The sequence below is a fragment of the Amycolatopsis sp. 195334CR genome (assembly GCF_017309385.1).
In the GTDB taxonomy this organism is placed as follows: Bacteria; Actinomycetota; Actinomycetes; order Mycobacteriales; family Pseudonocardiaceae; genus Amycolatopsis.
On sequence record NZ_JAFJMJ010000002.1, the window covers coordinates 55,315 to 165,861 of the forward strand.

At 71.2% G+C, this 110,547-nt stretch carries 108 protein-coding genes (2 of these 108 cut by a window edge); 52 read left to right on the plus strand and 56 right to left on the minus strand.

The window, feature by feature from the left end; translation table 11 throughout:
- Window positions 1-210, plus strand: partial view of an alpha/beta fold hydrolase gene (locus tag JYK18_RS23000; protein ID WP_206804549.1) — the end only. It extends 660 nt beyond the left edge of the window; only the last 210 of its 870 coding nucleotides appear in the window; its start codon lies off the left edge, out of view; its stop codon occupies window positions 208-210.
- Here the strand turns inward: JYK18_RS23000 and JYK18_RS23005 are convergent.
- The 3 genes from JYK18_RS23005 to JYK18_RS23015 form a co-directional block, all read right to left on the minus strand.
- Entirely contained in the window at window positions 199-795 is a 597-nt protein-coding gene (locus JYK18_RS23005; RefSeq protein WP_206804551.1) for a TetR/AcrR family transcriptional regulator, read from the minus strand. The two genes, JYK18_RS23000 and JYK18_RS23005, sit on opposite strands and share 12 nt — an antisense overlap.
- A 15-nt stretch (window positions 796-810) precedes the next feature.
- Complete coding sequence (locus JYK18_RS23010) at window positions 811-1,440, minus strand: N-acetyltransferase (protein ID WP_206804553.1); 630 nt, start codon at window positions 1,438-1,440, stop codon at window positions 811-813.
- A gap of 109 nt (window positions 1,441-1,549) precedes the next feature.
- On the minus strand, window positions 1,550-2,113 hold the full coding sequence (locus tag JYK18_RS23015; protein ID WP_206804555.1) for a TetR/AcrR family transcriptional regulator: 564 nt from the start codon (window positions 2,111-2,113) through the stop codon (window positions 1,550-1,552).
- 85 nt (window positions 2,114-2,198) lie between these two features.
- On the opposite strand from JYK18_RS23015, the gene JYK18_RS23020 reads away from it, so the two are divergent.
- The 3 genes from JYK18_RS23020 to JYK18_RS23030 are packed head-to-tail and all read left to right on the plus strand — an operon-like array spanning window position 2,199 to window position 5,564.
- Window positions 2,199-3,425: an amidohydrolase family protein gene (locus JYK18_RS23020; RefSeq protein ID WP_206804564.1), complete on the plus strand. Its 1,227-nt coding sequence runs from the start codon at window positions 2,199-2,201 to the stop codon at window positions 3,423-3,425.
- Window positions 3,422-4,276 (plus strand): alpha/beta hydrolase, encoded by an 855-nt coding sequence (locus JYK18_RS23025; protein ID WP_206804566.1) that lies wholly within the window; start codon window positions 3,422-3,424, stop codon window positions 4,274-4,276. The genes JYK18_RS23020 and JYK18_RS23025 overlap by 4 nt, the downstream gene beginning before the upstream one ends.
- Window positions 4,266-5,564: an FAD-dependent oxidoreductase gene (locus JYK18_RS23030; protein WP_307796018.1), complete on the plus strand. Its 1,299-nt coding sequence runs from the start codon at window positions 4,266-4,268 to the stop codon at window positions 5,562-5,564. Before JYK18_RS23025 ends, JYK18_RS23030 begins: the two co-directional genes overlap by 11 nt.
- Window positions 5,565-5,572: 8 nt before the next feature.
- Here JYK18_RS23030 and JYK18_RS23035 read toward each other — a convergent pair whose 3' ends face one another.
- From JYK18_RS23035 to JYK18_RS23050, 4 genes are read right to left on the minus strand one after another with little or no spacing between them, the layout of a single operon-like run.
- Window positions 5,573-6,028 carry a hypothetical protein gene (locus JYK18_RS23035; protein WP_206804567.1) on the minus strand — a complete coding sequence of 152 codons (456 nt, stop codon included), beginning with the start codon at window positions 6,026-6,028 and terminating at the stop codon, window positions 5,573-5,575.
- A complete protein-coding gene (locus tag JYK18_RS23040) occupies window positions 6,025-6,483 on the minus strand; it encodes a DUF6301 family protein (RefSeq protein ID WP_206804569.1) in 459 nt (152 codons plus the stop codon). Before JYK18_RS23040 ends, JYK18_RS23035 begins: the two co-directional genes overlap by 4 nt.
- Before the next feature lie 45 nt (window positions 6,484-6,528).
- Entirely contained in the window at window positions 6,529-7,581 is a 1,053-nt protein-coding gene (locus JYK18_RS23045) for an alpha/beta fold hydrolase (RefSeq protein ID WP_307796019.1), read from the minus strand.
- A 29-nt stretch (window positions 7,582-7,610) separates the two neighbouring features.
- On the minus strand, window positions 7,611-8,918 hold the full coding sequence (locus tag JYK18_RS23050; RefSeq protein WP_206804571.1) for a cytochrome P450: 1,308 nt from the start codon (window positions 8,916-8,918) through the stop codon (window positions 7,611-7,613).
- Window positions 8,919-9,081: 163 nt separating this feature from the next.
- Here JYK18_RS23050 and JYK18_RS23055 point away from each other — a divergent pair, with 163 nt between their 5' ends.
- Both JYK18_RS23055 and JYK18_RS23060 read left to right on the plus strand, forming a co-directional pair.
- Window positions 9,082-9,897 carry an SAM-dependent methyltransferase gene (locus tag JYK18_RS23055; protein WP_206804573.1) on the plus strand — a complete coding sequence of 272 codons (816 nt, stop codon included), beginning with the start codon at window positions 9,082-9,084 and terminating at the stop codon, window positions 9,895-9,897.
- Between the two features lie 4 nt (window positions 9,898-9,901).
- Window positions 9,902-12,100, plus strand: a complete 2,199-nt coding sequence (locus tag JYK18_RS23060; RefSeq protein WP_307796020.1) for an EAL domain-containing protein — start codon at window positions 9,902-9,904, stop codon at window positions 12,098-12,100.
- Between the two features lie 62 nt (window positions 12,101-12,162).
- Here JYK18_RS23060 and JYK18_RS23065 read toward each other — a convergent pair whose 3' ends face one another.
- Window positions 12,163-13,266 (minus strand): serine hydrolase, encoded by a 1,104-nt coding sequence (locus JYK18_RS23065; RefSeq protein ID WP_206804575.1) that lies wholly within the window; start codon window positions 13,264-13,266, stop codon window positions 12,163-12,165.
- Window positions 13,267-13,377: 111 nt separating this feature from the next.
- A complete protein-coding gene (locus JYK18_RS23070) occupies window positions 13,378-14,274 on the minus strand; it encodes a hypothetical protein (RefSeq protein WP_206804577.1) in 897 nt (298 codons plus the stop codon).
- A 140-nt stretch (window positions 14,275-14,414) separates the two neighbouring features.
- Between JYK18_RS23070 and JYK18_RS23075 the strand changes: the two genes are divergently transcribed.
- The 5 genes from JYK18_RS23075 (at window position 14,415) to JYK18_RS23095 (ending at window position 19,665) form a co-directional block, all read left to right on the plus strand.
- Window positions 14,415-14,879 (plus strand): (2Fe-2S)-binding protein, encoded by a 465-nt coding sequence (locus JYK18_RS23075; RefSeq protein WP_206804579.1) that lies wholly within the window; start codon window positions 14,415-14,417, stop codon window positions 14,877-14,879.
- Entirely contained in the window at window positions 14,876-16,915 is a 2,040-nt protein-coding gene (locus JYK18_RS23080; protein ID WP_206804581.1) for a xanthine dehydrogenase family protein molybdopterin-binding subunit, read from the plus strand. Before JYK18_RS23075 ends, JYK18_RS23080 begins: the two co-directional genes overlap by 4 nt.
- Window positions 16,916-17,341: 426 nt before the next feature.
- Complete coding sequence (locus JYK18_RS23085; RefSeq protein ID WP_206804582.1) at window positions 17,342-17,692, plus strand: hypothetical protein; 351 nt, start codon at window positions 17,342-17,344, stop codon at window positions 17,690-17,692.
- A 180-nt stretch (window positions 17,693-17,872) separates the two neighbouring features.
- Window positions 17,873-18,988, plus strand: coding sequence for a S1 family peptidase (locus JYK18_RS23090; RefSeq protein WP_206804584.1), 1,116 nt, complete (start codon window positions 17,873-17,875; stop codon window positions 18,986-18,988).
- 62 nt (window positions 18,989-19,050) lie between these two features.
- Entirely contained in the window at window positions 19,051-19,665 is a 615-nt protein-coding gene (locus JYK18_RS23095; protein ID WP_206804586.1) for a GNAT family N-acetyltransferase, read from the plus strand.
- Here JYK18_RS23095 and JYK18_RS23100 read toward each other — a convergent pair.
- Window positions 19,662-20,876 (minus strand): CdaR family transcriptional regulator, encoded by a 1,215-nt coding sequence (locus JYK18_RS23100; RefSeq protein ID WP_206804588.1) that lies wholly within the window; start codon window positions 20,874-20,876, stop codon window positions 19,662-19,664. The genes JYK18_RS23095 and JYK18_RS23100 overlap by 4 nt on opposite strands.
- Window positions 20,877-20,940: 64 nt before the next feature.
- Here JYK18_RS23100 and JYK18_RS23105 point away from each other — a divergent pair, with 64 nt between their 5' ends.
- Window positions 20,941-22,419 (plus strand): NAD(P)/FAD-dependent oxidoreductase, encoded by a 1,479-nt coding sequence (locus JYK18_RS23105; protein ID WP_206804589.1) that lies wholly within the window; start codon window positions 20,941-20,943, stop codon window positions 22,417-22,419.
- Between the two features lie 87 nt (window positions 22,420-22,506).
- On the opposite strand, the gene JYK18_RS23110 is transcribed toward JYK18_RS23105, so the two are convergent.
- The 3 genes from JYK18_RS23110 to JYK18_RS23120 form a co-directional block, all read right to left on the minus strand.
- Window positions 22,507-23,166, minus strand: coding sequence for a trypsin-like serine protease (locus JYK18_RS23110; protein WP_206804590.1), 660 nt, complete (start codon window positions 23,164-23,166; stop codon window positions 22,507-22,509).
- Between the two features lie 134 nt (window positions 23,167-23,300).
- Window positions 23,301-24,242, minus strand: a complete 942-nt coding sequence (locus tag JYK18_RS23115) for a LysR family transcriptional regulator (RefSeq protein WP_206804591.1) — start codon at window positions 24,240-24,242, stop codon at window positions 23,301-23,303.
- Between the two features lie 10 nt (window positions 24,243-24,252).
- A complete protein-coding gene (locus tag JYK18_RS23120) occupies window positions 24,253-25,101 on the minus strand; it encodes an MBL fold metallo-hydrolase (protein WP_206804592.1) in 849 nt (282 codons plus the stop codon).
- Between the two features lie 82 nt (window positions 25,102-25,183).
- On the opposite strand from JYK18_RS23120, the gene JYK18_RS23125 reads away from it, so the two are divergent.
- From JYK18_RS23125 to JYK18_RS23135, 3 genes are all read left to right on the plus strand, one after another.
- Window positions 25,184-26,020: a LysR family transcriptional regulator gene (locus tag JYK18_RS23125; RefSeq protein WP_206804593.1), complete on the plus strand. Its 837-nt coding sequence runs from the start codon at window positions 25,184-25,186 to the stop codon at window positions 26,018-26,020.
- A 34-nt stretch (window positions 26,021-26,054) separates the two neighbouring features.
- Window positions 26,055-27,236, plus strand: coding sequence for an MFS transporter (locus JYK18_RS23130; protein WP_206804594.1), 1,182 nt, complete (start codon window positions 26,055-26,057; stop codon window positions 27,234-27,236).
- 263 nt (window positions 27,237-27,499) lie between these two features.
- A complete protein-coding gene (locus tag JYK18_RS23135) occupies window positions 27,500-29,053 on the plus strand; it encodes a GMC oxidoreductase (RefSeq protein ID WP_374195084.1) in 1,554 nt (517 codons plus the stop codon).
- On the opposite strand, the gene JYK18_RS23140 is transcribed toward JYK18_RS23135, so the two are convergent.
- Together JYK18_RS23140 and JYK18_RS23145 are read right to left on the minus strand one after the other, a co-directional pair.
- Window positions 29,050-29,529, minus strand: coding sequence for a carboxymuconolactone decarboxylase family protein (locus JYK18_RS23140; protein ID WP_153034653.1), 480 nt, complete (start codon window positions 29,527-29,529; stop codon window positions 29,050-29,052). The genes JYK18_RS23135 and JYK18_RS23140 overlap by 4 nt on opposite strands.
- Entirely contained in the window at window positions 29,526-30,605 is a 1,080-nt protein-coding gene (locus tag JYK18_RS23145; protein ID WP_206804596.1) for a dihydrodipicolinate reductase, read from the minus strand. Before JYK18_RS23145 ends, JYK18_RS23140 begins: the two co-directional genes overlap by 4 nt.
- Before the next feature lie 205 nt (window positions 30,606-30,810).
- Between JYK18_RS23145 and JYK18_RS23150 the strand changes: the two genes are divergently transcribed.
- Window positions 30,811-31,995 carry a glycoside hydrolase family 64 protein gene (locus JYK18_RS23150; RefSeq protein WP_242582003.1) on the plus strand — a complete coding sequence of 395 codons (1,185 nt, stop codon included), beginning with the start codon at window positions 30,811-30,813 and terminating at the stop codon, window positions 31,993-31,995.
- Between the two features lie 148 nt (window positions 31,996-32,143).
- Here the strand turns inward: JYK18_RS23150 and JYK18_RS23155 are convergent, their stop codons facing one another.
- The 3 genes from JYK18_RS23155 to JYK18_RS23165 are packed head-to-tail and all read right to left on the minus strand — an operon-like array spanning window position 32,144 to window position 33,409.
- Window positions 32,144-32,590, minus strand: coding sequence for a hypothetical protein (locus JYK18_RS23155; protein WP_206804598.1), 447 nt, complete (start codon window positions 32,588-32,590; stop codon window positions 32,144-32,146).
- A gap of 28 nt (window positions 32,591-32,618) precedes the next feature.
- Complete coding sequence (locus JYK18_RS23160; RefSeq protein ID WP_206804599.1) at window positions 32,619-32,951, minus strand: nuclear transport factor 2 family protein; 333 nt, start codon at window positions 32,949-32,951, stop codon at window positions 32,619-32,621.
- Between the two features lie 5 nt (window positions 32,952-32,956).
- Window positions 32,957-33,409, minus strand: coding sequence for a helix-turn-helix domain-containing protein (locus JYK18_RS23165; RefSeq protein WP_206804600.1), 453 nt, complete (start codon window positions 33,407-33,409; stop codon window positions 32,957-32,959).
- A gap of 91 nt (window positions 33,410-33,500) precedes the next feature.
- Between JYK18_RS23165 and JYK18_RS23170 the strand changes: the two genes are divergently transcribed.
- Window positions 33,501-34,154, plus strand: a complete 654-nt coding sequence (locus JYK18_RS23170; protein WP_206804601.1) for a DUF899 domain-containing protein — start codon at window positions 33,501-33,503, stop codon at window positions 34,152-34,154.
- On the opposite strand, the gene JYK18_RS23175 is transcribed toward JYK18_RS23170, so the two are convergent.
- From JYK18_RS23175 to JYK18_RS23205, 7 genes are all read right to left on the minus strand, one after another.
- Window positions 34,151-34,711, minus strand: a complete 561-nt coding sequence (locus JYK18_RS23175) for a hypothetical protein (RefSeq protein ID WP_206804602.1) — start codon at window positions 34,709-34,711, stop codon at window positions 34,151-34,153. The genes JYK18_RS23170 and JYK18_RS23175 overlap by 4 nt on opposite strands.
- 65 nt (window positions 34,712-34,776) lie before the next feature.
- The gene (gene ligD / locus JYK18_RS23180) at window positions 34,777-35,706 is read right to left on the minus strand and encodes a non-homologous end-joining DNA ligase (RefSeq protein ID WP_206804603.1); all 930 of its coding nucleotides are present in this window, start codon (window positions 35,704-35,706) and stop codon (window positions 34,777-34,779) included.
- 31 nt (window positions 35,707-35,737) lie between these two features.
- Window positions 35,738-36,220: a YbaB/EbfC family nucleoid-associated protein gene (locus tag JYK18_RS23185; protein ID WP_206804604.1), complete on the minus strand. Its 483-nt coding sequence runs from the start codon at window positions 36,218-36,220 to the stop codon at window positions 35,738-35,740.
- Window positions 36,221-36,239: 19 nt separating this feature from the next.
- Window positions 36,240-37,274, minus strand: a complete 1,035-nt coding sequence (locus JYK18_RS23190) for a hypothetical protein (RefSeq protein ID WP_206804605.1) — start codon at window positions 37,272-37,274, stop codon at window positions 36,240-36,242.
- Between the two features lie 7 nt (window positions 37,275-37,281).
- The gene (locus tag JYK18_RS23195; RefSeq protein ID WP_206804606.1) at window positions 37,282-37,659 is read right to left on the minus strand and encodes a hypothetical protein; all 378 of its coding nucleotides are present in this window, start codon (window positions 37,657-37,659) and stop codon (window positions 37,282-37,284) included.
- A gap of 74 nt (window positions 37,660-37,733) precedes the next feature.
- Entirely contained in the window at window positions 37,734-39,242 is a 1,509-nt protein-coding gene (gene asnB / locus JYK18_RS23200; RefSeq protein WP_206804607.1) for an asparagine synthase (glutamine-hydrolyzing), read from the minus strand.
- 31 nt (window positions 39,243-39,273) lie between these two features.
- A complete protein-coding gene (locus tag JYK18_RS23205; RefSeq protein WP_206804608.1) occupies window positions 39,274-39,837 on the minus strand; it encodes a hypothetical protein in 564 nt (187 codons plus the stop codon).
- Window positions 39,838-39,923: 86 nt separating this feature from the next.
- Here JYK18_RS23205 and JYK18_RS23210 point away from each other — a divergent pair, with 86 nt between their 5' ends.
- From JYK18_RS23210 to JYK18_RS23220, 3 genes are all read left to right on the plus strand, one after another.
- Window positions 39,924-40,283 carry a hypothetical protein gene (locus JYK18_RS23210; RefSeq protein ID WP_206804610.1) on the plus strand — a complete coding sequence of 120 codons (360 nt, stop codon included), beginning with the start codon at window positions 39,924-39,926 and terminating at the stop codon, window positions 40,281-40,283.
- 355 nt (window positions 40,284-40,638) lie between these two features.
- On the plus strand, window positions 40,639-41,202 hold the full coding sequence (locus JYK18_RS23215) for a hypothetical protein (RefSeq protein WP_206804612.1): 564 nt from the start codon (window positions 40,639-40,641) through the stop codon (window positions 41,200-41,202).
- The gene (locus JYK18_RS23220; protein WP_206804613.1) at window positions 41,199-41,945 is read left to right on the plus strand and encodes a hypothetical protein; all 747 of its coding nucleotides are present in this window, start codon (window positions 41,199-41,201) and stop codon (window positions 41,943-41,945) included. The genes JYK18_RS23215 and JYK18_RS23220 overlap by 4 nt, the downstream gene beginning before the upstream one ends.
- An 83-nt stretch (window positions 41,946-42,028) precedes the next feature.
- On the opposite strand, the gene JYK18_RS23225 is transcribed toward JYK18_RS23220, so the two are convergent.
- The gene (locus JYK18_RS23225) at window positions 42,029-43,159 is read right to left on the minus strand and encodes an ROK family transcriptional regulator (protein ID WP_206804614.1); all 1,131 of its coding nucleotides are present in this window, start codon (window positions 43,157-43,159) and stop codon (window positions 42,029-42,031) included.
- 96 nt (window positions 43,160-43,255) lie between these two features.
- Between JYK18_RS23225 and xylA the strand changes: the two genes are divergently transcribed.
- Genes xylA through JYK18_RS23250 form a run of 5 tightly spaced genes read left to right on the plus strand, consistent with a single transcriptional unit; the run spans window position 43,256 to window position 48,623 of the window.
- Window positions 43,256-44,425 carry a xylose isomerase gene (gene xylA, locus JYK18_RS23230; RefSeq protein ID WP_206804615.1) on the plus strand — a complete coding sequence of 390 codons (1,170 nt, stop codon included), beginning with the start codon at window positions 43,256-43,258 and terminating at the stop codon, window positions 44,423-44,425.
- A gap of 21 nt (window positions 44,426-44,446) precedes the next feature.
- Complete coding sequence (locus JYK18_RS23235) at window positions 44,447-45,382, plus strand: phosphotransferase family protein (protein WP_206804616.1); 936 nt, start codon at window positions 44,447-44,449, stop codon at window positions 45,380-45,382.
- A 36-nt stretch (window positions 45,383-45,418) separates the two neighbouring features.
- Complete coding sequence (locus JYK18_RS23240) at window positions 45,419-46,273, plus strand: hypothetical protein (RefSeq protein WP_206804617.1); 855 nt, start codon at window positions 45,419-45,421, stop codon at window positions 46,271-46,273.
- Window positions 46,274-46,310: 37 nt separating this feature from the next.
- A complete protein-coding gene (locus JYK18_RS23245; RefSeq protein ID WP_206804618.1) occupies window positions 46,311-47,423 on the plus strand; it encodes a hypothetical protein in 1,113 nt (370 codons plus the stop codon).
- Window positions 47,424-47,480: 57 nt separating this feature from the next.
- A complete protein-coding gene (locus JYK18_RS23250; RefSeq protein WP_206804619.1) occupies window positions 47,481-48,623 on the plus strand; it encodes a hypothetical protein in 1,143 nt (380 codons plus the stop codon).
- Here JYK18_RS23250 and JYK18_RS23255 read toward each other — a convergent pair.
- The 4 genes from JYK18_RS23255 to JYK18_RS23270 are packed head-to-tail and all read right to left on the minus strand — an operon-like array spanning window position 48,620 to window position 51,311.
- Window positions 48,620-49,309 (minus strand): SGNH/GDSL hydrolase family protein, encoded by a 690-nt coding sequence (locus tag JYK18_RS23255; protein WP_206804620.1) that lies wholly within the window; start codon window positions 49,307-49,309, stop codon window positions 48,620-48,622. The two genes, JYK18_RS23250 and JYK18_RS23255, sit on opposite strands and share 4 nt — an antisense overlap.
- Before the next feature lie 34 nt (window positions 49,310-49,343).
- Window positions 49,344-49,754 (minus strand): hypothetical protein, encoded by a 411-nt coding sequence (locus JYK18_RS23260; protein ID WP_206804621.1) that lies wholly within the window; start codon window positions 49,752-49,754, stop codon window positions 49,344-49,346.
- A gap of 32 nt (window positions 49,755-49,786) precedes the next feature.
- Entirely contained in the window at window positions 49,787-50,365 is a 579-nt protein-coding gene (locus tag JYK18_RS23265) for a TetR/AcrR family transcriptional regulator (protein ID WP_206804623.1), read from the minus strand.
- 16 nt (window positions 50,366-50,381) lie between these two features.
- Complete coding sequence (locus tag JYK18_RS23270) at window positions 50,382-51,311, minus strand: PHB depolymerase family esterase (RefSeq protein ID WP_206804625.1); 930 nt, start codon at window positions 51,309-51,311, stop codon at window positions 50,382-50,384.
- Between the two features lie 223 nt (window positions 51,312-51,534).
- Here JYK18_RS23270 and JYK18_RS23275 point away from each other — a divergent pair, with 223 nt between their 5' ends.
- A complete protein-coding gene (locus tag JYK18_RS23275; RefSeq protein ID WP_242582484.1) occupies window positions 51,535-52,731 on the plus strand; it encodes a tannase/feruloyl esterase family alpha/beta hydrolase in 1,197 nt (398 codons plus the stop codon).
- A gap of 274 nt (window positions 52,732-53,005) precedes the next feature.
- On the opposite strand, the gene rnhA is transcribed toward JYK18_RS23275, so the two are convergent.
- A complete protein-coding gene (gene rnhA / locus JYK18_RS23280) occupies window positions 53,006-53,458 on the minus strand; it encodes a ribonuclease HI (protein ID WP_206804630.1) in 453 nt (150 codons plus the stop codon).
- 131 nt (window positions 53,459-53,589) lie between these two features.
- Between rnhA and JYK18_RS23285 the strand changes: the two genes are divergently transcribed.
- Window positions 53,590-54,381, plus strand: coding sequence for a DUF3050 domain-containing protein (locus JYK18_RS23285; RefSeq protein ID WP_242582007.1), 792 nt, complete (start codon window positions 53,590-53,592; stop codon window positions 54,379-54,381).
- Window positions 54,382-54,454: 73 nt separating this feature from the next.
- Here JYK18_RS23285 and JYK18_RS23290 read toward each other — a convergent pair whose 3' ends face one another.
- From JYK18_RS23290 to JYK18_RS46825, 3 genes are read right to left on the minus strand one after another with little or no spacing between them, the layout of a single operon-like run.
- Window positions 54,455-56,029, minus strand: a complete 1,575-nt coding sequence (locus tag JYK18_RS23290) for a class I adenylate-forming enzyme family protein (RefSeq protein WP_206804633.1) — start codon at window positions 56,027-56,029, stop codon at window positions 54,455-54,457.
- A complete protein-coding gene (locus tag JYK18_RS46820) occupies window positions 56,026-57,348 on the minus strand; it encodes an NAD(P)/FAD-dependent oxidoreductase (protein ID WP_307796021.1) in 1,323 nt (440 codons plus the stop codon). The genes JYK18_RS23290 and JYK18_RS46820 overlap by 4 nt, the downstream gene beginning before the upstream one ends.
- Window positions 57,345-58,160 carry a hypothetical protein gene (locus tag JYK18_RS46825; protein ID WP_242582009.1) on the minus strand — a complete coding sequence of 272 codons (816 nt, stop codon included), beginning with the start codon at window positions 58,158-58,160 and terminating at the stop codon, window positions 57,345-57,347. The genes JYK18_RS46820 and JYK18_RS46825 overlap by 4 nt, the downstream gene beginning before the upstream one ends.
- Window positions 58,161-58,456: 296 nt before the next feature.
- Between JYK18_RS46825 and JYK18_RS23300 the strand changes: the two genes are divergently transcribed.
- Genes JYK18_RS23300 through JYK18_RS48050 form a run of 4 tightly spaced genes read left to right on the plus strand, consistent with a single transcriptional unit; the run spans window position 58,457 to window position 61,452 of the window.
- Window positions 58,457-59,461, plus strand: coding sequence for a hypothetical protein (locus JYK18_RS23300; RefSeq protein WP_206804638.1), 1,005 nt, complete (start codon window positions 58,457-58,459; stop codon window positions 59,459-59,461).
- A complete protein-coding gene (locus tag JYK18_RS23305; protein ID WP_206804640.1) occupies window positions 59,451-60,287 on the plus strand; it encodes a sugar phosphate isomerase/epimerase in 837 nt (278 codons plus the stop codon). Before JYK18_RS23300 ends, JYK18_RS23305 begins: the two co-directional genes overlap by 11 nt.
- Entirely contained in the window at window positions 60,284-60,997 is a 714-nt protein-coding gene (locus JYK18_RS48045; RefSeq protein ID WP_307796022.1) for a hypothetical protein, read from the plus strand. Before JYK18_RS23305 ends, JYK18_RS48045 begins: the two co-directional genes overlap by 4 nt.
- Window positions 60,994-61,452: a hypothetical protein gene (locus JYK18_RS48050; RefSeq protein WP_307796023.1), complete on the plus strand. Its 459-nt coding sequence runs from the start codon at window positions 60,994-60,996 to the stop codon at window positions 61,450-61,452. The genes JYK18_RS48045 and JYK18_RS48050 overlap by 4 nt, the downstream gene beginning before the upstream one ends.
- Before the next feature lie 9 nt (window positions 61,453-61,461).
- Here the strand turns inward: JYK18_RS48050 and JYK18_RS23315 are convergent, their stop codons facing one another.
- The 3 genes from JYK18_RS23315 to JYK18_RS23325 all read right to left on the minus strand — a co-directional run bounded on the left by JYK18_RS23315 (window position 61,462) and on the right by JYK18_RS23325 (window position 64,323).
- The gene (locus JYK18_RS23315; protein ID WP_206804643.1) at window positions 61,462-61,989 is read right to left on the minus strand and encodes an EF-hand domain-containing protein; all 528 of its coding nucleotides are present in this window, start codon (window positions 61,987-61,989) and stop codon (window positions 61,462-61,464) included.
- A gap of 137 nt (window positions 61,990-62,126) precedes the next feature.
- Window positions 62,127-63,008: an ADP-ribosylglycohydrolase family protein gene (locus tag JYK18_RS23320; protein ID WP_206804645.1), complete on the minus strand. Its 882-nt coding sequence runs from the start codon at window positions 63,006-63,008 to the stop codon at window positions 62,127-62,129.
- 19 nt (window positions 63,009-63,027) lie between these two features.
- On the minus strand, window positions 63,028-64,323 hold the full coding sequence (locus tag JYK18_RS23325; RefSeq protein WP_206804647.1) for a DHA2 family efflux MFS transporter permease subunit: 1,296 nt from the start codon (window positions 64,321-64,323) through the stop codon (window positions 63,028-63,030).
- Window positions 64,324-64,354: 31 nt separating this feature from the next.
- Here JYK18_RS23325 and JYK18_RS23330 point away from each other — a divergent pair, with 31 nt between their 5' ends.
- The 5 genes from JYK18_RS23330 (at window position 64,355) to JYK18_RS23350 (ending at window position 70,005) form a co-directional block, all read left to right on the plus strand.
- The gene (locus tag JYK18_RS23330; protein ID WP_206804648.1) at window positions 64,355-64,927 is read left to right on the plus strand and encodes a TetR/AcrR family transcriptional regulator; all 573 of its coding nucleotides are present in this window, start codon (window positions 64,355-64,357) and stop codon (window positions 64,925-64,927) included.
- Between the two features lie 67 nt (window positions 64,928-64,994).
- Window positions 64,995-66,353: a sorbosone dehydrogenase family protein gene (locus JYK18_RS23335; RefSeq protein WP_206804650.1), complete on the plus strand. Its 1,359-nt coding sequence runs from the start codon at window positions 64,995-64,997 to the stop codon at window positions 66,351-66,353.
- 9 nt (window positions 66,354-66,362) lie between these two features.
- Window positions 66,363-67,685, plus strand: a complete 1,323-nt coding sequence (gene pcaB, locus JYK18_RS23340) for a 3-carboxy-cis,cis-muconate cycloisomerase (protein ID WP_206804652.1) — start codon at window positions 66,363-66,365, stop codon at window positions 67,683-67,685.
- Complete coding sequence (locus JYK18_RS23345) at window positions 67,685-68,455, plus strand: ABC transporter ATP-binding protein (RefSeq protein ID WP_374195060.1); 771 nt, start codon at window positions 67,685-67,687, stop codon at window positions 68,453-68,455. The genes pcaB and JYK18_RS23345 overlap by 1 nt, the downstream gene beginning before the upstream one ends.
- On the plus strand, window positions 68,431-70,005 hold the full coding sequence (locus tag JYK18_RS23350) for a hypothetical protein (RefSeq protein ID WP_206804654.1): 1,575 nt from the start codon (window positions 68,431-68,433) through the stop codon (window positions 70,003-70,005). The genes JYK18_RS23345 and JYK18_RS23350 overlap by 25 nt, the downstream gene beginning before the upstream one ends.
- Window positions 70,006-70,032: 27 nt before the next feature.
- Here JYK18_RS23350 and JYK18_RS23355 read toward each other — a convergent pair whose 3' ends face one another.
- The 3 genes from JYK18_RS23355 to JYK18_RS23365 are packed head-to-tail and all read right to left on the minus strand — an operon-like array spanning window position 70,033 to window position 72,372.
- Window positions 70,033-70,419: a PGPGW domain-containing protein gene (locus JYK18_RS23355; protein ID WP_206804656.1), complete on the minus strand. Its 387-nt coding sequence runs from the start codon at window positions 70,417-70,419 to the stop codon at window positions 70,033-70,035.
- Between the two features lie 10 nt (window positions 70,420-70,429).
- The gene (locus JYK18_RS23360; protein ID WP_307796024.1) at window positions 70,430-71,218 is read right to left on the minus strand and encodes a GNAT family N-acetyltransferase; all 789 of its coding nucleotides are present in this window, start codon (window positions 71,216-71,218) and stop codon (window positions 70,430-70,432) included.
- Window positions 71,215-72,372: a PLP-dependent aspartate aminotransferase family protein gene (locus JYK18_RS23365; protein WP_206804658.1), complete on the minus strand. Its 1,158-nt coding sequence runs from the start codon at window positions 72,370-72,372 to the stop codon at window positions 71,215-71,217. The genes JYK18_RS23360 and JYK18_RS23365 overlap by 4 nt, the downstream gene beginning before the upstream one ends.
- Window positions 72,373-72,432: 60 nt before the next feature.
- On the opposite strand from JYK18_RS23365, the gene JYK18_RS23370 reads away from it, so the two are divergent.
- The 4 genes from JYK18_RS23370 (at window position 72,433) to JYK18_RS23385 (ending at window position 76,775) form a co-directional block, all read left to right on the plus strand.
- The gene (locus tag JYK18_RS23370; RefSeq protein WP_206804660.1) at window positions 72,433-72,930 is read left to right on the plus strand and encodes an Lrp/AsnC family transcriptional regulator; all 498 of its coding nucleotides are present in this window, start codon (window positions 72,433-72,435) and stop codon (window positions 72,928-72,930) included.
- Between the two features lie 632 nt (window positions 72,931-73,562).
- Window positions 73,563-73,967, plus strand: coding sequence for an Lsr2 family protein (locus JYK18_RS23375; RefSeq protein ID WP_153034584.1), 405 nt, complete (start codon window positions 73,563-73,565; stop codon window positions 73,965-73,967).
- A gap of 91 nt (window positions 73,968-74,058) precedes the next feature.
- Entirely contained in the window at window positions 74,059-74,592 is a 534-nt protein-coding gene (locus JYK18_RS23380) for a GNAT family N-acetyltransferase (RefSeq protein ID WP_206804661.1), read from the plus strand.
- Between the two features lie 164 nt (window positions 74,593-74,756).
- Window positions 74,757-76,775 (plus strand): tetratricopeptide repeat protein, encoded by a 2,019-nt coding sequence (locus tag JYK18_RS23385; RefSeq protein WP_206804664.1) that lies wholly within the window; start codon window positions 74,757-74,759, stop codon window positions 76,773-76,775.
- Here JYK18_RS23385 and JYK18_RS23390 read toward each other — a convergent pair.
- Both JYK18_RS23390 and JYK18_RS23395 read right to left on the minus strand, forming a co-directional pair.
- The gene (locus JYK18_RS23390) at window positions 76,764-77,180 is read right to left on the minus strand and encodes a hypothetical protein (protein WP_206804666.1); all 417 of its coding nucleotides are present in this window, start codon (window positions 77,178-77,180) and stop codon (window positions 76,764-76,766) included. The two genes, JYK18_RS23385 and JYK18_RS23390, sit on opposite strands and share 12 nt — an antisense overlap.
- A gap of 20 nt (window positions 77,181-77,200) precedes the next feature.
- Window positions 77,201-78,415: a hypothetical protein gene (locus tag JYK18_RS23395; RefSeq protein WP_206804668.1), complete on the minus strand. Its 1,215-nt coding sequence runs from the start codon at window positions 78,413-78,415 to the stop codon at window positions 77,201-77,203.
- A gap of 294 nt (window positions 78,416-78,709) precedes the next feature.
- On the opposite strand from JYK18_RS23395, the gene JYK18_RS23400 reads away from it, so the two are divergent.
- Window positions 78,710-81,616, plus strand: a complete 2,907-nt coding sequence (locus JYK18_RS23400; protein ID WP_206804670.1) for a BTAD domain-containing putative transcriptional regulator — start codon at window positions 78,710-78,712, stop codon at window positions 81,614-81,616.
- 362 nt (window positions 81,617-81,978) lie between these two features.
- On the opposite strand, the gene JYK18_RS23405 is transcribed toward JYK18_RS23400, so the two are convergent.
- From JYK18_RS23405 to JYK18_RS23430, 6 genes are all read right to left on the minus strand, one after another.
- Complete coding sequence (locus JYK18_RS23405) at window positions 81,979-84,045, minus strand: MMPL family transporter (RefSeq protein ID WP_307796025.1); 2,067 nt, start codon at window positions 84,043-84,045, stop codon at window positions 81,979-81,981.
- Window positions 84,046-84,237: 192 nt separating this feature from the next.
- The gene (locus JYK18_RS23410; RefSeq protein WP_206804674.1) at window positions 84,238-84,486 is read right to left on the minus strand and encodes a hypothetical protein; all 249 of its coding nucleotides are present in this window, start codon (window positions 84,484-84,486) and stop codon (window positions 84,238-84,240) included.
- Entirely contained in the window at window positions 84,483-84,806 is a 324-nt protein-coding gene (locus JYK18_RS23415; RefSeq protein ID WP_206804676.1) for an ArsR family transcriptional regulator, read from the minus strand. Before JYK18_RS23415 ends, JYK18_RS23410 begins: the two co-directional genes overlap by 4 nt.
- Before the next feature lie 64 nt (window positions 84,807-84,870).
- Window positions 84,871-85,764: a methylenetetrahydrofolate reductase [NAD(P)H] gene (metF, locus tag JYK18_RS23420; RefSeq protein ID WP_206804678.1), complete on the minus strand. Its 894-nt coding sequence runs from the start codon at window positions 85,762-85,764 to the stop codon at window positions 84,871-84,873.
- Window positions 85,761-89,249: a methionine synthase gene (gene metH / locus JYK18_RS23425; RefSeq protein WP_206804680.1), complete on the minus strand. Its 3,489-nt coding sequence runs from the start codon at window positions 89,247-89,249 to the stop codon at window positions 85,761-85,763. Before metH ends, metF begins: the two co-directional genes overlap by 4 nt.
- Window positions 89,246-90,211 (minus strand): carbohydrate kinase family protein, encoded by a 966-nt coding sequence (locus JYK18_RS23430; protein WP_206804681.1) that lies wholly within the window; start codon window positions 90,209-90,211, stop codon window positions 89,246-89,248. Before JYK18_RS23430 ends, metH begins: the two co-directional genes overlap by 4 nt.
- A 207-nt stretch (window positions 90,212-90,418) precedes the next feature.
- Here JYK18_RS23430 and JYK18_RS23435 point away from each other — a divergent pair, with 207 nt between their 5' ends.
- The 3 genes from JYK18_RS23435 to JYK18_RS23445 all read left to right on the plus strand — a co-directional run bounded on the left by JYK18_RS23435 (window position 90,419) and on the right by JYK18_RS23445 (window position 94,122).
- Complete coding sequence (locus tag JYK18_RS23435; protein WP_206804684.1) at window positions 90,419-92,215, plus strand: hypothetical protein; 1,797 nt, start codon at window positions 90,419-90,421, stop codon at window positions 92,213-92,215.
- 62 nt (window positions 92,216-92,277) lie between these two features.
- Entirely contained in the window at window positions 92,278-92,991 is a 714-nt protein-coding gene (thiG, locus tag JYK18_RS23440) for a thiazole synthase (RefSeq protein ID WP_206804686.1), read from the plus strand.
- 102 nt (window positions 92,992-93,093) lie between these two features.
- Window positions 93,094-94,122 (plus strand): IS30 family transposase, encoded by a 1,029-nt coding sequence (locus JYK18_RS23445; protein ID WP_277992174.1) that lies wholly within the window; start codon window positions 93,094-93,096, stop codon window positions 94,120-94,122.
- A gap of 26 nt (window positions 94,123-94,148) precedes the next feature.
- Here the strand turns inward: JYK18_RS23445 and JYK18_RS23450 are convergent, their stop codons facing one another.
- Together JYK18_RS23450 and JYK18_RS23455 are read right to left on the minus strand one after the other, a co-directional pair.
- Window positions 94,149-94,913, minus strand: coding sequence for an ABC transporter permease (locus JYK18_RS23450; RefSeq protein WP_206804688.1), 765 nt, complete (start codon window positions 94,911-94,913; stop codon window positions 94,149-94,151).
- Complete coding sequence (locus JYK18_RS23455; protein WP_206804690.1) at window positions 94,910-95,830, minus strand: ATP-binding cassette domain-containing protein; 921 nt, start codon at window positions 95,828-95,830, stop codon at window positions 94,910-94,912. Before JYK18_RS23455 ends, JYK18_RS23450 begins: the two co-directional genes overlap by 4 nt.
- A 93-nt stretch (window positions 95,831-95,923) precedes the next feature.
- On the opposite strand from JYK18_RS23455, the gene JYK18_RS23460 reads away from it, so the two are divergent.
- Window positions 95,924-96,658 carry a TetR/AcrR family transcriptional regulator gene (locus JYK18_RS23460; protein WP_206804692.1) on the plus strand — a complete coding sequence of 245 codons (735 nt, stop codon included), beginning with the start codon at window positions 95,924-95,926 and terminating at the stop codon, window positions 96,656-96,658.
- Here the strand turns inward: JYK18_RS23460 and mgrA are convergent.
- Genes mgrA through JYK18_RS23475 form a run of 3 tightly spaced genes read right to left on the minus strand, consistent with a single transcriptional unit; the run spans window position 96,627 to window position 101,178 of the window.
- The gene (gene mgrA, locus JYK18_RS23465; RefSeq protein ID WP_206804694.1) at window positions 96,627-97,655 is read right to left on the minus strand and encodes an L-glyceraldehyde 3-phosphate reductase; all 1,029 of its coding nucleotides are present in this window, start codon (window positions 97,653-97,655) and stop codon (window positions 96,627-96,629) included. The two genes, JYK18_RS23460 and mgrA, sit on opposite strands and share 32 nt — an antisense overlap.
- A 9-nt stretch (window positions 97,656-97,664) precedes the next feature.
- Window positions 97,665-99,461 (minus strand): CocE/NonD family hydrolase, encoded by a 1,797-nt coding sequence (locus JYK18_RS23470; protein WP_206804696.1) that lies wholly within the window; start codon window positions 99,459-99,461, stop codon window positions 97,665-97,667.
- Window positions 99,462-99,468: 7 nt separating this feature from the next.
- Window positions 99,469-101,178 (minus strand): tetratricopeptide repeat protein, encoded by a 1,710-nt coding sequence (locus JYK18_RS23475; RefSeq protein ID WP_206804698.1) that lies wholly within the window; start codon window positions 101,176-101,178, stop codon window positions 99,469-99,471.
- A gap of 122 nt (window positions 101,179-101,300) precedes the next feature.
- Between JYK18_RS23475 and JYK18_RS23480 the strand changes: the two genes are divergently transcribed.
- The 3 genes from JYK18_RS23480 (at window position 101,301) to JYK18_RS23490 (ending at window position 105,158) form a co-directional block, all read left to right on the plus strand.
- Window positions 101,301-104,048 carry an AAA family ATPase gene (locus tag JYK18_RS23480; protein WP_206804701.1) on the plus strand — a complete coding sequence of 916 codons (2,748 nt, stop codon included), beginning with the start codon at window positions 101,301-101,303 and terminating at the stop codon, window positions 104,046-104,048.
- A 5-nt stretch (window positions 104,049-104,053) separates the two neighbouring features.
- Window positions 104,054-104,485: an SRPBCC family protein gene (locus tag JYK18_RS23485; protein WP_206804703.1), complete on the plus strand. Its 432-nt coding sequence runs from the start codon at window positions 104,054-104,056 to the stop codon at window positions 104,483-104,485.
- Between the two features lie 100 nt (window positions 104,486-104,585).
- Window positions 104,586-105,158, plus strand: coding sequence for a TetR/AcrR family transcriptional regulator (locus JYK18_RS23490; protein ID WP_206808072.1), 573 nt, complete (start codon window positions 104,586-104,588; stop codon window positions 105,156-105,158).
- Here the strand turns inward: JYK18_RS23490 and JYK18_RS23495 are convergent.
- Window positions 105,131-105,988: an SDR family oxidoreductase gene (locus JYK18_RS23495; protein ID WP_206804705.1), complete on the minus strand. Its 858-nt coding sequence runs from the start codon at window positions 105,986-105,988 to the stop codon at window positions 105,131-105,133. The two genes, JYK18_RS23490 and JYK18_RS23495, sit on opposite strands and share 28 nt — an antisense overlap.
- Window positions 105,989-106,114: 126 nt before the next feature.
- On the opposite strand from JYK18_RS23495, the gene JYK18_RS23500 reads away from it, so the two are divergent.
- Window positions 106,115-106,486, plus strand: coding sequence for a helix-turn-helix domain-containing protein (locus tag JYK18_RS23500; RefSeq protein WP_206808073.1), 372 nt, complete (start codon window positions 106,115-106,117; stop codon window positions 106,484-106,486).
- A gap of 109 nt (window positions 106,487-106,595) precedes the next feature.
- Here the strand turns inward: JYK18_RS23500 and JYK18_RS23505 are convergent, their stop codons facing one another.
- Together JYK18_RS23505 and JYK18_RS23510 are read right to left on the minus strand one after the other, a co-directional pair.
- Window positions 106,596-107,243: a response regulator transcription factor gene (locus JYK18_RS23505; protein ID WP_206804707.1), complete on the minus strand. Its 648-nt coding sequence runs from the start codon at window positions 107,241-107,243 to the stop codon at window positions 106,596-106,598.
- Complete coding sequence (locus JYK18_RS23510) at window positions 107,218-108,450, minus strand: sensor histidine kinase (protein WP_206804709.1); 1,233 nt, start codon at window positions 108,448-108,450, stop codon at window positions 107,218-107,220. The genes JYK18_RS23505 and JYK18_RS23510 overlap by 26 nt, the downstream gene beginning before the upstream one ends.
- 129 nt (window positions 108,451-108,579) lie before the next feature.
- Between JYK18_RS23510 and JYK18_RS23515 the strand changes: the two genes are divergently transcribed.
- The 3 genes from JYK18_RS23515 to JYK18_RS23525 form a co-directional block, all read left to right on the plus strand.
- Window positions 108,580-109,527 carry an ABC transporter ATP-binding protein gene (locus tag JYK18_RS23515; protein WP_206804711.1) on the plus strand — a complete coding sequence of 316 codons (948 nt, stop codon included), beginning with the start codon at window positions 108,580-108,582 and terminating at the stop codon, window positions 109,525-109,527.
- Complete coding sequence (locus JYK18_RS23520) at window positions 109,524-110,303, plus strand: hypothetical protein (RefSeq protein ID WP_206804713.1); 780 nt, start codon at window positions 109,524-109,526, stop codon at window positions 110,301-110,303. The genes JYK18_RS23515 and JYK18_RS23520 overlap by 4 nt, the downstream gene beginning before the upstream one ends.
- A gap of 97 nt (window positions 110,304-110,400) precedes the next feature.
- Window positions 110,401-110,547, plus strand: the beginning of a protein-coding gene (locus tag JYK18_RS23525) for a GPP34 family phosphoprotein (protein WP_206804715.1). It continues 498 nt past the right edge of the window; the window shows 147 of its 645 coding nt (coding positions 1-147); the start codon lies at window positions 110,401-110,403; the stop codon falls past the right edge of the window.

Genomic DNA, 110,547 nt, shown 5'->3' on the forward strand with positions numbered 1-110,547 from the left:
CTGCGCACCCACGACGTTCCGGTGCTCGCGGTGTGGGGCCGCAACGACGAAATCTTCGGCCCGGATGGCGCGCGGGCTTTCGCGCGCGACGCCAAGGACGCCGAGGTGCACCTGATCGACGGCGGTCATTTCCTGCTGGAGAGCCACCTCGACGTCGTCGCCGGTTATCTCCGCGGTTTTCTCGGGCGAGTGCTCGGGTCAGCGCGCTAACGCGGAGGCGAACACCGCGATCGAGGCGTGCGCGGCCTCGTCGTCGCGTGAACTCAGCCAGGCGGACGTGATCCCGATCGAGGCGGCGACGAGCACCTCGGCCAGGACCCGCGGGCCGGTGGACAACGGCGGCTCACCGGTTTCCTGCCACCGCTGGAGCATTTTCTCCACGTGATCGACGTAGGCGGCGTGCTCCCGGCGAGCCACGTGCGCGAGCTCCGGTGTGCGCGCCGCGACGTCGACGAGTTCGTTGGTCAGCAGGTGGTACTCGGGATCGGACCGGACCCGGTCGAGGATCGCGCGCAATGCCGCGGCGATGCTCGACTCGATGTCCTGGGTGTCCGCGATGGCGTCCCACGCGTTGCCGAGCGACGCGTCCAGCTCACGGTCCAGGAGCGCGGCGAAAAGCTCGTCCTTGGACCGGAAGCAGTAGTGGAACGCGCCCTGCGGCAGCCCGGCCCGGTCGGCGATGGCCCGGGTGGTGGCCGCGCCGATGCCGCCCTCGCGCATGACCTCGACGGCGGCGTCCAGGAGTTGCTCGCGCCGTTCGGCGGCGGGCCGGTGCTCTCGTGTCCTGCGTGCCATCGTTCTCCGCTCTGGTCAGCCCTGGTGGGCCAGGTCCCGGTCGCGTCCGGTGCGCCACATCGGGATCGGCCGCGCCGACGCCGGGAAGCCTTCGATCCTACCGGTGGCGGTGAAGCCGAAGCGGGCGTACAGGGCGGCACTCCGCTCGGTCGACGCTTCGAGGTAGGCGGGCGATCGGTCCACTGTGCTCAGTCGCGCGTCGAGAAGTGCCGACCCGACACCGAGTCCGCGACCGGCGCTGTGCACGCCGATGGCCTGCAGGTGCCAGTGCGCCTCGGCCGGCCGGGCGAGGTGGAGCACGTGCTCGAGCTCGGCTGCCCGGCGGAGACCGCGGAGGCCGAAGGCGCGCAGGTACGAGCCGGCGTTGCGCAGGTGGTCAAGAAGCCCTTCACCGCGCTGGCCGGGCCGCATCCACACGGCGACGCCGAGCAGGGTCTGGTCTTCCTCGGCGCGGGCGAGGTCGACCACGCCGTGCCGCAGTCCGTTCCGCACCATGACGCGGAGGAGGTGGGTCAGCCGCCGCTCTCGTTCTTCCTGGTCGCCCCGGACGAACGCCGACATGACGGCGTCGGTCCTGAACGCGTCGACCAGAACGCGAACGGCCTCCTCGACGTGCACGGGCGCGGCGGGCGTGACAACGATCATGGCGACTCCCTCGGTGGTGGAGCGGGTGGACAACTCCACCGTACCCGAAGTTTAGGTCAAGTGACCAAGTCGATCGACCAAATCGTCGTCGGCCGCAGGTATCCGGTTGTCATCGAGGTACGCGGAGGAGCAGGGCGACCGCGTCCTCTGAGTGGGCCGCCGGGGTCAGGACTTCCTGCAGGAGCAGGCCTCGGAGTGCGGCGATGGTGACGGTGGCGAGGGTCAGGGCTTCCTGGCTGTCGGAGCCTTCGCGTTCCGCGAGGGTGGCCAGCAGCTTGGTCAGGTCGTCGAGCGAGTCGATGAACTCGCGGAAGTTCTCCGGGTTGTACGCGGCCAGTCCGACGACGTGGAAGAAACCGCGGACGCGCGACAGTTGCTCCGGGCGGGTGTAGGACCGCCAGATCGCCAGGACCAGGTCGTCGAAGGTGCTCTGCTGGGCGGCCTCGAAAAGCGCCTCGTTGTCCCGGGAGCGCTGGGCCTTGAGCATTGCTGCCAGGACGCCGGGGAGTGACCCGAAGTGGTACCGCAGCAGGGCGTGGCTGGTCTCGGTCCGGGCGGCGATCTCGCGGAGCGACACGTCCGGGGCCGGCAGGGCCTCGCCGAAGGCGTCGAGAAGCCGGGTCAGGAGACGCTCGCGTGCGTCGCCGTTGCGTTCCGCGCTTGACAAGGTCACTCCCGCAGTTTATCCATTGGAAAAGAGGGCCGCCAGTGCGTCACACATGGTCGCAGCCGGTCCGCGACGGTGGAGGGAGCGACTCGTGGGACCTGTTCAGGTGGTCGGCGCGACGGTCGTCGACGGGTCCGGGCGTGGCCCCAGCGACACCGCCGACGTCTCCGTCACCATCGAAAACGGGCGCATCGCCGAGCCCGGTACCGCCGGCGAGCGCCTCGACGCCGGCGGACTGACGATGACGCCCGGCCTGATCGACGCCCACGTCCACCTGGGCCTGTCGAGCCCGATCCAGCCGCAGTTCTCGTTCCAGATCAGTGCCGCGGAGCTCGCGGCGGACATCTTCGCCACGGCCGGGGCAGCGCTCGACGCCGGGTTCACCACCGTCCGGGACACCGGCGGGATCGACGGCGGCGTCGTCACCACGATCGCCAAGGGCAAGGTCAGGGGGCCCCGCGTGCTGTCGTGCGGGCCGGTCCAGTGCCAGACCGGCGGGCACGGCTACTACGGAGCCGACTGGGAACCCACCGAGCTGTGGAACAGCCACCACCTTCCCGGGCTGTGCGCCCTGTCGATGATGTCGGGCAACGCGAACGAGTTGCGCGCCAACGTGCGCGAGGCCTTCCGCCGCGGTGCCTCCTTCCTGAAGCTCTGCGTGACCGGCGGGGTGGTCGGCGCGCACGACCGGCTGACCGACACCCAGTTCACCGTGGAAGAGATCGCCGTCGCCGTCCAGGAAGCCGCGGCCAGGGGCACCTACGTGACGGTGCACGCCCACAACAACGAAGGGATCCGGAACGCGGTCGAGGCCGGGGCGCGCTGTGTCGAGCACGGCACCGACCTCGACGAGTCCACGGCCACCCTGATGGCCACGCACGAGGTCGCCCTCGTGCCCACGTTCGCCGTCGTCGAGCAACTTCTGCACGACACCGCGGGAGCCGGCCTCGGTGAATCGACCCGCGATCGGGTGCTCGGGGTGCGTGAGCGGATGACCGAGGCGCTCGCGGCCGCCAAGGAGGCCGGAGTGCGGATCGGGCTGGGTTCCGATCTCATCGGTCCGGCCCAGCACCGTCGAGGCGAAGAGCTCAAGTTGCGTGCGGCGCTCGAAACGCCGATGGAGGCGCTCGTGGCGGCGACGAAGACCAACGCCGAAATCCTCGGCCTCGCCGACGAAGTGGGGACCATCGCTCCCGGAATGCGGGCAGACCTCGTGCTCTGGAACGGAAACCCGCTCGAAGACCCGGAACTGTTCGCCGACCCCACCAACGCCGTCCTCGTTCTCCAGGACGGCCGAATCGTGAAGGACCTCCGATGAGCACCATGTGGCAGGGCTGCCTCGCCGACACCGACTACTTCGAAATGCGCTCCGGCCGGGGCCACGACTACGGCATCTGGGTCACCACGCCACCGGGCTACGACCCCGCCACGACGTCGGTGCCTGCCGTGTACGTGGTCGACGGCAACTTCGCCGTGGGGCAGACGGCTCCGCTCATCGTCACCCAGAAAGACCCCATGCAGCAGCTCCAGCCTTACCTCCAGGTGAGCGTCGGTTACGCGGGCGAGGACGCGGCGCACTGGGATCGGCTGCGCAACCGGGACCTCGTGCCGCCCGGCGAACCCGTCGCCAAGGAGCTCGTCGACGCCGTGGAGATGGGATTCCAGGCGGGCGCGAGGACACGCGAGGAATCGGATGCCTACCTCGCCGAATTGCGCGACACGCACGCCGATGCGTTCCTGAGCTTCCTCACCGCGGAACTGCACCCGCGGATCGAACGCGACTACGGCACCGCGAGCAGCGGTCACGGTCTGTTCGGCTACTCCTACGGCGGACTCTTCAGCCTCTACGCCTGGCTCAGCGGCAGCACGCTCTTCGGCAGCATCGGAGCGGGCAGTCCCGGTGTCATTGGCGAAGACAGCCGGATCTTCGCGATGCTCGAAGAACTGGGTGACGGCCTGCCCGCCGCCGCGCTCCACCTGACCGTCAACGACCGGGAGCTGCTCGGGGACCTGGCCGTCTACCAGAATCTCGCGAAGAACGCGGCCACCGTGCTGCACCGCCTCACCTCGCGCGGCGGAGCCGTCACCAGCGCGGTCCTGCGCGAAACGCACGTGACCGGCCTGCAGGCGTCGTTCCTCAGCTACCTCAGGACCTGCCGTGCCCAGTGAGCGCCTGAATACCGATGTGGTCGTGATCGGGGCCGGGGTGATCGGTTCGTCGATCGCCCTCGAGCTCGCGCGGGCCGGGCACCGGGTGATCGTGCTCGAGCGCGCCCCCGGGGCCGGGCAGGGGTCGACCTCGGCATCGAGCGCGATCATCCGGTTCAACTTCTCCACCACCGCCGGGGTGGCGACGGCGTGGGAAGCGCAGTTCGGCTGGCTCGACTGGGCCGGGCACCTCGGGCACGAGGTGGGCGACCTCGCGACGTTCCGCAAGAGCGGGCTGGTCGTGCTGGACGTCGAGGCGGCCCCGCGCTCGTCGTGGCTTCCGTTGTTCGACGAATTCGGTGTTCCCTACGAGGAATGGGACAGCGCGACGCTGGCCGAGCGCGTGCCCGGTATCGACGTCGGCCGCTACTGGCCACCGAAGCGGCTCGACGACGAGCGGTTCTGGGAGGACGCGGAACATTCGCTCGGTGGCGTGTACACCCCGGACGCCGGTTACGTCTCGGACCCGAGCCTCGCCGCGGTGAACCTCGCTTCCGCGGCTTCGGCGTGCGGGGCGGAGTTCCGCTTCCGCAGCACGGTGACCGCGGTGGAGCAGGCCGGCGGGCGCGTGACGTCGGTGCGGTTGTCGGACGGCACCCGGATTCCCTGTGCCGTCGTGGTCAACGCGGCCGGTCCGTGGTCGGGCGCGGTGAACCGGCTGGCCGGGGTGGGGGCCGACTTCACCGTCGGGGTGCGCCCGTTGCGGCAGGAGGTGGCGCACGTGCCGGTTCCGGCGGGTTATGGCGGGCCCATGGTGGCGGACATGGATCTGGGCACCTACTTCCGCGGTGACGTGGGCGGGGATCTGCTCGTCGGCGGAACGGAACCGGAGTGCGACCCGCTGCAGTGGACCGACGACCCGGACGCCGTCGGCGTCCACCCGACGACCGCGGTCTTCGAGGCGCAGGCGACGCGGGCCGCGCGGCGGTTGCCCGACCTGGCGGTGCCCAACCGGCCGCGCGGCGTGGTGGGCGTTTACGACGTCGCCGACGATTGGACGCCGATCTACGACCGCACCGAACTGGCGGGCTTCTACCTCGCGATCGGCACGAGCGGCAACCAGTTCAAGAATGCGCCGGTGGTGGGTCAGCTGATGGCGGAGCTGATCGACCAGGTGGAGAACGGCGCCGACCACGACGCGTCGCCGGTGCGGTTCCGGGCCCCGCGCACCGGCCTGGAGATCGACCTGGGGGCGTTTTCCCGTCGGCGCAACCGAAACACCGCGAACTCGGGCACGGTGCTTGGCTGAGCCGGAGCTCAGTGTTCGGACGGAATGCCCAGCCACGACAGCGTCAGCGGGTTCTCACCGAGGTCCCGCCCCCTGGGCGAGGCCGCGCGCGACGGCCATTCCGCGTCGCGCCATGCCTTGTACACCAGGCCATCCGGGCTCGGGAGGCCGTGGACATCGCGCAACGCCACCACGCACCGCGCGGCCAGTGCCGCGTACTCGACGGTCAACGCGGGCAGCGGCAAAGTGCAGGTCCAGCTCGGGTTCGCGCGGGTCGGCGGGACCCAGCCGGCCGCGGCCATCGGACCGGGATCCGCCGACGACGTCGCCGCCTCGGCGTGCATTTCGTGCTCGTCCCCGGCGAACTGCACGAACACCCGTGGCTCGGCCTTGACGAAGACGACCAGGAAGACCCGGTCGGACACCTCCCGCAACGCCTCGGTGAGCCCGCTGCCGAACGCTTCCCAGCCGGACACCTCGGTCACCGCCCTTCCGGGGTGCGGAACTGGCCCATCACGGACCTCGACGACAGCGTGACGGTGACCTGGGCGGACCCCATTTCCCAGGTCGCGTAGGTGGACCCGCGGTCGCGCCGGAGGGACGGCCGCCCCAGCCGCGCCGTTCCCTCCCGCACCACCAGCGTGAAGAGGTCGCCGAGGAAGGCCCGCGTCGCCGGTGTCTCCTCCTTGACCGCGTCCGTGAGCGGGAAGCGCACGGACTTCACCGTGTCGATGCCGGCCATCGCCACCGCCGGCGGGGTGAAGGCCGGGCTGACCAGGTACCCGAGCCCCTCCTCGACCTTGATCACCCAGCCGAAGCGGTCGACCGCCCTCTGCTGGGCGTCGGCGCGGGACACCGGCCAGGGCATCCCGGCCCAGAAGTCGATGGTCTCCCAGACCTCGGCCGGGGTCATCGCGGCGGGGCTGTGCTGCGCTGTCACGGGATCACCACCGGGCTACCTTAGAGCGGCCCGGCTCCCCGGCGCCTACCCGGCCACCCGCTCGCTCGTCCAGCCGGTCACCGCGTCGTGCAGCAGCGGCGCGCCGGGCGCGAAGTTGATCGAGTGCCCGTAGTCCGGCACCACGAACGCGCGCAGCTCCGCCTCGGGCGAGTAGTACGCGGCCTCGCCCTGCCGCAGGCCCTCCGCGCTGGAGCAGTCGCTGGCCAGCGGCCCGCAGAACACGTTGTCCTGTTCGCCCATGGCCACCAGCACCGGCACGGTGATCCGCCTGCTGTAGGGCAGCACCAAGCCGATCAGCACGGCGTCGACGATCTCACCGGGCGCGATCAGGTCCTTGGTCGCTTCGTCCACCCCGATGGCCTGCTGGTCGAACGGCCCGGGGGTGTGGAAAGCGCTGTACCGCATGCCCGGCAGCGTGGTCAGGTACCCCGCGTCCAGTCCGACCACTTTGGACATCTTCTCGTCCAGCACCGCCGGGCTCAGCGCGGCCAGCGTCGGTGTCACCGTCAGCGGGGCGACCCGGTGGGTGAACCCGGTGATCACCACGCCGTCCACGTCGCGGAAGGTGGCTGCCTCGATGATCGCGGTGCCCGAGCCGAGCGAGTGCCCGACGAGAACGATCTTGTCGAACCGGGGCCCCAGTGCGCCCGTCCGCATCGCCTTGATGGCGTGGTGCACCGCGTTGGCCTGGGCGCTCGCGGTCAGCAGTTGGCTCAGCGGCTTGGAACTGCGCCCCGAGCCGATCCGGTCCACCGCCAGGGTGGCGTACCCGGCGTGGTTCACCGCCTTGCGGAACGACCGGGATTCCGGCAGGCCGGGCGGGTCGTAGTAGGCCGAGTTGTACGTGCCGCCGGGCACCAGCACGTGCAGGGTGCGGCTGCCGCCCGGCGGGACGCACAGCCTGCCGTACATGGTCTGGTCGTTGAGCCCGAGCAGTGGGGTGGCCACCAGCGACACCGGGATGGTCAGGTCCTGGCAGGCCGCTTCGGCGGTGGACGCCTGTGCCGGGGTGAGCACCGTGCCGGCGCACAGCAGGGCCACCGCCACGGCGGCCACCCGGCGCGAGATCGAACGCACTGAATTCTCCGTATTCCGTTGTGGGACAACTAGTTCCGCGGACGCACGGTCATCGGCAGGCCGCGGGGGCAGGCGATCGTGGTGTAACGCACGCGGACCGGGCCCGCCGGTTCGAGGTGCCACCGCGCGAAGATCGTGGCCAGGCCGATGACCACCTCGGCGCGGGCGAACAGGTGGCCGATGCACTGCCGCATCCCGTTGCCGAACGGGATGAACACCCCCGGCGGCAACGTCCGCACCCGATCGGTGGTCCAGCGGTCCGGGTCGAACACCTCCGGGCGCTCCCAGTAGCGAAGATCGGTGTGCAGGGCGAGCGGGCTGAACATCACCTCGTCGCCGGGCCGCAACCGCACCGGCCCGAGGTCGATCTCCTGCTCGGTCCGGCGCATCAGGATCCACAGCGCGTACCGCCGCAGCACCTCGCTGACCACCTGCCGGGTGTAGGCCAGCGCGGGCAGGTCGTCGAAGGTCACCGGGCGCCCGCCCAGCACGCGGTCCACCTCGGCCCGCACCCGGTCCGCCACGCCGGGGTGGCGCCCCAGTTCGTGGCAGGCCCAGGCCAGCATCAGCGCGGTGGTCTCGGTACCCGCGCTGAGCAGGGTCACCACCTCGTCGTGCACCTGCTCGCGCGTCATCCGCTCCCCGGTCTCGGCGTCTTCGGCCAGCAGCAGCGTGGACAGCAGGTCACCGTGGTCGGTGTCGGCGTCGCGGTCCGCCATCAGCTCGTCGACCACCGCCTTCATCCGCATGACGGCCTGGTCGAAGCGGCGGTTGACCGGCAGCTTCTCCGCGAAACCGGGGGAGAGCACCCGGTACATGCCCAGCCGGATGATCAGCGGGATCGAGCGGCGGGCCTCGCGGATGGCCTCCTCGCCCAGTTCGGTGCCGAACAGCGTCTCGCCCACGTTGGTCATGGCCAGCGCCTGCATGTCCTCGTCGATCCGGCGCACCTCGCCCGGCCGCCAGGACTCGGCCAGCGCGGTGGTCGCCCGGACCCAGATCTCGGCGTAGCGGCGCAGGTGCCGCTGGTCGAAGGCGGGCAGCATCAGCCTGCGCTGCCTGCGGTGGAACGGCCCGTCGGACAGGGCCAGGCCGTTGCCCGCGTACGGGCGGAATTTGCGGAACATGATCCCGCTGCCGAAGTGCGAACCGTCCGTCACCAGAACGCGGTGAATGATTTCCGGATTGGTCAGGAAATAGGTCGGTAATGGCCCCAGGAACAGCTTGACCACGTCGCCGTGCGCACGCAGTCCGGCGGTGAAAGTGGTGGGACGGCGGACCAGTGCGGGGGTGTGTCCCAGCACGGGCCACCGGCCGGGGGTCACCCGGACGGGCAAGGGAACTCCTTGGCAGCGGCGGGAATCGGGAAGGCCGCTACGTTACGAGCCATTCGGCCGCACCGACAGCACCCGATTGGGTACAACCCCGCCACGATTGATGGGTAAGTTTTTGTCGCTGGAGTGAGTATGCTGTGCACCCTCCCGAGCGATGAGGTGCGCGATGGTGGGTACGCGGGACTGGGTCCCGGCCGGAGTGGACACGAGTTCACCGAATGTCGCCCGGATCTACGATTACTGGCTCGGCGGCAGCCACAACTTCGAAACGGACCGCGCCACCGCGGACCACCTCGAGCGGACCCTGCCCTGGATCCGGCAGTCGGTGCGGCTCAACCGCGCCTTCCTCCGCCGCGCGGTGCGCTTCATGCTCGCGCGGGGCGTCCGCCAGTTCCTCGATCTGGGCGCGGGCATTCCCACCGTGGGCAACGTGCACGAGATCGCCCAGCGGGAATGCCCCGAAGCCAGGGTGGTCTACGTCGACAAGGAGGCGGTGGCGATCGCGCACAGCGAGCTGCTGCTGACCGGCAACGACCGCACCGCGGTCCTGCACGCGGACGTGCGCGACGTGGCCGGGGTGCTGGACAGCCCGGAGGTGCGGCGGCTGATCGACTTCACCGAGCCGGTGGGCCTGCTGTGCCTGCTGCTGCTGCACTGGATCCCGGACGGGGACGACCCCGCCGGGCTGGTGCGCGCCTACCAGGAACCCTTGGCACCGGGCAGTTTGCTCGCCTTCACGCACATCAACTCCGACGCGCACCAGGAGTCGTTCTCGGCGGCCAGCGACCAGATGGCCGCGCGGCGCGGCGAGGTGCCGCACACCCGTTCCCACGACCAGATCCTCGGCCTGCTGGGAAAGCTGACGCTGGTCGAGCCGGGCCTGGTGGGCTGTGGCAGCTGGCGGCCCGCCGGGCCCACCGACATCGCCGAGGACCCGGTGTGGAACGAGCTGATCTACGCCGGCGTGGCGCGGAAGTCCTGAGCCGGTGACCGAACCCAGCAGACGGACGGCCCCCGAGCCGTCCGAAGACGGGCGCCGCGAGCGCGGCCTGCTCGCGCGCAAGTGGGCCTACCTGCTGGGCGGGATCGGTTACGTGCCGCTGGAGCACGCCAGCTTCGAGACCGAGCTGGCCGCGCTGCTGGACGTCCTGTGCGCCGAGGTGCACCGGGGCGAGCCGGATCGCACCGGTTCGCTGGAGGCCGCGGGCGCCCGGCTGGTCGAGCTGAACTGCGCGGGCGGGCAGGCGCTCACCGTCACCATGGGCATCCTCGGCAAGGGCCTGCTCACGCTGCCCGAGTTCCAGCCCGCCTGGGAGTTCGCCGAACGCGTGGTGGGCGTGCTCGGCGCGCTGGCCGCGAGCGTGGTGGTGGCCGTGCAGGGTGCCACCCTGGCCCAGCAGGAGAACCTGAAGCTGTCCCTGCTCAAGGCCGTGCGGGAGGCCAAGTACGAGCTGCGGACCGCGGAGGCGCGGTTCGACGAGGTCGCCACCTCCTCGGCCAGCGGCATCCTGGTCGCCGACCTCGACGGCACGCTGGTCACGGTGAACGCCGCGGCGGGCGCGATGCTCGGGCGCGCCCCGGACGAGCTGACCGGGACCGACCTGTTCGAGCTGGTGCACCCCGACTACGCGCCGGTGCTGCGGGAGGACTACCGCACGCTGCTGGCGGGTGAGGTCGAGCGGATCAAGCAGTCCCAGCGGCTGCTGCACCGCGACGGCGAGCCGGTGTCGGTGACGTTGACCGCCTCGCTGCTGCGCGGCACCGGGGACGAGCCCAGCCACTTCGTCACCGTGGTCGAGGACGGCACCGAACTGTTGCTGCTGCAGAACGAACTCAACCGGCAGGCCCTGCACGACGTGCTCACCGGCCTGCCCAACCGGCAGTGCTTCGGCACGCGGATGGAGGCCGCGCTGGGCCGGGCCGACCCGGAGCTGGGCGTGACGCTCCTGCGGTTGGAGCTGGATACTTTCGCGGTGGTGCGCAACGGTCTCGGCGAGCGCGCGGCCGAGCAACTGCTGATCGCCTTGGCGCAACGGCTGAAGTCCGTAATGGCCGGCGAAAAGGCGCTCCTGGCCCGATTCGGCGAGGCGGAGTTCGCGGTGCTGGTGGAGAACACGCCGGATACCCCGGACCCGGTGAGCCTGGTGCACGAGCTGCGCCGGGAACTGGCCGAACCGGCCTTTGTGGACGGTCACGGGCTGGGTCTGTCGGTCAGCCTCGGCGTGGTCAACCGGCCCGCCCAGCACCACGAGGCCGCCGAGCTGCTGCGCGAATCCCACCAGGCACTGCGCCGGGCCAAGGCGGGCGGGCACGGGCAGTGGGAGCTGTCGCACCCCGAGCAGAACCGGCTGGACCGCACGGCCGACGCGCTGGCCGCGGGCATGCCGGGCGCCTTCGAGCACGGGGACGTGCAGGCGCGGTTCCGGCCGCTGGTGCGGCTGGCCGACGGTGCGGTGCACGGGGTGGAGGTGCTGCTCGGCTGGGAGCCGCCCGAGGTGGGCGCGTTGTCCGACGAGCGCTGCCGCCGGTTGGCCGAGACCACCGGGCTGATGCTGCCGCTGGGCGAGTGGTTGCTCCGGACCGGCTGCCGGCAGGTGGGCTGGTGGCGGCAGCGGCTGGACCGCGACCTGCGGTTGCTGGTCGGGCTGAGCCCGCACCAGGCAGCCGACTCGGACCTGCTCACCCGGGTGGTCGGCGTGCTGGAGGAGACGCGCTTCCCGGCCGGGCGGCTGCTGGTCGAGGTGCCCGTGCGGGCACTGGCCACCGACCTCGGCGAGGCCAGGGACAACCTGCGGGCGCTGGCCGACCTGGGGGTGCGGCCGGTGCTCAGCGCCTGCGGGCTGGGCGACGGCGCGCTGGCCGTGGTGACCGACCTGCCGGTGCACGGCGTGCGGCTCGACGGCGGGCTGCTGGACGACGCCGCGCCGGACTCACCGGTGGCCGAGCTGCTGCGGGAGTTGCCGGGCCTGGCGCACCGGGCCGGCGCGGAGGTGATTGTGGACGGTCTGGCCACCGCCGACCGGGCGCGGTTCTGGCTGGATGCCGGAGCCGAGCTGGCACTGGGTGAGCACTGCGGCGCGCCTTGCCGCCCGGACGAACTGACCGCCACCCTCGGCGAAACCGGTCGGCGGACACCGTCGGCTTCGCCGCGCGTGGAACATCCACGGGCAGACGAGCCACAGTAGGGCGGCCGACGAGATCACCGCCCGAGACACGACCGGGTGCGTGTCTCGGGCCCGGTGCGCTGTCAGGAAACATCTTCGCAGAAGACGGTTTTGATGAGCGTGTCCAGCGCGGCGGGGAACACCCCGGCCGGGTCGGTGTCGCCGGTGGTCAGGGTGGCGGTCAGGGTCCTGGTGGCGTCGGGCGTGCTGATCATCAGTGCCCCGTAGCCCCCGGGAGCGCCGCCGTTGTGGTGGACGATGGTGCCGCCGTCACCCAGGTCCTGCACCCACAAACCCAGGCCGAGCCCGAACTTCCCGTGCGGCGTGCGCATTTCGGCCAGCAGCGGGGCGGGCAGGAGCTCTCCGCCCAGCAGCGCGGAGATGAAGGTGCTGAGGTCCTCGGCGGTCGAGATCAGGTCACCGGCACCGGCCAGCAGGGACGGGTTCTGGCGGCTGACGTCGACCACCTTCGACTCCCCGCCGTCCTCGTACCGGTAGTAACCGCGGGCGTGCGGCCCGGGCAGGTCCGGCGAGGTGGCCGAAACCACGGTGCCCGACAGGCCGAGCGGCCCCAGGATCCGCTGCTGCGCCTGTTCGGCGTAGGACTGGCCGGTGAGCTTCTCGATCAGCAGCAGGGCCAGGGTGTAGTTGGTGTTGGAGTAGCTCTGATCCGTTCCCGGCTCGAACCGCGCCGGCTTGGCCAGCGCGAACCGCACCAGTTCCTCGGGCCGGTAGGTGTGGAACCGGTTGTCCACCCACTCCCGGCCCATCGACGGCAGCCCCATTTCGAAGGTTCCGTCGGGGCCGAGTTCGCCGGTGTAGTTGTACAGCCCGCTGGTGTGCCGCAGCAGCATCCGCACGGTGATCCGGGCGTCCAGCCCGAGTTCGGGCAGGTGGTCGGCCACCGGGGTGTCCAGCCCGATCCGGCCCTCCGCCACCAGTTGCAGCACCAGGGTCGCGGTGAAGGTCTTGGCGACGCTGCCCGCCCAGGCCTGCCCACCGGCCGGCGGCGGGGTGGTCCCGCCCAGTTCGGCGACCCCGGCTCGGCCGGTCCAGTCGCCGTGCTCGTCGTGCACGCGCAGTTCCATCGCGGCGAAACCGGCGTCGACGAACGCCTGCACGGCCTGCTGCAACTCGGGCCGGTCCTGCCCGGTGGCGACCGGTGCGGGTGTGGCGATCTTCTGCATCTTGCTCTCCTGGGGTTTCGGTGTCTCGGAGTGGTTGATGACCACGATCGCCCGCACTCCTGACACCGGACCGCCACCGGCCTGACACGACCCCGCCACCGAACGCGGTGGTCAGCACTTCATCTGGTCCGGGATCGGGGCGGCGGGGTCGAAGTATTCGAAGGAAGCGTTCGCCGCGTCGGCGGTTCCCGGCGTCCGGCCGCTGTAGGCAGGCGCCAGCCGGCCCCGTACCGCCTGCGAGCAGGCGCTGAAGTGGAAGAACCCCTGGCCGCGCACGGCGTCGATGCCGCGGTTGCCGGCGCCCCAGGTGCGGCCGTCGCGGTAGAGGAACTCGTTGTCCATGCGGACGGCGGAGACCGTGTCGATCGGCTGGGTGGCCCGGCGGGGGTCGTCGACGTCGAAGGCGTACGCGTACACCATGTTGGTCCGGATGAGCAGTTCGCCCTTCTGGGCGCCGGGTTCGGCCCAGATCGTGCCGGTGATCTTCGGCCCGCCGGGCAGGAGGCGGAACTCGGGGGCGATCTTGGTGGCGTAGGACGGCATGGCCGCCGGGTTGTCCCGCAGCTGGTTCCGCAGCACGTCACGCAGGTTGGTGCTGAGCGTGGCGTAGACGGGTTCCATCTCGTCCCCGGTCAGCACCGCGCGGTTCACCCGCGAGGCGACGAGGTATTCCTTCACCTTGCCCAGGGCCGTGCCCACCTGCTCGGCCGTGAAACCGCCGATCGCTTCCGGCTCCGGCAGGTCGATGCCTGCCTCGCCCTCGGCCCAGTCGTGCGCCGGGGTGCCGAGGTAGGGCCGGGCCTTGTCCTGCGACCAGGTCGGCGGGGCGGGGGCGGCCCGGTCGGCCGCGGCCTTCGGCTCGGGGTCGACCGGCGTGAGGTAGATGGCCAGGCCCACCGCGGCGGTCATCAGCAACGCCGCCAGCAGCACGATCAAGCCCGTCTGGCCCGGCGGTCTCGGCGGGTCGTTGTCCGGCAAGGTGTTCTCGCCGTACTGCGCACTCTGCATTTGTCCCCCTGCGTCGAGTTCGGCCTCTTGATCGGCGCCCGGGGGAAGTTCGTTAGCCACCGCGATTTGCTCAGCCTGCTGAATGGTCTACGATTGCTCAGCAGGCTGAACAAATGGGCTGATCGAGTCGGGAGGCGTGTGTGCCGGTACATCGGTTGCGGGTCAACGGAGTGGACCGCGAGGTCGAGGTGCCCGCGGAAACCCCGCTGCTCTGGGTGCTGCGTGACGAGCTGGGCCTGACCGGGCCCAAGTACGGTTGCGGTATCGGCGCCTGCGGTGCCTGTGTGTCCCTTGTGGACGGTCAGGCCGAGCGGATCTGCGTGCTGCCGGTCGGTGAGCTCGGCGATCGGGCGGTGACCACCATCGAAGGGCTGGACGACCACCCGGTGCAGCGCGCGTGGATCGACTGCGACGTGGCGCAGTGCGGTTACTGCCAGGCCGGGCAGATCATGAGCACCGTGGCGTTGCTGCGGGAACGGCCCGAGCCGAGCGATCACGACATCGACGAGGCCCTCCGCGACAACGTGTGCCGGTGCGGTACCTATCCGCGGATCCGGCGCGCGGTGCACGCGGCGGCCGAACTGGCCCGTGAGGAGAAGCCGTGATAAGCAGGCGTGGATTCCTGATCTCCTCCGGTGTCGCGGCTCTGGTGGTGGCCGTTCCGTTGCGCGGCAACGCCTCGGAGGCCGAGTTCGCACCGAACGTCCACGTCCGGATCACCGCCGGCGGGCGGATCGTCGTCACGGTGCCGCGCCCGGACACCGGACAGGGCGTGCGCACCGTGGTCCTGTTGCTCGCGGCCGAGGAGCTCTGCACCCGGCCGCGGGAACTCGAACTGGAGCAGGCACCCGGCGACACCGCCCGGTACGGAAACCAGCTGGTCGCCAATTCCCTGTCCGTGCGCCAGCTCTTCGAACCGGTGCGCACTGCCGCGGCCACCGCCCGCTGCCTGCTCATCGCCGCGGCAGCCCGGCGTTGGCAGGTGGCGCCGGAGCAATGCCGGGCGAGGGACGGGTTCGTCGAGCACCCGCGGCATGGCCGTCTGTCCTTCGGGGAACTCGCCGCCGAAGCCGCCGCGCTCGACCCGGCGACCGTGCCGGTGTCGCTGATCCCCGAACCCCAGTGGCGCTTCCTGGGCAAGGAGAACGGCCGGGCGGACGCGGCGGATATCGTCGGCGGGCGCGCGGGGTTCGGGATCGATGTGCGGGAGCCGGACGCGCTGGTCGCCGTCGTGCGACGCCCGGACTGGCTCGGCGCGGTGGTCGCCAGCGTCGACGACACCGCCGCACGTGGGGTCGCCGGCGTGGTGGACGTGGTGCCGTTGCCCGCGGACCGGGGGATGCAGGGCGGCGTCGCGGTGGTGGCCGAGTCGACCGCCGCCGCGCTCGCGGGCCGCGCCGCGCTGAAGGTGGAGTGGAGCGGTGGCACACCCGAGGCGGACAGCAGGCAGTGGCTGGCCGACCTGGCTTCGGCGGTGCCCGAACCACCCGCCGCGCCGGGGCCGGTGGGGCTCGACCTGACCTACCGGCTGCCGATGCTGGCCCACGCACCCATGGAACCGTTGAACGCGACCGCGTTCTTCGAGGCGGGTGGCCGCCTCGTCGTGCGCGTGCCGACGCAGGACCCGGGCGGCCTCCGCGACCTGCTGGCGCGGGTGCTGCAGCTGGACCCGGCTCTGGTCAGCGTGTTGCCGACGCTGGCCGGTGGCGCGTTCGGCAGGCGCTTCGAGATCGACTTCGTGCTCGAAGCCGTCACCTGCGCTCGTGCCGCCGGGCGGCCGGTCAAGGTCCTGTGGACCCGCGACGACGACATGCGGCACGACTCCTACCGGCCGATGTCGGTGCACCGGCTGACCGCGGTGCTCGCGCGGAACGGGGAGCCGCGGTGGCGGTCCCACAGCGTGGCCACCTGGCCGCTGACCACGGTGCCCGCGTTCAACAATCCCGAGATCGTGCTGGCCAGCGGGGATCACTTCCCGTACCGGATTTCCGGCAAGCCGACGGTCGCGCTGCGGCCGGCACCGCTGCGGACGGGGTTCTGGCGGTCGGTTTACGCCGGGCAGTTCGTGTTCGCCGAAGAATGCTTTCTCGCCGCGGCGGGCCACCGCGCCGGTTTGGACCAGGTGGACTTGCGTCGCAGGCTTTTGCCCGCCAATTCGCGGCTGCGCAAGGTTCTCGACGAAGCCGCCCGCCGCGCGCCGCGGCGACCGGGCAGGGGGCGTGGTGTTGCGTGCCATGAGGACTACGAATCCGCCATCGCCATAGTCGCCGACGTGGAGCCGGGTGCCGATTCACCGCGCGTCACCCGGGTGACGGCCGCCGTCGACGTCGGTACCGCGCTGCACCCGTCGGGCGTCCGGGCCCAAGTAGAAGGCGGCGTGATCGACGCGATGTCCACGGTGTTCGGCGCGCAGATCACCGTGCGGGAGGGGCGGGTAACGCAGTCCTCCTTCGCCGATTATCCCTGGGCGCGCATCGACCAGGTACCCGAAATCGACGTGACGATCGTTCCCTCGGGCCTGCCACCCGGCGGCTTGGGCGAGCTGGCCTACCCGCCGGCTGCGGCCGCCATCGCCTCCGCGGTCGCAGCGATGACGGGAACACCGATCACGGGTCTCCCCGCCCTCGATGAGACCGGGTGACGGTGCTTCTTGCTCCGTACGCATGACTCGCCAAGGTATCCTTCACGCGGAGGAGATACCCGTGACTTCTGGCGACCGTCGGCACGACGCGCTCAGTTCCGAAACGTTCGCCGGTGCACTGATTTCCTTCTGTGCGCACGGGACGCTCGTCTTCGAAGGGGAGGACAGCGAAGCGAGCCACCCGAGTTTCTGACGGGTCTGGTGCGTCGCCTTGAAGTAGAGCTGGAAGCCGCTTCATTCCGGCTTTTCGACTTGGATGAGATGGCGTCGCCGTAGCCGAGGTTGATTCCCCGCTGTGTGCGGCGACAGTGGAACGATTCGGCGGAACTTGCCGCCGGTTTTCAGACTGAGGCAGGGCGTACGGGTGAAGTGCCGCTTGGTATTTTCGTCCTGCGCAGTCCGCGCGCTGACTGGTGAGGTGAATCCGTGAGTTTCGACCTGGCCTTCTGGTACGAAGAAGTTCCATCCACCGTTGACCAGGCGGTGCGCATCTACCTCCGGCTCGTGGACGGCGAGCCCGGTGTCCTGTCAAGTTCCCCGCAGGTCGAAGCGTTCTTCGAAGACCTCGTCGCCATCTTCGGGGACCTTGACGAGAAAACGATGGACTACTCCCCGTGGACGGCTCCTTTGGAGGCAGGCCACGGGGAAGGGGTGCTCGTGTGCATCGCGTGGTCGCGGTGCCAGGAGATGACGCCGCTCCTGGTCGGCCTGGCGCACGAGCACGACGTCACGGTGTTCGACCCGCAGGACCGCAACGTGTGGTCTCCTCCCCGCTGACGGACGCCTGGCCGCCGCCGGTGGCTCTGGCGTGCGCGGGGCGCGGACCGCGCGGTCACCGGTTCCGCGGATTGTTGGCCGTTTTCGGACAGGAACTGGTCTAGACCTAGACGCTGGGCGCGCTCCCACACACACTCGGTTCCGCACGTGCTGCTCCCGTCCCCGCCTCGAGGAGTTCTGATGCGTCGAAGAAACCTGCTCTCCCTCACCGCGACGGCCTGCCTGGTGCTGTCCGCCGTCACCGCCGGGACCGCCGCCGCGGCGCCGGCTGCCTCGCCCGGGCTCGTCTCGGCGATGCAACGCGATTTCGGCCTGACGGCCGATCAGGCCCGCACCCGGATGGCCGACGAAGCCACCGCGAGCCGCGTGCTGCCGGTGGCGCAGGCGGCCGCCGGGGCCGCGTTCGGCGGCGCCTGGTTCGACCCCGACCGCGGCAAGCTGGTCGTCGGGGTCACCGATGCCGCCGCGGCGGACGCGGTGGAGAACACCGGCGCGGTCACCACGCCCGTCGCCGTCAGCGCCGCGGAACTGGACGCCGTCAAGGCCGCCATCGACGCCGAGAAGGCGCCGGCCGAGGTCAGCGGCTGGCGTGCCGACCCCCGCGCGGGCAGCGTGGTCATCACCGTCCAAAGTGGAGCATCCAGCCCCGAGCTGACCGCGTTCCTGGACAGGGCGCGCCAGGCCGGCCCGGTCACCGTGGAGACCGGCCCGAAGCCGGTCAGCTTCGCGGCCGGCACGGTCGGCGGCGATCCCTTCTACATCAACGGGAACGTCCGCTGCTCGATCGGCTTCTCGGTGCACGGCGGCTTCGTCACCGCCGGGCACTGCGGTGGCGTCGGCAGCTCGGTCACCGGCTGGGACGGCTCGGCGATGGGCAGCTTCAAGGGCTCCTCCTTCCCCGGCGACGACCTCGCCTACGTCGGCATCGGCCACGGCTGGTGGACCGCCCCGGTGGTGCTCGGCTGGGGCACGGTCAGCGACGCGCTGGTCCGCGGCTCCTGGGTGGCCCCGCCCGGCACCTCGGTCTGCCGCTCCGGCTCGACCACGCACTGGCACTGCGGCACCGTGCTCGCGCACAACACGACGGTGAACTACGCCCAGGGCGCGGTGCACCAGATGACCAAGACCAGCGTCTGCGCCCAGCCGGGTGACTCCGGCGGCTCGTTCATCACCGGCGACCAGGCGCAGGGCGTGACCTCCGGCGGCTGGGGCAACTGCAGCTCCGGCGGCGAGACCTGGTTCCAGCCGGTCAACGAGATCCTGCAGCGGTACGGGTTGTCCCTGGTGACGGCCTGACGGACGAAAACCCGCCCCACCGGCGACGGTGGGGCGGGGCCGTCCTAGTAAGGTCATCCGTGATGATGACGCAGCCGCTGGCTCGAGTGGTTCCGGAACCGGTCCTGACCGGTGGCAAGGTGCGCCTGCGCGCCATCACCCCCGCCGACCGGCGCACGCTGACCGGGTTCGACCGCGAGTCCGCCGCCCGCGGTGCGATCGGCCGCTACCAGCACTGGGCCGCCCACCGCACCGGCGACGACCTCCAGTTCGCCATCGAAACCCTCTACAGCGGCCTGCTCGTCGGCTCCATCTCGGCGATCCCCGACGTGGACGGCCGCGTCGGCCGGTTCAGCTACGGCGTCGGCATCGGCGACTCCTACCGCCGCTGCGGGTACGCCGCCGACGCGATCACCGCGCTGCTGTCCCACATGTTCTTCGAGCGCGGCTACCGCAAGTGCGTGGTCGGCATCTACGGCGGCAACGTGCCCTCGCTGTCGCTGCACGGGGTGCTCGGCTTCCGCGAGGAACGCCGCATCCGCGACACCGAACTGCACCTGAGCGGGGTCAAGTACCTGGTCAGGATGGCCATCACCGCCCCGGAGTTCGCCGCCTACCGCCGCCCGGCCGAGCCGCAGCGCGGACGGCACGCGCGCACCCGCCGCGGCCGCCACTGGCTGCACGACAAGTCGGCCTAACCCCGCCACCGCAGCACTTCCAGCGCGGCGGCCACGCTGATCGCGTTCTCCGCCAGCGGCCGGGGGAGCAGCCCGTCCGCGCGGGCGAGGCGGCGCAGCACGGTGTTGCGGTGGGTGTACAGCCGTTCCGCGGTGCGGCTGGTGTTGCCCAGCTCCCGCACGTAGGTCAGCACGGTCTCCCGCGTCTCGGCGTCGGCGGTGAGCAGGTCGCCCAGCGTGTCCGCGAGGAATTCGCCCGCCTGCTCGGGCTGCCCGGTGAGCAGCGCGGCGAGCTGCACGTCGGGGTAACGGGCGAACTGCAGCGGTGAGGTGAGCCGGTCCAGCATCCGCTGCGTGGTGACGGCGTCGAGGTGGCTGCGGCGGAACCCGTCGACGTCGGTACCCGGACGGCCGAGCGCGACCCTGGCTTCCGGGTAGCCGGCCAGGTCGGCGGTGGCCGGTGCGGTGCCGACCGGCAGCCACACCCAGAGCGCGGCGGCCCCGGCCACCACGGTCAGCCGGTGGGTGGCGCCCGCCGCGCGCATGACCGCCTCGGCGGCCGCCTCCAGCTGGTCCGAGGCCGCGCCCGACGCGCTCCAGATGATCGCGGCGGTGTGCCGTCCGGTCAGGCCGTAACCGAGCTGGACCTCGGCGCGGGCCCGGCTGATCGGCGCTCCCTCCAGCAACAGCGTGACCGTGGCCCGGCGCTCGGCGTGCGCGCCGCGGGTGAGCTCGGCGCGCTCGGTCTTCATCTGCTCGGTGACCGCGGCGACGGTGTCGTCGATGAAGGTGGCGATGGACAACGCGGAGACGTTGAGCAGTTCCCGCAAGCGCACCGGGTCGTCGGTCAGCTCGAAGCAGATGTCCATCCAGCGGCGCCAGGCCACGCCCTGCGCCGTGCGGTAGGCCTCCAGCGCGCTCTCGTCGAGCCCGCGCCGGACCAGGTCACGGGCGGATTCGAGGAGTTCGGGCGCGGTGTTCGCGGGCACCCGCCTGCCCGGGTGCGAGACGTTCGCCGCGGCCCAGTGCCGCAGGTTCGCCAGATTGGCCCGGCGGGTGGCCGCGGCGAGCACCGGGTCCTCGGCGACCGGCCGCATCCGCTGCCCGCCGAGCGAGGCCGCATGCAGTTCCTCCAGCCAGTCCGGCCGCAGGTCCAGCACGATTTCGGCACCACGCCGGAACAGCTGGCGACCCGGGGCGGACAACCGCGGCCAGGCAGCAGTTTGCACCATCAACGCAGCATGCTGGTGCGTGTTGCACTGGCGCAAGACCCCGGCGCCAGCGCAGAGTAGGCAGATGACCACCTCGCAGCCCGAGCACCTCGACGTCCTCGTGGTCGGCGCCGGGATCTCCGGCATCGGGGCCGGCCGCTACCTCAAGGCCGAGCACCCGGCGAAGAGCTTCGCCATCCTGGAGGCCCGCGCGGCCTCGGGCGGCACCTGGGACCTGTTCCGCTACCCCGGCATCCGCTCGGACTCCGATCTGCACACCTTCGGCTACGAGTTCAAGCCGTGGCGGGACGAGCAGTCCATCGCCGACGCGCCGCGGATCCTGGCGTACCTGCGCGAGACCATCGCCGAAAACGGCCTGGACGCGCACATCCGCTACCACCACCGCCTGGTCGGCGCCGCGTGGTCCAGCGAGACGGCCCGGTGGACGGTCGAGGTCGAGCGCACCGACACCGGGGAGCGGCTGCGGCTCAGCGCGAACTGGTTGTTCGCCGCCGGGGGTTACTACCGCTACGACGAGGGCTTCACCCCGCGGTTCGAGGGCCGCGAGCGGTTCGAAGGCACGATCGTGCACCCGCAGCACTGGCCCGAGGACCTCGACTACGCGGGCAAGCGCGTCCTGGTCATCGGCAGCGGCGCCACCGCGGTCACCCTGGTGCCCGCGATGGCCGGGACCGCCGAGCACGTGACCATGCTGCAGCGCACGCCGACCTACGTGATGCCGGTGCCGCGCGAGGACAAGCTGGCCAACCTCGCGCGCAAGGTGCTCGGCGAGGAGCGCGGGTACGCGTTGTCCCGCCGCAAGAACATCGCCAAGCAGCTCGCGGTGTGGAAGTTCTGCCAGCGCTTCCCGAAGACGGCCCGGCGGCTGATCCGCTGGGTCAACACCAAGCAGCTGCCCGCCGGCTATCCGGTCGACGAGCACTTCAACCCGCCCTACGACCCGTGGGACCAGCGGCTGTGCGCGGTGCCGAACGGCGACCTGTTCCGCGAGATCCGCCGGGGCACGGCTTCGGTGGTGACCGACCGGATCAGCACCTTCACCGAACGCGGGGTGCTGCTGGAATCCGGCAGGGAGCTGGAGGCCGACCTCATCGTCACCGCCACCGGGCTGAACGTGCAGGCCTTCGGCGGGGTCGGGCTGACCGTGGACGGCCGGCCGGTGGAGCTGTCGGAAACGCTGGCGTACAAGGGCATGATGCTGTCCGGGGTGCCGAACTTCGCCTTCGCCATCGGGTACACGAACTCCTCGTGGACGCTCAAGGTCGGGCTGCTGTGCGAGCACTTCTGCCGCTTGCTGTCCTATATGGACGAACACGGGTACGACACCTGCCGCCCGGAACCCGCCGACCCGTCGATGCCGACGCGGCCGCTGCTGGACTTCGCCGCCGGCTACGTCCAGCGCGCGGTGGACCAGCTGCCGCGCCAGGGCGACCGGATGCCGTGGCTGATGTCGATGAGCTACCACGCCGACGTCAAGCTGCTGCGCGCGGACAGCGTGGTCGATCCGGAGCTGCGGTTCTCCCGCGCCGACGTGCTCGTCTGACTCCGCGGAGCATCGTCTCCACCGGCGAAAGCCCTGGCCTTCGCCGGATCGGGCGGGGCGAAGGCCAGGGGCTCCCGGTGGTCGTTGCTACACCCCGGAAGTGTTCCGGATCCAGGTCCGGTTCGCGGAGATGCTGGTGTGCGTGGAGGTGTCCACCTTGTTGCCGGCGATGTGCACCCCGACCTGACGGCCGCCGACGAAGACCGGGCCGCCGGAGTCGCCGCCGTTGGTCAGGCCGTTGCCGCGGTACGCGCGGATCAGCCCGTTGCTGACGCTGATCACGTCCATCTGGGCGACCTTGAGGTTGCGCTGCAGCACGCCGTCCTCGTTGTAGCCCCAGCCGTAGACCTGTTCGCTGTCCCCGACCGAGACCGAGGTGCCGAGCGCGGCGTAGGTGGTGCTGATCGACCGGTCCAGTCTGAGCAGCGCGATGTCGGCGCCGCTGGACGGGGTGTGGATGGCGGACACCGCCGCGTAGGTGCCCGCCTGGTGGTCCACGTTGCCCACCTTCACCGAGTAGGTCGCGCCGGGTTCGTCGATGCAGTGCTGGGCGGTGAGCACCCAGGTGGCGCTGATGATCGAGCCGGAGCACCACTGCTGGCCGTTCTGCTGGACCATCGCGGCCCACGGCCCCGACTTGGCGTACTCGCCGTCGATGATGGGGGCGGCGCCGGCCGCCGGCGTGACCGCCGCCAGTCCGGCGGTGGCGAGCAGGGCGGTGAACAGGCCTCGGATGCGCGTCTTCACAGGGGTTGCCTTCCACTACGGGGAAACACAGGGGGAGAAAAGGCAGCGCCCAGGGGTCGCCCAGGCCCGTTCCGGTACCGGTTTTCCCATGCTAGGCAGAACGGGGCAGCGGGTAACAGCGACTAAAGCAGGGTCTACTGTGGAGCGCCCGCCAGTACCGGCTCGGCGGGCGGCAGCCACTGGGTGGCCGGGTCGAACGGGGTCACCCGGTCGGCGATGTGCTCGACCAGCGCCGGGAGCGCCGGATGGCGGTTGCGCCGGTGCCACAGCATCGACCACGGGTAGAGCGGCGTCGGGTCGACCACCGGGATCTGCACGATCCCGGCGTGCCACGGCACGCGCATGCGTTCCCCGCCGAAGGTGTAGCGGTCGCGGGAGGCGGCGAGCTCGTCGAGCATGTGGTCCAGGCCGAAGTGCGGGCCCGCGGTCTGGATGCGGAGCTCGAACTCCCGCTGGAGGTGGGTGTAGTAGTCGGCCCATTCGCTGCCCGGTTCGTTGCCGGGCATCCAGGTGATCGAGTCGGCGAGCTCGGCCATCCGCACGCGGCGGCGCCCGGCCAGCGGGTGCTTGCGCCCGGCCAGCACGTGGTGCGGTTCGAGGTAGGCGGGCTGGTGCGCGAGCGCCGGGTCGAGCTCGCCGGTGACCCTGGCGAAGGCCACGTCGATCGCGCCGCCGAGCAGGGCGGGCTGGGCCTCCCGCAGCCCGCGCGAGGTGACGATGTCGATCTTGACCTCGGGCTGGGCCTCGTGGAAGACGCGGATCAGCTCGGTCGGGGCGAGCCGGGTGCCCGCGACGTCCACCCGCAGCGGCCGGTCGCGCTCGCGCACCGACCGCACCGCCTGGTCGGCCAGCGCGACCAGGGCGCGGGCGTCGGGCAGGAAGGCGGCGCCCTCGTCGGTGAGGTCGGTGCCGGTGCGGGCGCGGTGGAACAGCGTGGTGCCCAGGCCCGCTTCGAGCTTGGCGATCCGCTTCGAGGTCGCCTGCTGGGTCAGGCCGAGCCGGTCGGCGGCGTCGCCGAAGTGCCGTTCGTCGGCGACGGCGACAAAGGCCCGGACCGCACCGAGGTCCAGTTCCATGCCGCCGAGCCTAACCGTGTTCGGCGGTGAAGCAGGCGACGGCCGGGTCGATCCACTCGCGGCCCCGCCACTCCGGACGGCGGGCGATCACCGACGCGCGCACCTCGTCGAGGACGTCGTCCGCGCCCGCGTCGAGTCGGCGCCAGGTTTCGTCCCGCAGCACGTGCAGGTAGTCGCGGACCTCGGTGAGCAGCTCCCGGCCGCCGAGATCGCCGTGACCGGGCACCACCTGCACCGGTGCCTCCTCGATCAGCCGCTCCACCACGGTGATCCAGCGCGTGCCGGAGACGTCGGTGTCGTGCGGCGGGAACCACGGGAAGATGGCGAACTGCCCGGTTTCGACCAGGTCGCCGGTGAACATCGTGTCCGCGTCCGGCACGGTGACCACCTGGTCGCCGGCGCTGTGCGCGCGGCCCGTCGCCCGCAGCCGGACCTCGCGGCCGCCCAGGTCGAGGGTGTGGCTCTCCTCGTAGACCAGGTCCGGCACCGGGATCTCCACGTCCTCGAGCTGCTCGGCGATCGCCGGGCCGAGACCGCGGAACATCTCCAGGTACCCGAGGCCCTTCTGCGCCAGGTCGACGGCCTGGGCGCGGTTGACCAGGTAGGTGGCGCGCCCGCGGAACACCTGCGCGCCGAACGCGTGTTCCGGGTGGAAATGCGTGGTGGTCAGGAAAAGCTCACGCCCGCGGGCGAAGCCGGTGGCGAATTCGAGCACCGGTTCGGCGTTGCGCGGGCCCATCCCGGTGTCCACCACGAGCACCGCGTCCCGGCCGCCGATGATCCCGATGTTCGGCACGAGGTCGGTGTTCTGGTTCGGGAGCACCACCAGTTCGGTGGCGATCTCCTGTTGTGCTGTCATGCCACCAGTCCAGCCGTGCCGGGGCGCGTGCGTCCAAGTCCGGTCCGGTATCCGCGATACCGGCGCAGTATCGTCACCGGTCATGGACCTGCGGACGCTGCGGTACTTCGTGACGGTGGCCGAGGAGCGGCACTTCGGCCGCGCCGCCGCGCGCCTGCACATGACCCAGCCACCGCTGAGCCGGGCGATCCGCGGCCTGGAAACCGATCTCGGCGTGACGCTGTTCGACCGGTCGGCGCAGGGCGTTTCGCTCACCGCGGCCGGTACCGAGCTGCTGGCCGAGGCACGGCAGTTGCTCGACCACGCCGATCAGGTGCGCGAGCGCGTGACGGCCGCGTCCACCCTGGTCGTCGGCACGCTCGCGGACAGCGCGGAGCAACTGGGCTCGCGGCTCGTGGCCACCTTCCGCGCGCGGCACCCGAAGGTCGGGGTCCGGGTGCGGGAGAGCGACTTCAGCGATCCCACCTGCGGACTCCGAAGTGGACTCGTCGACGTCGCGCTGACCCGCGGGCCGTTCGAGGACAACGGGATCAGCACGCACACACTCCGCGAGGACCCGGTGTCGGCGCTCCTGCGCGCCGACGATCCGTTGGCAGCACGGGAATCCCTGCGACTGCGTGAGCTCGCCGACCGGCCGTGGTTCCGGCTCGCCGACGTCACCGATCCGGTCTGGGCCGCCTACTGGAGCGGTGGCGAGGAGCGCGGGGGACCGAAGGTGCGCACGGCGCAGGAGTGCTTCCAGGCGGTCCGGTGGAACGGGTCGGTCGGCCTGATGCCGGGTGGTTCGCCGTTGCCGGACGGGCTGGTCGCGGTGCCGCTGACCGATCTGCCGCCGTGCCCGCTGGTGATCGCGTGGCCGTCGAAGGAGCCGGACGCGCTCGCCCGCTCGTTCGTCCGCACCGCGTTGGCCGTGGCTTGACCTCCAGTGCACTCCAGGTCCTAGCTTCGGGTGCATGACCGAGACGACCGTCGCCACGCGGCGCACGCCCAGCCCGCTGCTGGCGACCCTGCTCGGGGTCAGCACCATGACGATCATGGCCAGCGCCACCATCACCCCGGCGCTGCCCGGGATGGAACGTCATTTCGCCGGGACCCCGCACGCCGAGGTGCTGGTGCGCCTCGTGCTCACCCTGCCGGGCCTGGCGATCATGCTGGCCGCGCCGGTGCTCGGCCACGTCGGCCTGCGGCTCGGCCGGGTGCGCGTGCTGGCCGGGGGCCTGGTGCTCTACACCGTCGGCGGCGGATCCGGTCTGTTCCTCGACTCCCTGCCCGCGCTGCTCGCCGGCCGGGTGCTGCTCGGGGTGGGCATCGCGGCGATCATGACCACCGCGACGGCGTTGCTCGCCGATCACCACCCGTCCTCGCAGCACGGCCGGGTGCTCGGCCTGCAGGGCGCGGCGATGGGCTTCGGCGGGGTGGTCGCGATGCTGCTCGGCGGGGCGCTGGCGGAGCTGAGCTGGCGCGGGCCGTTCGCGGTGTACCTGCTGGCCGTGCCGGTGTTCTTCCTGGTCGTGCGCAACGTGCCGGAGGCACCGGTGGTGGTGCGTGAGGCCGGGGAGCCGACCGGTTCGCCGTGGACCGCGCGGCTGCTCGGGTTGTACCTGCTGACCTTCCTCAGCATCACCGCGTTCTACACGATCCCGACGCAGGCGCCGTTCTGGCTGGCCGAACTGGGCGGGGCGGGGCCGGTGGTGACCGGCGCGATGATCGCCGGGGTGAACCTGGTGATGACCGCGATCGGGCTGAACTACGGCAGGCTGCGCGCGCGGTGGGACTTCCGCGTGCTGGCGGTGGTGATGTTCGCCGCCTACGCCGTGGGCCTGGTGCTGATCGGCACCGCCGCGAACCTGTGGACCGCGGCGGCGGGCATGCTGGTCGTCGGGCTCGGGGTCGGCCTGAGCAACCCGACGCTGAACGGCTGGGCCGTCGCCTCGGTCGAACCCGGCGCACGGACGCGGGCGCTCGGCCTGCTCACCTCGGTGCTGTTCCTCGGCCAGTTCGCCTCGCCGCTGATCGCGCAGCCGATCGTCGGGGGAGCGGGCCTGGGCGCCACCTTCCTCCTGGGCGGGGGGCTGGCCGTGCTGGTCGCGCTCGTGCTCGCCGGAATGGCCCTCACCAGGCGCGCGCGCAGCTGACTCCGCCATTCGGCCGAATTCCGCATCTTGACTATCCACAATGGATACAAGATGCGGAATTTCTGGTGGTTGGACCATTCGAGCGTGCACTCCCCGGCGGGAACAAGTTACTGTCGCGTACGTAGTGACTTGATCATCGACGCAAGTATAACTTGTTCTCATATGTCGAGAGTGAGGAACGTCACATGAGCGGTAACTCCCTGTCTGGCAAAGGTTCTATGGACGTATCCCGGCGTGCCTTCATCGCTGGAACTGGTTCTATCCTGGGGCTGGCGGCTCTGGGGGTCGGCCGGGCAGGGGCGGCGCCGCCGCCGGCGCCCATCGCGGACGGGGCGCAGGTCTCCGCGCTGGTGATCGGCACCGGTTACGGCGGCTCGGTCACCGCGCTGCGGCTCGCGCAGGCCGGGGTGGACGTGCACATGATCGAGATGGGCATGGCCTGGGACACCCCGGGCCCGGACGGCAACATCTTCGCCAACACCACCAGCCCCGACTACCGCTCGTACTGGCTCCGCACCCGGACCAAGCAGCCGCTGAGCAACTTCCTCGGCTTCCCCATCGACAGGGACGTCCCGCTGCACACCGGCATCCTCGACGCCGAGGACTTCAGCGGGATCAGCGTGTACCAGGGTCGCGGCGTCGGCGGCGGGTCGCTGGTCAACGGCGGTATGGCGGTCACGCCGAAGCGCGAGAACTTCGGCGGGGTGCTGCCCTCGGTCAACCCCGACGAGATGTACAACGTGTACTACCCGCGCGCCAACGCCGGGCTGGGCGTCACCGAGGTGGACGTGGCCTGGTGGGAGAGCGCCGAGTGCTACCAGTACGCCCGCGTCGGCCGCAAGCACGCCGAGCGGTCCGGGTTCCCGTTCGTCTTCGTGCCGAACGTCTACGACTGGAACTACATGAAGCAGGAGCAGGCCGGCGCCGTGCCCAAGTCGGCGCTGCGCGGTGAGGTGCTCTACGGCAACAACCACGGCAAGAAGTCGCTGCAGAAGACCTACCTGGCCCAGGCGAAGGCGACCGGCCGGGTGGCCATCTCACCGCTGCACAAGGTCACCTCGGTGACCCCCGCCTCCGGTGGCCGCTACACCGTGGTGATCGAGCAGATCAACACCACCGGCGCCACCACCGCGACCAAGTCGGTCACCGCCGACCGGGTGTTCTTCGCCGCGGGCAGCGTCGGCACCAGCAAGCTGCTGACCAAGCTCAAGGCCACCGGCGCGCTGCCGGGGCTCAACGGCGAGATCGGCAAGGGCTGGGGCGACAACGGCAACGTGATGTGCGGGCGCGCCAACCACATGTGGGACGCGACCGGCGCGCTGCAGTCGTCCATGCCCACCGCGGGCATCGACAACTGGGCGGCGGGCGGCGCGTTCGCCGAGGTCGCGCCCCTGCCGACGGGCATCGAGACGTTCGCGTCGTTCTACCTGTCGATCACCAAGAACCCGAACCGCGCGCAGTTCAGCTACAACGCCTCGACCGGCAAGGTGGACCTGAACTGGCAGACCGCCTGGAAGCAGCCGTCCATCGACATGGCGAAGACGATCTTCGACAAGATCAACGCCAAGGAGGGCACGATCTACCGGACCGACCTGTTCGGCGTCTACAAGATCTGGGGCGACCACCTGACCTACCACCCGCTCGGCGGCGTGGTGCTGAACAAGGCCACCGACAACTACGGCCGCCTGCACGGGTACTCCGGGCTGTACGTGGTCGACGGGTCGCTGATCCCGGGCAACGCCAGCGTGAACCCGTTCGTGACGATCACCGCGCTCGCCGAACGCAACGCCGAGCGGGTGATCGCCGAGGACTTCTAGAACTTGGGCACCACGCACACCGAGTCGATGCCGAGGACGTGGTTGAGCCTGCCGAAGGCGAGCCAGGAACCGATGCTCATGCTCAGTTCCACGATCTCGGCCTGGCTGTAGTGCTTGGTCATCCTCGACCAGAACTCCTCGTCCAGGCCGTGGTGGTCCAGTGCGTACCGCTCGGCGTATTCGGCGGCCAGCCGCGTGCGGTCGTCGAAGGCGTCGGTGGTGCGCCACTGGGCCACCGCGTCGGCGAAGGACTCTTCGACCTTCTGCCCGTCGCGCTCGGTGCGCCAGTCGAGGCAGAACACGCAGCCGTTGATCTGCGCGGTCCGCAGCCGCGCCGCCTCGAACTCGCGCAAGCCGAGCGTGGTGTGGCTGTACACCGCCAGCGAGAAGTTCGACGCCGCGGTTCCGATGCCGGGCACCATTTCGCCCCACACGTAACCGATCGCGTCCTTGCCTTCGGGGATGTCGATGATCATCGGGTGCTCCTTCCGAGCCTGCCCGCCGCCGGGCGCAGGGGAACGTCGAGTGCGTCGTAGAGACCGGGTTCGGTGCCGGTGAGCCAGTCGATCGCGTTGACCAGCCTGCCGACCGCGGTCGCGTTGCCACCGGCGGAGCGGTTCTCGCCCTCGTCGCTGGCTTCCACGGTGACCTCGATCCGCGGCCGGCCTTCGATGATCACGCGGTGCGCGCCGGACGGGTTCGGCGGCTGCGGCCAGTCCGGGGCGCAGGACGGGTGGATGCGGGTGACGTGCTCGATCACGATCCGCGGTTCCCCGCCGACGATCCCCTGCACCTCGAACCGCACCGCGCCCTGCGTGCCCGCCTCGAACTCGCCCATGGTCCGGGTGCCCACGGTGGTCTCGAGTGGACGGCGGTCCAGCGTTTCGCGGATCTCCTCGACCTCGGCGCCGAGCGCCCTGGCGATCAGCCGCACCTGCCCGCCCCACACCATGGTCGGCACCGACGGCGCGAGCATCGGCGGCTGGTAGTCCATCGGCTGCCCCATGCCGACCAGGTACCGGACCGAATCCGGCTGCTCGTAGGTGGAGTAATCGAAGATCTCCTGGCAGCGCACGGCGTCCACAGTGGTGCCGAGGCCGCTGAGCAGCGCGGGCAGCACGTCGTTGCCCCAGCCGGGATCCACCCCGGAGACGAACAGCGAGCCGCCGCCGTCGTTGATCGCGGCCAGTACCGGTTCGCGCAGCTCCGCCGGGGCGTTGAGCTGGTCGTACAGCGGGTAGAGGGCGGGCGTGACCACCACCGCGCCCGCCCGGATCGCGTCGGTGATGTCCTTGAGCGCTTCGTCGGGGCGGATGTCGCCGGAGGCCGCGTACACCACCGCGCGGGGTTTGGCGGCCAGCACGGCGGCCGGGTCGCCGGTGGCCCGCACGCCCAGCTCGTGGTCCAGACCAGCCAGCTCACCCGCGTCGCGGCCGAGCTTGTCCGGGTTGTGCACGAGCACGGCGGCCAGGTCGAGCGACGGGTGGGCGGTGACCGCACGGATGGCCGCGCGGCCGATGTTGCCTGTGCCCCAGACAACTGTGGGAATCATGTCCAGGAGGTTAACGAAGATATCCGGGGTTGCCTAGCTGCCGACGGGTGCGGTGCGCCCGGTGACGTTGACACCTAACGTGGAACGTGTGATCCTGGGAAGGCTCTCCCTGTATCCGGAAGTGCACGGTCCCCGCCATTAACACGCCTTCCGGTGCATTCTATTTCGCTCCTGTGGATATTCCTGTTCTAGGAGGAGAATGCGCATGTCCGTACCAAGAAAGCTGCTGGCGCTGTGCGCCGCGCTGGCCACCGCGGCCGGGCTGGCCTCGGTGCCGTCCGCGGCCGCGGCGGTACCGGCCACCATCCCGCTGACCATCAAGAACACCTCGGGTCGCGGTGAGCCGGTCTACGTCTACAACCTGGGCACCGAGCTCAGCACCGGCCGCCAGGGCTGGGCCGACGCGAACGGCACCTTCCACCCGTGGCCGGCCGGTGGCAACCCGCCGACCCCGGCGCCGGACGCCTCGATCCCGGGCCCGGCCAACGGCGGTTCGATCACCGTCCGGCTGCCGAAGTTCTCCGGCCGGGTCTATTTCTCCTACGGCCAGAAACTGGTGTTCAAACTGACCACCGGCGGGCTGGTGCAGCCCGCGGTGCAGAATCCGAGCGACCCGAACCGGAACATTCTGTTCAACTGGACCGAGTACACGCTCAACGACGCGGGAATCTGGATCAACAGCACCCAGGTCGACATGTTCTCCGCGCCGTACTCGGTCGGCGTGCAATTGTCGGGTGGGGCGCAGAAAACCACCGGGCGGTTGAAGGCCGGTGGCTACAACGGTTTCTTCTCCGCGTTGAAGGCGCAGCCGGGCGGCTGGGGCAACCTGGTCCAGACCAAGCCGGACGGCAGCGTGCTGCGTGCGCTCTCGCCGGGCCACGGCGTCGGGTCCGGGGTGCTGAACGCGGGCATCATGGACGACTACATCAATCGCGTGTGGTCCAAGTACGCGTCGTCCACTTTGACCGTCACGCCGTTCGCGAACCAGCCGGGTACCAAGTACTTCGGCCGCGTCTCCGGGAACACGATGAACTTCACCAACTCGGCGGGCGCGGTGGTCACCTCCTTCCAGAAGCCGGACTCCGACAGCGTCTTCGGCTGCTACAAACTGCTCGACGCGCCGAACGACCTGGTGCGCGGGCCGATTTCGCGCACCCTGTGCGCCGGATACAACCGGTCCACGCTGCTGAGCAACCCGAACCAGCCGGACGCCGGCTCGGGCGGCTTCTACCAGGACTCGGTGACCAACCACTATTCCCGCCTGATCCACGAGCGGATGGTGGACGGCAAGGCCTACGGCTTCGCCTTCGATGACGTCGGCGCCCACGAATCACTGGTGCACGACGGGAATCCGGCGCAGGCGAGCATCACGCTGGATCCGTTCAACTAGCGCTCCACGCGCCAACCCCGGCGGCCCGGAGGAACGGGCCCACGTGGACCGGGGTGTGCGCACGGTGGCTGCTGGGCCAATCGCTGGAGTGTCACGAATGTGGTTGTCGAGACGCTGGACGTCTCGACAGCCACATTCGTGACATCGGCTAGACGGGTTCGAGGAGGGCGGAGAGGCGGGCGATGCGGTTGTCCGCGCCGAATTCGACGTGGAGGTAGTGGTTGTTCACGCGGAAGCGGTCGAAGTTCGGGCCGCTGCGTTCCGGCGGGCCCAGCAGCGCACCGACCTCGGCGCGGCTCGCGGTGGGGGACAGGCCGTCGACCAGTGCGTCCGGGCGCGGGTACAAGCCGTACGTGCCGTCCTGGCTGTCCTGCTGCGTCCGCACCATGGCCGAGACCAGCACGTCGTTCTCGAACAGGAGGTCGGTGCCCGCCGGCTTGAAGGTGAAGTAGGTCGACTTCTCGCCGTCGAAGTCGAACTCCTCGACCTGCAGGCCGGGGCCCACGAGCGCGATCGCTTCGAGGATCCGGCTGTCGCCCTGGCGGTAGCCCAGCACACCCAGCAACACGGCCATTTCGCCGGTGACGGTAGTCATCTGCCCTTCCTCGCGCAGCATGCGCACCCTAGACCTGGTGGACGTGCCACTCCGCGACCAGGTTGTCCGCGGTGAGGACGGCGGTCCACCGCGCCGGGCCCTGGAGGTCGGGGTGGCCGGGGCAGATCGAGTGCCCGGTGATCGAGATCCGCGCGCCGTCGGTGGTCACCGACTCGAAGACGTTGCGGTACTCCGGGAACGCCACGAAGAACCCGGACCACGCCTCCAGGCAGGCCCGCTTGCCGGCGACCACGTTGCCGTCGGTGTCGACGAAGCGGTGGTCGTCGCTCATCAGGCGGCCGAGTCCGGTCAGGTCGTGGGCGTTGATCCGCGCGTTGAACTGCTCGGCGACGGTTTCCATGCCCCTCACGCTAGGCCCGGCCCCGGCAGCACGTCGAGATCGGTCGCCCGCATCGGCTCCCCGCAGTCGGCGCAGCGCAGCTCGACGTGGCTGATCCGGCCGCACGCGTGGTGCCGGTAGAGCACCGGCGGCCCCGCCTCGCCGGCCAGCCAGCGATCACCCCAGCGCACCATCACCAGCAGCAGGTCGCACAGCTCGGTCCCGCGTTCGGTGAGCACGTACTCGTGCCGCGGCGGGCGGTCCGAGTACCGCCGCCGCGTCAGCACGTCCTGCTCGGCCAGCCACTTCAGGCGTTCGGTGAGCACCTTGCGCGAGATGCCCAGCGACTCCTGCAGCTGGTCGAACCGGTTGATGCCGACGTAGACGTTCCGCAGGATCAGCGGGGACCACGGCTCGCCGATCACGTCCATCGTCCTGGCGATCGAGCACGCCATCTCACCGAAGCGGGTGCGTTGCATGGGCGCAGTCTAGCCGGGAGGGTTCCTTCAGGGAACTAAGTGCGTTACGGTCAGTTCCGTCAGGGAACTCAAACACGGATGGAGCAGTGCGATGAACCGGCCGCAGGTGGTTTCCCCGGAGGAATGGCAGGTCGCCAGGGACGCGCTCCTGGTCAAGGAGAAGGAGCACACGCGCGCACTGGACGCGCTGGCCGCCGAGCGCCGCAGGCTGCCGATGGTCCGCCTCGACCCCGGCTACCGGTTCACCGCGCCGGACGGCGCGGAGGTCGGCCTGGCCGGGCTCTTCGACGGCAAGCGGCAGCTGGTCGTCTACCACTTCATGCTCCGGCAGGGGCAGGACCACCTGTGCGAAGGGTGCTGCTCGTTCACCGACAACCTCGCCGACCAGGACCACCTCAACGCCCGCGACACCCGGCTGATCCTGCTCTGCCGCGCCCCGCAGGCGGAGATCGCGCCGGTCCGCGAGCGCATGGGCTGGACCGTGCCCTGGTACTCCAGCCACGGCAGCACCTTCGAGGACGACCTCGGCCTCACCGGCGGTTTCGGCCTGAGCGTGCTCCTGCGCGACGGCGACGAGTTCTTCCGGACCTACTTCACCACCTCGCGCGGTGTCGACCGGCTGCGGATGGACTTCAACCTGCTCGACCTGACCCCGTACGGGCGCCAGGAGACCTGGGAGGACTCACCGGCAGGCTGGCCGCAGGACCCGGCCATGTCCTGGCTGCGCCTCCGCGACGAGTACTAGCGCAGCAGGTCCGGCCGCACCCGGCCGATCGCCTGGGTCAGCTCCTGCACCTTGGCGAAGCTCGGCAGCCTCAGCGCCACCTCCGGCGCGGGGACCGGCGGGCCCTTCACCATCGCCGCGTGGCGGGTGGCGAAGTGCGGGTCCACCGCGGTGAACACCACCAGCGGCAGCACCGGCTTCGAGTTCGGGTCCCGCTTGCCCGGCGGGCGCGGTTCCTGGCCGCGCACGGCACGCAACTCCTCCCACGCGATCAGGTCGGACTTGCGACCGGCGCGCCACCACAGCCCGCGTTCGTCGACGGCGAAGCGGTAGTGGTGCGGGAAGGAGCCGATCATGGCCATCACGCCGCCCAGCGCGAGCGAGCCGAAGAACAACGCCGCGACGGCCGGGGGAACGTCCTTGTACTTCGACGACGACGACGGGGACCCGATGTCGGGGAAGGCGGCGGCCATGCCGAAGAGGACGAACATGGCCAGCCCGCCGATGAACAACCACCGGCCGGACTGGTACTCGATCACGGGCGTTCCGGGCTGGGGGGACCAGGTTTGTTCGGACACGCCCGGCAGCGTAGCCGCCGCCTTCCGCGCGCGCTGCCGATCTCCGGATTCGGGTCGTCCCGGGTTCAGTCGAGGCCGTCGCGGTCGGCCCAGTCCAGCAGCGTGTCCACTGTGTACGCCACCTCGTCGATCTTCTCGTGCGGGTCACCCAGCTCGGCGAAGCGGCGGGACACCACGCCGATGGTGCACTCCCTCGGTTCCACATCATCCACTTCGGACCAGGTGATCGGCGTGGAGACCACCGCCTCCGGCACCCCGCGCACCGAGTAGGCGCTGGCGATGGTGTGGTCGCGGGTGTTCTGGTTGTAGTCGACGAAGACCTTGCCCGGATCGCGGTCCTTGCGCCACCACTCGGTGGTCACGTCGTCCGGCGCGCGCCGCTCGACCTCCTTGGCGAAGGCCAGCGCCGCCCGCCGGACCTCCTGGAAGCCCCTGGCCGGTTCGACGCGCACGTAGATGTGCAGCCCGTCGCCGCCGGAGGTCTTCGGCCAGCCGACGATGCCGAGTTCGTCGAGCACCTCGTGCGCCACCCGGGCCACCCGGCGCACCCGCTCGAAGTCGCACTCCGGCATCGGGTCCAGGTCGATCCGCCACTCGTCCGGGCTTTCCGTGTCCGCGCGCCGGGAGTTCCACGGGTGGAACTCCACAGTGGACATCTGCACCGCCCAGATCACGCTGGCCAGCTCGGTCACGCACAGCTCGTCCGCGTGCCGGTTGTACCGGGGGAAGTGCACCCGCACCGTCTCCAGCCACGGCGGCGCCCCGTTCGGCACGCGCTTCTGGTGCACCTTCTCCCCGGCCACCCCGGACGGGAACCGGTGCAGCATGCACGGCCGCTCGCGCAGCGCGCGCACGATGCCGTCACCCACCGACAGGTAGTAGTTGACCAGGTCGAGCTTGGTCTCGCCCCGGGCCGGAAAGTAGACCCGGTCCGGGTTCGACACCCGCACCACGCGCGGGCCGACCTCGATCTCCACCGCCGGTGACTTGCTCATGCGACGACGCTAACCCGGGAGGCCGCGCCCGTCACCAGGAAGGATCGAACCGGACGCCCTTCTCGTAGAACTCGTCGTCCGATTCGGGCTCGGCCCGCTTCTCCGGCTCACGCCACGAACCGGAGCGGTCGCGCCGCAGGTCCTTCTCCTTGGCACCGGCTTCGGGCGCGGTCGTGGCGGGCTCGAACTTGAGCCGCCAGCGCAGCCGGTCGGTCACGTACCCGGCGTTGCCCATCGGGGCGAGCAGTTCGGCGCTGCGCTTGGCCGACTCGCGCTGGGCCTGCGCGTAGGTGCGCAGGACCAGGTCCGCGAGCTGGTCCGGCGGCAGCTTCGCCGCCCCGGCGGACAGCGCCAGCCTGGTCATCACCCCGTCGGTGTTGACCGACAGGCTGACCGTGCCGTCCGGTGAACCGCCCTCCACCGACAGCTCCTGCAGCGACTTGACGATCGCCGCCCGGTCCGCCTTCGCCGGTGCCTTCTGCGGCGGCTTCGGCGGCTTCGGCCGGTCGGTCATGCGCGGTCCACCTCCCGCCTCAGGTTAGCGGAGCCGGGCTGCCCGCGGAGCTGTCCACCTTGCCGTCCGGGGCGATGTCCACGCCCGCGTCGCGCACGGTGCGCTCGCGGTCCTTGTCCAGCCGTTCGGTCTCGAAGTCGTCCGGGTTGAACGACGAACCGGGGCTGACGTCCGGCGGCGGCGGGATCGCGGGAAGGTCCTCGGCCTCGATGTCGATCTGCTTGGCCAGGTCGTCCATCGCCTCGATCATGCCGTCGCGGAGCTTGTCGGTGTTCTCGAAGAAGCTCCCGACCAGCTCGAAGATGCTGTCGCCGGTGATCTCCGCGGCGTTGGCGATGGTCGCGCTGATCGCCGAGCCCGCCACGTTGCCCGCGATGATCGCGCCCTTGGCGGTGGCCGAGAGCACCGCCGCGCCCGCGGCCGCGCCCGCCCCGGCGGTGGCCACGGTGAGCAGCCCGGCCACCGCGCCGGCGAAGGCCGCGCCGAGCACCTTGAGCCCGGCCGACTCGCTCTTGCGCTCCTGGTCCTCGCGGTACTTCTCGGCGACCGCCTTGAACGACTCGCCGAGCTTGCTCAGGTCACCCCTGGCCGAGGCGATCGCCTCGCGCGCGGCCACCACGTCGCTCTCCAGCACGGTGATCTTCGTGCCGACTCGGTCGAAGGTGTGGGCCAGGTTGTTGATGTAGGCCTTGACGTCGTTGGCCGCGTCCCCGCGCCAGTGCTCCAGCCGCTTCTCCGCCTGGTCCAGCTCCGACTTGGAGTTGTCGATCAGCGCCTTCCAGATCTTGTCCTGCTCGTTGATCAGCGCCTGCAGGCCGGATTCGGAGTCGCGCTCGATGTCGGCGGCGGAGAACTCGCGGTAGACGCTCGCCACCTGCTTGCGCCAGTCCTCGACCTGCTCCTCCGGCATCCACAGCTCGGTCCAGCGCAGGATGTCGAGCGCGTCGAGCGCGTCGTTGGCACCGTCGAGCAGATCGGCGCTGATGCCCTCGAGGTGGGCGTCGCGGTTGTTCTCGTAGGAGGTGGTCTCCACCGCGCCGAAGTAGTCGTCCACGCCCGCCTCAGCTTTCGTCCAGCACGGCGGCGGCGCGCTGCAGCCGGGTGCGCGAGTCTTCGTCGGCCCGCTCGTACAGCTCGGCGACGGTGGTCAGGGCGCGGCTCGAGTCCAGCGTGCTCTGGTGCAGTTCGGCGAGCATCTTCTCGACCTTGGCGCGGTGGTTCTCGTAGGCGCGGGCCACCGCCTGCATGCCCAGCGAGTGCCCGAAGGCGTTGTCCACCGGGATCAGGCCGGAGATGTCGAAGATGCTCTCCCGGGGCGGGGCCACCGGGACGTCCTGCTGGTGCTCGCTGTCCCTGGCGGCGCCGGCCGCGTCAGCCGCGGCCGCCAGGTGGGCACTGGACGCACGGAGGTCGTCCAGGTCCGTCTCGAATCCGATCATGGCGTGCATACAAGCACCGGCAACCCGGCTCAACCCGGGAAAATCCGGGTTGAGTGGGATAGCTCACCGATCGATCAGGTGGTCGCGAACAAACCCAGGGTCGACCCGGGACGAATGCCATCGAGCTCCTTGCGCCAAATGGCGTAGAAGCCGGCCTCCTCTTTGGACCGGAGCTCGACGCCGTCGGCGTCGGCGACCTCCGGGGCCGCGTGCACCGCTTGCTCCAGCACGTCCTTCGCGCCCGAGCCGTCGCCGAACTGTTCCTTGCCGCGCCGCAGGATCTCCTCCGGCAGCCAGCCTTCGAAGGCGTCGCGGAGCAGTTTCTTGGCCTCGCGCCCGGGAGCGAGCATCTTGTGCTCCGGCGGGATGGACAGCGCCAGCCCGATCACGTCGCGGTCGAGGAAGGGCACCCGCGCCTCCATGCCGAAGGCCATCGTGGTGCGGTCGCAGCGCTGGAGGTTCAGGTGGTGCAGTTCGTTGACCGTGCGCACCAGTTCGGCCTGCAGCGCGTCGGGATTGGTGAACGGTTCCTCGTGGTAGTAGTCGTACCCGGCGAACAGCTCGTCGGCGCCTTCCCCGGTGAGCACGGCGTGCACGCGCTTCGAGGCGTACTCGGCGAGCAGCAGGTTCGGCACCGCGCTGCGCACCAGCGACGGGTCGAAGTGCTCGATCGCGCGCACCGCCTTGGGCAGCGCGGCCACCGCGTCCTCGGCGGTCATCACGATCTCGTGGTGCTCGGTGCCGAGGTGGTCGGCGACCACCCTGGCGGCGGCCAGGTCGGAGCTGCCGGGCGCGCCGATGGCGAAGGTGGGCAGCGGCTGGTGGTGGCGCAGCGCGTACTCGGCGGCGACCGCGGCCACGATCGCCGAGTCGAGCCCGCCGGAGAGGAACACGCCGATGCCGACGTCGCTCATCATCCGGTTCTCCACCGCGGTGACCACCGTCTCGCGCACCGACTTGAGCAGGTCCTCGCCCCACACACCGGGCTCTTCGGCGCGGTGCGCGGGCCGGAGCACGGCGGGCACCGCGTCGGCGAAGCGCACCAGCCCGCCGGCCGGACTCCAGCAGCAGCCCGGCGGGAAGCTCTCCACCAGCGGGCGGTCGGCCTCGTCGAACGCACGCAGCTCGCTGGCGAACAGCGTCACGTCGGGCCTGCGCACCCAGTACAGCGGCTTCACGCCCACCGCGTCGCGGGCGACGAGGAACTCCTCGTCGTCGGTCATGAACGCGAGCGCGAACATGCCGCGCAGCCGGGCCAGCCCGGCCGGGCCGTCCACGATCAGCGCGTGCAGCGCGGCCTCGCTGTCCGAGCCGGTTTCGAACAGCTCGTGGCCGAGGTCCTCGCGGATGTGCCGGTGGTTGTAGATCTCGCCGTTGGCCACCAGGTGGGTGGTGCCACCGGAATCGCTCATCGGCTGGGCGCCGCCGTCGACGTCCATAATGGACAATCGTTGGTGGCCGAGCCAGATCCGGCCCCGGTGGATCTCCCCGGTGTCGTCCGGACCTCGATGTTTGATGCGGGAGAGCATCTCCCGGCAGAGTTGGGTATCGACTTCACCGACCGCAGCGACAATTCCGCACACCGTGCTGTACCTCCCGGGTCGGCAGCCAAGTCTAATTGGCAGTTGGTGAATTCGCCGGGTCCGACCGGGTCGGACGTGACGCAACGTACAAACTCCCGGCGAGCAGGGTCAGCCCCGAGAGCACCCCGCTGACGATCGGCGTCCAGGCGACCGCCGAGGTCAGGGCCATGATCAACCCGGCAAGCCCGTAGGCGGTGAGCAGGTAGGCCGGGACCAGGATGCTGCGCTGCCGCCAGAGGGAAGCGAACGGGATGAAGTGGATGCCGACCACGAAGGCGACCCAGGCGACTCCGGTCTGTGGTGGTGCGTCGAGCAGGCGGAGCACCGCCGACCCCGCGGCGAACAGCACCAGCTCGCCGACGACCACGAGCCAGTACTTGACGCCGAACCAGCTCGCGCCCCGGTCCGCGGGCGAGGGCGGGGCGGCCACTCCGCGCCGGAGGGCCACCACGGCCATGATCAGGTAGGAGGCCAGCGCGAGACCGGCCAGTGCGCGGACGATCAGACCGAACGTAGGATTGAGCGGTTCGTTGGCGTTCACCATGACGAACACGGTCCCGAAAACGGCGGCGATGAGCCCGCCCAGAATTGGCATGGCGCGACGGTACTCGGCGGCCCGGGGGCAAGTTAGGGTGAACGCCCAGTGACGCCTTTCGACGGGGAAGGCGAAGGGAGACGGCCATGGCAGGGAGTCCGAAGTTCGGGCGGATCGACCCCCTCTGCTGGGTGGTCGTCGTCCCCATGGTGGCCGTTTCGGTCGTTTTGATCGTGTTTGTCGGGCTTACCGACGTCGGTATCGGCCTGGCCGTGCTCGCGGTGTTACTGCTCGTGTTCGATTCGTGGTCCAACCGCCCCCGCCCGGAGCTGGAGGACGACGATCGAGGGCGCCCGGCGCCGCGCACCCCGCCCCCGGCCAACCGCCAGCGCCCGGCGCAGCAGCGCCAGCGCTCGCCCCAGCAGCGTCAGCCGCAGCAACGCCAGGGGCAGCAGCGGGCCCAGCGCCCGCAACAGCGCCCCCAGCGCCGCGACGTCCGGCGGTAGCGGCGCACCTTCGTCGACGAGCTGATCTGCCCCTTGGCGGGCAGAATCGACGGCGTGCAGAGCAAGCTGACCCAGGCCACGCGCGACCATGTCGGCACAGAGGGTGACGACATGCCCAGAGGACTACCCGATGGGGATTGACTACCGGGGTCTCGGCTTCGACCCCACCCCAGGCAACCCGGACGCGATATCGGCCGCCGCCGAACGCTGCGTTCGCGAGGCAAGCCACCCGCCCTCGCCCGGCGCCATCACCCGGTCGTCCGGCCATCGGCTGGCTGCCCCTGCCGCGGGTTGGCCCGGTGATGGCGCCGGATCGTCCGGCGAGCGACGGGCCCCTGCCCCGGGGTGGGCTGGAGTGTCCGCTGCGCAGCTCACCGCACCCGAACCGGGCTGGTCGGGCGGGGCCACCGCCAAGGCGTTGCGGTCGACCGCCACCATCCTCGACGAATGGGCGGCCACCCTCCGCGCCAACCGCCGCCGTGCGGAGCAGCTGGACCAGCGCGCCCTCCGCCTCAAGCGCGCCCTCCTCACCGCCTCCGACGAGGTCGACACCGCGACGGTGACCGCCCAGTTCAGCACCGCGCCCGGCGTGGAGGCCGACCGCCGCGCAGCCATGGCACGCCACGAACAGCTCACCCGCGAACTGGAACGCGTACTGGAATCCGCCCACCTGCTCGAGCGCGACCACCTCGCCGAGGCCGAACGCATCGCCGGACGACTGCGCACTGTGGACGGTGACCACACCGAGGCCACCGCCAGGATCCCCGACCGGGCCGAGTTGTTCACCGAACTGGGTGACGCGCTGGACGCGCAGTCCGCGGTCGCCGCCGCGCTGGCCGCCGCGGTGCTGCGCCCGTCGCCGGGTGGGGCCGTGCCGGAGTTCGCCGCCGGGACGTTCGCCGCGGCACTCGCCCGATGAAGCTGGGCTCGGTCCCCGGGATCACCTCGGTGTCCCTGCGCTCGCTCGAGCAGACCACCGCCGAGTTGCGCAAGCTGATCGCCCGCCTGCGGAAGCCCGATCCCGCGCTGGAGGCAGCCGCGGTGCAGGCCGCCGAGCTGGCGCACGAGTACGCCGCCGCGGTGCGGGCCGCCATGCGGGCGCATGAGCGCGCTGCCGTGGTGCGGGTCGCTGAGGTGGCGCAAGAGCGGGCTGCCGTGGTGCAGGCCGCTGAGGTGGCGCATGAGCAGGCTGCCGTGGTGCGGGCCGCTGAGGTGGCGCAAGAGCGGGCTGCCGTGGTGCGGGCCGCCATGCGGGCGCATGAGCAGGCTGCCGTGGTGCGGGCCGCCGAGGTGGCGCACGAGCAAGCCGCCGTGCTGCTCGCGCTGGTCGAGCACCCCGCCGCCGATCCGGGCCTCCTGGTCGGCGGGGTCGTCCCGGCGCCCACGGCAAACGCCGCCGAGCTGCGGTGCTTTCTCGCCGACGCGGGCGGCCCCGGCATCCGCGAGGTCACCCAGGCCGAGACGGCCCGCGGCTACCCGGTGGTGCTCACCGAGCGCATCCTGCCCGGCGGCGCCCAGCTGCAGGCCGTGGTGCTCGACCGCGCCGGCGCGCGAGCCGCGCTGTTCACCCTGCATTCCCCGTCCGGGCGCGGCTGGACCGACCTCGCCGCGGTGGCCGGCCGCTTGGTCACCAGCGTGGATTTCACCGCGCGCGTTCCCTGACCTCGGGCTCATTTTTGACACGGGTGCGGCAACCGTAATACGGCGTATTACGCTACCGACACCCGTGTCAAAAACGAGCGCGGTCAGGCCGAGGGCGCGGCGATGATGCCGCGGATCACCGAGGCGGCCGCACCCCGGACGGCCGCCCCCGTTCCCAGCGGCGAGCGCACCAGATCCACCGGCGACCAGGCCGAGCTGGCCACCCGCCGGTCCAGTTCGGCCAGTAGGGGTTCGCGCAACCACGGCTCCAGCCGGGCGTAGGTACCGCCGAGCACCACGGCGGGCACGTCCACCAGGTTGACCACAGTGGACAGTCCGATGCCGAGCCAGCGCGCGGCTTCCCGCACCGCGGCCACGGCGGTGCCGGTCCCAGCCTCCAACTGGGCGATCAGTTCGTCGACCGACGCGGTTTCGGACAGGCGCAGGATTTCCTCCTGTCCCGCCATCCGCTCCAGGCAGCCGTTCGCGCCGCACGAGCACGGGGGTCCCTGCGGATCCACCGGCAGGTGGCCGATTTCCCCGCCCAGCCCGCGCACGCCTTCGAACAACGACCGGCCGAGCACCAGACCGGCGCCGATGCCGATCTCCCCGGAGACGTGCACGAAGTCCGGCAGGCCCGAACCGTGCCAGAGTTCGGCGAGCGCGGCGAAGTTCGCCTCGTTCCCGACCGAGAAGGTGCCGCCGAGCTTCGCGGGCAGGTCGACGTCGTGCCAGCCGAGGTTGGGGGCCAGGCGCACCACGCCGGTGGTCGACTCGACCAGGCCCGGCACCGCGATGCCCACGCCACCCACCGGCACGCCCAGCGCGTCGGCCTCCTTGCGCGCCGAGGCCAGGAATTCCTTGGTACGGCGGAAAACTCGCGGGGTGCGGTTGTCGGCGAAGCGGACCCGCTCGGCCCGCACCGCGCCGGTCAGGTCGACCAGGCAGTAGGCCAGGTAGTCCACGCCGATCTCCACGCCGAGCCCGTGCGGACCCGCGGGGGACAGGGAGACCACGGTTCCGCGTCGGCCCGGCCCGTCGCGCTGCTCGGGGGCGCCCTCGGCGACCAGTCCGGCGGCGATCAGCGCGTCCACCACGCTGGACACCGTCGCCTTGGTCAGACCGGTGGCCGCGGCCAGTCCCGCGCGGGAAACCCCGGGGCCGTCGGCGATCGCGCGCAGCACGAGCGCGGAGTTGTGCTGGCGCACGGTGTGCTGTCCGGCGGGCCCGATCATCGGGCGATTGTATTCGTTCGATGGCTGAACGAAAGCCTTGACCCGGCCGAGCCCACGCGGATAAGTTCAGGCATCAAACTTATTCATGGAGGCGTGATGACGCAGGCACCGACGCGCGAGGACAAGTTCAGCTTCGGGCTGTGGACGGTGGGCTGGCCGGCGAACGACATGTTCGGCCCGGCCAGCCGGGCGCCGCTGGACGCGGTGGAGGCCGTGCACCGCCTGTCCGACCTCGGGGCCTGGGGCATCACCTTCCACGACGACGACCTGATCCCGTTCGGCTCGGCCGACGACGAGCGCGACCGGCGGATCAAGCGGTTCCAGGCGGCGCTGGCCGAGACCGGCATGGTGGTTCCCACGGTCACCACCAACCTGTTCAGCCACCCCGTCTTCAAGGACGGCGCGCTGACCAGCAACGACCGCTCGGTCCGGCGGTTCGCGCTGCGCAAGGTCATGCGCAACATGGAGCTGGCCGCCGAGCTGGGGGCGTCCACCTACGTGCTCTGGGGCGGCCGCGAAGGCTCCGAGACCGAAGCCGCCAAGGACGTCAAGGCGGCGATGGACCGGTACCGCGAAGGCGTGGATTTCCTCGCGCAGTACGTGCTCGACCAGAACCTCGGCCTGCGGCTGGCGCTCGAGCCGAAGCCGAACGAGCCGCGGGGTGACATCCTGCTGCCCACCATCGGCCACGCGCTGGCGTTCATCTCCACCCTGCAGAACCACGAGATCGTCGGCGTCAACCCGGAGGTCGGCCACGAGCAGATGGCCGGGCTGAACGTGGTGCACGGCTTCGGGCAGGCGCTGTGGCAGGGCAAGCTGTTCCACATCGACCTCAACGGCCAGCGCGGCCCCCGGTTCGACCAGGACCTGGTCTTCGGCCACGGTGACGTGCTGCCCTCGTTCTTCCTGGTCGACCTGCTCGAACACGGCGGCTACGACGGCCCCCGCCACTTCGACTACAAGCCGCTGCGCACGGAGAACATGGACGGGGTGTGGGAGAGCGCCGCGGCGAACATGCGCAGCTACCTCATCTTCGCCGAGCGTTCGCGTGCCTTCCGCGCCGATCCCGAGGTGCAGGAGGCGCTGGCCGCCTCGCTGGTGCCGGAGCTGGCCGTGCCCACGCTGAACGATGGCGAAACCGCCGCCGACCTGCTCGCCGACCGGTCATCCTTCGAGGACTTCGACGCGGACAAGGCGGCCGAGCGGAACTACGGCTTCGTCCGGCTCGCCCAGCTCGCGCTCGACCATCTCACCGGAGCGCGCTGACCGCTCACGTAGGGTAGGCGGATGCTCTCACCCGAGGATCTCGCCGCCCGTACCGAACGAGCGACCCGCGCCGCGGCCGACGCGGCGCGGGAACTCGGCGTGGTGGTCACCGAGCCCAGGGTCATCTACGACGTGTTCTCCGTCGTGGTGGTCCTCGACCCTTCACCGGTGATCGCCAGGGTGCCGACCGTGCTGCCGCGGTCGGTCACGCCGGAGCAGCAGAAGTCCTTCCAGCGCAACGAACTCGACGTCACCCGGTGGCTGGCCGGGCGCGGCGAGCCGACCGTGGTGCCGAGTCCGCTGGTGCCCGCCGAGCCGGTGCAGCGCGACGGGTTCGGCATCACCTTCTGGGAGCTGATCGAAGGCGTCACCGAGCCCGAACTGGAGACCGGCCCGCGGTTCGCGCTCACCGCGCGGCTGCACTCGGTGCTCCGCGAGTACCCCGGCGATCCGGGGTTCCTGGCGATGATGGACGGCTTCCTCGACGACGCGCTGGAGCAGCTGGACGGCCGCGCCGACCTGCTGCCGCCCGAGGACCTGGACCGGGCGCGCCGGGAGTGGGCGGTGTTCGCCCCGCTGCTCGCCTCGGAGGAGGCCTTCCTGGCCGAGTTCCCGGACGCCGACCTGCAGGTGGTGCACGGTGACGCGCCGTACTACAACCTGATCGAGACACCCGGCCGGGTGTACTTCTCGGACTTCGAGCACGTCACCCGCGGGCCGGTCGAATGGGACCTCGCCGCGATCGGGGACGAGGGCGTCGCCGCCTACGACGCCGAAGCCGCCAAGTTCGGCCTGCGACCGGTCGACCCGCGGTTGCTGCGGGTCATGGAAGCCCTGCGCAACCTGCAGATCGTCGGCTGCCTGCCGATGGTGCCGGAGCTGCCGCTGCTGGCCGACGGGCTCAAACCGGTGATCGAGCACTGGCGGTCCACCGAGTTCGCCGGCGGGCTCGGCTGACCGTTCCGTTCAAGACCGGCGCGCGACACTCGGAGCATGACCACCACCTCCGAATTCATCGCCACCCGGGCCAGGCTGCTCGACCGGCGCCGGTACGAACTGCTCTTCGAAGGCGGCTCGGCGGACGTGGCACTGGCCGCGCTGGCCGGCTACCGCAATCCGGACGGCGGCTACGGTTCCGGCCTGGAGCCCGACCTGCGGTCGCGGACCAGCCAGCCGGTGAGCGCGCTGCACGCCTTCGAAGTGTTCGAGGAGACCGGATCCGCGCCCGAGGCGCACGGCCTGTGCGACTGGCTCGACTCGATCACCCTGGCCGACGGCGGGTTGCCGTTCGCCCTGCCGCTCGACGATCCGGCGGGCTGCGCGCCGTTCTTCCTCTCCGCCGATCCCACCGAGTCCTCTTTGCACATGACCGCCATGCTCGCCGGGATCGCACACCGCGTCGCGCGGCACGACCCGAAACTGCGCGAGCACCCCTGGCTCACCACCGCGACGGAGTACTCGCTGCGGCGGATCCGGGAGCTCGACGGCGCCGGGCACGCGCTGGAATTCCGGTACTCGCTGCAGTTCCTCGCGGCGATCTCGGCGGAGGACGAGCTGAAGCGGCTCGGCGCCTTCATCCCGGCCACCGGCTCGCTGGCGGTCGAAGGCGGTACCGAGGGCGAGGCGATGCGCCCGCTCGACTTCGCGCCGGAACCCGGGCCGCTGCGGCAGTTCTTCCCGGCCGAGGTGATCGAGGCGGAACTCGACGAGCTCGAAGCGTCGCGGTTGCCGGACGGTGGCTGGGCGGTCGACTGGAACAGCTTCTCCACGGCGGGCACCCACGAATGGTTCGGCTGGGCGACCGTCCGGGCGGCCAAGATCCTGCGGGCCAACGGGCGCGGAAAATAGGTTTCGCCACCGCGGCGGCGGGTGCCACGGTGGCCCGATGACCGATCGCACGTTGATCAACTTCTTCTACGCGCATCCGATCGGGCACGCGGTGGAGGCGCTGTACTACGCGAACGGCCATCACGCGGCGCGGCCGGACCGGGAGATCGCGGTGGTGCTCAACGCGACCACCGCGGTGGAGTTCGCCGACTACTGCCCGTTCGTCTCGGCGAAGTACGCGATGGATCATTCCTTTGTGGACCCCGACCCCGACTCCGCGGCCCGGCTGGCGGCGCTGCCGCGCGAATGGGACCACGTGATCGAGGATTCCCGGCGGTACCAGGACTTCCAGCTGCAGATGTTCCCTGGCATGCGCGACTACTACGCCGCGGCCGACGAACACCTGATCGCGCGCACGAAGCGCACCTTCGTCGGCGACCGGCGGGTCGGGTACCTGCCCCGGCAGCACCTGCGCTTCGAACTCCCCGAGGCGGTGCGCCGCGAGCGACGGCCCCGGATCGCGGTGCTGCCGAGCGGATCGAGCGAGCCGGAGCTGTACCCGTCGGCCGGTTCGTGGCTGCTGATCCTGGACGCGCTGGCCGAGGCGCATCCCGAGGCGGAGATCGTGCTGCTCGGCAAGACCCGGTACGACGGGCGGACCACCTCGGGCTTCGGGGAGCGCGGCCTTCGGGAACTGCTCGCGCACCGGTCGAACCCGGTGAACGCGGTCGATGTCCCGCTGGTCGAACAACTGGCCCTGGTCCAAGCGAGTGATGTTTTCGTCTCGCCGCATACCGGGTTCGGCATGGCCGTGCTGGCCGTTGGCACGCCGTGGCTGACGATCTCCGGCGGACGCTGGTTCGAGTACTTCTTCACCGGGGTCCCGTTCCGTTCGGTCATCCCGGACACCGGGCGTTTTCCCAGCTACAGCCAGTTCGACCCGGCCGTGGTGACCGAGGACGACGAGGGCCCGCGGACCCCGTCGATGAGCCGGGCCCGCATCGAAGGCGACCTCGATCGCATCGTCGGCGCGGCCGGGGAACTGATCCGCGGCGAGGTGGGGTACGAGCAGGCCCTGCGCGAGTACTTCCCGGCGTTGCTCGCCGCGCACGGCGGGGACGCTTCGGGACTCTGGTCCATCGATGGCGTACACCTGGACTACCTCGGTTAGCATGCCGGAGGCTTGGGAGCGCTCCCAATCCTCCATCCCTGCAGACGAGGAGCGACGATGCGTTCGTCATTCGGGAAAGCGCTTTCAGTACTCGCCCTGCTCGCCGCGCTGATCCCCGCCGTACCCGCTTCCGCCGCCGGTCCGCTGGCCGACTGCGGCACCGGGTCGTTCCACGCGGAGGCGGTGAACAACGGCGGCACCTGGACCGTCCGGAACGGCGGCAACACCGTCTACACCGGCACGAGCCTGCTTTCGGCGTTGCAGTCGGCGGCGGGCAGCCTCACCGCCGGGCGCACGTGGAAGGAACGGATCGTGGTCCGCGGTTCGGGCTCGATGAGCGCGGGCAGCCGGTTCTCCGTGCCCAGCTACACCGTGCTGGACGTGTGCGGCACGATCAACGTGACCGGGTCCGGTTCCGGCGACCAGGCCCCGGTCTACGCGAGGAACGCGCGTGACATCGAGGTCCAGCACCTGAACCTGACCGGTTCGCCGCTCTACGGCATCTTCCTGCGGAACGTCGAGAACGTGATCCTCGGCCAGCTCGACCTCCGGCTGTCCGGCGGGCTCGGCGTGCGCATCGACAACCGCGGCGACACCTCGCGCTGGACCAGGAACGTGCGCATCGACTACGTCTACGTCCAGGGGTCGAGCACGCACGGCGTGGAGACCTACGGCGTGGACGGGCTCACCGTCGGCACCGTGGTCGCGCGGAACACCGGCGGTTCCGGCCTGCTGCTCAACGAAACCATCAACGCGACGGTGACCAAGGTGGACGGCAGCGGCGCGGGCACCGGCACCGGGTACGCGGCGTTCCGCACGGCGAACCGCAACGGCCGCATCGGCAACTCCTACCCGGTCAACATCCGCGTCGGCGAGGTGATCGCGCGCGGTGGCGGGCGCGGCGTCTTCTGCGTGTCGGAGAGCGGCGGCATGGTGATCGACCGGCTGGACATCGCGCAGACCGGCAGCAACGCGATCCTGCTGGAGAACTGCTACAACGTGAACCTGGCGGCGCAGAGCGGAAAGGTGGCCGGCCCCGGCGACATCCGGCTCGCCTCGCGCACGGAGTTCCCGGTGACCTCGGACGTCACGGTGCGGAACCTGACCGTGACGAACTCCGCGATCACCGAGAACCCGTGTGGCACCAACACGAACTTCGTGAACAACACGCTGGTGAACAGTCCGCAGAACGTCTGCTAACCGAGCGCTGCGGTCACTGCCGGGTACCAGCGGCTTTCGATCTTCTGGATGCCGCTGGTTCCGTTCGGGTGCACCCCGTCGTAGGTGTCGGTGGCCGGGTTGAAGCCGGTCCACTGGTCGACCACGGTGATCGGGGAGCGCGTGGTGCTGTTCGCCTGCGCCCACCCGGGGATCGCGGCGTTCAGGTCGATCACGCGTTGCGCGCAGGCACCGCAGTTGGCCGGTGCCATCGGGATGATCTTCGCGACGAGCAGCTCGGTGTCCGGGTTGTTCGCGCGCATCTGGCCGAGCAGCTTGCTGAACGCGCCGAGAATGGCCGACGGGCTCTGGTTGTTCCAGACGTCGTTGGTGCCCAGGTGCATCAGCACGATGTCCGGATCGGTGGCGGCCAGCCAGCCCGGCAGCAGGTTCTGGTTGGCGATGCCGGTGGCGAGATAACCGCCGTGGCCCTCGTTCTCGCCGTCGTAGGAGAAACCGCAGCCCTGGGCGGGCAGCGTGCCGACGAAGTCGACGGCGGTGTGGCCGGTCTGCTGGAGGTGCTGCCAGAGCAGCGCGCGCCAGCAGCCCGGCGAACCGGTGATCGAGTCGCCGAGCGGCATGATGCGGGCGGGGGCCTGCGCGGTGGCGGTCACCGGGAACAGGAGCGCGGTGAGCAGGGCGATCAGGGCGAGCAGGGAGCGGTGCATCGGACCTCCAGGGGCCGGGAGCGCTCCCAGTAGGTTAACGCCGCGGCTCTGGCTTGACCAGCGTCCAACCGAAGGCCAGGCAGGCCGCGGCGAACAGGACGATCGGCGGCACGGGCAGCAACCACGCCGACAAGCCCAGTGCGACGAGCGACGCGACCAGGGCGAGCCCGGCCAGCTTCCGGGTGACCTCCGGCACGAGCAGGCACAGCGCCCCGGCGAAGAGGAGTGCCACGCCCATCACGAGCGACATGCCCAGGTCGAGGTCGGCCAGGCTGCGCTTCAGTCCGAGCAGTTCGATCCCGTGCTCGCGCATCGCCGCCATCGCGCGACTCGACTCCGGCGTTTCGGGCCGGGAAGCCACCAGTGCCGCCGTCGCCAGGTGACCGGCACCGGTCGCGATCCACGCCCAGGCTCCCACGCGGAACCACTTCGTTCGTTCATACACAGGTGTATGTTCTATCCATACAGTTGTGTATGTCAACGAAGATCAAGGGTCAGTTGCTCGATGAAGTGCTTGAGCCCCGCCCGGCCGCGGGCACCGTCCACAGTGACCTCCGGGACCACGTCGCCGGCCGCCCGCCGCAGGTCCGACCAGCCCAGGTAGGCCGAGTAGGCGAAGACCGCCTGCCGCCGCGCGACGGCGGGGGTCAGGCCCAGCTCGCCGTAGAGCGAAGCCAGGTAGGAGATCCGCCGGTCGATCACCCGCTTCAGCACCGGGGCCACGGCCGGGTGCGCGGCCTGTGCCATCAACGCCGGTTCCAGCCCGGCGATCACCTCGGTGCCCAGCGCCGCCAGGAAACCGGCGCGCAGCTTCTCCCTCGGGTCGTCGAGCTGCGCCAGGTCGGTGATCAGCGCGGCCGTGGTCCGCTCTTCCCACGCCTCCATCGCCGCCACGAGCAACGCCGAACGGTCCTTGAAGTGCCAGTAGAAGCTGCCGCGGGTGATGCCGAGCTCCCCGGCGAGCGCGTCGACGGAGACGGCGGCCACGCCACCGTTGGCCAGTGCGCGCAGGGCCGCCGTCGTCCAGTCGTCGCGGGTCAGTCGTCCTCTCGCCATGGTCCGAACAGTAGTGTCAGCCGATTCCCCAGAACGCACTGATCCGCGCCGCCGCGCAGAGGTTCACGTCGAGGAGGTACGCGCCGGCGGTCCCGCACGGCGGGTCGACCGGCTGGCCGTGCCCCATGCCGGTGATCGAGTACGTCTCGACCACGGCCCGGCCGCCGCCGTCGCGGTAGACCGCGTGCGGGTAGCCCGCCACCGAGCCGGTTTCGCTCGGGGTGGTGGAGATCCCGTGCACGTTCGTCCATTGGTCGCCCAACTCGCGCTGGTTCGCCGCGGCGACCGTGTAGTCGGCCGTGCCCTGCCAGAGGCTGACCACCGGCCACGGGCCCTGGTGCCCGCTCGCCGCGCGGACGCTGTCACCCCACGCCGCGGGCGTCTTGTCCTTGCCGGGGTTCATGCAGGAGAACGCGTCCACCATGGTGGTGGCGCAGCCCTGGGGGAGTCCGGCGACCACGGCCCCGCCGGCGAACACGTCCGGATAGGCCGCGAGCAGCACCGAGGTCATGCCGCCACCGGCGGACAACCCGGTCGCGTACGCCTGGGTGCCACCGGTGTCGGCCTGCGTGCGCCGGACCATCTGCGCGATCGACTCGGCCTCACCCGAGCCGCGGGTGACGTCCCCGGACTGGAACCAGTTGAAGCACTTGTTGAGGTTGTTGCCTGACTGCTGTTCCGGCAGGACCAGGCTGAACCGGCCGCTGTCGGCCAGCGCGCGCCAGCCGGTTTGCTCCCCGTAGGCGGGCGCGTTCTGCGTACACCCGTGCATGGCGACCACGACGGGTCGTCCGGCGGGTAGTCCGTCCGGTACGTACCGGAACATCTTGAGTGCCCCGGGATTGCTCCCGAAGCCGGTCACTTCCACGATGTTCGCCGCCGAAGCCGGGGTGGTTCCCGTCAGCAGCGCTGCCAGCAGGGTCAAGGCGATCGTCAGCGTTCGCATCTTTTCCACGGTATGCAGCGGCATCCGGTGAACCGACGGTCTGGTGCACACAATCGGGCCGGGCACTGTGTGGGCCGCCGACATGGTCGTGCCGCGCCGCGCGGCCTACGTTCACCGGATGCTGTCGAAACTCGCGCTGGCCGGCGCCCTCCTGGCCACGGTACTGCTACCCAGCACCGCCGGGGCGACGGTGCCCGGCACCGCTGGGGCGGCGGGTGGCTGCATGGCGCCGTGGGTGCCGGGCGCGGCGAAGCAGGTCAGCGCCTGCCTCGCCGACCTCACCACCGCCGGCACCGTCGAGTCGGGACACACCGTGCCCACCGACTGGGCCGGGCTCACCTCGGCCGGGCTGCCAAGGCCGGGCGCGGTGCCGGGCGTCCAGATCGACGGCTACTTCCCGGATTCCTCCACCACGAACAACCACCACGGCTGGGCGCACGACGCGCAGTTCGTGCTGCGGTTGCCGGTGCGGTGGAACGGCGGGCTGGTGATCGCCGGTTCGCCGGGCAACCGCGCGCAGTACGCCAACGACCGCGCGATCGCCGACCACGTGCTGGCCGCCGGGTACGCCTACGCCGCCACCGACAAGGGCAACACCGGCCTGGAGTTCTTCACCGACGGCGTCCGGCCGGGCGACGCCGTGGCGGAGTGGAACCACCGGGTGACCCAGCTGACCGTCGCGGCGAAGGCGGCGGTGGCGCAGCGGTACGGCCGGTTTCCACAAAGGACGTTGATGGCGGGCATCTCCAACGGTGGTTACCTGGTGCGGTGGCAACTGGAGAACCGGGCGTGGCTCTACGACGGCGGGGTGGACTGGGAGGGCACGCTCTGGACCGGTGAAGGCCCGAACCTGTTCACCTTCCTGCCCGCCGCGGTGCGCAATTACCCGGCCTATTCCGCGGGTTCGGCCGAGGCGCGGCAAGCCATTATCGACGCCGGTTTCCCGGCTGGTTCGGAATTTCTCTGGCCCTATCACGATCAGGTCTACTGGGGGCTGACCCAGCGCATCTACCGCACGGAATTCGACCCGGAATACGGCGGCGCGGACGCCGATTACGACTACGCGGGGCGGCCGAGGGCGGTGCACCGGGCGGTGGAACGGGTGGCGCTGACCGGGCGGATCGGCAAGCCGCTGATCACCCTGCACGGCACGCTGGACGCCCTGCTGCCGATCAGCCGGGACTCCGACGTCTACGCCGGGATGACCGAGGGGCGGCCGCACCGCTACTACCGCATCACCGACGGCACCCACGCCGATGCCCTGTACGACGTGTACCCGGAGCGCCTGCGGCCGATCGGGCCGTGCTTCCTGCGCGCCTTCGAGACGATGGGGAAGTGGCTCGACGGCCACCGGCCGCCGCCTTCGAAGACGGTGCCGCGCCCCGAAGGCATCGACCCAGCCACCACCTGCGAGTTGTAACCCCCGGCGGCGCGGCGACCCGGCGGCGGGTGGTTGGGTGGCCTGGGACCAGGCCCGATCGGGCCGACTGCTGGCCTGCGACCTGTGCCCGGGCAGCCACGGGTCACCCGCGAGCGATGGCCGGGAACAACTCGGCGGCCGCCGGATACCAGTGAGCAGGGCGACCCGGCGGCTACCGAACACCGGCGAGCGGGCTCTACCTGGTGGCTGCCGCACCCACGAGCAGGCTCTGCGTGGTGGCTACCAGGCCCCCCGACATCGGCGAACCGCGGCCCTACCCGGCGGCGACGGCCTCCTCCAGCCCCTTCACCGCGAGCCGGTCGGCGCGTTCGTTTTCCGGGTGGCCCGCGTGTCCCTTGACCCAGTGCCACTCCACCTGGTGCCGCGCCGCGGCCTGCTCCAGGCGCTGCCACAGGTCGGCGTTCTTCACCGGCGTCTTCCCCGACGTCTGCCACCCGTTGGTCTTCCAGCGCGGCAGCCACGACGTGATCCCGTTGCGAACATACGTGCTGTCGGTGTACAGCCGGACCTCGACCGGGCGCTTGAGGCTCTCCAGCGCCTGGATCGGCGCGGTCAGCTCCATCCGGTTGTTCGTCGTCTCGGCGACCTGACCGCCGTAGAGCTCCTTCTCGTGCGTGCCGTACCGCAGGACCGCGCCCCAGCCACCCGGACCGGGATTGCCGCTGCACGCACCGTCGGTGTAGATCTCCACGATCCGCTCTGTCACGCCGGTACCCTACCTCCCCCGATCGAGTAGGCCCGGTTCGACCTATCGAGATGTGGAAAAGGCCAAAACTCTGTGCTTTTCTCGAACAGAACGCACACCGGAACAAACCCCGACAGGACTGGTGGATCGTTTTGTCCGAATATCACTGGATACCCCACGGCCGGGAAATCGACGGGCTGAGATCCTCGATCAGCGGTATTCGCGCGGAGGTCACCGGCCACCGGATCTACCGCCTGCTGCGCGACCGCACCGACGTGACCACCTTCATGGCGCACCACGTCTTCGCGGTCTGGGACTTCATGTCACTGCTCAAAGCCCTGCAGGGCAGGCTGACCTGCGTGCGCGTGCCGTGGATCCCCCGCGACGCACCGCTGAGCGCGCGGCTGATCAACGAAATCGTGCTGGTCGAAGAAAGTGACGCGGTCGAATCCGGGTTCACCAGCCATTTCGAGCTGTACCGCCAGTCGATGGCGGCGGCCGGGGCGGACACCGCGCCGATCGACGAGTTCCTCGGTCTGCTGCGCAGCGGCATCCCGGTCCCGCGGGCCTTGGTCACCGCGGGTGTGCCGGACGCCGCCGCGGAGTTCGTGCGCACCACCTGGTCGCTGATCAGCGAGGGCACCGTGCACCAGCAGGCGGCGGCCTTCGCCTTCGGCCGCGAGGACCTCGTCCCGGCGATGTTCGCCCAGGTCGCCGCCGAGGAGGAGCGGCTGGCGCTGTTCCGCCTCTACCTCGAACGCCACGTCGGCGCCGACGGGGAGCGACACGGCCCGACGGCCCTGCACATGCTCACCGAGCTGTGCGGTGCCGACGAGCTGAAGTGGCGGGAATGCCTCGACACCGTGCACGAGGTGCTGCGGGCGAGGCTGGCCCTGTGGGACGGCATCTGCGCGGCGCTCGACCGGCGCCTCGCACCCACCTGATCGACGGGTGCGCGGGGCCGCCGACCCCGCGCACCCGGAAAGGCCGTTCACCCGAAGGTGGGAACGCCCTGCGTCAGGTCCACCGTCCGGTGCCCGGGGTCTCGGCGCAGCCGGTGAGCATGGTCAGCAACGCGAGCCGCCGGACCTGCCCGGTGCCGGTGCGCGGGATCTCCTCCCAGGTCAGCACGCGCGGCGGCTGGAGCTCGGGCAGGTCGTGCACCGCGCCGGTCCACTCCGCCGCGTCGACGCGGCCGGTCTCGGTGACCACCACCGGCAGCGGGTCCTTGCCGGGCATGGCCAGCACCAGGCATTCGAGCACGCCGGGCAGCCGGTCCTCCAGCACGTCCTCCAACTCCAGGCAGCTCAGCCCGGGCGTGGTGTCCACCTCGCGGTCGAGCAGCAGCACCCGGCCGTCGCGCCGGTGCACCGCGAGGTCGCCGGTGTTCCACCAGCCGGCGTCGTGCTTCTCCTGCCAGCGCTGGTTTTCCCCGACGTAACCGAGGCAGCGCGCGGGCGTCCGGGTGAGCGCCAGCCCGGCCCGCCCGCGCGGCAACGGTTCGAAGGTGCCCGGATCGACCACCTTCAGCCGGGTGCGGAGCGGGATCGCCCGGCCGAGGTCGCGGGTGGCCGGTTGCCGTTCGCGGCGCACGGCCAGCGATTTCCGGGTGAGGAAGCGGACGGTGATCGGCCCGGTCTCGGTCTGCCCCCAACCCTGGATCCACAGTGGACGACGCCGCCGGGAGGCGTGCAGGTAGTCCCGGACCACCGGCGGGTGCATCGCGTCGTAGGTGCTCAGGAACACCCGCACGTCGCGGAACGGATTGTCCAAACGGGACAGCAACGGCCGGAACCGGGCGAACGCGGCGGGCAGTGCCTCGACGAAGGTCGGCGGATACCGGCGGAGCAGCACGTCCGCGGCGTCGGGGTGCTGTCCGGACAGGATCACGATCCGGGCCGGGGCGCGGCAGAACACGCCGGCCGTCCAGCAGAAGGTGCGGCCGTGCGCGTAGGAACTGGCGTTGGCGACCGTGTCGTCGCGGCGGATGCCGACCGCGGGCAGCCGGACGGCTTCCAACCCGGCGAGCTTGCGGACGATCGTCGAGGTCGAGTGCACCACGAGCTTCGGCAGCCCGGTGGTGCCCGAGGTGTGGTTGATCACCAGTGGCGCGTGCTCGTCCGGGCGGCGTGGTGGCGGCGGGCGGTGCCCGCGCACCCGGTCGACGTGGATCGCGCCGGGTTCCGGAGTGTCCAAAGTGATCACCCGGGAGGCGAAGGCCACGCCGAGCGCGGCGTGCTCGGCGGTGGTCACCAGCACCGCGGGCTTCAACCGCCGCAGCAGTTCCGCCAGCCATTCGGGTGGCAGGTGCGCGGAAAGCTGCGCCGGGACCGCGCCGAGCCGGATCGCCGCGCAGGCGATCAGGTCGTAGTCCCAGTGGTTCGGCTTGAGCACCGCGACCCGGTCACCGGCCCGGGTGCCCGCCGCGGCCAGCCAGCCCGACACTTCGGCCACCAGCGCGGCGAGTTCTCCCGCGCCGTAGTCGATCCCGCCGTCCGGCGCGATGTCGAAAGGACGGTCGAGCCGTACGCGGGTGGCGTAGCCCCGATCGGCGCACTCGTCGAACAGCACGCCCATGTCGTACGGCCTCATACCGTCTCCTTCACGCCGGCGCGGCAGTGGTGCAGCACCCTCGACGCGGCCAGCGCCCCGGCGCGGATCGCGCCTTCGCTGCTGGGGTGCAAGGAGATCCAGTCACCCGCGTAGTCGACCGGGCCGACCGGCCGCGCCTCGAAACCGGCACGCAGGGCCAGTGCCGCCGGGGTCGCCTCGGGCAGGCCGTGGCGGAACCGGTGGATCAGGGGTTCGCCGGTGGCCACGCCCAGGCCGGGCAGGAACCGTTCGCCGGCCCCGAGCAGGCGCGGCACGATATCGCCCTCCGGAGCATCGATCAGTTCGGCGGCCACTGGGGGAGCGGCGTGCAGGCTCACCAGGCCGCGTCCGTCCGGTGCCCGGGATCCGTGCCTCTCGTGGTCCACGACGACGCCGGACAACACGGATTCCTCGGCGGCCGGGGTGAGCAACGCGTGCAGCGGGCGGTTCGCCTTCAGCGCGAGCGGCCGGTCCAGCAGGCAACTGAGCTTGAGCATCGGGGTGAACGAGCACGCGGCGAGGTACGGTTCGGCGGCCGGATCGGGGTTGGCGTGCAGTGCCGCCGCGACGGGCGCGGGTACGCACAGCACCGCCGCCCGCGCGTGGAAGGTGCCTGCCGCGGTGGTCACCCTGGCGTGGGAGCCGTCGGCGACCACCTCGTCCACCGGATGATCCGTTTCGACGTCCAGTTGGGCGGCCAGGTGTCGCGCGAGGGTGTCCATGCCGTCGGTGCAGGTGCGCCACGTCGTAGACATGCCAGCTGAACCGGTCGCCAGCAGCAGGCAGGCCATCGGGGCGATAGCGGAGTTTTCCGGCCGCCAGCCGAAGAAGTGCGCGCCGAGTGGCTGCGCCAGGTAGTCGTGCAGATCGCGGTGGAGACGCTCGGTGAACTCGGTGACCGTGGCCGAACCGAGCGGTGTCCCTTCTGGACGGTCCGTGTCGTAGTCACGTCTTTGTCTTCTGGCGCGCAGGAGCAACCGCGTCAGTTGCCAGCGCGCGCGGAGCGACAGCGCGGAGAGGGCGGGCTGGGCACGGCCGTCGCGCCAGATGCCCGTCGAACTCCGGATCGCGGGAACGTCCGCGATCGGCAAACCCGTGCGGCGCAGGAGTTCCCAGGTGGCGCGGTAACCCTCGGTGGAGATCTGCTCGGTGCCGGTGTCGATGGTGTAGCCCTGGTGGCGGATGGTCGCCATCCGCCCGCCGACCTGCCCGGACGCCTCGAACACCCGGACCGAGAGCCCGGCCCGCCGCAGTTCGTGCGCCACGGTCAGCCCGGCGATGCCCGCGCCCACCACCGCCACGTCCGGCGTGCCGCTCACCCGAGCGCCAGCACGAGCAGGTTCGACAACACCATGAGCAGCGCGGAAAGCCGGTGCGCGCGCAAGCCCAGTGCTCGCGCGGTCTCGAGGTCGCCCGTCCGGAAGCGGTGGTACTGCAGGGCGCGCAACGCGGTCGCCGGTGCCATCGCCACCACGAACCACCACGGCGCGGCACCGAGCAGCGAGCCGATCGCGCCGGCCAGGAACTCCGCCGGGGCGAGCACCGCGACGAGCCGCGTGTTCGGTGAACCCGTGGCGTAACCGCGGGCCAGCAGGGTGCCGAGGCCGAAGACCACCGCCTGCACCACGACGAACGGGTGCAGCGTGCCGGTGGCCAGCGCGTAGGGCGCCAGCACCACCACGCCGCCGAGCACGGCGACCAACGGCTCCGGGAGCCCGGGTTCGACCACGGCGGGGGTGGCGGTCAGTGCGATCAGCACGATCGTCCACACTGGACTGAACGGGCTGATCAGGACGGCCGTGGTCCACAGCAGCACGCCCGCGAACGCCGCACCCCAGCCGAACCACCGCACCTCCGACGAGGTCAGCGCGAAGGGCGGCCGGTGCTCGCCGGGGTCGTGGCCGAAGGAGGCCAGCAGGCAGCTCCCACCGGCGGTGAAGCACAGCAGCATGGCGAAAACGCTGACGCTGAACTGCGCCGTCGTGCCCAGGAGCGCGGTGAACACCACGAACGGGCTCAGGTAAGTGGCGAAGGTGCCGAGCCTCGCGAGCCGGAGGCAACTGCGGACCTTGCTCTCGCGGATCGGTTCCGCCCGCCATTGGGCGAGCAGCCGGTCCTGGCTCCTGGTCATCGTGTCCCCCGGGCGGCCGCGGTATTCGGATTGCGCCGATCGAGCGACATTCCGGCCGGCCGGGTTCTTCTGGAAAAGTGCAGCTCGGCAAGGGTTTCCGCCCGATCGTCGACCATCACGCTCCGCTGCACTGTCACGTACCGAAAGTAGCTGAGCGGCTTGGTGGCGAAAAGGGAGGAATGGTAACCGGGCCGGTTTTCACTCTTTGCGGTCAGTTTTCCACCACGGTTCTCGACGGTGGAGGGAGCCGCGGCGGATATTACGACGGACAGCCTTCCCCGAACGAGACGAGAATCATGCTGCAAACGCTGGTGCTCGGGCTGGGCCGGGCCGGCGCCGCGCGGCACCTCCCGGCGCTCACCCGGATCACCGAAGCCGGGTTGCCGGGAGTGTTCGCCGATCACCCGATCGTTGCCCACGACCCCCGGCCGGTGGAACTGCCGCACCTGCCCCGGGTCCGGGTCACCGGTGACCTCGGCGAGGCGATGGCGCTGGTGGACCCCGGATCGGCGGTCGCTCACCTGTGCACCCCGCCGGGTTCGCGGCTCACCCTGCTGGAAGAACTGGTGCGCAACGGGTTCCGCCGGTTCGTGGTGGAGAAACCGCTCGGTGCCGGGCGCCGCGAGCTCGACCGGATCGGCGTGGTGCGCCGCCGGTACGGCCTGGAGATCGCGGTGGTGGCGCCGTGGCTGGCGGCCGGGCTCACCGAACGGCTGGCGAAACTGGCGCGTTCCGGCGAGTTCGGCGCGCTGCGCCTGGTGACGGTGAACCAGCACCAGCCCCGGTTCCACCGCTCGCTCACCACTTCGGAGCACACGAACGCGTGCGAGGTCGAGCTGCCGGACGCGGTGCCGGTGGCGCTGCGGCTGGCCGGGCCCGCCGAGCTGGTCGACGCGGAGTGGTCCGACATGACCTGCGGCGAGCGGGAGATCCCGCGGCTCGGCGGCGCTTCGCTGACCCTGCGGCACGACGGCGGGGTGCTGACCAGGCTGCGGTCGGACCTGACCTCGCCGATCCACGAGCGCAGCATCTCGCTCAGCCTCGACCACGGCATCGTCACCGGGCACTACCCGCTCAGCGCCGAGGACGACCACGCGCAGCTGGAAGTGGTGTCGCCGCACCGGAGCGACCGGGAGGTGTTCCGCGACGACGCGCTGACCGCGTTCTTCCTGCGCACCTACCGGGCTTTCCGCGCCGGGAAGCCGGTGGGGATCGACCTGCACGAACGGGCCGCGCGGTTGCTGATCGAGGCGAAGGAGCGGTGCGCGCGACGCGGGCTGGTGGCGTCGCATGCGCCGTGAACTGTCGTTCGCCGGGATCGGCGACGAGGCGGGCGCGAGACTCCAGGCCCAGGTCACCGCGATCCGGCGGCTGGGCTGGCGGCAGCTGGAGCTGCGCAGCGTGGACGGCCGGGCGATCGCCGACCTGGGCCTGGACGGGCTCCGGCGGGTCGAGAAGGCGATCCGCGACGCCGGGGTGGAGGTGGTCTGCCTCGACTCGCGGATCGGCAACTGGGCGCGGCCGATCACCGTGCCGTTCGCCCGTGAACTGTACGAACTCGACGAGCTGATCGACTGGTGCCTGGCGCTGGACACCCGGTTCATCCGGATCATGTCCTACCCGAACACCGAACTGCCCGAGGGCGAGTGGCGCGCCAGGGTGCTCGACCGGGTGCGGCGGCTGGCCGAGCGCGCCGCCGAGGTGGATGTGGTGCTGCTGCACGAGAACTGCTCCGGCTGGGCCGGGGCCGATGCCGAACGCGCCCTCGAACTGGTCACCACCGTCGGCAACCTGCGGCTGCTGTACAACACGGGCAACGGCGTCGTGCACGGGTACTCGGGGCACGATCTGCTCGCGGAGGTCGTGGACCACGTCGAGCACGTGCACGTCAAGGACGCGGTGGTGGTCGACGGGGTGGCGCGGTTCTGCCTGCCCGGGCAGGGCGAGGCGCGGGTGGCCGACTCGCTGCGGTTGCTGCTGGCGCACGGGTACCGGGGCGCGTTCTCGCTCGAACCGCAGCTGAACGTGGTGCCACGGCAGGGAAAGGTGGTCGGCGACACGGCGGCCGACGCGTTCGTCTCGGCCGGGCGGGCGCTGGAACGGCTGGGCGTGGAGATCCCGCGGTGAGCGGGTTGCTGCTCGCTTCCGACCACGACCTGCTGCTGCGGCTGCTGCGCACACCGACGACCAGCCCGCTCGAAGCCGGCGGGCCCACGCAGTTGTGGCAGGCGCAGACCGCCTACGCGGAGGCGGCGCGGGCCGTCGGCTTCCGGACGGCCCGGCACGACTGCGCGCGGCCGGCGGACGTGCTGCGCGACGATGTGCCCGCCGTCGTCCGTGCCGCGGCGGGGACGCCCGGCTTTCTGGCCGGGCAGCCGAGTTTGGTGCTGCGACTGGGGCGGGCGCTGCCGTTCGGCGCGACGATCATGGTCAACGTCCACCTGGACACGGCTGCCGGGCCGGAGCCGGTGGCGTTCGACGGCAGCCGGTTCACCGGGCGGGGCGCGGTCGACGCGAAGGGGCCGGCAGTGGCGTTGCTGGCCGGGGTGCGCCAGGCGCTCCAGCTGAGCCCGGCGGTCGGGCGGGACGTCGGGGTGGTGCTGCAGGTGGTGCCCGGTGCGGGCGGGGGTGCGCTGGGCCGGATCGGGACGCGGCGCCTGATCGACGCGGGATTTCACGGGAGGCTCAACGTTTTCTGCGCGCCCACCGGACTCCGTTACGTGACCAGCGCACCGGCCGAGATGACCGCCCGCGTCCGCGCGGACGCCGAGCACGACGCCTCGGTGTTGCTGGGATTCCTGGCGCAGCACTTCGCGGCGGCGCTCGGTGCCGCGTGACCGGCCTGCGCACCGACCCGGACGGCGGTGGTGAGTTCCTGCTGACCCTGACGTACTCGTCGGCCGCGGAAGGCGCGGAGCTGGCGGGCGAGGTCGAACGCCTGTTCCGCGCGGGGCAGGATTCCTTCGGCGCCAAGTTCGGGCGCACGAACCCTGCCGAGAGCACGGACCTGGACTGGCCCAAGCGCGGCCTTCCCTGCCTCAACGGCGGTGACCGGTGGGCGGAGAACCTGCTGACCACGCACGCCGGCCTGACCTCGCAGCCCACCGCCCCCTGCTGCGACGCCATCTGGATGGACGGGGTGCCCGGCGCCTTCACCGCGGTGCTGGGGCCGGGCACTCCCCGTACCCGCGGCGAGTACGTGGACCTCGCCGACCTGGACGCCTTCGCGGGAGCGGTCTCGCGCATCGTGCTTGCCTTCGCCCGGGTGCGGGCTCCCGCCCGGCGCGCCTGAGGCGGTCGCTCAGCCCAGTAGCGGGAGGTCCAGCCTGCCGAAGTGGAAGTCGCGGACGGCGGCGAGGAGTTCCGCGGTGGAGAGCAGGCCGTCTCCCGAGGAGTCGATCCGGGCGAAGGCGGTGCGTGCCTCCTCCTGCTCTACGCCGAGGGCGCCCAGCCAGATGGCGAACTCGTCACCGTCGATGTGGCCGTCGTGGTTGTCGTCGCACATGCCGATCACGCCGTCGACGACGGGGCCCATCACGCGGTTGAAGGCGGCCTCGCCCTCCTCGAAGATGAGGCGCTCGGTCACCACGCGGAACTGCTCCCGCGTAAGCGAGTCACGCGCCCCTGCCTGGGAGGTGAGGTAGTCGAACAATCCGGTGAACGCGGCCATCAACGCCCTGGTCTCCGGTGACGCCTCGCCCTTGGCGAACGCCTCGGCGATCAGGTGCGCCTCTTCCCGGAAGTCGGCGAGTTCGAGGGCGCCGTCCCCGTTGGTGTCCCACTTCTCGAAACGCTGGGTGAGCCGATCCTGCGCGACAGCGGTCGTCATGGAAGCGTAACGTAGCAGCGACTCAGGGTGACGGTAAGAGGGTGAGCGGAAGGCTCACCGGTGGGGTGAAGGACGGCATGCCCCGGTCACGGTGGGTTCGCTCGGCGGCGAGCGGATTCACCGGCGCGGAGGCAGCTTCACTGCTGCGGTACGGGGTTCGTGAACCAGGCGGGTAGCGGCTCGCACGAATTCCACCAGTCCAGCGGGATCACCCCGCTCCCACCCCGCGCGGCGATCACCCCGCCGACCATGGCGCACACCGTGTCGATGTCTTCGGCGACGCGTGCGGCTGTCCACAGTGCACCGACGAAGTCGTCGAAGTGGTGGGCGGCCAGCCACAGGGCGAGCGGCACGGTGTCCGCGGCGCTCACCTCGCGTCCGTTGCCCAGTTCCCGCGCGACCTCGTCGGCCGGGCCGCCGTGCCCGGCGGCTGCCTCCAGCCGTCGGCGGACCTCGCTGCGGGGCAACCGCGCGGCCACCGCGTGCAGCAGGTCACCGCCTGAAAGCGTCGTGGTGCAAGCGAAAGCCGCCCCGAGGGCCACCGCAACCGCGCCGGTGACGCCTTCCGGGTGCGCGTGCGTCACCTCCGCCGAACGCGCGGCTTCGGCGGCCACGGTGTCCAGGTCCGGGCCGAACCAGGCGCCGAGCGGGGCCACCCGCATCGCGCCACCGTTGCCCCACGACCCGTTCCCGAACACCGACGGCGCGACCTCCCGCCACGACTCGCCGCGCCGGTACCGCAGCAGCACCCGTTCGGCCCCCGACCCGTACCCCCGGTCGGGATCGAAGTGGTGCTGGAAGTGCCACGCCAGGTCGTCCTGGTCGATGCGGCCGTGCCGGGCCAGCACGGCGAAGACCGAGCAGGCCATCTCCGTGTCGTCGGTCCACGACCACGGCGCCCGCGGCAGCACGCGCCCCACGACGTCGGGGTGGTCGCCCGGCAGCACGATCTGCGCGCCGAACGCGTCACCGGCCTGCAGTCCGTACAGGCTGGCGTGGGCGGGGTGCTCCTCGGTCATGGCTGCGAATATGCCAAATTCACCGGCCCGCGGTGTGCAGAACGGCCGCACTGGCCACGGTCAGCCCGGAAAGCAGGGCCAGCGCGCCGAACGCCCAGTCGGTGCCCGCCCCGGTGACCAGCACGGCCACCCCGGCCGCGCCGATCGCGCCGCCCGCCCGCTGCACGATGTTGACCAGCGTGGTCGCGTCGCCGAGGCGGTCGGCGGTGACCGAGGCGTAGGCGGCCGTCGTCGCGGGCAGCTGGGCCAGCGCCAGTCCGGCACCCCGCACCACCAGCAACCCCGTCAGCACCGGAATCGGCAGCGGCAACAGGACCGGCAATGTGGTCACCACCAGCAGGACGGCACCGGCGAGCGTGACCGGCCCCGCGCCGTGCCGATCGGTCAGCGCGCCGCCGAGGTACAGCGCGCCCGCGCTGCCCAGCCCCATCGCGAGCAGCTGCAGCCCGGTCGCCGTGCTGCCCAGGCCTACTTCCAGGTGCAGGAACAACGGCAGGAGCAGCAGGCCGCCGTACAGGTTCGCGCCGGTGAACCCGGTGGTGACGGTGGCCGCGGTGAACCGGCGATCGCGCAGCAGCCGCAGGTCGACGAGCGGCCGCGGGGTGCGCAGCGCGGTGCGGGTGAACGCGGCGATCAGCAGGCCGCCGAGCAGCAGCAACAGCACCGAGCGCGAAGTGGCGCCGTAGAGCAGCAGGGGTAGCCCGGTGCCCAGCAGCGCGAGCCCGATCCGATCGAGCGGACGGCCGTGGTCCCGATCGCCCGGCGGGACCAGCCCGCGGGCGGCGAGCAGCGCGAACACCCCGATCGGCAGGTTGATCCAGAACAACCACCGCCACGACGTCAAGTCCAGCAACAACCCGCCGAGCGCGGGTCCGATCGCCGGGCCGAGGCTGATCACCACCCCGAGCGCGCCCATCAGCCTGCCGAGCTGCTCCGGCCCGGCGACCGCGCCGAGCACCGCCTGCCCGGCGGGCACCAGCAACCCGGCGGCCAGGCCCTGCAGCACCCGCGCGGCGATCAACGCGAGCACACCGGGAGCGAGCGCGCACAACACCGAAGCCGCCACGAAAACCGCCAGCGCCACCGTCCACACGCGACCGTAACCGAAGCGGCCGCCCAGCCAGCCGGACGCGGGCAGTGAGACCGCCAGCGCGACGAGGTAGCCGGTGACGATCCACTGCACCACCGGCAGCGTGCTGCCGAGATCGGCCCGCACGGCTTCGACGGCGAGGTTGACCAGGGTCGAGTCGAGCATCGCGAGCAGCGCGCCGAGCCCGGTGACGGCGGCGATCTTCCAGGTGCGCGACGGAATCATGGTTTTTATCGTACCGTGGTACTATAAAAACGTGCCGAAGCGAGTCGACCACGAGCAGCGGAAGCGGGAGTTCGCCGCCGCGCTGGTGCGCTGCGCCCGGGTCCGCGGCCTGCACGCGACCGGGTTCCGCGAGGTCGCGGCCGAGGCCGGGGTCTCGCTGAACCTCGTGCAGTACTACTTCCCGACCAAGGAAAAGCTGCTCCAGGGCGGGCTGGTGTACGTGCGCGAGCGCATCACCGAACGGCTGCGGCGGCTGGACGACCCGGACCCCGAGCAGCGCGTCCGCGCGATCCTCACCGAACTGCTCCCGGCCGACGAGGAGAGCACCGACCTCTACTGCGTCCACGCCGCGTACGCCGCGCTCGCCCTCACCGATCCGGCGCTCGCCGCGCAACCGCACGCCGCCGGGCCGGACGAACTGCACCCCTTGCTCACCGAGTTGCTCGCCGAGGCCGGACTGGCCGAGCCGCAGCTGGTCGCCATCAACCTGCTCGGGCTGGCCACCGGCCTGTCCGCCTACGTCGTGTCCGGCTACCACCCGGTCGACACCGCCCGCGCGGCACTGGCCGCGCAGCTCGATCTGGTCTTCGGCCAGTCGATCTGACAGATGCCGTCCGCCGCCGCGTCGGCCAAGCTGGACCGAGCAGGGCAAAACGGACAAGGAGGCGGACATGCCGGAGGACGGCAAACCGAAGCGGCGGCTCCGCCGGCGGCTCGGCTGGGTGGCGCTGGGCTTCGTGCTGGTGGTGGCGTTGCTGGTGGGGGTGGCGGCGTACGCGCTCGATCCCGGCGGCGATCCGCCCGACCCGGCGGGACTGGGCTCGAACCCGCAGGTCGCGGCGCCCGACGAGCAGACCATTCCGACGGTCAACGCGGCCAACGTGATCGGCTGGCCCGACGACAAGGCACCGATCGCGCCGCCGGGGTTCACCGTCACCCGGTTCGCCGCCGGGCTGGACCACCCCCGTTGGCTCTACCAGCTGCCCAACGGTGACGTGCTCGCCGCCGAATCGGCGACCACACCGGCCAGTTCGCTGTTCGACTCGCTGTTCGACCTGGTGCGCGGCAACGACGGATCGCGCAAGCAGAGCGCGAACCGCATCACGTTGCTGCGCGACGCCGACGGCGACGGGACCGCCGAATTTCGCACGCCCTTCCTGGAGAACCTCAGCCAGCCGTTCGGCATGGCGCTGATCGGCGAATCGCTGTACGTGGGCAACACCGACAGCGTGTGGCGCTACCCCTACCGGAGCGGGGAAACCCGCGTCAGCGCCCCGGGGCAGAAGATCCTGGACCTGCCGGCGGGCGGGTACAACAACCACTGGACGCGCAACGTGGTCGCCGCGCCCGACGGTTCGAAGCTGTACATCACCGTCGGTTCCGGCAGCAACATCGCCGAAAACGGGCTGGACAACGAGATCCGGCGCGCGATGGTGCTGGAGGTCAACCCGGACGGCACCGGGGAGCGGGTGCTGGCCTCGGGCATGCGCAACCCGAACGGCCTCGACTTCGAACCGCAGACCGGTACATTGTGGACGGTGGTGAACGAACGGGACATGCTCGGCGACGACGCCCCGCCGGACTACTTCACCCGCGTGCGCGACGGCGATTTCTACGGCTGGCCGTGGAGTTACTGGGGCCAGCGGGTGGACGACCGGGTCGAACCCCAGCGGCCGGACCTGGTGTCGGGCTCGCTCGTCCCGGACTACTCCCTCGGCGCGCACACCGCACCGCTCGGCCTGGGCTTCTACCGCGGCAGCACCTTCCCGGAACGCTTCCGCGGCGGGGCGTTCATCGGGGAGCACGGTTCGTGGAACCGCGGGCGCTCGGTGGGCTTCACGGTCAACTTCGTGCCGTTCCGCGACGGCATGCCGAGCGGTCCGCCGGAGGACTTCCTCACCGGGTTCAAGCCGGACCCGGACAATGCGGACACCTACGGTCGCCCGGTCGGGGTGATCGGTACCAAAACGGGCGAGCTGCTCGTCGCGGACGACGCCGGGAACACCGTGTGGCGCGTGGCGGCGGGATAGCATGGCGGCATGGACATCGATTCCGGCCTGCTCGCGCCGGTGTGGGCGGGTACCGGACTCGCGGAACTGGTCTCCGACGAGGCGTGGCTGCGGGCGATGCTCGACGTGGAGGTCGCGCTCGCGCGGGCGCAGGCCGAACTGGGCGTGATCCCCGCGGCCGCCGCCGAGCGCATCGCCGACGGCGCCCGGACGGGACGGTTCGATCTCGCCGCACTCGCCGAACAGGCCCGCGGTGCGGCGAATCCGGTGGTGGCGCTGGTGAAACAGCTCACCGAGGCGGCCGGTCCCGAAGCGGCGGAGTACGTGCACCGCGGCGGGACCAGCCAGGACATCTTCGACTCCGCGTCGATGCTGGTGGCCAAGCACGCGCTGGACGCGATCGAGGCCGACCTGCGCGCCACCGCCGGTGCACTGGCCGAACTCGCTTCCGCCCACCGGGAAACCCCGATGGCCGGGCGGACGCTCACCCAGCACGCGGTGCCGATTTCGTTCGGCCTCAAGGCGGGGACGTGGTTGCAGCTCACCCTGGACGCGCTCGACCGCGTGCGGGCCGTGGTGCTCCCGGCGCAACTCGGTGGTGCGGCCGGAACCCTTGCCTCCTATGAGGAATACGCGGGACGGCCGAATGGACCCGAGTTGCTGGCGGCCTTCGCCCGGCAGCTCGGGCTGGCCGTGCCGGTACTGCCGTGGCACACCGCGCGCACGCCGATCGCCGACCTCGGGGCCGCACTGGCCTTCACCACCGGTGCGCTGGGCAAGCTGGCGGTCGACGTGCAAACGCTGTCCCGCACGGAAATCGGCGAGGTGACCGAACCAGCCGCCGAGGGGCGCGGGGTTTCCTCGGCCATGCCGCAGAAGCGCAATCCGGTGCTGGCCACCCTGCTGCTCTCGGCGGCGAAGCAGGTCCCGGCGCACGCGCTGGTCCTGGCGCAGAGCCTGGTCGCCGAGGACGAACGCGCCGGTGGTGGCTGGCACGCGGAATGGCAGCCGTTGCGCGAAAGCCTGCGGCTGACCGCCGGAGCCGCCCGCACCGCGGCGGAACTGACCGGTGGACTGGAAGTGCATCCCGGGCGGATGCGGGAAAACCTCGCACTGACCGGTCGCGGGATCGTCTCGGAACGGCTCACCATCGCACTGGCGTCGACCATGGGCAAGGCCGCGGCGAAGGAACTACTGGCCCGGCTGAACCGCGAGGGTTCGCTGGCCGACGCCGAAGAACTGCGCGATCTGCCCGATCTCAGCGCGCCGGAGGAGTACCTTGGCGCTTCGGCCGCGCTGGTCGGCAGGGTGCTCGCGCGCGCGGAGGAAGTACTGCACACCAAGGGGGAATAGTGGCGGAAGACCCGGCCATGGGGTGGTACGGCCTGAGCAAGCGGTTCGGGCCGACGATCGCCGCGGACAACGTGAGCCTGGAGGTGCCGCGCGGCTCGTTCTTCGGGCTGGTGGGGCCGAACGGTGCGGGCAAGACGACCTCGCTGTCGATGGCGGTCGGCCTGCTGCGCCCGGACGCCGGTTCGGTGCGGATCTTCGGCACCGACATGTGGCAGCAGCCCGACCAGGCCAAGGCGCTGGTCGGCGTGCTCCCGGACGGACTGTCCATTCCGGAACGGCTGACCGGCCGCGAACTGCTGACCTACATGGGACAGCTGCGCGGCCTGGCCCCGGCGGCGGTGGCCGAGCGCACCCACGAACTGCTCGGCGTGCTGGAGCTGACCGACGCCGAGCGCACGCTGGTGATCGACTACTCGGCGGGCATGCGCAAGAAGATCGGCCTGGCGATGGCGCTGCTGCACGCACCGCGGCTGCTGGTGCTGGACGAGCCGTTCGAGGCGGTGGACCCGGTTTCCGCGGCCACCATCCGCACCATTCTCAACCGCTTCGTCGCCTCCGGTGGCGCGGTGGTGCTGTCCAGCCACGTGATGGCGCTGGTCGAGCAGTTGTGCAGCCACGTCGCGGTGATCACCAAGGGCCGCGTGGTGGCGGCGGGTTCGGCGGCCGAGGTGCGTGGTGAGGGCAGCCTGGAGGAGGCGTTCGTGCGGTTGGTCGGCGGGCGCACCGGCGGCGGGGAAGGACTGTCGTGGTTGGCGTCTTCGTCCGACTGAAGCTGCTGGTCCTGCGCAATTCGCTGCGGGGGACCCGGATCGTCGGCTGGGTGGTGGGCGGGCTGGTCGGCCTGGTGGTGGCGGTGAGCACGCTGCTGGTCGGGGTGGTGCCGTTCGACCGGCCGGAGACCTCGGTCGACCTGCTGGCCTCGATCTACGCGGTGTGGCTGATCGGCTGGGTGCTGGCCCCGGTGGCCACCGGCGGGGGTGACGAAACGCTGCGGCCCGAGCAGTTCGCGCTGCTGCCGCTGTCGAACCGGCGCCTGGCGGCCGGGCTGCTGGCGGCCAGCCTGGTCGGGGTGACCACGCTGGTCAGCCTGGTGGCGTTCAGCGGCCTGTACTTCTACGGCCTGCGCTTCGGCGCCGCCCCGGCGCTGGTCGGCCTGCTCTTCGCGCTCCTGCAGCTGCTGCTGGTGGTGCTGGTCTACCGGGTGGTGACGGCCGCGCTCGGCACGCTGCTGAGTTCCCGCAAGGGCAAGGAACTCGGCATCCTGCTGGTGGCGCTGACCGGGTTGTCCGGGGTGGGCCTCAACTACGCGCTGAACAACGTGGGCCCGGCGATCATCGAGGGGCAGGCGCCCGGCCTGGTGGCCGTGACGCGGGCGCTGCCCTCGGGCTGGGGCGCGATCGCGGTGCACGCCTCCGCCGAGGGGTCCTGGGGAACGGTGCTCCTGCTGGTGGCCGGTCTGGTGGTGCTGATCGGGGTGCTGCTGGTGCTCTGGGGCGCGTTGCTGGCGAAGCGCGTGACCTCGCCGTCCTACCGCGGTGCGGCCAGGGTGCGCACGTCGGAGCGGGCGGTGTCGACGGCGGCGGTTTCGCCGGTGGGCGCGGTGGTGCGCAAGGAACTGCGCACCTGGTGGCGGGACGCCCGGCGGCGGGTGGCGTTGATGAGCACGCTGATCATGGGCGTGGTGATCTGCGTGGTGCCGTCGTTCTCCGGGGAATCGGGTACGCCACTGGCCATGCTGGGGTTGTTCGTCGCGGTGTTCGCCTGCCTCCAGGCGGGGAACCTGTACGGCTTCGACGGCAGCGCGTTGTGGCACACGCTGGTCACCCCCGGCGCGCCGCACGCCGACGTGCGCGGGCGGCAGTTCGCCTGGGCGTTGCTGGTGGCGCCGATCGCGGTCCTGCTCAGCCTGGTCACACCGGCGGTGAGCGGGCGCGCGGACCTGTACCCGTGGGTGCTCGGGTTGCTGCCCGCGGTGCTCGGTGCCGGGGCGGGAGCGGTGCTGCTGCAGTCGGTCTACGTGGCCTACCCGCTGCCCGACCCGCGCCGGAACTCGAGCCCGTGGACCTCGGGCGGGCGGCCGGGGTGCGCGCGGGTGCTGATGATGCTGGCGATCACCCTGCTGCAGCTGGTGACGGCCCTGCCGGTGGTGGCGGTGGAACTGGCCGGTGAGCTGAACGAGGTGGAGGCGCTCCGCTGGGCCGGGGTGCCGGTCGGCCTGGTCACCGGGGGACTGGTGGCGTGGTGGTGGGGCCGGATCGCGACGCGGCGGCTCACCACACGCGGCCCGGAACTGCTGAACACGGTGGCCAAGGAGATCTGAGCGCCCGGCCATGACGGTCCACAGTGGTCAGTGGGTCCGCCGGGCCTGGACCCGCCGGTAGCTGTAACCGAGCAGGACCAGCAGCACGATGCCGGACAGGATCAGGCTGGTGCCGGTGCTCCACCCGGCCAGCGGCAGGCCGGGCACCAGCCCCCACACCACCCCGGCGCCGATCAGCGCCAGCCCGGCCAGCACCGAACCGGCGATCCGCAGCGGCGAGGACACGCTGTCCTCGGCGGCCTTCATCGCGCGGTCGCGCACCGGGTCGACGTAGCGTTCCAGCTTCGGGAACTCCGAGGCGAGGATGAGCAGGCCCGCCAGCACCAGCAGCAGGCCGGGCCCGGGCAGCACCAGCAGGACGATGCCGATCACCAGGATCAGCACCCCCGCCACGGTCAGCAGCACGCGCTTCATCGATCCCACGTTAACCGAGCGCGGGCGTCCCGGCCGGGCGAGCGGCGTACTCGGTGAACGTGCCGTCCACGGTGAATCCGAGCCGCCGGTAGACCGGTTCACCTTCGGCCGAGGCCTGCAGCACGATCGACGGGAACCCGGCCTCGACGGCCGTGCGCAGGGTCGCCAGCGTCATCGCGCCGCCGAAGCCGCGCCGCCGGTGGCTCGCCAGCGTGCTGATGTTGTAGATGCCCGCGACCCCGGCGTGCAGGAAGACCTCACCGGTGCACACGGGCACGCCGTCGGAGTAGCCGACGAGGTACCGGGCCGGGCAGCCGGGAGCGAGCGCGAGCGGGGCGGTCCTCGCGACGAAGTCCACCACGGTGACCGCGGGCGGGTCCCAGTTCGCGGCCAGCACCCGGGCGTACGCGGCCAGGTCCGCGGGGGTGCGCGCCGGGCGGATGTCCAGTCCCGCCGGGCGTTCCTCCGGCAGCGGACCGTCCACAGTGGTGGACATCGAGGCCTCGGTCTCGGTGGCGTGCAGCCCGGCCGCGGCCAGCCGGGCTGCCAGGTCCCGGGGTTCGGACCCGGGACCCACCCACCACGAGAACGGCCGCGGCCCCAGCGCGCGCAGGGTTTCCGCGATCCGGCGGTCCGCGTCCCGCTCGGGGAAGCGGGCGGCGGCGATGACGTTGAACGTGTCGTCGTCGAGCCCGCTGTCGGCGACGACCAGATCGCCGGGTTCGTGCGTGGTCATGCCCGCCGAGCCGCGGTGCAGGTGGCAGGCGTGCTCGGCGAGGTTGGCTTCGGCTGGGTTCACCCCGTCGATGATCCACCCAGTGCCTGGTCGAGGTCGGCCCAGAGGTCCTCGACGTCCTCCAGGCCGACCGAGATCCGCAGCAGCTGCTCGCTGATCCCGCCGTCGGCGCGGTCGGCCGGGTCCATGATGTGGTGGCTCAGCGAACCGGGGTGCTGGATGAGGCTGTCCACGCTGCCCAGGCTGACCGCGGGGGTGAACAGCCGGACCGCGCCGATCACCGCGTGCGGGTCGCCGTGGACCTCCACCGCCAGCATCGGGCCGCCACCGGACATCTGCTTCTCCGGCCGGTTCTCGGTGCGCCCGGGGTAGTGCACCTTCGCGATCCGCGGGTGCTCGGCCAGCCGTCCGGCGAGTTCCGCGGCGGTCGCCGAGGCGGCCCGCATCCGCAGTGGGAGGGTGGAAAGCCCGCGCAGCAACAGGTACCCGGCCAGCGGGTGCAGCGTCGCCCCGGTGAGGAAGCGCAGTTGCCGCAGCTTGCGGGCGTGCTCCTCGGAACAGGTCACCACGCCGCCGAGCACGTCGCCGTGGCCGCCGAGGAACTTGGTGGCGCTGTGCAGCACGATCCGCGCGCCGTGCTCGGCCGGGCGTTGCAGCACCGGGGTGGCGAAGGTGTTGTCCGCGAGCAGCGGCACCGGGCCGCAGGCGTCGGACAGGCGGCGCAGATCCGTTTCGGACAGCGTCGGGTTCGCGGGCGTCTCCACGATGACCAGCCCGGTGTCCTCGCGGATCGCGCCGGCCACCTCGTCCGGCCGGGCGAAGGTGACCTCGTTGCCCAGCAGGCCGGAGGCGATCAGGTGGTCGCTGCTGCCGTAGAGCGGCCGGACCGCGACCACGTGCGGTTTGCCCGCCGAAACCGCGGCGAGCAGGCACGCCGAGAGCGCGGCCATCCCGCTGGCGAAGGCGACCGCGGCCTCGCAGCCCTCCAGTTCGGCCATCGCCGCCTCGAACCGGGCGACGGTCGGATTGCCGACGCGGGCGTACACCGGCGGGCCGTCCACCTGCGCGCCGGTGCAGAGCACGTCGAGGCGGTCGGCTTCGGTCCGGCTGTCGCGCGAGGGGTAGGTGGTCGACAGGTCGAGGGGGACCGCGTGCACGCCGAGTTCCACGAGATCGTCGCGGCCGGCGTGCACGGCACGCGTGTTCAGTGAGGTCATGCCGCAGAATCTGGCAGCCGGGCCGGGATGCGGCCACGAGGTCCGGACTATGTTCGGCGCATGGAGCAGAACGTGCGCCTGGATTCGGTGGACGCCGAGATCCTGCGGCGCTTGCAGAACGACGGCCGGATGGCCAACAAGGAACTGGCGGCGGCGGTCGGCATCGCGCCGTCGACCTGCCTGGACCGGGTGGCGCGGCTGCGCCGGGCCGGGGCGATCACCGGGTACACCGCGCAGGTCGACCCGGCGGCGATCGGCCGCCCGATCGAGGCGCTGCTGGCGGTGCAGGTCCAGCCGCACGCGCGGCCGCTGGTGGACCCGTTCGTCACGCACGTGCTCGGCCTGCCGGAGACCAGGGCGGTGCACCACGTGACCGGGCCCGACGACTTCATCGTGCACGTGGCCTGCGGCAACAGCCAGGACCTGCAGCGACTGGTGCTCGACGAGTTCACCGCCCGGCCGGAGGTGGCCCGGCTGCAGACGCACCTGATCTTCTCCACCTGGCCCGGTGGCCCGCTCACCCCGTACCGCGGGACCTCCACAAAGGACGGGGCGTGAGATGACGTCGTTATGAAACGCGGGTGCCGCGCGGCGCATCGGCCGCCGCCGAAAGCGGGTGCCGCGGTTACCCCGGATGGCCCGGCCCGGGGTTCCGGCGGAGGGGTTCCGGCGGGGGTTCCGGCCGGAAATGCGCCACCGGAATTCCGCCGGGAATCGGACTCGCGAACCGGCCGGAAACGACGGAACCGGCCGCTCGCGGATCCGGCGGGCGGCCGGTTTCGGCGGTGCCCCGCGAACGCCGGTCGGCAACCCTGGTATTCCGGGCTGGTTCGCCGGTATGGTGCACCGGGGCGACGGTGCGGTCGCCGCACCGATCGGGCCACCCCCATTGCGCGTTCACGACGGCAGGCGGTGATCGTCACGCTGCGCGTTTTGTTCGGCCGGATCGAAACGCGGGGTGCCCGGGGTTTCCGGCGCGCCGCTCTCGCAGGCCCCTGAACTGCAACGTCCTGTGTGGACCGCACGTTTCTTGTCCGGCGTGCAACCGGATTGAGGCGCTGTTCGTGATCCCGATTTCGTGATCGGCGGCGAGAATGACAAACTATAAAGGGCGGGGCCCTCGCACGCCGCGACTGCCGCGCCCGTTATGGTGCGGCTGGCTGATCAACGAAGCGGGAAGAGAGCACATTATGGCGCAGAAGGTTCTGGTCGAGATGATCGACGACATCGACGGCGAGATCGCCACCCAGACCGTGCCGTTCGGTTTGGACGGTGTGTCCTACGAGATCGACCTGTCCGACGACAACGCCGCCAACCTCCGCGACGAGCTCGCGCGCTTCATCGCGGCCGGTCGGCGCACCGGCGGCCGCAAGGTGCGGCTGGCCACCGGCGAGTCGGCTTCCTCCTCCAGCGGGGCCGACCGCGAGCGGGCCCGCCAGGTCCGCGAGTGGGCCAGGGAGAACGGCTACCAGGTCTCCGAGCGCGGCCGGATCTCGGCCGAGATCACCGAGGCCTTCGAAGAGGCGCAGCGCAAGCCGGCGGCCGCCAAGGCCCCGCGCAAGCGCGCCGCCCGCAAGAAGGTCGCGGCGAAGTAGTGCGCAGCCCGTCCGGCGCCACCGGTCCCGAGTGGACGATCCACTCCGGACCGGTGGCGCCGGGCCGTGCGCCCGGCATAGGGTGCACGTCATGGGGGAGGCCCATGAGGAACTGGCGACCGGGCGGCTGAGCCTGCGGCGGCCGGTGCCCGGTGACGTCGACGCCATCCACGCCATTCACCGCGATCCGCGGGCCTGTGCGCACAATCCGTCCGATCGGCTCACCGCGCGTGACGAAGCGGAACAGCTTTTCCACCGGTGGGACGCGCATTGGTCCAGCCACGGCTTCGGCTATTGGACCGTGCGCGTGACTGGATCGACGGAGGCCGCCGGGTTCTGCGGCCTGAAAGTGGTCGAGTTCCGCGACCGGATGGTGTTGAACCTCTTCTACCGCTTCGCCCCGGTGCACTGGGGCGCCGGCCTGGCCACCGAAGCGGCCACCGCCGCGGTGGAATGGGCCGCCGCGCACCGGCCGGACTATTCCGTGATCGCCAGGGTGCGCCCGGCGAACACCGCTTCGGCGAAGGTCGCCGCCCGGGCCGGCTTGATCCGAGCCGCCCACCTGGACGGCCCCGGCCACGACGGCCACGACCTCATCTTCACCGGCGCCAATACGCTGCGTTGACTACGGCCGTACATTTGCCGCGAAGGGTTACGCCGATTGGCAGGCACGCCCCGGATATCCCGGGTTATCTCCGAGGAGTTCGTCACAATGGGGCGGCGGGCGGTAGCGGTGTGCGGTACACCGAGAATTCTGCCGTAAAACGCCGGGGGGTGTGGGTAGTCCTGATGGGTGAAGCGGGGGCGTCGTCGAACCCGGACGACAGACGAAGACCAGTACCGGTGCCGGCGCAGCTCCCGGCGCCCGCCGCCCGGTTCGCGCACCGGCGCGAAGAACTCGCCGAACTGGAATCGGTGCGCCGCGATCGCGGGCGCCCACCCCTCGCCGTGCTGAGCGGACCGGGCGGGGTCGGGAAAACAGCGCTGGCCCTGCGCTGGCTGCACGGTGTTCGCGAGGACTACCCCGACGGGCAGCTGTACGTCGACCTGGGGGCGTTCACCCGCGGCGGCCCGCTCCAGCCGGACACCGTGCTGCACTGGTTCCTGCTCGCACTGGGCGTTCCGGCCGGGGACATCCCGGCGGAGCGAAGTCAGCGGGAAGCGCTGTACCGGACGATGACCGCCGACAAGTCCTTGGCTTTCCTGCTCGACAACGCCATTTCCGCGGCGCAGGTCCGCCCGCTGCTGCCGGTCACCCGGCGCGGGGTCGTGGTGGTGACCAGCAGGCACCGGCTGACCGGTCTCGAGATCGACGGGGCGAAGGTCATCGACATCGGCTTCCTCAACCCGCGCGAATCCGTGGACGTGCTGGCCGAACTGGTGGGAGCGGAACGGGTCCGGGCCGAACCGGAAGCCGCCGACGAACTCGCGGCCGCCTGCGCCGGTCTCCCCATCGCGCTGACCCTGGTGGCCGGACGGCTGCGGCGGCACCAGCGCCGCCGGTTGTCCCGTGAAGCGTCGAGCCTCGCCGAACGGGGTCGGGTGCTGCAGTTGACGCCGGAGGACGGTCCCTCGATCGACGCGGTGTTCGCGGCTTCCTACGACGGTCTCAGCCCGCTGGCCGCCGAATTGTTCCAGGTCTGCGGGGCGCATCCCGGAATCACCTTCGCCCCCGCGGTGATCGCCGACGTTTCCGGCTTGGACCTCGACCGCACCGAGGACGGGATCGACGAACTGGTCGACCGGAACCTGCTCATCGATGTGGCCGGTGGCCGGGTGCGGTTCCACGAACTCGTCCAACTGCACGCCCGGGCGCGTGCGGAGGATTCGATGGTGCGGGCCGTGGTCCAGTGGTATCTGGACGTGCTCGTCGAAGCCGACTCGCTCGTGCACCCGCACCGGACGATGTGGGGTCCCGGATATGCGGCGGGCCCGCGGGAAAACCCGCGGTTCGCCGACCGGGAGCAGGCTCTGCACTGGCTGCGTGAGGAGTCGGAGGCCATCCGGGCCGCCTTTTCCGAAGCGGACCGGAACGGCTGGCACGAACTGGTGTGGCAGTACTGTGAAGCGTCTTGGGGATTCTTCCTGCTCTACCGGCAGTACGACGACTTCGTCGAATCCCAGCGGCGCGGGATCGTCGCCGCGCGCGAGTGCGCCGAGCCGTTGGTCGAAGCGAGATTGCATTCCCAGCTCGGGTTCGCCCTGGCCCAACTGCGGCGGTACGACGAATCCATCGCGGAGAACGAGGTGGCCTTGTCCTTGGCCACGGAGCACGGGCACGAACCCAGTGTGGCCACCGCTCTCGCCCAGCTCGGCAGGTGCGCGCGGGGTAAAGGCGAATTGCCGGAAGCGCTGGACTACTACCGGCGTGCCGCCGAGTTGCAGGAAAGCCTGGGCATCACCCGCGGGGTCGCGCTCTGCCGCCGGCGCGCCGGTGACGTGCTGGCGAAACTGGGGCGGTACGACGAGGCGGAGGGAGAACTCCGTGCCGCGGCGGGCTTGATGCGCGAACTCGGTGACCGCAACCAGTACGCGAGGGCGTTGATGGTGCTCGGGGCGGCTCAACGGCAACGCGGTGAGCTGGCCGAGAGCGCGGACGTGCTCGAAGAAGCGCTGCGCGTCGTCCGCGATCTCGGCTCGCCCTACTACCTCGCCGAAGTGCTCGCCGAATTGGGCGACCTCGCCCAGGCCGGTGCCGACCCCGCCGCGGCCAGGGCCTATCTGACCGAGGCGAAGGAGAACTACCTGATCGCCGGGGACCCCAAGGCGGACGCGATCGCCGCCCGCCTCGAAGCCCTAGCCCGGTGACAGGGACAACCCGCTGGACCACCGGCTGAACGCGTAGGCCAGCGATTTCGCCACGACCTCCGGCGAGTCACCGCACCACCCGGCCGATTCACCGGTCCGGCTGGTCACCACCATTCCGGTCGGGTGGTGGCAGCCAACCACCCCCGCCCCGCCGAACTGGGCCAGCACGACCCGCGCGAGCCGTTCGGCGGAGCGCCGGTCGGGGGTTCGGCCCGCGAGCAGCGCGTCACCGCAGCGGTGCCACGGCCCCGGTGCCGCGAGCAGGTCCACCATGAGGCAGGAGCAGTCGAAGCGGCCGCGTTCGCGGCAGATGCCCCGGATCCGGAGGTGGTCGACCCCGGCCGTCTCGTGCTGTCTCGTCAGGACCAGGTTCAGCGCGCCGGGCAAGCTGGCTTCGGCCGTCACGGTCTTGCCTCCGTTCCGGGTCAGGCCGCGAGCGGGGTCGGGTCCGGTACCGGGCAGGCCGCCGCCCGGCCGTCCGGTTCGGTGAGGTCGAGCAGTCGGTACATCCTGGTGCGCAAGGATTCCGCCGCGCCACCCGGCCGCGAGGTGACCACCTCGGTGACCGCCCGCCGCAGCCGTGGCTGCCCCGCCCTGGCCGCGGTCACCTGGGGCAGCAGCGGGCGGTCCGGGTCGAGCACGGGGGTGCGCCGCCGGAGGGTGTCGGCGGGGCTGCCGGGCCGGATCGTGTCCGGCTGGCGGGTCGCCATGCTGACCGGGCAGCCGGCCGCCGCCGCGTACAACGTGGTCGACCCGTGATCACCGATCACCCAGTCCGAGGCCACCATAGTGGCCCGCCAGCCCTCCTCCGGCGGGATCAGCAGCAACCCGTGACGCAGCGCCGCCGACAACCAGCCCCGGACCTGGCGGGTGCCGTGCACCGCCCACACGTTGGGGTGCAGCACCGCGGCCACCCGGACGCGGCGGGACGGGCGCTCGTCCAGCAGCCTGCGGCACAGCCCGGGCACCTTGCCGAAGGCCGAGTCGGCCGTCCAGGTCGAACTCACCGTCACCAGGCGGTCTTCGGGATCGATGCCGAGCGCGCGCCGGTAGAGCGGGCGCATCGGCAGGCTGGCGGTCATCCGGTCCCAGCAGATGTCACCGGCCACCCAGGCGCGCGGCACGGCCTCCGGGCACAGTTCCCTCAGCGCGTCCAGCTCGGCGTCCGTGGCGAGGGCGAGCGCGGCCGGGAGCAGCCGGCCGCGGAAGCTGAGCAGTTCGCGGTCGAGGCCGGTGCTGGGCCGGGTCGCGCCGTCGGCCTTCCGGCTGAACTGAACCGACTTCATCGTGCCCGCGCCGTGCGAGACCAGCAGGATCCTTCCCCGGAGCTCGGCCAGGTGCCGGTGGCTGGCGCACAGCACCAGGTCCCAGGTGTGCTGGATCGCCTGGTGCCACGGCACCACCAGCCCGCCTTGGGCGCGGACGTACTCGTCGACCCCGTGCCAGACGTCGGTGGCCCGAGGCACGGTGAAGACGAGCTGCACGCGGTGGTCGGCTTCGAGCAGTGGGACGAGGTCGAACAGCCGGGTGCCCGCGGTCATCGTCGGGATGACCACCAGCACGGTCCGGCAGCCCGCCATGGTGACCCGGGCGGTGGCGCCTGTTCCGAACGAGCCGCGTATCCAGAGTTCGCCGTTCATGGTTCCTCCCCGTGGCGTCAGGTGCTACGCGTCGAGGATGTGCCGGGCAGCCGGACCAACCGCTGACAGCGGACGGGACAAACGGCTGACAATGTCGGGACAAGGTTGATTGACCGGCTGCTTCCTGGCTATTCGGACGGCAAGATGGGAAACTTGGCGAACCGTATCGCACGGCGTTTCCCCGGGGAGGGGGCTGGCTCGCTCGTGGACGTGGAGTTCGGAATTCTCGGCCGCACGGCGATCCCTTTGCACGGAACGGCGACCGCCGAATGGGGGTCCCCGAAACTGCGGTCGATGCTCGGGGTCCTGCTGGCGCATCCCGGCCGCCGCATACCGATCGACCAGCTGCTGGACTGGCTCTGGGACGGGGAGTCCGGTCAGGCGTCCACGGTGCACACCTACGCCAAAAGGATTAGACAACCGTTGGCCGAGGCCGCGCCGGAAGTGGTTCTCGAGATCAGTGGTGGCGCTTGTTCGGTGTCCGTGCGGCGACAGCAGGTCGATTTGTTCGTGTTCCAGGATCTGGTCAGCGAGGCCCGGGAACAGAGCCGAAACGGCGACCATGAAAAAGCATGTGCAAATGCGTGTGCGGCGACCGCGCTGTGGCGGGATCGCCCGTTCGCCGAACTGGCGACCGTGCGCGCGGAGGGCTGGCGCCAGGCGGTGATCCGCAACGAGTGGCTCCCGGCGAACTACCTCGTGCTCGACGAGCAGCTGGTGCTCGGGCGGTTCGCCGAGGCGCTGCGGCGGCTCGACGACCTCCAGCGCGATCACGGGCTGGACGTCGGGCTGGCCAAGCGGCGGATGCAGGTGCTCACCGGGTTGGCCCGGCAAAACGAGATGACCGACTACTTCCTCGGCGTGCGGCGGCGCCTGCGGGGCGAGGGCGACGACCAGGCCGCGGCCGAGCTACTGCGGTTCCACGACGAGCTCAGGGCGCGAGCGGCCGTCGTCAGCGTGCCGGAGCGTCCACTTCGGCCGGTGACGGAGGCGCACCCGCCGCCGCGGCAGCTACCGCAGGACATCCCCGATTTCACCGGGCGGCCGGAGTTGCTCGACCGGCTGGACGAGGAGACGGGGGTCGCGACGGGGCCGCCCCGGTCCGCGGTGGTGGTGCTGACGGGTTTCGGCGGAGTGGGCAAAACGGCGACGGCGGTGCACTGGGCGCATCGGCGGGCAGCCTGCTTCCCGAACGGGATCCTCTTCGTCGACCTCGGTGGCTTCTCGCCCCACCCGCGGGTCGACCCCGGCGAGGTGATCGATTGGTTCCTCGCCGCGTCGGGCCGGTCGTGCGAGTCGGTCAGCCTGGCCGGTCGCGCCGAACGGCTCCGGGCGCACCTGGCGGCCAACCCGATGTTGATCGTGCTCGACAACGCCGCCGATTCCGCGCACGTCCGGCGGCTGCTGCCGCTGCTCGTCGGGTCGGTGGTGCTGATCACCAGCAGGCACCGGCTCGGTTCGCTCGGGATCAGCCACCACCTGCCGCGGCTGGTGGTCGAGCCGCTCGACGACGAACCGGCCGCCGCGCTCCTCGCCGGGCGCATCGGCCCGCGCGCGGTGGCCGATCCGACGGCGGTGCGGGACCTCACGCGGTCGTGTGGCGGGGTGCCGCTCGCGCTGCACCTGGTCGCCCAGCGGGTCGCCGACCGGCGGGGCGCGGAGCTGCGGGCGGTGGCCGATCAACTGCGCGACCCCGGCACGCTGCTGTCGATCGTGCCGGACGGTGAGGGGCACGACGAGAGCCTCAGCGCGCTGTTCTCGTTGTCGTACCAATCGCTCGCGCCGGAGCACGCCCGGTTGTTCCGGTGCCTGGGGCTGCACCCGGGTGCCGAATTCGGGGTGGAGGCCGCCGCGGCCCTGCTCGGCGTCACGCCGGCGGTGGCGAGGCACGGCCTCGACGCGCTCGTCGGGGCGCACCTGGTGGACCAGCCGGGCGCGGTCGACCGCTATCAAATGCACGATCTGCTGTACACGTACGCGTCTTCCCTGCCGCGGTCGGAAATCGAGCGCCGGTCGGCGGTGGAACGGGTGCTGAACTTCTACCTGCATTCCGCGGCGCGGGCGCACTGGGCGATTTTCCCGAACCAGCCGCTGCCCGAGATCGTCGATCCGGTGGAGGGTGCGGGAGTGGCGAAGTTCGCCGACGCGAATGCGTGGTTCGGGGTCGAGCGGGTGAATGTGAAATCGGCGGTGCGCGCCGCGGCCGAATTCGGTCTGCATTCGTACGCGTGGCAGTTGGCCCATGCCACCACCGAGTTCCTGGACCGGAATGGTTATTGGGAAGAGAACAAAATTGTGCTGACGATCGCTTGTTCTTCGTCGGCGGCTGATGCCCGGCCCGACGCGGAGGCCAGTTCCGTCAATGATCTTGGTTATCTGCTTTTGCATTTGGGGGAGCACGACGAGGCGGAGCGGCAATTCGAGCGTGCGCTCGTGCTGCTCGCCGATGGTGATCGGACCGGGGTGCTCACCGTGCTGTTGAACATGGCCCGGTTGAAATGGCAGCGGGAAAGGGACGACGAGGCGGTCGAACTCGCGCTGCGCTGCCAGGCCATGGCGCGCGAGCTGGGCGACCTCGACCGGTCGGGCAAGGCGGCGCAGCTGCTCGGCCTGTTGCACGCGGGTCAGGCGCGCCACCGCCGGGCGACGCTGGAGTTCCGGCGGGCGCTGGAGGCCAGGGAGCGGGCGGGGGATGTCGCCGGGCAGGCGGCGACGTTGGTGGAGCTGGCCTGGCTGGCCGTCCAGGAGGATCGCCTGGAGGACGGCGAGCGGTGTTGCGCGCGGGCCTTCGTGTTGCTGAGCCGGTCCGCCGATGTGGAGGTGCTGGCCAAGGCGCACGCGCGACGAGCCGAACTGCGCCTCGCCCGGCGGGATTTCGACGGGGCGCTCCAGGATGCGCGGGAGGCCGAGGAGGTCGCGGAGCGCAGCGGGTACGTGCGCTTGGAGGCGCAGGTGCTGGAAACCGTCGGCCGCGTCGCCCGCGCCACCGGCGACGCCCCACTGGCTTGGGACGCCTGGTGGCGGTCGGCCGCCATCTACCGCCGCTGCGGCATGCAGTCCCGCGCCGAACGGCTCGACCGCCGCCTGCTGGAAATCGGCCAGCTGGACGAGGGCGCGATCCCGGAGGCTCGACAGGCACGCGAATACAAGATCTCCATGCCCCGTATGGGGCCCCACGTCACTCCGCCGAGTGAAATCTAGGAAGTAGCTGCGCAGAGCCAGGTGCTAACGCGTGGTAATTGGCCAGGTAGGGGCCTTACCCGGGGAACGAGGGGTGGCCCGGGGTCGGCTCTACTGTAAGTGGCTACTGGAGCGCCAATTGACAGCGGTGACTTCTTTCGGGTAGATCATTTCGCGACCGGCATGAGCCGGCTTGGCGCGGCTCGATGAGCCCCAAGGGTAAGGAAACATTCAGTTGTTCAGCTTTTTTCTGATGAACGGCCCTGCGTTCGGTGATGCCCTGATGAACCTGGCGTGGTGGAAGTGCTGAACTGATGAGTAGGTCCGTTTAGGTTTCGAGGGGTGGTCGGGGGATTCGTACCCCGACCACCCCAGGAATTGGTTTAAACCTTCTGGTTCCGCCAGGCTCTATCGCCGAGTAGGGAAAGGGTGGCGGGGAGTAGGACGCCCCGCACCACCGTGGCGTCGATGAAGATAGCGGTCGCCATTCCCAGGCCGAGCATTTTGTACTCGATCGCGGTCAGCGTCAGGAATACCGCGAACACCGCGATCATGATCACCGCCGCGCTGGTGACCACGCCGGAGCTGGCGCCGATCCCGCTGACGATCGCGGATCGCGCGCGGCCGGGGGCGAAGCGTTCGCGGATCCGGCTCAGGATGAAAATGTGGTAGTCCATGCTCAACCCGAACAACAGCACGAAGACGAACAGCGGCAACCAGCCGACCACCCCGCCGTACGATTCGAAGCCCAGCAGCCCCTCCAGGTTCCCGTACTGGAAAACCCAGGTCAGCACCCCGTACGCGGCGCCGATCGACAGCAGGTTCAGCACGATCGACACCAGCGCGATCGCCACCGACCTGAACGCCAGCGCCAGCAACACGAACGCGAGCACCAGCACGAACGCGAACACGTACGGGCTCCGCTCGGCTATCCGCCGCGTGAAGTCGTACGGGGTGGCCGTGCGCCCGCCGACCGCGTAGTCCGCCTTGCCGTCGAAGGTCGCGGGCAGCACCTCGTCGCGCAGGTACTCCAGCGCCGCCATGGATTCGGGGTCGGTGCCCGTTCCGGCCAGCGGGACGCGGATCACCGTGGCGTCGCCGACTCGGGTCGCGGTCACCGGTTCGTGCAGCTTCCCGCCGCTGGCGGCCACCCGCTCCCGCAACTCGCCGAGGGCCGGGTCGCCGTTCCACACCACCACCCGCGCCGGCGTCGGCATCCCGGGGAACGCCTCGCCCATGCGCAGCGCCGCGTCCACGGCGGGCACCTCGCGCGGCAGGCTCTGCGTGATCGCGGCGTCCTGGAGGTGCATGCCCACCGCGGGCGCGGCGGTCAGCACCAACGCCAGCGTGGCCAGCCCGCCCCAGGCGAGCGGCCGCCGCACCACGGCCGAGGCGATCGACGCCCACGCCCGTGACTCGCGTGCCGCCGTCCGGCCGCGGCCGAACCACGGCAGGCGCAGCGCGTCGACCCGGTCGCCCAGCAGGGACAGCATCGCGGGCAGCACGGTCACCGCGCCGAGCATGGCCAGCCCGACCACCAGCGCGGTCCCGATGGTCAACCCGCGGAACACCCCGAGCCCGGTGAACAGCAATCCAGTCAGGCACAGCACCACGGTCAGCCCGGAGAACACCACCACTCGCCCGGAAGTGCGCGCGGTGACCCGCAGCGCCTCGGCGGTGTCCCGCCCGGCGCGCCGTTCCTCGCGGTGGCGCCGCAGCACGAACAACGAGTAGTCCACCCCGACCGCGATCCCGATCAGCAGCACGAACGCCGATCCCGCGCTGTTGAACGCCACCACCTTGCCGATCACGCCGAGCAGCGCGAAGGTCGCGGCCACCACGCTCAGCGTCAGCAGCACCGGCAACCCGGCGGCCAGCAGCGAACCGAACACCACCACCAGGATCAGCAGCGTGATCGGCAGGGACAGCAGGTGCGACCGGCCGAGGTCGCTCTTGATCCCCTCGTCGACCGCGCGGGTCAGGCTGCGATCACCCGCCTGCAGCACCCGGACGTCCGGGTGCCGGGCCGCGACCGCCTCGACCGTCTCGGCGGCCACCGCGGATTGCGCCGGGGTCTGCTCGTCCGGTCCGCTCAGCTGGAAGGTGACCAGGGAGGATCGGCCGTCGGCGGAGACCAAGGCGCCGGAATCGGCGGGCGTCCGCACTTCGGTGACCTCGGCGCGTTGCCGCAGCGAGGCGGCCAGGTCGGCGAGTGCCGCGTCCGGCCGGGCGGGCGCAATCGCTTGCACCAGCACGTATTCGTGCACGGGTTCGTCGGCGGCCTGCTCGCGCAGCACGGTTTGCGCGCGGCCGGATTCGCCGGGATCGGTGTTGGGGGCGTCGGGGCCGGTGACCAGGGAGCTGATCGCCACGGTGAGCGCGACCAGCGCGAACCAGCCGGCGATCGCCTTGCCGCGGTGGACCGCCGACCAGCCGGCGATCCGTTCCACCACGGGAAGGCGGCCCCCCGACTTGCCATCGGGCAGCATGAACTGGTGTCCTTTCGGTGAAGGGGTACGACACGAAGGACTCGCCCTCGGGCGAGGTGGTGCTTCTTCCGCCCGGGCCGCCGAGCTGCAACTCGGTGGCCCGGGAACCTAGAGGGCGCGCGAAGAGGGCATGACGGCGCCCGTCGCGCCCTCTTACTCGACGTCCTTGAGGATTCGTTCCAGGCCGGTGACCTTCTCGCGCAGTTCGACCAGTTGCCGCTGGGTCTCCTCCTGGCTCCGCACGGCGCGTTCGGCCAGTTCGCGGTAGGTGTCCTCCCTGGACAGCGCGGCCTTCGCGCGCCAGCTCACGGCGAGCTGCCAGATCGCCACCGTGAGCACGGTGGTGACCAGGATGAAGATCCCGATCACCCCGGCCAGTTCCGCCCAGTCGTTGCCGCTCATTCCCCGGTTCCCTTCTCGCGCTCGCTCAGCGTTTCGGCCGCGGCCGCGACGGAGTGCGGCGTCAGCTCGTAGGCGAACGCCGTGACGTCGTAGAACTTCATCGCCTTGCCGTCGTCCGACAGCTCCAGCTGTGCGATGACCAGCCCGGCGGCTTCGAGCTTGCGCAGGTGCACCTGGAGCAGCGCGCGGCTGATCCCCAGCTCCCGCGCCAGCTCGCTGACGTAGTACCGCCGGCGCGCGAGCAGCGCGACCACCCGCACGCGGTGCGGGTTCGCCAGCGTCGCCAGCACGCGCACCAGCTCGTCCCCGGTGGCGCTCACAACGCGAACCTGCACATGCCAAGAAAAGTTAGCAGGTGGGGGTTGGGCTTGGCCAGACCGGGTTTCAGGCGGCGCGGCGGACGGTGCCGCCGAGAACGCGGCGGTGGATGTCCAGCGCGGCGTCGGACTTGTTCAGCGTGATGTAGTGCAGGCCCGGCGCGCCCTCGGCGAGCAGGCGCTCGGCCATCGCGGTCGCGTGGTCGACGCCGATCCGGTAGGCGTCCGCGGGCTCGGCGTGCTCCAGCGCCCGCGCCAGCTCCGGCGGGAAGGACGCGTCGCTCAGCTCGGCGAACCGGCGGATCTGCTTGAAGTCGGTGGCGGGCATGATCTCCGGGATGATCGGCGTGGTGCAGCCCGCCGCCTCGACGCGGTCGCGCAGGCGCAGGTAGTGCGTGACGTCGAAGAACATCTGCGTCACCGCGTAGTCCGCGCCCGCCCGGCACTTGTCCACGAAGTACCGGGTGTCGCTGTCCACATCGGACGATCGGGGGTGTAGCTCGGGGTAGGCGGCCACGCCGACCGAGAAGTCGCCGATCTCCTTGACCATCGCCACCAGTTCGGCCGCGTAGGTGAAGCCCTGCGGGTGGGCGATCCACCGCGCGCGCGGATCACCCGGCGGATCCCCGCGCAGCACCAGCACGTCCCGGATGCCCGCGCCCGCGTACTGGCCGATGATCTGCCGCAGTTCCGCCACCGAGTGCCCGACCGCGGTCAGGTGCGCCACCGCCCGCAACGTGGTGTCGGCGACGATCGCCTCGGTCATGCTCACCGTGCGCTCGCGCGAGGACCCACCGGCGCCGTAGGTCACCGAGACGAAGGTCGGGGCCAGCGCCTCCACCCGCCGCACCGAATCCCAGAACCGGCGCTCGCCGACCTCGGTCTTCGGCGGGAAGAACTCGAAGGAGAAGGTGCGGCGGCCGCTGGCCAGTTCCTCGCGCAACGTGCTCGGTGTTTTCATCGCCGGGCTCCCGTGTTGAAGTACTTCGCCTCCGGGTGGTGCAGCACGATCGCGTCGGTCGACTGCTCGGGGTGCAGCTGGTACTCCTCGGACAGCTCGACGCCGATGCGCGACGGGTCGAGCAGCGCGGCGATCTTCGCGCGGTCCTCCAGGTCCGGGCAGGCGCCGTAGCCGAGGGAGAACCGGGCGCCGCGGTACTTCAGCGCGAACATGTCCTCCACCGCCGCCGGATCCTCGTGCGCGTACCCCAGTTCCGCGCGCACCCGCGCGTGCCAGTACTCGGCGAGCGCCTCGGCCAACTGCACCGACAACCCGTGCAGCTCCAGGTAGTCGCGGTAGGCATCGGCGGCGAACAGCTCGGCCGTCCGCTGCCCGATCCGCGAGCCGACGGTGACGATCTGCAGGCCGACCACGTCGACCTCGCCGGACTCCTCCGGCCGGAAGAAGTCGGCCAGGCACAGCCGCCGCCCGCGCGGCTGGCGGGGGAAGGAGAACCGGGTCCGCTCGGAACCGGTTTCGGACAGCAGGATCAGATCGTCCCCTTTGGACACGCAGGGGAAGTAGCCGTAGACGACGGCGGCTTCGAGCAGGTTCGCCGTGTGCAGCTCGTCCAGCCAGCCGCGCAGGCGCGGCCTGCCCTCGGTCTCGGCCAGCTCGGCGTAGGACGGCCCGTTCCCGCGTGCCTGCTTGAGCCCCCACTGCCCCTTGAACAACGCGTCCTCGTCCAGCCAGGACGCGTAGTCCTTCAGCGGGATTCCCTTGACCACCCGGGTGCCCCAGAACGGCGGCTCCGGGATCGGGTTGTCGATCGCCACGTCCGAGCGCACCGAACCCTCGTCCGGTGGCGGCGCCAGCACCTCGGCGGTGGTGGTTTTGGCCACCCGGCGCGGTTTCAGCTCGGGCAGGGTGGCGCCCGGGACCCCGCGTTTCACCGCGATCAGCGCGTCCATCAGGCGCAACCCCTCGAAGGCGTCGCGCGCGTACCGGACCTCGCCGTCGTAGATCTCGTGCAGGTCCTGCTCCACGTAGGCGCGGGTGAGCGCGGCCCCGCCGAGGATCACCGGGTAGTCCGCCGCCAGCTTCCGCTGGTTCAGCTCCTCCAGGTTCTCCTTCATGATCACCGTGGACTTCACCAGCAGCCCGGACATGCCGATCACGTCGGCCTTGTGCTCGACCGCGGCCTCCAGGATCGCCGACACCGGCTGCTTGATGCCCAGGTTCACCACGGTGTAGCCGTTGTTGGACAGGATGATGTCGACCAGGTTCTTGCCGATGTCGTGCACGTCGCCGCGCACGGTGGCGAGCACGATGGTGCCCTTGCCCGCCGCGTCCGACTTCTCCATGTGCGGTTCCAGGTGCGCCACCGCGGTCTTCATCACCTCGGCGGACTGCAGCACGAACGGCAGCTGCATCTGCCCGGAACCGAACAGCTCACCGACCACCTTCATGCCTTCGAGCAGCGTGTGGTTGACGATGTCCAGCGCCGGTTGTGTCTCCAGCGCCTGGTCGAGGTCGGCCTCCAGCCCGTTGCGCTCCCCGTCGATGATCCGGCGCTGCAGCCGTTCGTCCAGCGGCAACGCGAGCAGTGCCTCGGTTTTGCCCGCCTGCATGGACTTGCTGTCGACGCCCTCGAACAGGGTGAGGAACTCCTGCAGCGGGTCGTAGCCTTCGCGGCGGCGGTCGTAGATCAGGTCCAGCGCCACCTCGCGCTGTTCGTCGGCCAGCCGCGCGATCGGCAGGATCTTCGCCGCGTGCACGATCGCCGAATCCAGCCCGGCTTCCACGCATTCGTTGAGGAACACCGAGTTCAGCACCATGCGCGCGGCCGGGTTGAGGCCGAAGGAGATGTTGGACAGGCCGAGCGTGGTCTGCACCTCGGGGTGGCGCCGCTTCAGCTCGCGGATCGCCTCGATGGTGGCGATACCGTCCTTTCTGGACTCCTCCTGCCCGGTGGCGATGGTGAAGGTGAGGCAGTCGACGATGATGTCGCTCTCGCGCACGCCCCAGTTCCCGGTGAGGTCGGCGATCAGCCGCTCGGCCACCGCGACCTTGTGCTCGGGGGTGCGGGCCTGGCCCTCTTCGTCGATGGTCAGCGCGATCAGCGCGGCACCGTGCTCCACCGCGAGCGCGGTGATCTTGGCGAACCGCGAGTCCGGGCCGTCGCCGTCCTCGTAGTTCACCGAGTTGATCACCGCGCGCCCGCCGAGCTTTTCCAGCCCCGCCTGGAGAACGGCCGGTTCGGTGGAGTCGAGCACGATCGGCAGCGTGGAGCTGGTGGCGAACCGGCCTGCCACCTCGGCCATGTCGGCCACGCCGTCGCGGCCCACGTAGTCCACGCAGAGGTCGAGCAGGTGCGCGCCCTCGCGGATCTGCTCGCGGGCGAGTTCGACGCAGTCGTCCCAGCGACCTTCGAGCATGGCCTCGCGGAACTTCTTGGAGCCGTTGGCGTTCGTGCGCTCACCGATCGCGAGGTACGTGGTGTCCTGGCGGAACGGCACGGTCTGGTACAGGGAGGCGGCACCCGGTTCGGGGCGCGGGTCGCGGGGCGTGGGCCGCAGGTCGCGGACCCGTTCGACCACCTGCCGCAGGTGTTCCGGGGTGGTGCCGCAACAGCCGCCGACGAGGGAAAGGCCGTAGTCGCGGATGAACGCCTCGTGCGCGTCGGCGAGTTCGGCCGGGCTCAGCGGGTAGTGCGCGCCGTTCGAGCCGAGCACCGGCAGGCCCGCGTTGGGCATCGCGGAGACGCGGGTCCGCGCGTGCCGCGCCAGGTAACGCAGGTGCTCGCTCATCTCCGCGGGACCGGTGGCGCAGTTCAGCCCGATCATGTCGATGCCGAGCGGTTCGAGCGCGGTCAGCGCGGCGCCGATCTCCGAACCCAGCAGCATCGTGCCGGTCGTCTCCACGGTGACCTGCACGATCAGCGGCAGGTCGGCCCCGGCCTCGGCGAGCGCGCGCTTGGCGCCGATCACCGCGGCCTTGGTCTGCAACAGGTCCTGGGTGGTTTCGACGAGAAGTGCGTCGGCACCACCGGAAATCAGCCCGGCGGCGTTGTCGCGGTAGGCGTCGCGCAGGTTCGCGTAGGCCGCGTGCCCGAGCGTGGGCAGCTTGGTGCCGGGGCCGATCGAGCCGAGCACCCAGCGCGGGCGGCCGTCGGCGGCGAACTCGTCGGCGACCTGCCTGGCGATCCTCGCCCCGGCCTCGGCCAGTTCGAAGATGCGGTGGGCGATCTCGTATTCGCCCAGTGCGGCCAGGTTCGTGCCGAAGGTGTTGGTCTCCACGCAGTCCACGCCGACGGCGAAGTACGCCTCGTGCACCGACCGCACGATGTCGGGGCGGGTCACGTTGAGGACCTCGTTGCAGCCTTCGAGCTGATCGAAGTCCGCCATGGTGGGGTTCTGCTCCTGCAGCATGGTGCCCATCGCGCCGTCCGCGACCACCACTCGGCTCGCCAGCGCTTCACGCAGCGCCCGCACCCGGTCCGTCATGCGACCTCCGCCAATCGCGACTCGATCTCGGCGCCCGCCGCCGGTCCGTAGCTCTCGGCCGCGCGGGCGGCGAGGTCGGAGGCGACCAGCTTGTACTCCTGCGGTCCCACGGTTTCCAGCGCGGCCGTGGCCAGCGCGCAGCCGAGCTGCGCGGCGCGTTCGTCCGGCCAGCCCCAGGCGAACCCGGCCAGGTACCCGGCGCGGAAGGCGTCGCCCACGCCGGTGGGATCGGCGATGTCGTGCGCGGGCACCGCGGGCACGCGCAGCGAGCGGCCACCGTCGATGCCCACGCCTTCCCCGCCGTAGGTGGTGATCCAGGTGCGCACGCGGTCGAGCACCTGCCGCCGCGTCCAGCCGGTGCGTTCCTGCAGCAGCGCGGCCTCGTACTCGTTGGTGAACAGGAACTGCGCCCCGGTCACCAATTGCCGGACCTGTTCGCGGTCCAGCGTGGCGAGCTGCTGCGAGGGGTCGGCGGCGAACGGAACGCCGAGCGCCCGGCACTGCTCGGTGTGGCGCAGCATCGCCTCGGGATCGTCGGGGGCGAGCACGGCCAGGTCGATCGGGCCTTGGCCGGCCAGGTCGATCTCCTTGGCCTCGGTCATCGCGCCGGGGTAGAAGGTGGCGATCTGGTTCTGCTCCAGATCGGTGGTGCAGGTGAACCGCGCGGTGTGCCGGTGTTCGCTGATCAGCACCGCTTCGGTGTCGACGCCGTGGTCGCGCAGCCAGTCGCCGTAGTCGCCGAAGTCCGGGCCGACCGCGCCGGCCAGCAGCGGGCGCAGCCCGAGCCTGCCGAGCCCGAAGGCGATGTTGGCGGCCACCCCGCCACGCCGGACCTCCAGGCGGTCGGCCAGGAACGACAGCGAGACGCGGTCGAGCCGGTCGGCCAGGAACAGTTCGCTGAACTTCCCGGGAAAGGTCATCAGGTGGTCGGTGGCGATCGAGCCTGCGACGGTGATGCGCACGGGCGATCCTCCTCGGACTGGGGCCGGGCCTCAGTTTCCGGGCGGATCGGGGCGGCACTTCTTTTCGTTCGGCTGTGATCTGAGTCACAAGGTTGAAACATCACCGGGGCGTCCGAGAGAAGGAGAAAGTGCGACGTCCCGGAAACCTGGGTGCTCCCGAGGGCGTTGATCCGGTGTCATCCGTTCACCCGTCGGGGGGATCCGAGCGTGGCTGTTGCCAGTCCGGTTCGTGCGCAACTGCCACCCGCCCCAGCCGTCGCCGTGGTGCCCCGGCGCGGCCGGATCCTGCTGCACGCGGCGTGGATCACCGCGCTCGCGGTGGTGGCCGAGTGGCGGTTCGGCCGGTTCGGCTTCCACCCCTCCGACCAGGGCTTCATCCTCGCGCAGAGCTGGCGGATCCTGCACGGGGAGATCCCGCACGCGGACATCGTCTCGGCGCGGCCGCTGGCCTCGGCGCTGCTGCACACGGTGGACTTCTTCATCCCGGGGCCGTTGTTCGTGGTCTCCGGTGTGCTCTCGATGCTGGAGCTGACCCTGGCCACCGTGGCGCTCGCCGCGCTGGTCACCCGCCGCCCGGTGCTGACCTGGGGGCCGGGCTTCACCGCGCTGGTGGCCGCGGCGGCGCTGCTGAACCTGAACGGGTTCCCGATGATGGCCTGGCACACCATCGACGGCATCGCGCTGGTGGCCTGCGGTGCGTGGGCGCTGGACACCGGACTGCGGTCGGGACGCGCCTGGCCGCGGCGGCTGGGGTTGTTCCTGTTCGGCGTCGCGGGGTTCGTCAAGCAGGGCTTCCTGGCCGCGATCGTGCTGGCCGCGGTGTGGCTGGTGCTGCACCCGTCAGGCCGCGCCGGGGCACTGCGGGCCTGGCGGTGGTGGCGCCGGACCGTGGTGGATCTGCTGGTGCTCGGCGCCTTCCCGCTCGCCTACGTCGCGGTGGTGTGGCTGGCGGACGGGTACGAGTCGATGTACGCGCAGGTGGCGACCGGCGTCCCGGCGTACGGCGAGCGGCTGGTCGCGTTCTGGGTGGACGAGTTCTTCTTCACCCCGCTCGGCGTCCCGCTGCCGCACACGCCGGTGCCGCTGATCCTGGTTTTCGGCGGGATCGCGGCCTTGCTGGTGGTGGTGCGGCTGGCCGGGCGGTGGCCGTTGCTGGACCGCGCGCTGGTGCTCGCCGGTACCGCGACCGTGACGGCGGCGCTGGCCTGGGGGTTCTACGCGCGCGAACCGCGCTGGGCCGACGTGCTCTGGTGGGCGGCGGCCGCGGCGCTGGTGGTCGCCACGGTGTCCCGCCGCCGGGTGCCGCCCGCGGCCCTGCTGGTGGTCGTGCTCGGTTACCTGATCAGCCTGTCGTGGGGCGTGGACACCCCGGCGCTGCTCGCCGGGAGCCTCGGGCTGACCGCGGTCCTGCTGCTGGTCGAGGGCATGCCGCCAGTCCCGTCGCCGGGCCGGTCGATCACCGCGCTGACCGGGGTGGTGGTGTTCGCCGTCGCCGGGTTCGCCGTGGTGCAGCGCCACGACCGCGCGCCCTACCTGGACCTGCCCGCCGCCCGGCTGACCGAGGACCTCGGCGCGGTCACCCCGGAAATGCGCGGCGTGCGCACGAATCCGGCCACTTACCGCTACGTTTCCCAGCTGAATTCCTGCCTGCGCCGGTTCCCCGCGTCGAAGGTGGCGGTGCTGCCGGACAATGCGTTCGCCTATCCGGTGTTCGGGTTGCGGAATCCGTATCCGCTGGAATGGCCGCTGCCGCTGGAACTGGTCGGCGACGGCCCGGCCAGGATGATCGAGCGGTCGCACGAGCTCAACCGCGAGGGCGACTACCTGGTGCTGTTCCAGACGGTGCGGCCGGAGGTGCTGGCCAACGGCGGTGAGGTCCCGCGCTGGACCACGCCGGACGCGCCGATCTTCGACCACGCGGACCTGGAGAACGACATCAGGGCGATACTGACCGGGCAGCCCGTCACCTGTGGCAGCTTCGTCGGAAAATGGGCACCTGGTTAATGCGGCTATTGCGCATTGTGCAATAAAATTCCGGTTCGCCGGAATCGGGGTACGGTTGGGCGGTGCACGCCTGGTTGCGGGTGAAGGGCAGGGAGTTCCGGTCGCGGTTGCTGCTCGGTGCGGAACTCTACGATTCGGCGAAACTGATCGGCGAGGTGCTCGAAGCCGGCGGTTGTGACGTCTTCATCACCACGCTCGACCTCGGCACCGGGCGGTCCGGGGTGGCGCTGTCGGAACTGTCGCGGTTCGTCGACGTCGACACGTTCACCTGGGTCGGCACCACGTCGTTCGCGCGCAGCGGTGACGAGGCGCTGCGGACCGCGCGGTTGCTGCGGTCCTCGTTCGGCATCGAGATCGTCAAGCTCGACGTGCGCGACGTGGCGAACCTGCCGGACGGCCCGGCCACGGTGACCGTCGCCGAGCAGTTGCTGTCCGAGGGGTTCGCCGTGCTGCCGCTGGTCAGCGCCGAGCCGGCGTTGGTCACCCGGCTCGCCGAGGCGGGCTGCGCGGCGGTCCGCGTGGTCGCGTCGCCGGTGGGCAGCGGGCGCGGGATCACCGACGAAGGCGCGTTGCGGTCGGTGCTGGCGGTGGCGACCGTGCCGATCGTGGTCGAATGCGGGATCGGCTCGGTCGCGCACGCGGCGAGAGCCCTCGAACTGGGTGCGGACGCGGTGCTGGTCAATACCGCGGTGGCGATCGCGCCGGACCCGCCCGGCATGGCGCGGGCGATGCGGCACGCGGTACTGGCGGGCCGCCTGGCCGCCGCCGCCCGGTGAGCCTGGATGCAGTGAATGTGGCTTTCACCGCGTAATCGGCAGTGAAAGCCAGGTGGTCTCAATCGGTTGTTGCAAGTAGCGGCAGCTGATAGGAGATCTCTCATGCCAGGACCCCGGTTGACGTGCGAGGAACGAGTGATGATCCAGAACGGTCTGGATCAGGGGCTTACCCAGGACGCGATCGCGAAAGTCCTGGGTAAGTCCCCCTCGACGATCTCACGAGAAGTACGCCGCGGCGGTGGACCGCGGTGTTCCAGGCCCGGCACCACGATCACCGGCCGGCCTCGCCGCTACCGGGCCGACCGAGCCCAGCGCCTGGCCATCGAACGCGGCCGCCGCCCGAAACCCCACCTGCTGACAGGCGAACTGGCGGCGGTGGTGACCGGTCTGCTGGAAGCGGACTGGTCACCCCAGCAGATCTCGCAGATGCTGCCGACGTTGTTCCCCGATGATGAGGCTATGCGGGTGAGTCACGAGACGATCTATCAGTCGTTGTTCGTCCAAGGCCGTGGTGAGCTGCGGCGGGAACTGGCCGCTCACCTGCGCAGCGGCCGCACCGGCCGCCGATCCCGCGCGGCCACCGGGGCGCGCCGCGCGGGCCGTATCGCCGGCATGGTCCCGATCAGCCAGCGTCCCGCCACCGCCACCGACCGGGCCGTTCCCGGGCACTGGGAAGGCGACCTGCTCCTGGGCGGTACCGGCAAGGGCGCGGTGATCACCCTGGTCGAGCGGACCTCGAGGTTCGTGCTGCTGGCACCACTACCGGACAGTCACAAAGCCCTCGACGTCCGCACACTGCTCACCGGCATGATCACCGCCCTGCCCGACACGCTCACCCAATCGCTGACCTGGGACCAGGGCAACGAGATGGCCCAGCACGCCCAGTTCACCCTCGACACCGGCCTGCAGGTCTACTTCTGCGACCCACACAGCCCCTGGCAACGCGGCACCAACGAAAACACCAACGGCCTGCTCCGCCAATACTGGCCCAAAGGCTCAGACCTACGCCACCTCACCCAAACCCACTGCGACACCATCGCCCAGCGCCTGAACACCCGCCCACGCAAAACCCTCAACTGGCACACTCCAGCACAAACACTCGACAAAGCCCTACTTGCAACAACCAGTTGAGACCGCCCCACATTCACTGCACGCGGTCAGCGGGCGGCGCGGCGGAACAGCACCCCGGTGATCGGGACGGCGACAAAGAGGATGCCGGTCCACCACAGCACCGCCAGCCAGCCGTCGCCGGTGGTGGGGAGGCCGAGCAGGAGCGGCCGCACGGTGTCCATCACCAGGGTGATCGGCTGGTTCTCCACCACCACGCGCAGCCAGCCCGGCAGCGTGTCCGACGGGGCGAAGGCGCTGCTCACGTACGGCGCGAAGACCAGGAACACGCTCAGCCCGCTCGCGCCCTCCATGGTTTTCGCGATCATGCCGAGGATCGCGGCCAGGAACGCCATCGCGACCGAGAAGAGCAGCAGCAGCCCGGCCACGGCCAGCCAGCCGTCGAGGTCCGCGCGCGGCCGGAAGCCGACGAGCATGCCGACGCCCAGCATCACCACGGTGGAGATCGCGTTGCGCACCACCGCCGCGGCCACGTGCCCGATGATCACCGCCGAGCTGAGCACCGGCATCGAGCGCAGCCGGTCGACGAAGCCCTCGGCCAGGTCCGCGCGCACCGCCGTCGCCGTCGCGGTGGAGTTCATCGAAACGCTCAGCACGAGCATGCCGGCGATCAGGTAGTCGGCGTAGTTGTTCGCGCCGGTGGCGATCGCGCCGCCGAACATGTACCGGAAGACCAGCAGGATCATCGCCGGCAGCAGGACCGCGACCACCACCTGCTCGCCGTTGCGCACGATGTGCCGCAGCGACCGCCCGATCAGCGCCCCGGAATCGGTCACCGCCCACCGCAGGGTCATGCCACCCGTCCCTTCTGCGCCGATCCGGTCAGGCTCAGGAACACGTCGTCCAGCGTCGGCTTCTTCACCTGCAGCCCCACCGGTTCCAGCCCGGCGCGGTCGAGGCGGTCCAGCAGCGACCGCAGTTCCCACACCCCGCCGACGCGCACGGACAACCCGTCCCCGCGCAGCACGTCCGAACCGGCCAGCACCGCGTGCGCGCGTTCGGTGGCGGCCGCGTCGGCGAACGCCAGTTCCACGCGTTCCTCGCCGACCTTGGCCTTCAGTTGGTCGGCCGAGCCCTCGGCGATCACCCGCCCGCCGTCGAGCACGGCGATCCGGTCGGCCAGCTGGTCGGCCTCCTCCAGGTACTGCGTGGTGAGCAGGATCGTGGTGCCGCTGTCGAGCAGCTGCCGGATCGCCGCCCACATGCCGGTGCGGCTGCGCGGGTCGAGCCCGGTGGTCGGCTCGTCGAGGAACAGCACCGGCGGCGCGGCGATCAGGCTCGCGGCCAGGTCCAGCCGCCGGAACATGCCGCCCGAGTAGGTCTTCGCCGGGCGGTCGGCCGCCTCGGTCAGCTCGAACCGCTCCAGCAGCTCGGCCGCGCGGGCCTTCGCGCCGCGCCCGAGGTGGTGCAGCCTGCCCATCAGCTCCAGGTTCTCGCGGCCGGTGAGCAGTTTGTCCACCGCGGAGAACTGCCCGGTCAGCCCGATGGACCGCCGCACGCGCGCGGCCTGCCGCGCCACGTCGAGCCCCAGCACCGCGGCGCGCCCGGCGTCCGCCTTGAGCAACGTGCTCAGTATTCGCACCACGGTGGTCTTCCCGGCGCCGTTCGGGCCGAGCAACGCGAGCATCGTGCCGGACTCGACCCGCAGGTCGACCCCGGTGAGCACGCGGTGACCGGCGAACGACTTCGCCAGCTCCTGCACTTCGATCATGGTCCGCCCCTCAAACTGTGTATCTGATACACATAACGGTGTAAGTGATACACAGTTCTAGGATGGCCGTCAAGCGCCGAAGATGGGTGGGAGATGCCGAAGGACCGGGCCAGCAATCTGGAACTGATGTGGGGCAACCGGGAACGCCCGGCGAGGGGACCGAAACCGGGCCTCACGCTCGACGAGATCGTGCGGGCGGGGGTGCGGGTGGCCGACGCCGAGGGGCTCGACGCGTTGTCCATGCAGCGCGTCGCCGGTGAACTCGGCTACACCACGATGTCGCTCTACCGCTACGTCTCAGGCAAGGACCAGCTGGTCGCGCTGATGTCCGACGTCGCGCTCGGGGCGCCGCCCGAGCCCGCGGGAGGTGACTGGCGCGAGGAGATCGAGGCCTGGGTGCGCGGGTTGTGGCACGGCTACCGGGCGCACCCGTGGCTGCTGTCGGTGAAGATCGAGGGCCCGCCGTCCGGGCCGCAGGGGCTGGCGTGGCTGGAGGCGGCCCTGCGCGCGCTCGAAGGATCGGGGCTGGACAAGGGAGATCGGATCGGCGTGACGATGTTCGTCAACGCCGCCACGTTCAGCCTCGCCCGGCTCTCGGTCGACCTCAAGCCGATGGAGGACTTCGGCGCCGCGCTGGCGCTCGGCGCGCAGACCGGGCAGTACCCGATCCTGGCGAGCATGCTGGCCGACGGCACGTTCGAGTCCGTCGGCGCGCCGCAGACCGAGTTCGCGCAGGAGGTCCTGCCCGATCTGGAGTTCGGCCTGCGGCGCCTGCTCGACGGCATCGAGCACTACGTCAGTGCGCGGAAGACCGCGCCCACAGGTTGATGTCGCCTTCGACCGCGTAGCGCTCGATCTCGGCCAGCTCGTCGTCGCCGAACTCCAGGTTGCCCAGCGAGCCGACGTTCGCCTCGAGCTGGGCGACGCTGCTGGCGCCGATCAGCACCGAGGTGACCCGCTCGTCGCGCAGCGCCCACGCCAGCGCGAGCTGGGCCAGGCTCTGCCCGCGCCGCTTCGCGACCTCGTTCAGCGCGCGGACGCGGGTGAGGTTCTCCTCGGTGAGCATGCCCTCGTTGAGCGCGCCGCCGGTGGCCGCGCGCGAGTCGGCGGGAATGCCGTCGAGGTAGCGGTCGGTCAGCAACCCCTGTGCCAGCGGGGAGAACGCGATGCAGCCCGCGCCGACGGTGTCCAGAGTGGACAGCAGGTCCTGCTCCTCGATCCAGCGGTTCAGCATCGAGTAGGACGGCTGGTGGATCAGCAGCGGCGTGCCCAGCTCGCGGAGGAGCCGGGCGGCCTCGGCGGTCTTCTCCGAGGAGTACGACGAGATGCCGACGTACAGCGCGCGCCCGGAGCGGACCGCGGTGTCGAGCGCGCCGACCGTCTCCTCCAGCGGGGTGTCCGGGTCGAACCGGTGCGAGTAGAAGATGTCCACGTAGTCCAGCCCCATCCGGTCCAGGGACTGGTCCAGCGACGCCAGCAGGTACTTGCGCGAGCCGAAGTTGCCGTACGGGCCCGGCCACATGTCGTAGCCCGCCTTGGTGGAGATGACCAGTTCGTCCCGGTACGGGCGGAAGTCCTCGGCCAGCAGCCTGCCGAAGTTGCTCTCCGCGGACCCGTACGGCGGGCCGTAGTTGTTGGCCAGGTCGAAGTGGGTGATGCCGAGGTCGAAGGCCCGGCGGCAGATGGCGCGCTGGGTCTCGAACGGCCGGTCGTGGCCGAAGTTGTGCCACAGGCCGAGCGAGACGGCGGGCAGGTGCAGCCCGCTGCGCCCCGAACGCCGGTAAACCATGGAGTCGTACCTGTCGGCAGCCGCGATGTAAGTCACCACCGCAGCCTACTGTTCTGGTCCGGCGACCGGCACGCTCACCGAGGTGCCGCCGAGGTCGATATCCAGTGCCGGGCGCTGGCTCGGCGTCGGGATCCAGAACGCGTCCGTTCCGCCCAGCACCAGCCCGATCCGGTGCCCGGCGGGCACCAGCTTGTCCACTGTGGAGAGCGGGAAGGTCATCGTGTAGTACCGCTCCGGCCGCAGGTCCTCCCCGCGCCAGAGGGTGCGGTGGTGCCCGAGGTCCGCCCACCCGGCGGCCAGCAGCTGGTGGTCGACGGACTCGGTGGCGGTTTCGGTGTCCAGGTAGCAGGCGGAGTCCCCGGGCCCGCTTTCGCCCCAGCACGAACGGGTTTCGAGGTTCCGGATGCCGGGCGCGCCCTGGTAGGTGGCGCGGACGGTGGCCGGGCCGTAGTCGACCAGCATCGCGCCCACCCGCGCCCGCGGGGTGCTCGACCGCACCTTCACCGTCACCGAGCCGGTGCCCGCCAGCCACGTGGGCTGGTCCAGCGGCTCGGTGGTGAAGACCACTCGCGCGGTCGAGGGTTCGGCGGGCTGCCGGATCCAGTCGTAGCCGGTCAAGTCCGGATCGTCCACGATGGACTCCACGCCGTTCGCGGGCTTCCGCCCCAGTCCGCCGCCGGTGTCCGGGCGGAGGGTGACCGGCCGGGCGTTCGCCGGGGGCCAGCGGCGTTCGTCCACCCACTGGTCGACGGCGGCTTCGCGGTGCACGGCGGGTTCGTGCTCGATGCCGTTGCGGACGTCCAGCAGCCACCGGTCCAGCCAGCGGTGCAGCGTGTGCACGAACTCGGGGCGCTGGAGGTCGAACGGGTCGACGTGCGCGGCCTGGTGCAGCCACGCCTTGCGGGTCACCCCGTGCGCGCCGAGGGCGTCCCACCACGGCCCGAACTGGATGGTCCGCACGTTGAGGTCGGTGAAGCCCTGGACGGCGAACACGCTGGCGCGCACGCGATGCGCCTGGTGCACGTAGTTCAGCGATTCCCAGTACCGGTTGTAGTCGCCGTCGGTGCCCGCGAGTTCCGCCTGCTCGGCCATCCACGGTTGGCACAGCTCCTCGGCGCGCGGGTTGAGCAGGCCCGGCGGGCCACCGCCGGGGCCGTGCCAGGCGCCGTTGGAGTTGTGCACCTCGTAGTAGGAGCTGACCCCGGCGATCGGCACGATGGTCCGCACGCCGTCGACCCCGGTGGAGGCGACGCCGATCGCGGTCGCGCCGTCCTGCGACTTGCCCACCAGGCCGACCGCGCCGGTGGTCCAGTCCGCCTCGACCGGCGTGCCGCCCTCCACCGCGGAGTACCCGGTCGCGCGGCCGTTGAGCCAGTCGACCACCCCGCGCCCGGACGGCACGTCGTCGAAGCAGCCGCGGGACCGGTTGGTGCCCCCGGCGTCGACCAGCACCACCGCGTACCCGCGGGGCACGAAGTAGTTGTCGTAGAACAGCGGGAACCCGAGCGGGGTGCCGTCGGGGGCGTAGGTCTTCTTCTGCGCCTCGTTGCCGCGCCCGCAACACGCGTAGTACGGGCTGACGTCCATGATCACCGGCACGCGCTGCCCGCGGGCCGCCGGTTCGGCCGGGCGGATGATGTCCGCGGCGATCCGGTCCCCGGCGCCGTCGCGGTCGAGGTCGGTGCCGATGTCGACCCAGACCGTTTCGCGGATGGCCCCCTCGTACGAGTGGATCGGCGCGCTCACCCCGGCTGCCAGCTCGAACGCGGCTCCCGCCGCGGCGGCCGGGGTGACCGACCCCGCCAGCAACACCAGGACCAGCAGTCCACCCAGTACCCGCATGCGCCGATTATGGCCGACGCCGGAGCACCTCCAGGGTTTTCACCGCGCGGTCGTAGTCCTCGCGCAGTGCCGCGCGACGCTCGGTGATCCAGTGCTCACCGGGAACACCGTCGAGGAAGTCGCCCCGGTAGACCTCGACCGCGGTGGTCAGCCACTTCGCCGGGGCCAGCTCGGTGTCGCGCAGGGCGTTGCGGAACCGGTCGACGTCGAAGTCGCAGCCCGCCTCCCGGTCGAAGCGGTAGCGCCCGTTCGCGTAGGTCACCCAGCCCGGCTGCCGCAGCGCGCGGCGCAGGTGGTGCAGGGTGGTGTGGAAGTTATTGCGCACCTGGGCGTCGGTGGACCACGGCCACAGCGCGCGCCCGATCCGGTGCTTGGTGCAGTCGGTCTCGGTGAGCAGGAAGTACAGCAGCTCACGGGGTTTGGCGAAGGTCCAGTCGGCGGGGAGCAGCGGTTCGGAACCGAGGAACACCTCGGCCCGGCCGAAGGCGAACACCCGCAGCGGCGGATCCACCACCCGCGCGGCCGGGGGCTGCTCGTCGAGTTCCCCGTGGATCACCTGCTCGGTGGTGACCCCGGACCACAACTGCGCGAAACGCGCCCGCGGCACGGCGTTGCGCGCGGCGGCCAGCGTCCGCTCCCGGGCGGCGCGTTCCACCGGCGGCACGCGCGCGCCGGTCAGCATGCGCAGTTCGGCGGCGGCACCGAGCAGGCGCACCGCGTGTTCGGCCTCCCGAGACGCCAGCGCGACCGCGGCCAGCGCCTCCAGCTGGCTGGCGATCCGCCACCGGGCGTTGAGCGAATGGTGGTTGCGCAGGCTCGCTCGCAGGTACCGCCGTGCCGCCGTGGTGTCGCCTTCGTGCAGCGAGAGCAGGCCGAGCTGGCCGAGCGCCCACGCCTTGCCGTCGCGCCAGGCCACCCGGTCGGCGGCGGCGAAGCTCTGCGAGAGCAGCGCGCGGGCCGTCGCGTGGTCACCGCGGTGGAGCGCCACCACACCCAGCCCGAGCACGGCCCGCGACTGCGCCCGCCGCGCCCGGGTGCCGGACTGCGCCTTCGAAATCGCCACGGCCCCGGCGCACAGCATGCGCGTGGCGCCGAAATCCCCGCGCAGCCAGGAGATCAGGCCGAGCCGGTTCAGCGATTCGGCGGTCCACAGCGGGTCGGCCAGGCGCATCGCCAGCCGCCTGCTCTGCGTGTGCCTGGCGAACGCGGCGGCGTAGTCGCCGAGTTCGAGCGCGGCGTCACCGAGGGCGTCGAGCACGATTCCGGCGTTGCGGACGTCAGCGCACCGGGCGCAGATCGCCAATGCCTCGATCAGCCGGTCGGCGGCGCGTTCGTGCTCGCCGGCGAACCTGGCGACGGCGCTCAGGTTCAGCAGGTGGTCGAGCCGTTCGCGGTCCGCGCCGGAGACCGTGGCCGCGGGTGCGACCGGTTCGGCGGCGAAGTACTCGCGCACCACGCGCAGCAACCGGAACCGCGTACCGCAGCGCACCACCAGCGCGGCCCCGGTCAGCCGCGCCAGGGCCGGGGCCGGATCCGGGCCGTCGGTCAGCTCCCGCACGGCGGCGGTGGTGAACAGGCCGGGGAACACCGCGAGCCGGCTCAGCAGCTGGCGGTCGGCCGGGGTCAGCCGCACCACGGCGGTGGTGAGCGCACCGCGCACACCGGTGACCCGGTGCCGGGTACCGCCGCCGTCCAGTGGTAACGGAGTTGCCGACATGGGGAACACCTCGTGCGGAAGCCATTTGCGATCTCCACCTTCCGCATCACCGGACTCATCCGGTATCGGGGGATTCCCGCATCCCGCTTCCGGTGCACCGGGTGGTGCCTGACCATGACCGGATGGACGTGCGAAGACCGCTGCCGGGCCGGGCGGCCGAACTCGCGGTGCTGGACCGCCTGCTGGCCGCGCTGGCCGGCGGGCGGCCGGGCGCACTGGTGCTCACCGGCGAACCGGGCATCGGCAAGACCCGGATGCTCATCGAACTCGCCGAACGCGCCGGTACCGCCCGGGTTCTCCGCGGTGCCGCCACCGAGTTCGAGCGCGAGGAACCGTACGCGGTTTTCGCGCACGCGCTGGACCCGTTCCTCCGATCGCTCGGGGAATCGGGGCGCGCGGCGCTCGGCCCGGCCGACGAACTGCGGGCGGTGTTCCCCGCGTTCGGCCCGCCGGGGGACCGGACGCCGCCCGCCGCGCACCTGCGCTGGGCGGTGAGCGCGTTGCTCGCGCGCCTGGCCGCACGGCGACCGCTGGTGCTGGTGCTCGACGATCTCCAGTGGGCCGATGCCGCGTCGATCGAGCTGTTCGGCCACCTCGTGCGCTGGCTGCCCGACGTGCCGCTGCTGCTGGCCGGGGCGATGCGTCCGGCCGGTGGCCCGGAACGGCTTCGCCTGCTGCTCGACACGGCCCGCCCGGGCAGTGAATTCGAGGAGCTGGCGCTGGGCCCGTTGAGTCTCGACGAAGTCGCCGCGCTGTCGCCGGACGGGGAGGTGGCGGCGCTGCACCACGAGTCCGGCGGCAATCCGTTCTACTTCGAAGCGCTGGCCAAGGAAGGCGTGACGAGCGTGCCCCAGGCCGTGTTCGCCGCGGTCGCCGCCGAACTGCGGGGCGTGTCGCCGAAGGCGCGAATCGCCGCGTGGGCGGCATCGCTGTCCGATACGCCCTTCGAAGCCGGTCTGGCGGCAGAAATCGCCGAATTACCGCTCGAAGAGTTCCTGCGCGCGCTCGACGAACTGGCCGCCGTAGAACTGGTGCGCGCCGACGGGAGGCGATTCTGCTTCCGGCACCCGATTGTGCGCCGGGCCGTGCACCAGACGGTGGGACCGGGCTGGCGGCGGGCGGCCCACGCCCGGGCCGCGGAGATCCTCACCCGGCGTGGTGCCGGGATGGCGGTCATCGCGGAGCACGTCGAGCGCAGCGCCGTGGCGGGCGATCTCACCGCGGTGGAACTGTTGGCTGAAGCGGGAAAAGCGGCGTTGCCCGCCGAGGCGGCTCGCTGGTTCGGCGCGGCGCTGGACCTGTTGCCGAACGGCGAGGTGCACCGGACCCGTCGCCGGGAGCTGTTGTCACGTCTGGTTTTGTGCGCGGGCGCGGCGGGCTTGACCGACGAGAGCAGGCGCGCGGCCGACGAACTGCTCGCGCTGACCCCGCCGTCCCCGGCCAGGGCGGAGCTCGTCGCCTTCCGGTCGTTCGTCGAACGCGCTTCGGGACGGCACGACCGGGCACGGGCGCTCCTGGACCGCGAACTCCGCGTGGTGCCCAGGGAACTGGTCGTGTGCCGGGCCGCGCTGCACGCCGAACTGGCCGGTACCGCGTTGATGCGCGCCGATCACGCCGAAGTCGAGCGGCACGCGGACCTGGCACTCGCCGCCGACGGGCCCGCGCACGTCCTGGCCACCGCGTTGCTGGCGCACGGGCAGTACGCGCTGGGCCGGATCGAGGAGGCCCTCGCGACCGCGGAACGAGCCGCGGCGCGCTTCGACGCCATGCCCGACGAGGTTCTGCTGGCCCGGCTCGACACCTGCCTGCCGCTGGCGCGGGCCGAGCAGGACCTGGACCGGGCGGACGAGGCGATCCGGCACGCCACGCGCGGGCTCGACCTGGCCAGGTCGTCCGGGCAGGCGCTGGTCACGCCCCTGCTCTCGACCGCCCGCGCCGCCGCCCAGGCGTCGCGCGGCCGTCCGGTGGAAGCGCTGGAGGATGCCACCGAGGCGTACGAAGTGTGCCGCGCCGGGGAAAACCGGTACGGCGCGGCGCTCGCGTTGTGCGTGAGCGTGCGCGCGCAGGTGTGGCGCGGTGAGGTGAGCACCGCGGTGGCGTCGGCGGAAGAGGCGCTGGCGATCGGCCGGGAAACCGGCGCCGCGGCACTGATCGGCAGCGCGGGCGTCGGGTACGCGGAAGCGCTGCAGGCCGCCGGCCGGTTCGCCGACGTGGAACCGGTGCTGCTGGAGACGACCGGGAACTTCGAACTGGTCGACCGGCCGTGGTGGCCGCGGTTGCACCTGGTGCTGATCAGGGCGGCGCTGGCGGCCGGGGACCGGCACCGGGCCGGGCACCTGCTCGGGCAGGCCCGCGAGGCGGTCGCCGGGATCCCGCTGGCCTCGCGCCAGTCGCTGGTGCGGTACGCCGAAGCGTTGGTACGACTGGATTCGGCGGAGTTCGCCGCGGCGGCCGACGCCGCCTTCACCGCACTCGGCCTGGCCGAAACGGCGGGCTGCGGCATCCAGGCGGGACAGGCGCGCATCGTCGCCGGGCGGGCGCTGGCGGCGAACGGCGACCGGGCCCGCGGCCTGGCCGAACTGCTGCGCGCCGAACGGGACATGGCCGCGCTGGGCGCCTACCGCTACCGCGACCACGCGGTCCGCGAACTGCGCCGGTTCGGCCGCCGGGTGCCGCGGCCCGCCCGCGGTTCCGGCGCCACGCTGAGCCACCGGGAACACGAGATCGCGCAGCTGGTGGCGGCCGGGCGCACCAACCGGGAGATCGCGGAGGAACTGGTGATCAGCGAGAAGACGGTGGAGACGCACGTGTCGCGGATACTGCGGAAACTGCGGGTCCGCTCGCGCGCGGCGGTCGGGCGGGCATTATGAACCCCATGGCGCGCAAGGTGATCGACGTCCGAGCCGAGTTCCCCGTCACGCCCGCGCAGCTCTACGCGGTGCTGCGAGAGGGGGCGCGGTGGCCGGAGCTGACCCCGCTCGGCTCCTTCGAACTGCACCGGCCGGGGGAGACCGAACCCGAGGGCGTCGGCGCGGTCCGGTTGTTCCGCACCCCGCCGTTCGCCAGCTACGAGCAGATCGTCGAACTGGAACCCGACCGCCGGTTCAGCTACACACTGCTACGGGGCTTCCCGTTGCGGGACTACCGGGTGGACGCCGTGCTGACCCCGGTCGGCGGCGGCACCGAACTGCACTGGCACTGCGAATTCACCCCGAAGATCCCCGGTACCGGCTGGTTCTACCGCTGGTTCTTCGGTTCCTTCCACGCCAAGGTGGTCGCCGGGCTGGGCGCGGGGGCGACCGCTTAGAGGCAGTTCGGGGGTCCGGGGGTCGTCCCCCGAGGAGAAAACATAGAGTCACCGCATGCCGACCGCGGAACGCCGTACCCAGGAGGAGCGCAGCGCGGCCATGCGCCGCCGCCTGCTCGACGCCACCGTCGACTGCCTGGTCGAGCACGGGTACGCCGGCACGACCACCACCCGGGTGGCCGAGCGCGCCGGGGTGACCCGAGGCGCGCAGGTGCACCACTTCCCGACCAAGGCCGATCTGGTCACCTCGGCGATCCGGCACCTGGCGGCCAAGCGCACCGAGGTGGCGATGGCCGAGATCGACCGGCTGAAGGCGTCGGCCGATCCGGTCGGGGACGCGCTGCAGCTGATGTGGGAGATGCACCAGGGGCCGGTGTTCTCGGCCACCGTGGAGCTGTGGGTGGCCTCGCGCACCGACCCCGACCTGCGGCGGCAGATGTCCGCGGTGGAGCCGATCGCCACCTCCAGCCTGGTCGAGTTCGGCAAGGCGCTGCTGCCGGACTACGCCGGGCACCCCGAGTTCCTGCCCGCGGTCTACACCGCGATGGACACCGTGCGCGGGATCCTGATCGCCAGCTGGGCGACCCGCGACCAGGCCGAGCTGGACGCGCGCTGGGCCCGCGCCCGGCGCCACCTGCGGGTGCTCTACTCCTCGCTGCTCGAAGCGGCCTGAGCGGCCACCCACTCGCGCAGGGTCACCGGCTCGCGGCCGAGCAGCTTGGCCAGGTCCGGTGCGGCCACCGCCAGGTCACCGCCGGCGATGCCCCGGTTCGAGTCGACCAGCACCTCGACCACCGGCGCGGGCAGCCCGGCCGCGGTGAGCTGCTCGGCGGCCTGCGCGTCGGTGAGCGCGGTGAAGGTGATCTCGCGGCCGGTGGCCTCGCTCAGCGCCGCCGCCCAGTCCGCGTAGGAGTAGGTGACCGGGGAGCCCAGCTCGTAGATCGCGTTCTCGTGGCCGTCGGTGGTCAGCGCGACGGCCGCCGCCTCGGCGTACTCGGCGCGGGTCACCGGCGCGGTCCGGCCGTCACCCGCCGAGCTGGCCACCGTGCCGGTCGCCAGCGCCGCGGCGATGGTGCCGAGGTCGTTCTCCAGGTACCAGTTGTTGCGCAGGATGGTGTAGGTCAGGCCGCTCGCCTTGAGCAGTTCCTCGGTCGGGCCGTGGGTGCGGGCGAGCAGCATGCTGCTGGAGTCGGCCTTGGTCAGCGAGGTGTAGAAGACGTGCCGCACCCCGGCGCGCTTGGCCGCCTCGATGGCGTTGCCGTGCTGGGTGACGCGGTGGTCGGAGGCGTCGCCGGTGGAGATGATCAGCAGTTTCTCGGCCCCGGTGAAGTCCAGCGTCTCCGGGCGGTCGAAGTCGCCCTGCCGGACCTCGACGCCCAGGTCCTGCGCCTTGGCCGGTTCGCGGACGCTCACCGCGATCTCGCTCGCGTCGCCCCGCTTGCGCAGGTGCTCGACCACCAGCCGGCCCAGCTGGCCGTTCGCCCCGGTCACCACGATCGTCATGTTGTGCTCCCTCGTTGTCGTGCCTGTTCGCCGGGGACAACGGTGCTGGTGGGCAGTTGATTCCGTTCGGAGAGTAATGACTTTGAAGTCAGTGACTCTCTGTGGGAGAGTATTGGTATGACCTTCGTGCTGCCGGACCCGTACGACCGCGACTGCCCGACGCGGCAGCTGCTCGACCGCATCGGTGACCAGTGGACGGTGTTGATCGTGGGGGTGCTCGGGGACGGGCCGCTGCGGTTCACCGAGATCGGGAAGCGGGTGGCGGGCATCTCGCAGAAGATGCTGACGCAGACGCTGCGCGCCCTGGTCCGCGACGGCATCCTCGCGCGGCGGATGTACGCGGAGATCCCGCCGCGCGTGGAGTACGAACTGACCGACCTGGGGCGGGACCTGGCGGAGCCGCTCGGGGTGCTCACGGAATGGGCGAAGCAGCACATGGACCGGGTGATGGCGGCACGGGAGGCCTACGACCAGGCGGCCGCCGCTGCCTCGCGCTGAGCCGCTGCCGCGCGCTGCCGCGGTGCCGCGGTGCCGCGGTGCTGTGAATGTGGCTTTCACAGCACATTCCGCAGTGAAAGCCACATTCACTGCACCCCGGCCCAGCGGGTCAGGGGAGGAGGCCGGCTTCGTGGGCCAGCAGGCCCGCTTGGGTCCGGTTCGCGCAGTCCAGTTTCACCAGCATCCGCGACACGTAGCTCTTCACCGTCGCCTCGGAGAGGTGGAGGCGTTTGCCGATGTCCGCATTGGACAGTCCGGAGCCGAGGCAGCCGAGCACCTGGACCTCCCGCTCGGACAGGCCCGAGATCCGCTCGCGCGCCCGTTCGGCGCGGTGCTGCTCCCCGGCCGACGCGGCCACCAGCCGCCGGGCGGCTTCCGGGGACAGCACGGTGTGCCCGTCGGCGGCCACCCGGACCAGGCCGATCAGGTCCTCCGGCGGGGTCGACTTCACCAGGAACCCGGCCGCCCCGGCACGCAGCGCGCGGATGACGTAGCTGTCCGCGTCGAAGGTGGTCAGCGCGACCACGGCGGGCGGGTCGGGCAGCTCGGCGATGCGCTCGATCGCGGTCAAGCCGTCGACGCCGGGCATGCGCAGGTCCATCAGCACCACCCGCGGCCGGTGGCGGACGACCGCCTCCACCGCCTCCGCGCCGTCCCCGGCCGAACCGGCGACCTCGATGTCCGCGGCCGAGGACAGGATCGTCTTCAGGTGCGCGCACACCATCGGCTCGTCATCGACGACGACTACCCGGATCATCCCGTGAACTCTCTGCCGTGGGAACGTACGCGGGCAGTATCGCACCGAGTTCGAAGCCGCCGCCCGTCACCGGCCCCGCCCGCAGCGAGCCGCCGAGCAGGTCCGCCCGCTGCCGCAACCCGGCCAGCCCCGCCCCCGAACCGCTTTCGGCGAGCACCGGATCCGGCCGGGCCGCGGCCGGGCCGTTGCGCACCCTGATCCGGACCCCGTCCCCGCCGTACCGGAGTTCGGCGTCCACCACCGCGCCCGGCGCGTGCTTGCGCACGTTGGTCAGCGCCTCCTGCACGATCCGGTGCGCGGTACGGGAAATCGTCGGCGACAACAACGCGGGATCACCGTCGAGATCGAGCCGGACCACGACACCGACCGAGGCCGACTCCGCCGCGAGTACCTCCAGCGCGGCGATGTCGGCCGCCGCGTCGACGCGCTCCTCGCCCTTCCGGTCCATTTCGGACTGGTTGGTGCGGAGCACCCCGACGAGGTCCCGCAGTTCGTCGAGCGCTCTGGTGCCCGCGGCGCGGATGTCCTCGGCGGCCGCGCGCACCGACGCCTCCGCCGAACTGACCCCGAGCGCGCCGGCGTGCAACACCATCAGGCTCAGCTGGTGGGTCACCACGTCGTGCATCTCGGCCGCCAGCCGCCGCCGTTCCTGCGCCCGGGCCTGTTCCGCCAGCAGCGACTGCTCCCGTTCCGCGCGCTCGGCCCGGTCCCGCAGCGACTGGAGCAACTGCTTGCGCGCGTCCACGTACAGGATCAGCAGGGCCGGCAGCACCGTGTTGACCAGCCCGAACGGCAGGACGTCCCAGCTCGGTGCCCACGGCCGGGTGGCCACCACGGCCAGCAGCCCGACCAGCGTCAGCGCCACCGGCCGAGCCAGGATCCGGATCATCGCCACCACCAGCACCGGGGTGATGGTGGGCACGGTGGCCAGGGTCAGCGGGTCGACCGGGGACAGCAGGCCCGGCGCGAACAGGTCGGCCGCCAGCATCGCCAGCGCCCCGGCCACCACGAGGCCGAACACCGTGCGCGGGAACCGCCACACCACCAGCAGCGACAGGTCGAGCACCAGCTGGAGCACCAGCCACGCCTGCGGTCCGGCCCAGCCGCTGCTCCGCTGCCCGGCCGAGTAGAGCGTCACGTCCAGCGCGGACAGGGCCAGCGCGGTGACCGAAAGCGCGATCAGGTCGGATTTGCTCGGCTGGCGCACCCGCTCACGGTAGCGAGCACCGCACCGGCCCGCTGCCCGCCTTCGGCTACCGGCCGATCAACGAAAGTTGATCCGGTTGCCCGCCAAGCGCCGTATCGGGACAACCCCGTCACGCGGTCTGCTGAGCGGGTGATCGAAGTGAGGGAACTCGTCAAGACCTTCGGCGGCACGACCGCGGTGGACGGCCTGTCGTTCGACGTCCGGCCCGGGGTGGTCACCGGCTTCCTCGGCCCGAACGGGGCCGGGAAGTCCACCACCATGCGGATGGTGCTCGGCCTCGACCGGCCCAGCCGCGGCACGGTGACCATCTGCGGCCGGTCCTATGTGGACCTCCCGGCGCCACCGCGGGAGGTCGGTGCCGTGCTCGACGCCAAGGCCGTCCACAGTGGACGCAGTGCGCACGCGCACCTGAAGTGGATGGCGCAGGCGGGCGGCATCCCGGTGCGCCGGGTGGACGAGGTGCTCGACCAGGTCGGCCTCGGCGCGGTGGCGGGCAAGCGGGCCGGGGACTTCTCGCTCGGCATGGCCCAGCGCCTCGGCATCGCCGGCGCGCTGCTGGGCGACCCGGCCACGCTGCTGTTCGACGAACCGGTCAACGGCCTCGATCCCGAGGGCATCCAGTGGATCCGCACGCTGATGCGGGACCTGGCGGCCCAGGGGCGCACGGTCTTCGTCTCCAGCCACCTGATGAACGAGATGGAGGAGACCGCCGACCACGTGCTGGTGATCGGGCGCGGCAAGCTGATCGCCGACCTGCCGATCACCGAGCTGACTTCGCGCAGCGCGCACGCCCACGTGCGCGTGCGGAGCCCGGAAGCCGCGCGGCTGGGCGGACTGCTCGGCGAGCACGGCGGCCGGGTCCGCCGCGAGCCGGACGGCGACCTGCTGGTGACCGGGCTCGACGCGCCGTGGATCGGCGACTTCGCGCTCGCCCAGCACATCGCCGTGCACGAACTGACCACCGTCCGCGCCAGTCTGGAGGCCGCGTTCCTGGAACTGACCGCGGGTTCCGCGCAGTACTCCGCCGAGGTCGCCGAGACCGCACGGGCACTGGCTCAAGAAGGGAACAAGGCATGACCCCGCGACTGGGTGCGACGATCGCCAGCGAGTGGACCAAACTGCGTTCGGTCCGGTCCACCTGGCTGGCCCTGGCGCTGGCGGTGGTGCTGGCGACCGGGCTGACCGCGTTGTTCGCCACCGCGGTCGCCTCCGGGCACGATGCGCTCAGCCCGCCCGAGAAGCTCGCCTTCGACCCGGTCGGCAGCGGGTTGTTCGCGCTCGGCCTGGCGTTGATCCCGTTCATCGTGCTCGCGGTCAACGCCACCGCACCCGAGTTCGCCAGCCGGATGATCACCGTCTCGCTGGCGATCACCGCCCGGCGCGGGCGGTTCCTGGCCGCCAAGGTGCTGGTGGCCGTCGCGGTCGCCGCGGTCGGCGGACTGGTCTGCGTGCTGGCCGCGTTCGGCGTGAGCCAGGGCGTCTTCGCCGGCGCCGGGGTGCCGAGCGCGGGTATCGGTGATCCCGGCGTGCTCCGGATCCTGCTCGGCTGGGTTCTGCAGATGATGTTGTTCAGCCTGCTCGGCGTGCTGGTGGCGGTGTTGCTGCGCAGTGCCGCCGGGGCCATCGCCACCCTGCTCGGCCTGGTCTACCTGCCTGCCATCCTCGGCCCGATGCTGCCCGAGTGGGTGCACACCTACGTGCTGCGGTTCCTGCCGTCGGCCACCGCGGACGCCTTCACCGGCAACGGTGCGAACAACCTGCCCCTGTGGGCGGCCGGGCTGGTGATGGCGGCCTGGGTCGGTCTGCTGTGGACGGTCACCCGGCGCGTGCTGACGGTCAGGGACGCGCGGTGAACCGAACGCGTCCACGGCGGGCAACGCGGATACTGGTGTGGTTGTTCGAGGGACGACGGGGCTCGTGGGCCGAATTGTGGCCGGGAATGAGGAGGCAATGACCGACACGGCCGAGTATTCGTTACCGGCGAAGGCCTATCTGCTGGCGTGGCGTGACGGCCGGGTGCCGGACCGGCAGCGCGTGGGGTACCTGGTCCGCGCCGCCGCGTTGACCGATCTGTTGCTGCGGGGCCGGTTGGCCGAC

Excerpts from the sequence above, each read along its gene's own strand:
- JYK18_RS23275 (WP_242582484.1), top strand. The coding sequence starts at position 51,535 with ATGGCGCCGTGGGTGCCGGGCGCGGCGAAGCAGGTCAGCGCCTGCCTC.
- JYK18_RS23095 (WP_206804586.1), top strand. The coding sequence starts at position 19,051 with ATGATGACGCAGCCGCTGGCTCGAGTGGTTCCGGAACCGGTCCTGACC.
- JYK18_RS23090 (WP_206804584.1), top strand. The coding sequence starts at position 17,873 with ATGCGTCGAAGAAACCTGCTCTCCCTCACCGCGACGGCCTGCCTGGTG.
- JYK18_RS23520 (WP_206804713.1), top strand. The coding sequence starts at position 109,524 with ATGACCCCGCGACTGGGTGCGACGATCGCCAGCGAGTGGACCAAACTG.
- JYK18_RS23220 (WP_206804613.1), top strand. The coding sequence starts at position 41,199 with ATGAAGCTGGGCTCGGTCCCCGGGATCACCTCGGTGTCCCTGCGCTCG.
- JYK18_RS23025 (WP_206804566.1), top strand. The coding sequence starts at position 3,422 with ATGAGCACCATGTGGCAGGGCTGCCTCGCCGACACCGACTACTTCGAA.
- JYK18_RS23160 (WP_206804599.1), bottom strand. The coding sequence starts at position 32,951 with ATGGAAACCGTCGCCGAGCAGTTCAACGCGCGGATCAACGCCCACGAC.
- JYK18_RS23475 (WP_206804698.1), bottom strand. The coding sequence starts at position 101,178 with ATGTCGGCAACTCCGTTACCACTGGACGGCGGCGGTACCCGGCACCGG.
- pcaB (WP_206804652.1), top strand. The coding sequence starts at position 66,363 with ATGGACATCGATTCCGGCCTGCTCGCGCCGGTGTGGGCGGGTACCGGA.
- JYK18_RS23115 (WP_206804591.1), bottom strand. The coding sequence starts at position 24,242 with ATGGAACTGGACCTCGGTGCGGTCCGGGCCTTTGTCGCCGTCGCCGAC.
- JYK18_RS23005 (WP_206804551.1), bottom strand. The coding sequence starts at position 795 with ATGGCACGCAGGACACGAGAGCACCGGCCCGCCGCCGAACGGCGCGAG.
- JYK18_RS23170 (WP_206804601.1), top strand. The coding sequence starts at position 33,501 with ATGAACCGGCCGCAGGTGGTTTCCCCGGAGGAATGGCAGGTCGCCAGG.
- JYK18_RS23445 (WP_277992174.1), top strand. The coding sequence starts at position 93,094 with ATGCCAGGACCCCGGTTGACGTGCGAGGAACGAGTGATGATCCAGAAC.
- JYK18_RS23070 (WP_206804577.1), bottom strand. The coding sequence starts at position 14,274 with ATGCAGAGTGCGCAGTACGGCGAGAACACCTTGCCGGACAACGACCCG.
- JYK18_RS23365 (WP_206804658.1), bottom strand. The coding sequence starts at position 72,372 with ATGACCTCACTGAACACGCGTGCCGTGCACGCCGGCCGCGACGATCTC.
- JYK18_RS23250 (WP_206804619.1), top strand. The coding sequence starts at position 47,481 with ATGCGTTCGTCATTCGGGAAAGCGCTTTCAGTACTCGCCCTGCTCGCC.
- JYK18_RS23400 (WP_206804670.1), top strand. The coding sequence starts at position 78,710 with ATGCTCGGGGTCCTGCTGGCGCATCCCGGCCGCCGCATACCGATCGAC.
- JYK18_RS23240 (WP_206804617.1), top strand. The coding sequence starts at position 45,419 with ATGACCACCACCTCCGAATTCATCGCCACCCGGGCCAGGCTGCTCGAC.
- JYK18_RS23355 (WP_206804656.1), bottom strand. The coding sequence starts at position 70,419 with ATGAAGCGCGTGCTGCTGACCGTGGCGGGGGTGCTGATCCTGGTGATC.
- JYK18_RS23010 (WP_206804553.1), bottom strand. The coding sequence starts at position 1,440 with ATGATCGTTGTCACGCCCGCCGCGCCCGTGCACGTCGAGGAGGCCGTT.
- JYK18_RS23225 (WP_206804614.1), bottom strand. The coding sequence starts at position 43,159 with ATGATCGGGCCCGCCGGACAGCACACCGTGCGCCAGCACAACTCCGCG.
- JYK18_RS23235 (WP_206804616.1), top strand. The coding sequence starts at position 44,447 with ATGCTCTCACCCGAGGATCTCGCCGCCCGTACCGAACGAGCGACCCGC.
- JYK18_RS23245 (WP_206804618.1), top strand. The coding sequence starts at position 46,311 with ATGACCGATCGCACGTTGATCAACTTCTTCTACGCGCATCCGATCGGG.
- JYK18_RS23105 (WP_206804589.1), top strand. The coding sequence starts at position 20,941 with ATGACCACCTCGCAGCCCGAGCACCTCGACGTCCTCGTGGTCGGCGCC.
- JYK18_RS23505 (WP_206804707.1), bottom strand. The coding sequence starts at position 107,243 with ATGATCCGGGTAGTCGTCGTCGATGACGAGCCGATGGTGTGCGCGCAC.
- JYK18_RS23145 (WP_206804596.1), bottom strand. The coding sequence starts at position 30,605 with ATGATTCCCACAGTTGTCTGGGGCACAGGCAACATCGGCCGCGCGGCC.
- JYK18_RS23305 (WP_206804640.1), top strand. The coding sequence starts at position 59,451 with ATGCGCCGTGAACTGTCGTTCGCCGGGATCGGCGACGAGGCGGGCGCG.
- JYK18_RS23255 (WP_206804620.1), bottom strand. The coding sequence starts at position 49,309 with ATGCACCGCTCCCTGCTCGCCCTGATCGCCCTGCTCACCGCGCTCCTG.
- JYK18_RS23470 (WP_206804696.1), bottom strand. The coding sequence starts at position 99,461 with ATGCGGGTACTGGGTGGACTGCTGGTCCTGGTGTTGCTGGCGGGGTCG.
- JYK18_RS23460 (WP_206804692.1), top strand. The coding sequence starts at position 95,924 with ATGCCGAAGGACCGGGCCAGCAATCTGGAACTGATGTGGGGCAACCGG.
- JYK18_RS23410 (WP_206804674.1), bottom strand. The coding sequence starts at position 84,486 with ATGAGCGGCAACGACTGGGCGGAACTGGCCGGGGTGATCGGGATCTTC.
- JYK18_RS23140 (WP_153034653.1), bottom strand. The coding sequence starts at position 29,529 with ATGATCATCGACATCCCCGAAGGCAAGGACGCGATCGGTTACGTGTGG.
- JYK18_RS23300 (WP_206804638.1), top strand. The coding sequence starts at position 58,457 with ATGCTGCAAACGCTGGTGCTCGGGCTGGGCCGGGCCGGCGCCGCGCGG.
- JYK18_RS23205 (WP_206804608.1), bottom strand. The coding sequence starts at position 39,837 with ATGCCAATTCTGGGCGGGCTCATCGCCGCCGTTTTCGGGACCGTGTTC.
- ligD (WP_206804603.1), bottom strand. The coding sequence starts at position 35,706 with ATGAGCAAGTCACCGGCGGTGGAGATCGAGGTCGGCCCGCGCGTGGTG.
- JYK18_RS23325 (WP_206804647.1), bottom strand. The coding sequence starts at position 64,323 with ATGATTCCGTCGCGCACCTGGAAGATCGCCGCCGTCACCGGGCTCGGC.
- JYK18_RS46825 (WP_242582009.1), bottom strand. The coding sequence starts at position 58,160 with ATGACCAGGAGCCAGGACCGGCTGCTCGCCCAATGGCGGGCGGAACCG.
- JYK18_RS23315 (WP_206804643.1), bottom strand. The coding sequence starts at position 61,989 with ATGACGACCGCTGTCGCGCAGGATCGGCTCACCCAGCGTTTCGAGAAG.
- JYK18_RS23385 (WP_206804664.1), top strand. The coding sequence starts at position 74,757 with ATGGGTGAAGCGGGGGCGTCGTCGAACCCGGACGACAGACGAAGACCA.
- JYK18_RS23270 (WP_206804625.1), bottom strand. The coding sequence starts at position 51,311 with ATGCGAACGCTGACGATCGCCTTGACCCTGCTGGCAGCGCTGCTGACG.
- metH (WP_206804680.1), bottom strand. The coding sequence starts at position 89,249 with ATGACGGACCGGGTGCGGGCGCTGCGTGAAGCGCTGGCGAGCCGAGTG.
- JYK18_RS23165 (WP_206804600.1), bottom strand. The coding sequence starts at position 33,409 with ATGCAACGCACCCGCTTCGGTGAGATGGCGTGCTCGATCGCCAGGACG.
- JYK18_RS23375 (WP_153034584.1), top strand. The coding sequence starts at position 73,563 with ATGGCGCAGAAGGTTCTGGTCGAGATGATCGACGACATCGACGGCGAG.
- JYK18_RS23490 (WP_206808072.1), top strand. The coding sequence starts at position 104,586 with ATGCGCCGCCGCCTGCTCGACGCCACCGTCGACTGCCTGGTCGAGCAC.
- metF (WP_206804678.1), bottom strand. The coding sequence starts at position 85,764 with ATGAAAACACCGAGCACGTTGCGCGAGGAACTGGCCAGCGGCCGCCGC.
- JYK18_RS23455 (WP_206804690.1), bottom strand. The coding sequence starts at position 95,830 with ATGATCGAAGTGCAGGAGCTGGCGAAGTCGTTCGCCGGTCACCGCGTG.
- JYK18_RS23130 (WP_206804594.1), top strand. The coding sequence starts at position 26,055 with ATGACCGAGACGACCGTCGCCACGCGGCGCACGCCCAGCCCGCTGCTG.
- JYK18_RS23485 (WP_206804703.1), top strand. The coding sequence starts at position 104,054 with ATGGCGCGCAAGGTGATCGACGTCCGAGCCGAGTTCCCCGTCACGCCC.
- JYK18_RS23100 (WP_206804588.1), bottom strand. The coding sequence starts at position 20,876 with ATGGTGCAAACTGCTGCCTGGCCGCGGTTGTCCGCCCCGGGTCGCCAG.
- JYK18_RS23125 (WP_206804593.1), top strand. The coding sequence starts at position 25,184 with ATGGACCTGCGGACGCTGCGGTACTTCGTGACGGTGGCCGAGGAGCGG.
- JYK18_RS23265 (WP_206804623.1), bottom strand. The coding sequence starts at position 50,365 with ATGGCGAGAGGACGACTGACCCGCGACGACTGGACGACGGCGGCCCTG.
- JYK18_RS23210 (WP_206804610.1), top strand. The coding sequence starts at position 39,924 with ATGGCAGGGAGTCCGAAGTTCGGGCGGATCGACCCCCTCTGCTGGGTG.
- JYK18_RS23480 (WP_206804701.1), top strand. The coding sequence starts at position 101,301 with ATGGACGTGCGAAGACCGCTGCCGGGCCGGGCGGCCGAACTCGCGGTG.
- JYK18_RS23195 (WP_206804606.1), bottom strand. The coding sequence starts at position 37,659 with ATGATCGGATTCGAGACGGACCTGGACGACCTCCGTGCGTCCAGTGCC.
- JYK18_RS23320 (WP_206804645.1), bottom strand. The coding sequence starts at position 63,008 with ATGACCGAGGAGCACCCCGCCCACGCCAGCCTGTACGGACTGCAGGCC.
- JYK18_RS23155 (WP_206804598.1), bottom strand. The coding sequence starts at position 32,590 with ATGACTACCGTCACCGGCGAAATGGCCGTGTTGCTGGGTGTGCTGGGC.
- JYK18_RS23120 (WP_206804592.1), bottom strand. The coding sequence starts at position 25,101 with ATGACAGCACAACAGGAGATCGCCACCGAACTGGTGGTGCTCCCGAAC.
- JYK18_RS23185 (WP_206804604.1), bottom strand. The coding sequence starts at position 36,220 with ATGACCGACCGGCCGAAGCCGCCGAAGCCGCCGCAGAAGGCACCGGCG.
- JYK18_RS23335 (WP_206804650.1), top strand. The coding sequence starts at position 64,995 with ATGCCGGAGGACGGCAAACCGAAGCGGCGGCTCCGCCGGCGGCTCGGC.
- JYK18_RS23290 (WP_206804633.1), bottom strand. The coding sequence starts at position 56,029 with ATGAGGCCGTACGACATGGGCGTGCTGTTCGACGAGTGCGCCGATCGG.
- JYK18_RS23450 (WP_206804688.1), bottom strand. The coding sequence starts at position 94,913 with ATGACCCTGCGGTGGGCGGTGACCGATTCCGGGGCGCTGATCGGGCGG.
- JYK18_RS23055 (WP_206804573.1), top strand. The coding sequence starts at position 9,082 with ATGGTGGGTACGCGGGACTGGGTCCCGGCCGGAGTGGACACGAGTTCA.
- JYK18_RS23065 (WP_206804575.1), bottom strand. The coding sequence starts at position 13,266 with ATGCAGAAGATCGCCACACCCGCACCGGTCGCCACCGGGCAGGACCGG.
- JYK18_RS23380 (WP_206804661.1), top strand. The coding sequence starts at position 74,059 with ATGGGGGAGGCCCATGAGGAACTGGCGACCGGGCGGCTGAGCCTGCGG.
- JYK18_RS23370 (WP_206804660.1), top strand. The coding sequence starts at position 72,433 with ATGGAGCAGAACGTGCGCCTGGATTCGGTGGACGCCGAGATCCTGCGG.
- JYK18_RS23495 (WP_206804705.1), bottom strand. The coding sequence starts at position 105,988 with ATGACGATCGTGGTGACCGGGGCGAACGGCCAGCTGGGCCGGCTGGTG.
- JYK18_RS23395 (WP_206804668.1), bottom strand. The coding sequence starts at position 78,415 with ATGAACGGCGAACTCTGGATACGCGGCTCGTTCGGAACAGGCGCCACC.
- xylA (WP_206804615.1), top strand. The coding sequence starts at position 43,256 with ATGACGCAGGCACCGACGCGCGAGGACAAGTTCAGCTTCGGGCTGTGG.
- JYK18_RS23150 (WP_242582003.1), top strand. The coding sequence starts at position 30,811 with ATGTCCGTACCAAGAAAGCTGCTGGCGCTGTGCGCCGCGCTGGCCACC.